Annotated in this window: 95 protein-coding genes and 1 riboswitch (2 of these 96 running past the window's edge); of the genes, 57 read left to right on the forward strand and 38 right to left on the reverse strand. The window is 68.4% G+C overall.

Going from position 1 to position 115343, the window contains the following annotated elements; genetic code table 11:
- Both MQH31_RS10860 and MQH31_RS10865 read left to right on the forward strand, forming a co-directional pair.
- Nucleotides 1–615, forward strand: the 3' portion of a protein-coding gene (locus MQH31_RS10860) for a TIGR04053 family radical SAM/SPASM domain-containing protein (protein WP_243012052.1). The gene continues 678 nt to the left of window position 1, outside the view; 615 of the gene's 1293 nt are visible here — the last part of the coding sequence; its start codon lies off the left edge, out of view; its stop codon occupies nt 613–615.
- A gap of 46 nt (nt 616–661) precedes the next feature.
- Nucleotides 662–1795: a ferrochelatase gene (locus tag MQH31_RS10865; protein ID WP_279238656.1), complete on the forward strand. Its 1134-nt coding sequence runs from the start codon at nt 662–664 to the stop codon at nt 1793–1795.
- Between the two features lie 131 nt (nt 1796–1926).
- Here the strand turns inward: MQH31_RS10865 and MQH31_RS10870 are convergent, their stop codons facing one another.
- Nucleotides 1927–2535 (reverse strand): TetR/AcrR family transcriptional regulator, encoded by a 609-nt coding sequence (locus MQH31_RS10870; RefSeq protein WP_243012054.1) that lies wholly within the window; start codon nt 2533–2535, stop codon nt 1927–1929.
- 210 nt (nt 2536–2745) lie between these two features.
- Here MQH31_RS10870 and MQH31_RS10875 point away from each other — a divergent pair, with 210 nt between their 5' ends.
- The 19 genes from MQH31_RS10875 (at nt 2746) to MQH31_RS10965 (ending at nt 24732) form a co-directional block, all read left to right on the forward strand.
- Complete coding sequence (locus tag MQH31_RS10875; RefSeq protein ID WP_243012055.1) at nt 2746–3186, forward strand: GntR family transcriptional regulator; 441 nt, start codon at nt 2746–2748, stop codon at nt 3184–3186.
- Complete coding sequence (locus tag MQH31_RS10880) at nt 3183–4121, forward strand: ABC transporter ATP-binding protein (protein ID WP_243012056.1); 939 nt, start codon at nt 3183–3185, stop codon at nt 4119–4121. The genes MQH31_RS10875 and MQH31_RS10880 overlap by 4 nt, the downstream gene beginning before the upstream one ends.
- On the forward strand, nt 4118–4828 hold the full coding sequence (locus MQH31_RS10885; protein WP_243012057.1) for a hypothetical protein: 711 nt from the start codon (nt 4118–4120) through the stop codon (nt 4826–4828). Before MQH31_RS10880 ends, MQH31_RS10885 begins: the two co-directional genes overlap by 4 nt.
- Before the next feature lie 204 nt (nt 4829–5032).
- Nucleotides 5033–6232 carry a MalY/PatB family protein gene (locus MQH31_RS10890; RefSeq protein WP_243012058.1) on the forward strand — a complete coding sequence of 400 codons (1200 nt, stop codon included), beginning with the start codon at nt 5033–5035 and terminating at the stop codon, nt 6230–6232.
- Nucleotides 6233–6366: 134 nt separating this feature from the next.
- Nucleotides 6367–7617, forward strand: coding sequence for an O-acetylhomoserine aminocarboxypropyltransferase/cysteine synthase family protein (locus MQH31_RS10895; protein ID WP_243012171.1), 1251 nt, complete (start codon nt 6367–6369; stop codon nt 7615–7617).
- A gap of 23 nt (nt 7618–7640) precedes the next feature.
- A complete protein-coding gene (locus tag MQH31_RS10900) occupies nt 7641–8624 on the forward strand; it encodes a Gfo/Idh/MocA family protein (RefSeq protein WP_134535248.1) in 984 nt (327 codons plus the stop codon).
- A gap of 112 nt (nt 8625–8736) precedes the next feature.
- Nucleotides 8737–11043 carry a putative bifunctional diguanylate cyclase/phosphodiesterase gene (locus MQH31_RS10905; protein ID WP_243012059.1) on the forward strand — a complete coding sequence of 769 codons (2307 nt, stop codon included), beginning with the start codon at nt 8737–8739 and terminating at the stop codon, nt 11041–11043.
- An 8-nt stretch (nt 11044–11051) separates the two neighbouring features.
- Nucleotides 11052–13358, forward strand: coding sequence for a putative bifunctional diguanylate cyclase/phosphodiesterase (locus tag MQH31_RS10910; RefSeq protein WP_243012060.1), 2307 nt, complete (start codon nt 11052–11054; stop codon nt 13356–13358).
- Nucleotides 13355–14884, forward strand: a complete 1530-nt coding sequence (dacB, locus tag MQH31_RS10915; protein WP_243012061.1) for a D-alanyl-D-alanine carboxypeptidase/D-alanyl-D-alanine endopeptidase — start codon at nt 13355–13357, stop codon at nt 14882–14884. The genes MQH31_RS10910 and dacB overlap by 4 nt, the downstream gene beginning before the upstream one ends.
- 36 nt (nt 14885–14920) lie before the next feature.
- The gene (locus tag MQH31_RS10920) at nt 14921–15520 is read left to right on the forward strand and encodes an isochorismatase family protein (protein WP_243012062.1); all 600 of its coding nucleotides are present in this window, start codon (nt 14921–14923) and stop codon (nt 15518–15520) included.
- A 312-nt stretch (nt 15521–15832) separates the two neighbouring features.
- Entirely contained in the window at nt 15833–16555 is a 723-nt protein-coding gene (locus MQH31_RS10925; protein ID WP_243012063.1) for a DUF4397 domain-containing protein, read from the forward strand.
- Between the two features lie 235 nt (nt 16556–16790).
- On the forward strand, nt 16791–17648 hold the full coding sequence (locus tag MQH31_RS10930) for a DUF4397 domain-containing protein (RefSeq protein ID WP_243012064.1): 858 nt from the start codon (nt 16791–16793) through the stop codon (nt 17646–17648).
- A 28-nt stretch (nt 17649–17676) separates the two neighbouring features.
- Nucleotides 17677–18417, forward strand: coding sequence for a class F sortase (locus tag MQH31_RS10935; protein ID WP_243012065.1), 741 nt, complete (start codon nt 17677–17679; stop codon nt 18415–18417).
- A gap of 64 nt (nt 18418–18481) precedes the next feature.
- Complete coding sequence (locus MQH31_RS10940) at nt 18482–19090, forward strand: RNA polymerase sigma factor (RefSeq protein ID WP_243012066.1); 609 nt, start codon at nt 18482–18484, stop codon at nt 19088–19090.
- Complete coding sequence (locus MQH31_RS10945) at nt 19077–20033, forward strand: anti-sigma factor (RefSeq protein ID WP_243012067.1); 957 nt, start codon at nt 19077–19079, stop codon at nt 20031–20033. The genes MQH31_RS10940 and MQH31_RS10945 overlap by 14 nt, the downstream gene beginning before the upstream one ends.
- A 64-nt stretch (nt 20034–20097) precedes the next feature.
- A complete protein-coding gene (locus tag MQH31_RS10950; protein WP_243012068.1) occupies nt 20098–21573 on the forward strand; it encodes an NAD-dependent succinate-semialdehyde dehydrogenase in 1476 nt (491 codons plus the stop codon).
- A gap of 41 nt (nt 21574–21614) precedes the next feature.
- A complete protein-coding gene (locus MQH31_RS10955; protein ID WP_243012069.1) occupies nt 21615–22412 on the forward strand; it encodes a TrmH family RNA methyltransferase in 798 nt (265 codons plus the stop codon).
- Nucleotides 22413–22588: 176 nt separating this feature from the next.
- Entirely contained in the window at nt 22589–23776 is a 1188-nt protein-coding gene (locus MQH31_RS10960; RefSeq protein WP_243012070.1) for a thiolase family protein, read from the forward strand.
- Nucleotides 23777–23883: 107 nt separating this feature from the next.
- Nucleotides 23884–24732 carry an SDR family NAD(P)-dependent oxidoreductase gene (locus MQH31_RS10965; protein WP_243012071.1) on the forward strand — a complete coding sequence of 283 codons (849 nt, stop codon included), beginning with the start codon at nt 23884–23886 and terminating at the stop codon, nt 24730–24732.
- A gap of 162 nt (nt 24733–24894) precedes the next feature.
- On the opposite strand, the gene MQH31_RS10970 is transcribed toward MQH31_RS10965, so the two are convergent.
- The 3 genes from MQH31_RS10970 to MQH31_RS10980 form a co-directional block, all read right to left on the reverse strand.
- Nucleotides 24895–26676: a hypothetical protein gene (locus MQH31_RS10970; protein ID WP_243012072.1), complete on the reverse strand. Its 1782-nt coding sequence runs from the start codon at nt 26674–26676 to the stop codon at nt 24895–24897.
- Nucleotides 26677–27069: 393 nt separating this feature from the next.
- Entirely contained in the window at nt 27070–28146 is a 1077-nt protein-coding gene (locus MQH31_RS10975; protein ID WP_243012073.1) for an agmatine deiminase family protein, read from the reverse strand.
- Entirely contained in the window at nt 28143–29234 is a 1092-nt protein-coding gene (locus MQH31_RS10980; RefSeq protein WP_243012074.1) for a nitrilase-related carbon-nitrogen hydrolase, read from the reverse strand. The genes MQH31_RS10975 and MQH31_RS10980 overlap by 4 nt, the downstream gene beginning before the upstream one ends.
- 102 nt (nt 29235–29336) lie before the next feature.
- Between MQH31_RS10980 and MQH31_RS10985 the strand changes: the two genes are divergently transcribed.
- Together MQH31_RS10985 and MQH31_RS10990 are read left to right on the forward strand one after the other, a co-directional pair.
- A complete protein-coding gene (locus MQH31_RS10985; protein WP_243012075.1) occupies nt 29337–29966 on the forward strand; it encodes a TetR/AcrR family transcriptional regulator in 630 nt (209 codons plus the stop codon).
- A gap of 314 nt (nt 29967–30280) precedes the next feature.
- Entirely contained in the window at nt 30281–33202 is a 2922-nt protein-coding gene (locus MQH31_RS10990) for an aminotransferase (RefSeq protein ID WP_243012076.1), read from the forward strand.
- 5 nt (nt 33203–33207) lie between these two features.
- On the opposite strand, the gene MQH31_RS10995 is transcribed toward MQH31_RS10990, so the two are convergent.
- Both MQH31_RS10995 and MQH31_RS11000 read right to left on the reverse strand, forming a co-directional pair.
- Complete coding sequence (locus MQH31_RS10995) at nt 33208–33690, reverse strand: Lrp/AsnC family transcriptional regulator (RefSeq protein WP_134535230.1); 483 nt, start codon at nt 33688–33690, stop codon at nt 33208–33210.
- A gap of 143 nt (nt 33691–33833) precedes the next feature.
- Entirely contained in the window at nt 33834–35276 is a 1443-nt protein-coding gene (locus tag MQH31_RS11000; RefSeq protein WP_243012077.1) for a helix-turn-helix transcriptional regulator, read from the reverse strand.
- A 187-nt stretch (nt 35277–35463) separates the two neighbouring features.
- Between MQH31_RS11000 and MQH31_RS11005 the strand changes: the two genes are divergently transcribed.
- Nucleotides 35464–37314, forward strand: coding sequence for a phosphoenolpyruvate carboxykinase (GTP) (locus MQH31_RS11005; RefSeq protein ID WP_372488150.1), 1851 nt, complete (start codon nt 35464–35466; stop codon nt 37312–37314).
- Between the two features lie 79 nt (nt 37315–37393).
- Here the strand turns inward: MQH31_RS11005 and MQH31_RS11010 are convergent, their stop codons facing one another.
- Complete coding sequence (locus MQH31_RS11010; RefSeq protein WP_243012079.1) at nt 37394–37966, reverse strand: TetR/AcrR family transcriptional regulator; 573 nt, start codon at nt 37964–37966, stop codon at nt 37394–37396.
- Nucleotides 37967–38023: 57 nt separating this feature from the next.
- Between MQH31_RS11010 and MQH31_RS11015 the strand changes: the two genes are divergently transcribed.
- Nucleotides 38024–39514, forward strand: coding sequence for an MFS transporter (locus MQH31_RS11015; RefSeq protein ID WP_243012080.1), 1491 nt, complete (start codon nt 38024–38026; stop codon nt 39512–39514).
- Between the two features lie 166 nt (nt 39515–39680).
- Nucleotides 39681–42836 (forward strand): alpha-mannosidase, encoded by a 3156-nt coding sequence (locus MQH31_RS11020; RefSeq protein WP_243012081.1) that lies wholly within the window; start codon nt 39681–39683, stop codon nt 42834–42836.
- A gap of 103 nt (nt 42837–42939) precedes the next feature.
- Here the strand turns inward: MQH31_RS11020 and MQH31_RS11025 are convergent, their stop codons facing one another.
- The 6 genes from MQH31_RS11025 to ribD all read right to left on the reverse strand — a co-directional run bounded on the left by MQH31_RS11025 (nt 42940) and on the right by ribD (nt 51073).
- A complete protein-coding gene (locus MQH31_RS11025) occupies nt 42940–45699 on the reverse strand; it encodes an ABC transporter ATP-binding protein (RefSeq protein ID WP_243012172.1) in 2760 nt (919 codons plus the stop codon).
- Between the two features lie 257 nt (nt 45700–45956).
- Nucleotides 45957–47324 carry an MFS transporter gene (locus MQH31_RS11030; protein WP_134536680.1) on the reverse strand — a complete coding sequence of 456 codons (1368 nt, stop codon included), beginning with the start codon at nt 47322–47324 and terminating at the stop codon, nt 45957–45959.
- A gap of 267 nt (nt 47325–47591) precedes the next feature.
- Complete coding sequence (gene ribH, locus MQH31_RS11035) at nt 47592–48071, reverse strand: 6,7-dimethyl-8-ribityllumazine synthase (RefSeq protein WP_134536681.1); 480 nt, start codon at nt 48069–48071, stop codon at nt 47592–47594.
- Nucleotides 48068–49330, reverse strand: a complete 1263-nt coding sequence (gene ribA, locus MQH31_RS11040; protein WP_243012082.1) for a GTP cyclohydrolase II — start codon at nt 49328–49330, stop codon at nt 48068–48070. The genes ribH and ribA overlap by 4 nt, the downstream gene beginning before the upstream one ends.
- Nucleotides 49327–49959 (reverse strand): riboflavin synthase, encoded by a 633-nt coding sequence (locus tag MQH31_RS11045; RefSeq protein ID WP_243012083.1) that lies wholly within the window; start codon nt 49957–49959, stop codon nt 49327–49329. Before MQH31_RS11045 ends, ribA begins: the two co-directional genes overlap by 4 nt.
- A gap of 1 nt (nt 49960) precedes the next feature.
- Nucleotides 49961–51073, reverse strand: coding sequence for a bifunctional diaminohydroxyphosphoribosylaminopyrimidine deaminase/5-amino-6-(5-phosphoribosylamino)uracil reductase RibD (ribD, locus tag MQH31_RS11050; protein WP_243012084.1), 1113 nt, complete (start codon nt 51071–51073; stop codon nt 49961–49963).
- A 93-nt stretch (nt 51074–51166) separates the two neighbouring features.
- Nucleotides 51167–51297, reverse strand: a riboswitch (FMN riboswitch).
- A gap of 389 nt (nt 51298–51686) precedes the next feature.
- On the opposite strand from ribD, the gene MQH31_RS11055 reads away from it, so the two are divergent.
- Nucleotides 51687–52577, forward strand: coding sequence for an endonuclease domain-containing protein (locus MQH31_RS11055; RefSeq protein WP_243012085.1), 891 nt, complete (start codon nt 51687–51689; stop codon nt 52575–52577).
- Between the two features lie 528 nt (nt 52578–53105).
- Here MQH31_RS11055 and MQH31_RS11060 read toward each other — a convergent pair.
- Nucleotides 53106–54074 carry a sugar-binding transcriptional regulator gene (locus MQH31_RS11060; protein WP_243012086.1) on the reverse strand — a complete coding sequence of 323 codons (969 nt, stop codon included), beginning with the start codon at nt 54072–54074 and terminating at the stop codon, nt 53106–53108.
- Nucleotides 54075–54176: 102 nt separating this feature from the next.
- Between MQH31_RS11060 and MQH31_RS11065 the strand changes: the two genes are divergently transcribed.
- From MQH31_RS11065 to glpK, 3 genes are all read left to right on the forward strand, one after another.
- The gene (locus MQH31_RS11065) at nt 54177–55946 is read left to right on the forward strand and encodes a glycerol-3-phosphate dehydrogenase/oxidase (protein ID WP_372488144.1); all 1770 of its coding nucleotides are present in this window, start codon (nt 54177–54179) and stop codon (nt 55944–55946) included.
- A 153-nt stretch (nt 55947–56099) separates the two neighbouring features.
- A complete protein-coding gene (locus tag MQH31_RS11070) occupies nt 56100–56864 on the forward strand; it encodes an MIP/aquaporin family protein (protein ID WP_243012087.1) in 765 nt (254 codons plus the stop codon).
- 110 nt (nt 56865–56974) lie between these two features.
- Nucleotides 56975–58489, forward strand: a complete 1515-nt coding sequence (gene glpK / locus MQH31_RS11075; RefSeq protein ID WP_243012088.1) for a glycerol kinase GlpK — start codon at nt 56975–56977, stop codon at nt 58487–58489.
- 97 nt (nt 58490–58586) lie between these two features.
- Here glpK and MQH31_RS11080 read toward each other — a convergent pair whose 3' ends face one another.
- The 9 genes from MQH31_RS11080 to MQH31_RS11120 form a co-directional block, all read right to left on the reverse strand.
- Nucleotides 58587–59159: a GNAT family N-acetyltransferase gene (locus MQH31_RS11080; RefSeq protein ID WP_134536695.1), complete on the reverse strand. Its 573-nt coding sequence runs from the start codon at nt 59157–59159 to the stop codon at nt 58587–58589.
- Nucleotides 59160–59170: 11 nt separating this feature from the next.
- Nucleotides 59171–60175 (reverse strand): tryptophan--tRNA ligase, encoded by a 1005-nt coding sequence (gene trpS / locus MQH31_RS11085; RefSeq protein ID WP_134536697.1) that lies wholly within the window; start codon nt 60173–60175, stop codon nt 59171–59173.
- Nucleotides 60176–60331: 156 nt separating this feature from the next.
- Nucleotides 60332–61195, reverse strand: a complete 864-nt coding sequence (locus MQH31_RS11090) for an exodeoxyribonuclease III (protein WP_243012089.1) — start codon at nt 61193–61195, stop codon at nt 60332–60334.
- Nucleotides 61196–61234: 39 nt separating this feature from the next.
- Entirely contained in the window at nt 61235–62308 is a 1074-nt protein-coding gene (locus tag MQH31_RS11095; protein WP_243012090.1) for a YihY/virulence factor BrkB family protein, read from the reverse strand.
- A gap of 377 nt (nt 62309–62685) precedes the next feature.
- Nucleotides 62686–63444: a succinate dehydrogenase iron-sulfur subunit gene (locus MQH31_RS11100; protein ID WP_134449415.1), complete on the reverse strand. Its 759-nt coding sequence runs from the start codon at nt 63442–63444 to the stop codon at nt 62686–62688.
- A complete protein-coding gene (sdhA, locus tag MQH31_RS11105) occupies nt 63445–65259 on the reverse strand; it encodes a succinate dehydrogenase flavoprotein subunit (protein ID WP_134536702.1) in 1815 nt (604 codons plus the stop codon).
- Between the two features lie 16 nt (nt 65260–65275).
- Nucleotides 65276–65728 (reverse strand): succinate dehydrogenase hydrophobic membrane anchor subunit, encoded by a 453-nt coding sequence (locus MQH31_RS11110; RefSeq protein ID WP_134449413.1) that lies wholly within the window; start codon nt 65726–65728, stop codon nt 65276–65278.
- A gap of 11 nt (nt 65729–65739) precedes the next feature.
- Complete coding sequence (gene sdhC, locus MQH31_RS11115) at nt 65740–66156, reverse strand: succinate dehydrogenase, cytochrome b556 subunit (protein WP_134536704.1); 417 nt, start codon at nt 66154–66156, stop codon at nt 65740–65742.
- Nucleotides 66157–66269: 113 nt separating this feature from the next.
- A complete protein-coding gene (locus tag MQH31_RS11120; protein ID WP_243012091.1) occupies nt 66270–67424 on the reverse strand; it encodes a glycosyltransferase family 4 protein in 1155 nt (384 codons plus the stop codon).
- Nucleotides 67425–67524: 100 nt separating this feature from the next.
- Between MQH31_RS11120 and MQH31_RS11125 the strand changes: the two genes are divergently transcribed.
- The 10 genes from MQH31_RS11125 (at nt 67525) to MQH31_RS11170 (ending at nt 77956) form a co-directional block, all read left to right on the forward strand.
- On the forward strand, nt 67525–68646 hold the full coding sequence (locus tag MQH31_RS11125) for a mannose-1-phosphate guanylyltransferase (protein WP_243012092.1): 1122 nt from the start codon (nt 67525–67527) through the stop codon (nt 68644–68646).
- A gap of 184 nt (nt 68647–68830) precedes the next feature.
- Complete coding sequence (locus tag MQH31_RS11130; protein WP_134536710.1) at nt 68831–69934, forward strand: BMP family lipoprotein; 1104 nt, start codon at nt 68831–68833, stop codon at nt 69932–69934.
- 108 nt (nt 69935–70042) lie between these two features.
- Nucleotides 70043–71563 (forward strand): ABC transporter ATP-binding protein, encoded by a 1521-nt coding sequence (locus tag MQH31_RS11135; RefSeq protein WP_134536712.1) that lies wholly within the window; start codon nt 70043–70045, stop codon nt 71561–71563.
- Nucleotides 71560–72849, forward strand: a complete 1290-nt coding sequence (locus tag MQH31_RS11140; protein WP_243012093.1) for an ABC transporter permease — start codon at nt 71560–71562, stop codon at nt 72847–72849. Before MQH31_RS11135 ends, MQH31_RS11140 begins: the two co-directional genes overlap by 4 nt.
- An 80-nt stretch (nt 72850–72929) precedes the next feature.
- Entirely contained in the window at nt 72930–74156 is a 1227-nt protein-coding gene (locus MQH31_RS11145; protein ID WP_243012174.1) for an ABC transporter permease, read from the forward strand.
- Entirely contained in the window at nt 74153–74656 is a 504-nt protein-coding gene (locus MQH31_RS11150) for a cytidine deaminase (RefSeq protein WP_308196449.1), read from the forward strand. The genes MQH31_RS11145 and MQH31_RS11150 overlap by 4 nt, the downstream gene beginning before the upstream one ends.
- On the forward strand, nt 74653–75963 hold the full coding sequence (locus MQH31_RS11155) for a thymidine phosphorylase (RefSeq protein WP_243012094.1): 1311 nt from the start codon (nt 74653–74655) through the stop codon (nt 75961–75963). Before MQH31_RS11150 ends, MQH31_RS11155 begins: the two co-directional genes overlap by 4 nt.
- Before the next feature lie 87 nt (nt 75964–76050).
- Nucleotides 76051–77169 carry an adenosine deaminase gene (locus tag MQH31_RS11160; protein WP_243012095.1) on the forward strand — a complete coding sequence of 373 codons (1119 nt, stop codon included), beginning with the start codon at nt 76051–76053 and terminating at the stop codon, nt 77167–77169.
- Between the two features lie 41 nt (nt 77170–77210).
- Entirely contained in the window at nt 77211–77687 is a 477-nt protein-coding gene (locus tag MQH31_RS11165; RefSeq protein WP_243012096.1) for a PTS sugar transporter subunit IIA, read from the forward strand.
- Nucleotides 77684–77956 (forward strand): PTS sugar transporter subunit IIB, encoded by a 273-nt coding sequence (locus tag MQH31_RS11170; RefSeq protein WP_134536723.1) that lies wholly within the window; start codon nt 77684–77686, stop codon nt 77954–77956. Before MQH31_RS11165 ends, MQH31_RS11170 begins: the two co-directional genes overlap by 4 nt.
- A gap of 44 nt (nt 77957–78000) precedes the next feature.
- On the opposite strand, the gene MQH31_RS11175 is transcribed toward MQH31_RS11170, so the two are convergent.
- Together MQH31_RS11175 and MQH31_RS11180 are read right to left on the reverse strand one after the other, a co-directional pair.
- Nucleotides 78001–79716 (reverse strand): phospho-sugar mutase, encoded by a 1716-nt coding sequence (locus tag MQH31_RS11175; protein ID WP_243012175.1) that lies wholly within the window; start codon nt 79714–79716, stop codon nt 78001–78003.
- 518 nt (nt 79717–80234) lie between these two features.
- Nucleotides 80235–81068 carry a purine-nucleoside phosphorylase gene (locus MQH31_RS11180; RefSeq protein WP_134536725.1) on the reverse strand — a complete coding sequence of 278 codons (834 nt, stop codon included), beginning with the start codon at nt 81066–81068 and terminating at the stop codon, nt 80235–80237.
- Between the two features lie 191 nt (nt 81069–81259).
- On the opposite strand from MQH31_RS11180, the gene MQH31_RS11185 reads away from it, so the two are divergent.
- Nucleotides 81260–82705, forward strand: a complete 1446-nt coding sequence (locus tag MQH31_RS11185) for an NAD(P)H-quinone dehydrogenase (protein WP_134536727.1) — start codon at nt 81260–81262, stop codon at nt 82703–82705.
- A gap of 84 nt (nt 82706–82789) precedes the next feature.
- On the opposite strand, the gene MQH31_RS11190 is transcribed toward MQH31_RS11185, so the two are convergent.
- The 3 genes from MQH31_RS11190 to MQH31_RS11200 all read right to left on the reverse strand — a co-directional run bounded on the left by MQH31_RS11190 (nt 82790) and on the right by MQH31_RS11200 (nt 85746).
- Nucleotides 82790–83143 carry an MmcQ/YjbR family DNA-binding protein gene (locus tag MQH31_RS11190; protein ID WP_243012097.1) on the reverse strand — a complete coding sequence of 118 codons (354 nt, stop codon included), beginning with the start codon at nt 83141–83143 and terminating at the stop codon, nt 82790–82792.
- Nucleotides 83144–83198: 55 nt separating this feature from the next.
- Complete coding sequence (locus tag MQH31_RS11195; RefSeq protein WP_243012098.1) at nt 83199–84968, reverse strand: acetyl/propionyl/methylcrotonyl-CoA carboxylase subunit alpha; 1770 nt, start codon at nt 84966–84968, stop codon at nt 83199–83201.
- A gap of 109 nt (nt 84969–85077) precedes the next feature.
- Nucleotides 85078–85746, reverse strand: coding sequence for a Maf family protein (locus MQH31_RS11200; RefSeq protein WP_243012099.1), 669 nt, complete (start codon nt 85744–85746; stop codon nt 85078–85080).
- Between the two features lie 57 nt (nt 85747–85803).
- On the opposite strand from MQH31_RS11200, the gene MQH31_RS11205 reads away from it, so the two are divergent.
- The 4 genes from MQH31_RS11205 to MQH31_RS11220 all read left to right on the forward strand — a co-directional run bounded on the left by MQH31_RS11205 (nt 85804) and on the right by MQH31_RS11220 (nt 90283).
- Nucleotides 85804–87117: a class I SAM-dependent RNA methyltransferase gene (locus MQH31_RS11205; RefSeq protein ID WP_243012100.1), complete on the forward strand. Its 1314-nt coding sequence runs from the start codon at nt 85804–85806 to the stop codon at nt 87115–87117.
- A gap of 118 nt (nt 87118–87235) precedes the next feature.
- The gene (locus MQH31_RS11210; protein WP_134536785.1) at nt 87236–87940 is read left to right on the forward strand and encodes a response regulator transcription factor; all 705 of its coding nucleotides are present in this window, start codon (nt 87236–87238) and stop codon (nt 87938–87940) included.
- A complete protein-coding gene (locus MQH31_RS11215; protein WP_243012101.1) occupies nt 87927–89243 on the forward strand; it encodes a sensor histidine kinase in 1317 nt (438 codons plus the stop codon). Before MQH31_RS11210 ends, MQH31_RS11215 begins: the two co-directional genes overlap by 14 nt.
- Nucleotides 89243–90283, forward strand: a complete 1041-nt coding sequence (locus MQH31_RS11220; protein ID WP_243012102.1) for a DUF8320 family protein — start codon at nt 89243–89245, stop codon at nt 90281–90283. The genes MQH31_RS11215 and MQH31_RS11220 overlap by 1 nt, the downstream gene beginning before the upstream one ends.
- Nucleotides 90284–90598: 315 nt before the next feature.
- Here MQH31_RS11220 and MQH31_RS11225 read toward each other — a convergent pair whose 3' ends face one another.
- Together MQH31_RS11225 and MQH31_RS11230 are read right to left on the reverse strand one after the other, a co-directional pair.
- Complete coding sequence (locus MQH31_RS11225; protein ID WP_134536740.1) at nt 90599–90862, reverse strand: hypothetical protein; 264 nt, start codon at nt 90860–90862, stop codon at nt 90599–90601.
- Nucleotides 90863–90871: 9 nt separating this feature from the next.
- Nucleotides 90872–92485 (reverse strand): acyl-CoA carboxylase subunit beta, encoded by a 1614-nt coding sequence (locus tag MQH31_RS11230; RefSeq protein WP_372488145.1) that lies wholly within the window; start codon nt 92483–92485, stop codon nt 90872–90874.
- Nucleotides 92486–92667: 182 nt separating this feature from the next.
- On the opposite strand from MQH31_RS11230, the gene MQH31_RS11235 reads away from it, so the two are divergent.
- The gene (locus MQH31_RS11235; RefSeq protein WP_243012103.1) at nt 92668–93552 is read left to right on the forward strand and encodes a biotin--[acetyl-CoA-carboxylase] ligase; all 885 of its coding nucleotides are present in this window, start codon (nt 92668–92670) and stop codon (nt 93550–93552) included.
- A gap of 7 nt (nt 93553–93559) precedes the next feature.
- Nucleotides 93560–94120, forward strand: coding sequence for a PH domain-containing protein (locus MQH31_RS11240; protein ID WP_241976440.1), 561 nt, complete (start codon nt 93560–93562; stop codon nt 94118–94120).
- Here MQH31_RS11240 and MQH31_RS11245 read toward each other — a convergent pair.
- Nucleotides 94076–94600 carry a GtrA family protein gene (locus MQH31_RS11245; RefSeq protein WP_134536745.1) on the reverse strand — a complete coding sequence of 175 codons (525 nt, stop codon included), beginning with the start codon at nt 94598–94600 and terminating at the stop codon, nt 94076–94078. The genes MQH31_RS11240 and MQH31_RS11245 overlap by 45 nt on opposite strands.
- A 122-nt stretch (nt 94601–94722) precedes the next feature.
- Here MQH31_RS11245 and MQH31_RS11250 point away from each other — a divergent pair, with 122 nt between their 5' ends.
- From MQH31_RS11250 to MQH31_RS11265, 4 genes are all read left to right on the forward strand, one after another.
- Complete coding sequence (locus tag MQH31_RS11250) at nt 94723–95859, forward strand: 5-(carboxyamino)imidazole ribonucleotide synthase (protein WP_243012104.1); 1137 nt, start codon at nt 94723–94725, stop codon at nt 95857–95859.
- A gap of 104 nt (nt 95860–95963) precedes the next feature.
- Entirely contained in the window at nt 95964–96431 is a 468-nt protein-coding gene (gene purE / locus MQH31_RS11255) for a 5-(carboxyamino)imidazole ribonucleotide mutase (protein WP_243012176.1), read from the forward strand.
- Nucleotides 96428–97789 carry an LCP family glycopolymer transferase gene (locus MQH31_RS11260; RefSeq protein WP_243012105.1) on the forward strand — a complete coding sequence of 454 codons (1362 nt, stop codon included), beginning with the start codon at nt 96428–96430 and terminating at the stop codon, nt 97787–97789. The genes purE and MQH31_RS11260 overlap by 4 nt, the downstream gene beginning before the upstream one ends.
- Nucleotides 97790–97828: 39 nt before the next feature.
- Entirely contained in the window at nt 97829–98944 is a 1116-nt protein-coding gene (locus MQH31_RS11265) for a tocopherol cyclase family protein (protein WP_243012106.1), read from the forward strand.
- 43 nt (nt 98945–98987) lie between these two features.
- Here the strand turns inward: MQH31_RS11265 and MQH31_RS11270 are convergent, their stop codons facing one another.
- The 3 genes from MQH31_RS11270 to rfbB are packed head-to-tail and all read right to left on the reverse strand — an operon-like array spanning nt 98988 to nt 101970.
- Entirely contained in the window at nt 98988–100133 is a 1146-nt protein-coding gene (locus MQH31_RS11270; protein ID WP_243012107.1) for a glycosyltransferase family 4 protein, read from the reverse strand.
- On the reverse strand, nt 100130–100984 hold the full coding sequence (gene rfbD / locus MQH31_RS11275) for a dTDP-4-dehydrorhamnose reductase (protein WP_243012108.1): 855 nt from the start codon (nt 100982–100984) through the stop codon (nt 100130–100132). The genes MQH31_RS11270 and rfbD overlap by 4 nt, the downstream gene beginning before the upstream one ends.
- A complete protein-coding gene (gene rfbB, locus MQH31_RS11280) occupies nt 100981–101970 on the reverse strand; it encodes a dTDP-glucose 4,6-dehydratase (RefSeq protein ID WP_243012109.1) in 990 nt (329 codons plus the stop codon). The genes rfbD and rfbB overlap by 4 nt, the downstream gene beginning before the upstream one ends.
- Before the next feature lie 117 nt (nt 101971–102087).
- On the opposite strand from rfbB, the gene MQH31_RS11285 reads away from it, so the two are divergent.
- The 5 genes from MQH31_RS11285 to MQH31_RS11305 all read left to right on the forward strand — a co-directional run bounded on the left by MQH31_RS11285 (nt 102088) and on the right by MQH31_RS11305 (nt 108917).
- Nucleotides 102088–104439 (forward strand): cell wall-binding repeat-containing protein, encoded by a 2352-nt coding sequence (locus tag MQH31_RS11285; protein WP_243012110.1) that lies wholly within the window; start codon nt 102088–102090, stop codon nt 104437–104439.
- Nucleotides 104440–104477: 38 nt separating this feature from the next.
- A complete protein-coding gene (locus tag MQH31_RS11290) occupies nt 104478–106310 on the forward strand; it encodes a cell wall-binding repeat-containing protein (protein WP_243012111.1) in 1833 nt (610 codons plus the stop codon).
- Nucleotides 106311–106369: 59 nt separating this feature from the next.
- Nucleotides 106370–106978, forward strand: a complete 609-nt coding sequence (locus tag MQH31_RS11295; protein WP_243012112.1) for a dTDP-4-dehydrorhamnose 3,5-epimerase family protein — start codon at nt 106370–106372, stop codon at nt 106976–106978.
- Nucleotides 106979–106980: 2 nt separating this feature from the next.
- Nucleotides 106981–107853: a glucose-1-phosphate thymidylyltransferase RfbA gene (rfbA, locus tag MQH31_RS11300; protein ID WP_243012113.1), complete on the forward strand. Its 873-nt coding sequence runs from the start codon at nt 106981–106983 to the stop codon at nt 107851–107853.
- A gap of 311 nt (nt 107854–108164) precedes the next feature.
- Nucleotides 108165–108917: a hypothetical protein gene (locus MQH31_RS11305; protein WP_243012114.1), complete on the forward strand. Its 753-nt coding sequence runs from the start codon at nt 108165–108167 to the stop codon at nt 108915–108917.
- A 45-nt stretch (nt 108918–108962) separates the two neighbouring features.
- On the opposite strand, the gene MQH31_RS11310 is transcribed toward MQH31_RS11305, so the two are convergent.
- Genes MQH31_RS11310 through MQH31_RS11325 form a run of 4 tightly spaced genes read right to left on the reverse strand, consistent with a single transcriptional unit; the run spans nt 108963 to nt 113230 of the window.
- Nucleotides 108963–110150, reverse strand: coding sequence for a glycosyltransferase family 92 protein (locus MQH31_RS11310; protein ID WP_243012115.1), 1188 nt, complete (start codon nt 110148–110150; stop codon nt 108963–108965).
- An 8-nt stretch (nt 110151–110158) separates the two neighbouring features.
- The gene (locus tag MQH31_RS11315) at nt 110159–111055 is read right to left on the reverse strand and encodes a glycosyltransferase family 2 protein (protein ID WP_243012116.1); all 897 of its coding nucleotides are present in this window, start codon (nt 111053–111055) and stop codon (nt 110159–110161) included.
- Nucleotides 111056–111065: 10 nt separating this feature from the next.
- A complete protein-coding gene (locus MQH31_RS11320) occupies nt 111066–112274 on the reverse strand; it encodes an ABC transporter ATP-binding protein (protein WP_243012117.1) in 1209 nt (402 codons plus the stop codon).
- A 44-nt stretch (nt 112275–112318) separates the two neighbouring features.
- Nucleotides 112319–113230 carry an ABC transporter permease gene (locus MQH31_RS11325; RefSeq protein WP_243012118.1) on the reverse strand — a complete coding sequence of 304 codons (912 nt, stop codon included), beginning with the start codon at nt 113228–113230 and terminating at the stop codon, nt 112319–112321.
- 231 nt (nt 113231–113461) lie between these two features.
- Between MQH31_RS11325 and MQH31_RS11330 the strand changes: the two genes are divergently transcribed.
- Nucleotides 113462–115343: the 5' portion of a rhamnosyltransferase WsaF family glycosyltransferase gene (locus tag MQH31_RS11330; RefSeq protein ID WP_243012119.1), read on the forward strand. 1052 nt of this gene lie beyond the right edge of the window; only the first 1882 of its 2934 coding nucleotides appear in the window; it begins with the start codon at nt 113462–113464; its stop codon lies beyond the right edge, outside the window.

The raw sequence follows: 115343 nt of genomic DNA on the forward strand, positions 1-115343 counted from the left end.
CTGATCCAGAACGCCGGCGCGGCCATCTGGGAGGTCTTCTTCCTCGTGCAGGTCGGACGCGGCGTCTCGACGGAGGCCGTGACCCCCGAGGAGCACGAGGAGATCTGCCACTTCCTCTACGACGCCTCACAGCACGGCTTCATCATTCGCACGGTCGAGGCCCCGTTCTTCCGTCGGGTCGTCGCCCGGCGCCGCGCGGGAGACCCGGCACCGGCAACCCCGCTCTACGAACGGCTGGCCAGTCGGCTCGAGAGCCTGATGGGCCCGCCGATCGGACTGCCCCGCGCGCAGACGGCCTCGACCCGCGACGGCAAGGGCATCGTCTTCGTCGCCTACGATGGTGAGGTCTATCCGGCCGGCTTCCTGCCGCTCGGCCTCGGGAATGTGGAGACGACACCGCTCGCCGAGATCTACCGCGACAACCCGCTGCTCAAGCAGATCCGCGCGACCGAATTCACCGGACGCTGCGGCAGCTGCGAATACGCCGACCTCTGCGGCGGCTCCCGGGCGCGTGCCTTCGCCTCGAGCGGCGACCCCCTCGGCGAAGACCCGGCCTGCCCGTACCTGCCGGGGACGGATGCCGCGGCCGGCACGCCCGTCGGTGCCGGTGCCTGAGCGCGTGAACGCCGCGCAGGACCGGCTGTCGCCGGGCTCCGCGCCGATGCTTGTCGTCACGCCGGGCTCCGAGCCGGGGTCCGCCGCCGACGACGCAGCACGGGACCCCGCCTACGACGCCGTGCTGCTGCTCGGCTTCGGCGGACCAGAGGGCCAGGACGACGTCATCCCGTTCCTCCGCAACGTCACGCGTGGGCGCGGGATCCCCGAGGAACGGCTCGAGACCGTCGCGACCCACTACCGCGCCTTCGGGGGAGTGAGCCCCGTCAACGGGCAGAACCGGGCCCTGCGGGCCGCCCTCGAGGCCGAGTTGGCCGACCGGGGTGAGCCGCTGCCGGTGTACTGGGGTAACCGAAACTGGACGCCCCTTCTCGCGGACACGGTGCGGGCGGCATCCGCTGCCGGACACACCCGGCTGCTCGCGATCACGACGAGCGCGTACAGCTCGTACTCGAGCTGCCGTCAGTACCGCGAGGACATCGCGGGGGCCCTGATGACGACCGGGCTCGACGCCACCATGCGCATCGACGCGGTGCGCCCATACTTCGACGAGCCCGGCTTCACCGTGCCCTTCGTCGAGGGCGTGCGCGCTGTGCTTGCGCGCCTCGCGGTGCGGGGGCTGCCGGTCGCGCGCACCCACGTGCTCTTCACTACGCACTCGATCCCGACGGCGGATGCCGCACGCAGCGGGCCGCCCGGCGTCGATTTCGGCGCGGGCGGGGCCTACCTCGCCCAGCACCGGGCCGTCGCCGCTGCGGTAATGGCCGCCCTCGCCGATTCCGCTTCCCGCGGCGATCGCGGCACCGCGGCCGACGGGGAGTCGGTGCCGGCGTGGTCGCTCGCGTTCCAGTCGCGGTCTGGTCCGCCGGCGATGCCGTGGCTCGAACCCGACGTGAACGACGCCCTCCGGGCGCTCGCCGCCGACGGGACGCAGGCCGTCGTGATCGTGCCGATCGGCTTCATTTCCGACCACATGGAGGTGCTCTGGGACCTCGACACCGAGGCCGCGGCCACCGCAACCACCCTCGGACTGACGATGGAGCGCGTCGCGACCCCCGGCATCCACCCGGCTTTCGTCGCCGCCCTCGCGACCCTAGCCCTCGAGCGCTTGCACGGTCCCGTGCTGCCCGGCTGCCCGAGCGGCTGCTGCGAGAAGGGCGCCGGCCGCCCCGCACACTAGTCCTGCCCCGTCCCTGCCGAATTCAGGAGTTGAGCGGGTTCGCGCCCGAAACAAGCGCTTTCCCGGCTGAATTCGCGCTCAACTCCTGAATTCGGAACATCACCGGGCCGGTGAGGGCGCCGGGGAACGGGCTAGAAGTCGATCGTGAAGAGGGGGCGCAGGTAGCGCCGGAGTTCTTCCGCCATGTCGAGGGTGTCCGGGGCAAGCAGCCATTGCACCTGCAGGCCGTCGCTGAGCGCGATGAGCGACTGTGCGGCGCTCCGCGGGTCGACTCCCTCGCGCAGCTGACCGGCAGCCTGAGCGTTGGTGAATGCCTCGGACATCAGGGAAACCACCCAGGTGTACCTGTCCACGAAGTACTGGTGGGCCGGGTGCTCTGGCGCCGTCGCCTCGGCAGACAGTACACAGTGCAGTTCGACAAGCCCCGGGGCGAATTCGGCGTTGTATTCCGCGGCGCGCACCATGCCGCGAATCGTCTCGATGCCGGGCGTTTCGTCGAGGGGGACGAGCGCCACGGAGCGTTCGTCACGCAGCTCGAGCACGCCCGCGAGCAACTCGTTCTTGTTCGAGAAGTGGTGCAGCAGGCCGGCCTGGCTCATTCCCACCCGCTCGGCGATCTCACGCAGCGATCCATTCCGGAACCCGTGGTTGGCGAAAACCTCGATGCTCGCCTCCAGGATTTCCCGCCGTCGCCCAGCTGTTTTGGCATAGGACCCACGCGACTTCCCCGTCATAGTCATGCGGCGACTCTAGTCTGAAACCCACCGTCCATCGCAAAACCGTGTGCGTGAGAGTTTTTCGTATTGCGTCTTCAGTCGGGCGACCCGAGGCGTGGTCACCGCCTCCGTACTCACCCCTGAAGACGGGGGAGGCGGATGTCCCGCCGGGCTTGACAGGATCGGCTCGGGTCCATAGGTTCATTAGTGTAGTAATGGACCAAAGGGGTAAAGGTGTTTTCCGAAGGCAGTCCGATCTTCCAGCAGCTCGCTGCGCAGATCGCCAACGACATCGTGGCCGGAACGTATCCGGAGGGCACGGCGGTTCCGTCGGCGAGTGAGTACGCGATTTTTTACCAGATGAATCCGGCGACGGCGGGCAAAGCCGTGAACGTGCTCGTCGAGCAGGGCGTGTTGTTCAAGAAGCGGGGGGTCGGCATGTTCGTGTCCGAAGGCGCCCGCGACATGCTCAGCGCCCAGCGTCACGCGGCCTTCCGCGTGCTGTTCGTCGAGCCGCTCGTCCGCGAGGCGCACGTGCTCGGCATCGAGACCGACGAGCTCGGCCGGATGATCGCAGTCGAGGCCGATACCCAGTCCCAATCCCAGTCCCAATCGCAATCCCAGAATCAGAATCAGACCCCAACCCCGATGATCGAGAAAGAAGTTCTCTCATGACCGCAGCCATCGACATCCGTGCCGTGACCCGAACCTACGGTCACGCCACGGCTCTCGACAACGTCAGTTTCCGAGTGCCGGAAGGCTCGATCTGCGGGCTCTTCGGCAGCAACGGTGCCGGAAAGACCACGGTGATGTCGATCATCGCCGGCCACGACCGGCCGTCCTCCGGTGAGGCCCTCGTCCTCGGCGACACCCCGTTCGAGCACGAGGTCACCGGCCAACGGATCAGCTTCATCCGGGACAACCAGCGCTACCCCGACAACTACCAGCTCAAGCACGTGTTGCGGATCGCCCCCGAATTCGCGCCGGACTGGAGCGCCGAGGTCGCCGCTGAGCTCGTCGAGGGCTTCCGGATCCCGGCGAAGACGCCGATCAAGAAGTTCTCCCGGGGCCAGCTGTCCGCCGTCGCGATCGTGATCGGCCTCGCCTCCCGCGCCCCCGTCACCCTTTTCGACGAGCCGTACCTCGGTCTCGATGTCGGAGCGCGCACCCTCTTCTACGACGTGCTCCTGCGGGACTACGGCCGGCATCCGCGCACGATCCTGCTCTCGACGCACCTCATCGATGAGTCGGAATCGCTCTTCGACCGGGTCGTCATCCTCAACGCGGGCCGGGTCGCCGTCGACTGCGACCGCGACGAGGCCCGCGAACTCGCGGTCGTGATCAGCGGTGCAGCGGATGCCGTCGGTCGGCTGACCGCCGGCCGCACCGTCCTGCAGACGCGCGCCATCGGCTCTCTCAGTTCGGTGACCGTCACGGGGGACGCCGACGAGGCCCTCCTGGCCGAGGCCCGGCGAACAGGAGTGCAGGTCGCGTCCGCCTCCCTGCAGCAGCTCGTCGCTGCATACGGCGCGCCCGCCGGAGACGCGGCGGAGCAGACCGACCACCAGTCCACCCGCACCACCCAGCAGAAGGAAGCGGCAGCAGCATGAATGCCATTGTCTCGGTCGTCAAACTGCACCTGAACCGGCGCGTCGTCGCCCTCCTGGTGCCCCTCTTCATCGTCGCGGTCGTCGTCGTGATTTCGATCCTGATCTCACTGCTCTTCCTGCGGGGTGGCAGCCAGCCCGGCTCCGCGGTGTGGATCAACTCCTCGCGGAGCAACACCGGCATGCTGTTCTCCCTCGCCGGGTTCCTCGTCAGCATGGGTGTCGCCTCCGCCGCGACCACGTTCCCGTTCGCACTGGCGCTCGGGTCCACCCGGCGGGCGTTCACCCTGGGGACCCTGGCGTGGAACATCCTGCAGGCCGCCTATCTCACCGTGGTGTTCGCCGTGCTGACGCTTCTCGAACTCGCCACCGGGCACTGGTTCTTCGGTTTCTACATCTTCGACATCAACATCCTCGGGGCCGGCGACCTCACGAAACTGATCCCGATCGTCTTCCTCTCGGTGCTCGCCCTGCTGAGCGTCGGAGGGGCCTTCGGCTCATCGTGGGTGCGGTTCGGGGCGCGGGGCCCGCAGGTGATCGCGGCCGTTGCCGCCATCCTGATCATCGTCGGCCTGATCATCGTGATCCCGTCGGCGTCCGTGCTGATCGCGAACTTCGCGCTCTGGTGGCTCGACGTCGCCGGCGTCGTCCTGGTCGTGATCGCGATGGTGGGCATCTGGTTGCCGCTTCGCACCGCGACCGTGCGCTAACTCCCGGGTTCAGTTGCGGACAAAACACCCTCGTCGCCACGACGAGGGTGTTTTCTCCGCAATCGAGCCGAAACGACCGTGATCTCGCACTGAGTCGTTATGTGTCGCACCGAGACTCCCCGCATCGCGCGCACTTGGTAGCGTGCAGGTCAAGCACTACTTGGCAGGCAGGGGCACCTCCGGCCATCCACCGGAGAGATTCTGATGACGACTTCCCGCTTTGACGAGATCACGCGCGAGCAGCTGAGCCGGGCCGACAGCCGCAAGTGGAGCCTGCACGCCGGCACCATCGGCGCCTGGGTCGCCGAGATGGATTTCGGAACCGCCCCGGCTGTCACCGAAGCCCTGCACCGGGCGATCGATGACGGCGACCTCGGCTACCTCGCCCCCGCGACCACCCGGCGGATGGCCGAAGCCGCCTCGGAGTGGCTCCGCACCGACTGCGGCTGGGAGATCGCCCCGGAGAACATCCACCCGGTGTCCGACGTGATGGCCGCCCTCGAGGTCGCGATCACGAAGTACTCCCCGGCCGGGAGCGGCGTCATCATTCCGACGCCCGCCTACATGCCGTTCCTCTCCTTCATCCCGACACTCGGCCGGGAGGTCTTCGAGGTGCCCGGCATCGAGTCGGACGGGCGCTGGACGCACGACCTCGCCGGGATCGAGGCGGCCTTCCACGCCGGCGCGCGCACCCTCATCCTGTGCAACCCGCACAACCCGACCGGGACGGCGATCTCCCGCGAGGAGCTCGAGGCCATCGCGGTGATCGTCGACCGGCACAACGGCCGGGTTTTCGCCGACGAGATCCATTCGCCGCTCCGCTACGGGTCCACGCCGCACGTGGCGTACGCGTCCCTTTCGACTGTGACCGCCCGGCACACGATCACCGCGACCTCAGCCTCGAAGGCCTGGAACATCCCCGGGCTCAAGGCCGCGCAGCTCATCACGTCCAACCCCGCCGACGAGGAGCTCTACCAGATCTTCGGCTTCGCGGTGCTGCACGGCGCCTCGACACCGGGGGTCATCGCCGCGACGGCAGCCTATCGGCACGGTCGGGAGTGGCTCACCGAGGTCACCGGCTACCTCGACGGCAACCGCCTCGAGCTCGGGCGGCTCCTGGCGGAGCACCTGCCCGAGGTCAGGTACCGCATCCCCGAGGCGACCTACATCGCCTGGCTCGACTGTAGGCGGCTCGGTATCGAGGGGTCGCTCGCCGACTTCTTCCGCACAGAGGCGGGTGTTGCGGTGACCGACGGCGCACAGTGCGGGAAGGGATATGAAGGGTACGTCCGACTGATCTTCGCCATGCCGCGGCCGATCCTCGAGCAGGCCGTGACCCAGATGGCGGATGCCGTGCACCGGCACCAGGCACAGCGGAACCAGACGACGACAGGAACACCGTGACCCACCAGGCCGATACCGAACCCACCCTCGAGGACACCACCCTCGAGGAGACCGCGCCCGGGGACACGACCACGGGGCACACCGTCGCCGCTCCGGAGTACGACTGGGACGGCTACGCCTTCGACACCCGCCAGGTGCACGCCGGCGAGACGGAAGACCGCTCCAACGGTGCCAGGATCCAGCCGATCGCGATGACGGCCGGCTACCGGTTCGACTCCTACGACGACGCCGCCGGGCGTTTCTCCGGCGAGGGCGACGGCCTGATCTACTCCCGGCAGCGCAACCCCTCCGGCACCGTCGCCGAGAAGCGGATCGCCTCCCTCGAGGGCGGCACCGAGGCCATCGTCGTCTCGTCCGGCCAGGCGGCGATCACCGCGGCGCTGCTCGCGCTCGCCGGCTCCGGCGAACGGATCGTCTCGACCGCGAGCATCTACAGCGGCACGCGGGTCCTCTTCGGCCGTAGCTTCAAACGCTTCGGCGTCAGCGTCGACTACGTCTGGAACGAAGCGGACGACGACGAGTGGGACCGCCAGATCACGCCGGACACCAAGGCGATCTTCACCGAGACCATCCCGAACCCCAAGAACGACATCGTCGACATCGCCCGGGTTGCCCGCGTCGCCCGCCGGCACGGGATCCCCCTCGTCGTCGACAACACGATCGCATCGCCCTTCCTGATCCGGCCCCTCGAACACGGCGCCGACATCGTCGTGCACTCCTCGACGAAGTTCCTGAGCGGTCACGGCGCCGCCCTGTCCGGCACCATCGTCGACGGCGGCCGCTTCGACTGGGCCTCCTCCACGCGCTCCTACCCGCTGCTCACCGACCCGGTGCGCCCGGGCCGGCCCTCGATCCTCGAGCAGTACGGCCCCACCGCCTACGCACGGATGACCCGCGAGGCCGTCGTGAACGACATCGGTCCCGCGCTCTCCCCGTTCAACTCCTTCCTGCTGCACCAGGGCATCGAGACTCTCTCGCTCCGGATGGAACGGCACCTCTCGAATTCGCTCACCATCGCGGAGTGGCTCGACGGGCATCCGCGCGTCGACAGCGTCGACTACGCCGGCCTGCCCGGCAGTCCGTACCACGAGCTCGCCGAACGGCTTTACGGCGGCCGCAGCGGCTCGGTCTTCTCCGTCACAGTGCGCGGCGGCTCGGCGGGAGCCCGCCGGTTTCTCGACGGCCTGCGGGTGATCAGCCGGATGACCAACATCGGCGACGTCCGCTCGATGGCGCTGCACCCCGCGACGACGACCCACTCCTCGTTCACGCCCGAGCTCCGCGACCGGCTCGGCATCGCGCCGGGACTGATCCGGCTGTCGATCGGCATCGAAGACCCGACCGACCTGATCACCGACCTCGATCGCGCCCTCTCCGCGCTGTAGCGGCACCTGACTAGGCTCTGAGCATGACCGAGACAATTCGCTGGGGAATCCTGGCAACGGGCGGGATCGCCCACGCGTTCACGAATGACCTGATTCTCCACGGGCACACGGTCCAGGCCGTCGGGTCCCGGTCCCAGGCCGGGGCGGATGCCTTCGCGACGGAATTCGGGATCCCCACCGCCCACGGGAGCTATGAGGCCCTCGCCGCTGACCCCGAGGTCGACATCGTCTACGTGTCGACCCCGCATCCGTTTCACGCCGCCAACGCGACGCTCGCCCTGAACAACGGCAAGCACGTGCTGATCGAGAAGCCGCTCACGCTCAACGCGCGCGAGGCCAGGGAGATCACCGAACTCGCGGCCGAGAAGGGCCTGTTCGTGCTCGAGGCGATGTGGACCCGGTTCCTGCCGCACATGCGGCGAATCCGGGAGATCATCGCCGCGGGAACCCTCGGCGACGTGCACACCCTGATCGCCGACCACACCCAGGACCTCCCCGACGATCCGGGGCACCGGCTCAACTCGATGCAGCTCGGCGGCGGCGCGCTGCTCGACCTGGGCGTGTACCCGATCACCTTCGCCTCCGAGCTCTTCGGGACGCCGGAGACCATCCTCGCCGCGGCGACCTTCAAGGCGACGGGAGCGGATGCCCAGGTCGCGACGACCTTCCGTTACCCGGGCGGCCAGATCGCCGTCACACTCTCCGCGAGCGACACGGCAGGGACGAACACGGCCGTGATCCTGGGCACCCTCGGCCGGATCGAGATCGACGCGGTCTGGTACTCGCCGACGAGTTTCCGGGTGCTGAACAGCAGCGGTGAGGTGCTCGAATCGTACGTCTCGGCCGTGACCGGTCGTGGGATGCAATTCCAGGCGGTCGAAGCCGAACGGGTCATCCGCGCCGGCCTCACCGAGAGCGACCTGCTCCCGGTCGCGGAGATGGTGAGCATCATGGAGACCCTCGACACCGTCCGGGAACGGATCGGACTGCGCTATCCGGGCGAATAGGCCGCTGATCAGCCGACGGTAGTGCGTCCGGCACGGTAACCTTTCGTCACAGACATCAGCGACCCGGGCATGGCCCCGGACGGACGGTGCGGCACTCGAGAGCTCGGATCCAATGGAATTGCTGGTGGGGGAGGACCGCAGGCGACGTGCGGCCACGCCACGGCCGGATGCCTGGCTGGTCTGGACGTTGATCGTCCTCGTGGCCGCGTCCGCGGTCCAGACCTTCGCTGCGGGAGTCGCCGGTGTTCGGACCCCGGTCGGGGACATTGTGGGAGCACTCTCCTTTGCCGCGCCCACGGTGCTCTGCTGGGTGTCCGTCTCTCGCGCAACGGCGCGCCGGACGGAGCTGATCCTCACGGCCCTGGCCGTGAGCGCCTATTCGCTGTCGGGCGTCCTCTTCTCCCTGGTCTACCTGGTCTTCGCGGGCGTTGCCACCGACCCGCTGGCGATCGTCGCAACCGCGCTCTTCTTCTCGTTCTACCCGCTGATGGTCGCCGCCCTCGCTGTGCTCGTCCACCGGCAGAAGGGGAGGCTGTCCTGGGGCCTGACGCTCGACAGCACCGTCGGCGCCCTCGGCGCGGCGTCCCTCCTCGTCGTCCTCCTCGGCCCGAGCATCGATCGGGCATTCGCACAGCCGTTCTCGCTCGACTCGTTCGTCGCCGCCGCGAATCCCCTCCTGGACATCGTCGTGATCGCGGCCCTCGCCGGTGTCGCCGCCTCGCGGTCGATCAGTGCCGGACGCAACTGGCTCCTGCTGACCATGGGGCTGTTGCTCTTCGCCGCCGCCGACATCGGCTTCGCACTCACCGGCATGACGATCGAGGGCAGCTACTCGACGGCCTCGCCGTTCGATCTCGGCTGGATCGCGGGCCTTGCGCTGATGGCCCTGTGGGCGCACCGCTCGGCCAGGCCCGTGTCCACCGCGCCGGGAATCCGCAACGCGGCCGTGGCTCGCTGGGCGCTCTCCCTCCCTGTCCTGGCGACGACCGCGGGGCTCGCCGTCCTCCTGATCGCGAGCGAGGTCGAGGTCTCCCCGTTCGCGATCTCCCTCGCGGCCGCCGCCGTCATCCTCGCCGCCGCCCGGACCACGATGGCATTTCAGGAGCTGCGGCGGATGGGCGACATGCGCAGGCAGGCCAGGACAGACGATCTCACCGGGCTACCCAACCGGCGCGCCCTCTACGCCGAGGTGCCGTTGAGTCTCACGTCCGGTGCCGACAGGGCCCTGCTGCTGCTCGACCTCGACCGCTTCAAGGAGGTCAATGACAGCCTCGGGCACGACGTCGGAGACCAACTGCTGGTGCAGGTCGGCACCCGACTCGCGAGCAACGTCCGGGGAACCGACCTCGTCGCCCGGCTCGGCGGCGACGAATTCGCGATCCTGCTCGCCGACGCAGGGGAGGCGGAGGCCGTGGTCGTTGCGGGAACGCTCAGGGAGGTCCTCGCCCGACCGTACCTGCTCGAAGGAATCACCCTGCAGACCACGGTCAGCATCGGCATCGCCCTGTACCCCGGCCAGGCCCTCGACCTGACCGGGCTGCTCCGCAAGGCTGACATGGCCATGTACAAGGCGAAGGAAACCCGGAGCGGTCACCGGGTCTACGACATGAGCGTCGACAGCCACGGCGCCGCCCGGCTGCGCACCCTCCAGGAACTGCGCGTTGCCCTGGACGAGCGGCAGCTGGTGGTCTACTACCAACCCAAGGTCGACCTCGCGACGGGAGCGGTGCGCGGGGTCGAGTCGCTCGTGCGCTGGAACCATCCGGTGCGCGGCCTCGTCCAGCCCGGTGACTTCCTGAGCATCGTCGAGGAGGCCGGGCTGATGAACGCGATGACCCAGCAGGTGCTCGACATGGCCCTCGACCAGGCCGAGGTCTGGCATGCCAGGAGCGCCGACCTGACCGTCGCCGTCAACCTGACGGCGAGCGCCCTCGTGGATGCTGAACTGCCGGAGCGGATTGCGGCGATGCTTGCCGATCGCGGCCTGCCGGCATCCGCCCTCATTCTCGAAATCACCGAGGAGTTCCTGCTCGAAGACCGGGTCAGGACCACCGCGATCCTGACCCGGTTGCGGGCGGGAGGCATCCGCATCGCCATCGACGACTTCGGGACCGGATACAGCTCGCTTGCCTACCTGCGCGACCTGCCGGTCGACGAACTCAAGCTCGACCGGTCGATCGTGTCGCCGATGAGGGACGATCCCCGGGCTGCCGCCCTCGTCTCCTCGACGATCGAACTGGCGCACAGCCTCGGGCTCACGATGGTGGCAGAGGGCGTCGAAGACGCCGAGGTCTACGCCGGCCTGGCCCGGTACGGCTGCGACGAGGCCCAGGGCTTCCACATGTCCCGTCCGATGCCCGCAGACGAACTCGACAGCTGGCTCGCCGAACGGCGACTCGACCTCGCGGCCGCACCGTGACGGCCGCTGTGACGCCGCCCCGCCAGGGCATCGACCGGTGGATGCTCTGGGCGCTCTGGCTGATCATCGCGGCACACGTCGCTAGCCTCGTGCTGCGTGCGCCGACGGACTACGTCGCCTCTCCGTTCATCCTGCTCGGGGTGCTCGCAGCGGCCGCGCCCCTCGTCGTCTGCTGGGTGGCTGTCGCGCACACCCGGTCGAACCGGCTGCAGGCCCAGCTCGCCGCCTCGGCTGTGACCGTGTTCGTGATCGGCAACGGCTTCTTCGCGGCCGCCGACCTGCCGCTCGGCGACTGGGTCCCCGTGCTGGGCGACCTCGCCCAGATCTGCTACCTCGGCTTCTATCCGCTGATGCTCGCCGCCCTGTTCACCCTCGTGCGGGACCAGTTGCGGAGCCTCTCCGTCGCAATCGCCCTGGACTGCGTCGTCGGCGGCCTCGGTGCCGCCGCGGTCGTCTCCGCCGTGCTCGGTCCCGTTCTCGCGGCCGGCTCCGACGGTCCACCATCGATCTCCACCTTCGTGGGCATCGCGAGTCCCGTACTCGACCTGGTGATCGTCGCGGCGGTCGTCGCGATCGCGGCGTCGCCGATCCTGAGGGCGGGCCAGAGCTGGATCCTGCTCGTCGGCGGGCTGCTCTCGTTCGCCGCGGGGGACATCCTCTTCGCCCTGGGCAAGCTCGACGGCACGTACGTCGTCGGTCACTGGCTCGACGCCGGCTGGTCGATCGGACTCGCGCTCGTCGCGACGTGGCTGCGCACCGCCGCGACCCCGACCCCGGACGACGACGGCAGGGCAGAACGCGGCAGGGGCGCAGCCGAGCGGCCGGGGTCGCAGGGGAGTGGAACGGCAGTACTCGCGGTCCCCGTTTTCGCGACGCTCGCCGGTCTTGCCGTCCTCCTGGTTTCGAGCAGGCACGGGGAGTCGCAGGTGACGGTGGGGCTCGCCGCGGCCACGCTCGTCGTCGCATCCGCCCGCACCGTCATCGCCTTCCGGGAACTCGGTCGACTGGGCGATCTCGTGCGGCTGGCCCGCAGCGACGATCTCACCGGGCTTCCGAACCGGCGCGCGCTCTACGCCGAGGTGCCCGACCAGCTGGCCCTCGGCGGCCGCAACGCCCTGCTCCTGCTGGACCTGGACCGGTTCAAGGAGGTCAACGACAGTCTCGGGCACGATGTCGGTGACGTGCTCCTCGTGCAGGTGGGCCTGCGGATCAGCGCCCAGCTTGCCGCGGACGACCTCCTCGTGCGGCTCGGCGGCGATGAATTCGCGATCTTCCTCCGCGACTCCGGTGCGGAGGAAGCCGAAGTGGTCGCGATCAAGGTGCAATCCGCCTTGGCGGCACCGCACACCCTCGAAGGAATCTCCCTGCAGACGAGTGCGAGCATCGGGATCGCGCTGAGCCCCGAGCACGGCCACAGCCTGGGCGTCCTGATGCGCAAGGCCGACATGGCGATGTACCGGGCCAAGGTGCGACGCGGCGGGCACCGCGTCTACCAACCGGTCGACGACAGCCACGGCGACACCCGGCTGCGCACCCTCGAAGAACTGCGCGCGGCGCTCGCCGCGAACCAGCTGGTGCTGCACTACCAGCCGAAGGTCGAGCTCTCCGGCGGGGAGGTGCGCGGTGTCGAGGCCCTCGTGCGGTGGAACCACCCGAAACGCGGCCTGCTCTACCCGAGCGAATTCCTCGAGCTCATCGAGGATGCCGGCCTGATGCAGACACTGACGGTGCGGGTCCTCGAAATCGCGCTCGACCAGGCGGCCGTCTGGCATCGGCGCGGCGAGAGACTGACGATCGCGGTCAACCTCGCGGCAAGTTCGCTGCTCGACTCCGGCCTGCCCGAGCGGGTCGGCGCCATGCTCACGGCGCGCGACCTCCCGGCGACGGCGCTCATGTTCGAGATCACCGAGGCGTTCCTGCTCGACGATCGTGGTCGCGCGAGCGACATCCTCGGCAGGCTGCGCTCCCGCGGCATCCGCATCGCCGTCGACGACTTCGGCGTCGGGTACAGCTCGCTCGCCTACCTCCGCGAACTCCCGATCGATGAACTCAAGCTCGACCGCTCGTTCGTGGCCCCGCTGAACGGCGACAAGCGCGCCGCCGCGGTGGTGTCGTCGAGCATCCACCTCGCCCACAGCCTGGGCCTGCGGATGGTGGCAGAGGGCGTCGAGGACGCAGAGGCATACGCGCAGCTCGCCCGGTTCGGCTGCGACCAGGCCCAGGGTTACCACGTGTCGCCACCGGTGCCCGCCGCGGTTCTCGACGACTGGCTGGCCGCGCGCCTCACAGCGGACGCAGGTACAGTACAGGCGTGAACGATCAGGACAGCACCGCACCGCAGGGCCCCATCGCCCCGGGGGCCGCCCCGCACCTCCCCGGGGCGCGTGGCCCAGGGGCAGCCGGGATCGCCCGGTTCCTCGCCCGGCACCGCACCGCAGCCTGGATCACCGCGGCGGCCGTCGCCTTCGCCCTGCTCGGCAGTGGCGCCGTCGTCGCCGGCGCGTCCACGCGCAGCTCCGCCTCCGCGCCCGCGCCTCTTCCGGTCACGGAGTCCCCGTCGCCGACACCCACGCCCACGCCCACTCCCACACCGACGCCGGTCCGCCCGGTTCCCGGAACGGTCGTTCCCGCGAGCCACCTGCGCACGTGCTCCGTCGCGGCACTCTCGACCGACTCCCGCCTGGGCGGTTTCCAGTCCCAGGTCGTGAACGCGACGACGGGCGAAGTGCTTTTCGACCGGGGCGGGGGAACGCCCTCGCGCACCGCGAGTGTGCTCAAGGTGCTCACCTCCGCCGCAGCCCTGAGCGTGCTCGGTTCCGACTTCCAGGCGACGACGCTCGTCGTGAAGGGTTCGGAACCCGGGTCGATCGTGCTCGTCGGCGGCGGCGACCTGACCCTCTCCCGGCTGCCGAGCGGCACGGAGTCCACCTATACCGGTGCCGCCCACCTCGACACCCTCGCCGCGCAGGCCGTCGCGGCGTGGCAGGCCGACCCCGCGACCGCGAACACGCCGATCACCTCGCTCGTGCTCGACTCCTCCCGGTTCGGCGATCCGGCCTGGGACCCGAGCTGGAACCGCAAAGAGCTCACGGACGGGTACATGCCCGAGATCACCGCCCTGCAGGTCGATGGAGACAGGGACAACCCGAAGCAGAGCACCTCACCGCGCAGCAGCGACCCGATCGGGCGCGCGGGGCAGGCCTTCGCCGACCTCCTCGGCGGGAGCGTCACAGTGACCCGCGGCACGGCGCCGTCCGGGGCGGCCCAGCTCGCATCCGTGCAGTCGCAGCCGGTGTCGACCCTGATCAAGCAGGCCCTCATCGTCTCGGACAACACGATCGCCGAGATGCTCGCCCGGCTCGTCGCCATCAAGTCCGGCTCGGGCAACACCTTCTCGGCGCTGCAGAAGTCGACGGTCGCGGGCCTGCAGACATACGGTATCGACACCACGGGCATCCTGATCGCGGACGGCTCCGGCCTGAGCGACAACAACGCCGTTCCGCCGTCGTACCTCACCCAGCTCTTCATCAAGATCAACGCCCGCCAGGGCAACCTCGGGGTCATCTTCGACGGGCTCCCCGTCGCCGGTGGCAAGACCGGGTCCCTCTCGTACAGCGATCGGTTCACGGGCAAGAACGCGGATGCCGACGGTTCCGTTTTCGCAAAGACCGGCTGGATCGACACCGGGTACACCCTCGCCGGCATCATCCACGCCGCGGACGGAACCCCGCTCACCTTCGCCGTTTACGCCCTGGGCGATGTGGGCGATAATGCGAAGCAGGCGATCGACACCATCACGGCGGCGTTCTATCGCTGCGGAAACAACCTCTCCAATACGTAGCGCCTCGCGCAGGCGCAGGACACAGAACGGAGCACCGTGACCAGGGCCTTGTTCATCATCGACGTGCAGAACGACTTCACGGAGGGCGGCGCCCTGGGGGTCGATGGCGGGGCGGCCGTGGCCGCAGGCATCAGCAGGCTGCTGGCGGAGCATCCGCTGCACTACGATTTCGTCTTCGCTTCGCGCGACTGGCACAACGCGACGGGCGACAACGGCGGCCACTTCGCGGCGGCGGGCGCCGAGCCCGACTACACCGGCACCTGGCCGGTGCACTGCGTCGCGGATACCGCAGGCGCCGACTACCACCCGGACCTCGCGCTGCCGGCCGGGACCGTGCACATCCGCAAGGGACAGGGGGAACCGGGGTACTCGATCTTCGCCGGCGTCGACGATTCCGGCGCGCGCACCGGCGAGCTGCTGATCGAGCACGCGGTGACGGATGTCGACATCGTCGGCATCGCGACCGATCACTGTGTGCGGGCCTCGGGTCTCGACGCGCTCGAGCACGGCCAGCGGGTGCGTGTGCTCACGGACCTCGTGGTCGGCGTCAACCCGGACGCGAGTGCCGAGGCCCTCGCCGCCCTCGCCTACGCCGGTGCCACCCTCGCCACGTCCCGGGACCTCGCCGCCGCCTGACGTACCCGGTCCCCTCAATCGCCGCGTCCGCACGCACCCCGTCCGCACGCACCCCGTCCGCACGCTCCTGTCGCGGTCGTTCTGTTCCGAATTCAGGAGTTGAGCTCCGCGGGCGGCGACCGGCCTGCGGATCAGTGCCGCGCATCCGCTCCTGGGTCGTGAATTCAGCCTCAAGTCCTGAATTCGGAACAGTACCCGCGAGAGTGAGAGCCGGCGGAGTTGCCGGGGTGTGCATCCAAAACGGGGATACGACCCGAAGTGGGGATGGGAGGTAATGCTGCCTCCCGCCACCACGATAAGCAGGAGGTAACCATGCGCAAGATTCTCGCCGTAGGCGCCGCAGCCGGTGTACTCGTCGCTCTCGCAGGATTCGGGCCGGCATACGCCGGAGACGGGGGCCACGGCCACGGCCACGGTTCCGGGGACAACGGGCCCGCCGAACTGACCGTGTTCCACGGCATCCCCGGGGTCACCGTCGACGTGTATGTCGACGGAGCCCTCACGCTCGACGATTTCACGCCGGGCTCCTTCTCGGACACGCTGTCCCTCGACCCGGGCACCTACTCGGTCGCGATCACGGCCGCCGACGCCGCGGACGCGAGCAACCCCGTGATCGGCCCGGTCGACCTCGCCCTCGAGAGCGGCGACAACTACACCGCCGTCGCCCACCTCACCGAGTCAGGGATGCCGACGGCAACCCTGTTCACCAACAACCCCGACTCGGTCGGCAAGGGCAATGGCCGGCTCACGGTGCGTCACGTTGCCGCTGCGCCGTCCGTCGACGTGCTCGCGAACGGTGCCGCGGCCATCACCGACCTCACCAACCCCGACGAGGTCGAACTCACCCTCCCGACCGGCACGATCTCCGCGGCCGTCGCGGCGACGGGCACCACCGACCCGCTGCTCGGGCCGGCCGATGTCTCGATCGCGAAGCGCACGAACACGATTGTGTATGCCTACGGCAGCCTCGCCGACGGCACCCTCGCGCTTGCCGTGCAGACGGTCAAGCTCGACAAGAAGAGCCACCGGCACTGATAGTCGGCACTGACCGCCGGCACTGATAGTCGACGTTGATAGTCGACACCGACACGTCAGCTGCCGGCCCCAGCGGACCGGCCTGCGCAGACACCCACTGCGCGGGCCGGTCTTCGTCCGTCGAAGCCTGGCACTCATTCTCCGTGAGGATCTCTTTCCTGCCGCTGCATCCGAAATGGCACCTGAACAGGAAGTAGGGGTAAGAAGCAGCTCACCCCCAATGCAGGAGGAAACGATGCACACGACACACAGCCCAGGATTCAAAGCTTCACTCACCGCCTCACTCACGGCCGCTTCGATCGGAGCGCTCGTATTGTTCGGTGGGCTCGCCCCCGCCAGTGCCGCCACGGACGACGCGCAACTGTCCGTGTTCCACGGCGTCCCCGGCCTCACCGTCGACGTCTACGTCAACAACAAGCTCACGATCGACAACTTCAAGCCGGGCGACATGGCCGGTCCCCTCGCCCTCGCCGCAGGCACGTACACCGTCGCGATCACGGCCTCCGATGCCGCTGACGCGAGCAAACCCGCGATCGGCCCGGTCGACCTGAAGCTCGAGGCGGGCATGAACTACACCGCCGTCGCGCACCTCGGGGCGGACGCGAAACCCACGGCCACCCTGTTCACGAACGACACGTCCACGATCGCGGCAGGGTCCGGCCGCCTCGTCGTCCGTCACGTGGCCGCAGCGCCCGCCGTCGACGTCCTGGCGAACGGCGCGGTCGCCATCTCGAACCTGTCCAACCCGAAGGAATCGGTTCTCGTGATTCCCGCGGGAACGATCTCGGCCGTCGTTGCGGCCACCGGCACCACGGCACCCGTGATCGGCCCGGCCGATGTGAAGGTGGCCGAGGGAGTCGACACGATCGTCTACGCCTGGGGCAGCCTCGCGGACAAGAACCTCGCCGTCGCCGTGCAGACCGTCTCGGGCATGAACTCCGACCCCAACGGCATCCCCGCCGGTGAGGCCGGACTCGTCGCGACCAACCGACCGGCGGACCAGACCCCGCTCTGGCTCGGCGGCATCGCCGTGCTCGTGCTGTTCGGCCTCGGGTCGGCTACGTTCCTCGGACTCCGCCGAGCGCGCCGCTGAGCGTGCGAGCCAGGACGGAGGAAGAACGATGAGGGCCACGGCGGGCAAGATCGGGATGCTCGCCGTGGCCCTTGTCCTGCTTTCCGCTCTCGCCCTTGGTCTGATGCTGATGCTGAGCGGATGCGGAAGCGTGCCCGGCGCGCGGACCCTCGCCGCCGCGCCGACGCACCTCCCCGCGACGTCACCGTCCACGCCGGCTGCCACGCCGGCGCCAGCGCCGACCGCGACACTGCCTTCTCCGACCGCGACGACGCCGGCCGTGCCGCTTCTCACCGGGGTGAGCGCCGACATCCGCTCGGTGCAGGCCGCGGAGCAGGTGCCGGTCGCGCCGGTGCGGATCAGGGTCGAGGCGCTCGGGATCGACATGGGCATCGAAGCCGTCGGACTCGGCGACAGCGGCGGCATGGGGCTGCCGAAGAACCCGGCGATTGCGGCGTGGTACAAGTTCGGGCCGTCCCCGGCGAGTGTGGTGGGCGCGACCGTGATCGCGGCGCATGTCGACTCGCTCGAGTACGACGTGGGCCCGTTCTCCCGGCTCGCCACCGCGCCAGCGGGCACGGAAATCGTGCTCTCGCTCGCCGACGGCGGCGAGCGGCGCTACCGGGTCGCATCCGTCGAGCTCGTGCTCAAGCCCGACGTGCCCTGGCCGGCAATTTTCGACCGCACCGGGCCCGCCCGCCTCACGCTCGTCACGTGCGGCGGTGAATTCGACTACACCGCGAGGCGGTACCTCTCGAACGTGATCGTTTCCGCGATGCCGGTTCCCTGATGAGCGGGTCTGGCTATGCTGTCGCCGATGAAGCCGGGCTTGCCGCACCCGAGAGGTGCCGCGCATGACCGGGAACCGCACCAACCTGCCAGCCGGGAGGCGACGCACGCCCGTGACCGTACCCATCGATGACGTCGACCACCTGCGCCTCGTCGCCGCGTTCCGCGCGGGGGATGAGCGCGCCCTCGCCGAGGCCTATGCGCGCTGGTCGTCGCTCGTGTACACGATCGCGGTGCGGTCGCTCGGAGATCCCGGCGAAGCCGAGGACGTGACGCAGACGGTCTTCATCGCGGCCTGGCGCGGGCGGGACACCTACAATCCCGAGCGGGCGAGGCTCCCCGCCTGGATCGTGGGGATCACCCGGCACACCGTCGCGGACACGCACGAGGCGCGCTCGCGGCGCCGCCGGATCGAGCAGGCGGTCGCGGGCGAATTGCGCACGACACCCGTCGACGATTCGGTCGACGTCGCCGACCGGGTGATGTTCGCCGAGGAGTTACAGCGGCTCGAGCCTGTCCCGCAGCGGGTGATGCGCCTTGCCTTCTATGCTGACCTCACCCACGCGCAGATCGCCGCGATGCTCGGTCTGCCGCTCGGAACCGTCAAGAGTCACATCCGCCGAAGTCTCGGCCGGCTGCGCGCGCGATTGGAGGCCAACGATGACACATATTGACCGCGACGACCTCGCACTCATCGCCCTCGCCGAATTCGACCTCACCGAGGCGGAGCGCGGTCACCTCGCCGAGTGCCCGCAATGCGCGCTCGAACTCATTTCGCTGCAGCACATCGCAGCGGTCGGCCGGGCCGCCCGTCACGTCAGCCTCACCGAACCCTCCGCCACCGTGTGGGCGGGCATCCACGCGACCCTCGGCCTCAGCGCCGCCGTCGGTGCGCCGCCGCGACTCCGCGACTTCGTGCGTCCGGAGGATGCTGCGGGTGCCGCGGATGCTGCCGATACCGCTGATGACGTGGCCGAGCTTCTCGAGGGCGAACGGGAGGCATTCGCCGCGCATCCGCCCGTCGTGCCGTCTCCCACTGCCGTACCCGCTCCCGCTGTCGCGTCCGCCGCAGGCCCCGCCGTCGCGGACCCGCCGTCCGCGCGACCGCCGACGTCCGACTCGCCCGCCGCACTGCGTCCGCGCCGACGGAGGGCGGCCCGGAGCCGCACCGCGACGCGTCTCCTCCTCACCGGGGCCGCGGCCGTGGTGCTGGTCCTCGGCGGCTTCGTCGCGGCGCGCTGGATCGACACGATGCAGCAGCCCGCGACCGCGCCCGTCACCTTCGAGGCCCGGCTCACGCCGTTCCCCGGCTGGCAGGCGAGCGGCAGCGCCGAGGTCGAGGCCATGCCCGGGGGACACCGCGAGGTCGTCGTCGACCTCACGGGGCTTGCCGACGCCACAGCGGCGGCTCCCCTCCGCGAGGTCTGGCTGATCAAGGCGGATGCCTCCGGCCTGATCAGCATCGGCCTCCTCGACGGCAACACCGGCCACTTCGACATCCCCGACGACGTCGACCTCAGCCAGTACCCGCTCGTCGACGTCTCGGCGGAGCCCGACAACGGAAACCCGGCCCACTCGGGAAATTCGATCGTGCGCGGCGAACTGCACGCCACGTGAGCGCGACCGCCCGCGGATAGGCTGGTTCGAGGCAGGCATCAGACGCACGCGACAGGGAGACACCATGACAAACGTCACCGAAGCGGAACTTCTCCGGATGGTTCCGAAGGAACTCTTCGTCAACGGGGAGTGGGTGCCCGCGGCTGACGGGGCGACCCTCGACGTCGTCGACCCGGCCACCGGTCTCGTCATCGCCTCGATCGCCGACGCCGGGGTCGCCGACGGTGCCGCGGCCCTCGACGCGGCCGTCGACGCCCAGGACAGCTGGGCGGCGACCCCGCCCCGGGTCCGCGGCGAGATCCTGCGCCGGGCCTTTGACCTGATGCAGGAGCGCAAGCAGGAGTTCGCGCTGCTGATGACGATCGAGATGGGCAAGCCGCTCGCCGAGGCGTACGGCGAGGTCGCGTACGGCGGTGAATTCCTGCGCTGGTTCAGCGAGGAGGCCGTGCGCATCAGTGGCCGGTACGGCAGCAACCCCGAGGGCACCGGGCGGATGCTGGTGTCCCAGCACCCGGTCGGCCCCTGCTTCCTGATCACGCCCTGGAACTTCCCGCTCGCCATGGCCACCCGCAAGATCGCGCCGGCGCTCGCTGCGGGCTGCACCGTCGTCGTGAAGCCGGCGTCGCTGACCCCGCTCACGACCCTGTACTTCGCCAAGCTCCTCGCCGAGGTGGGGCTCCCCGCCGGCGTGCTCAACGTCATCACGACCTCGCGCTCCGGCGCGGTGTCCGACCCGATCATCGCCGACCCGCGGCTGCGCAAGCTCAGCTTCACCGGCTCAACCGCCGTGGGGCGCCGCATGATCGGCCAGGCCGGCCAGGGCGTGTTGCGCACCTCGATGGAGCTCGGCGGGAATGCGCCGTTCATCGTCTTCGCCGACGCCGACCTCGACAAGGCCGTCGACGGCGCCATCGCGGCGAAGTTCCGCAACGTCGGGCAGGCCTGCACGGCCGCCAACCGGTTCATCGTGCAGGCATCCGTCGCGGAGGAGTTCGCCCGCCGGGTCACCGCGCGGGTGCAGGACTTCGTCGTGGGTCGCGGCACCGCCGAGAATGTGAACATCGGACCGCTGATCAACGCCGGGGCCGTGGAGAAAGCATCCGCCCTCGTGCAGGACGCCCTCGAACGCGGCGCGACGCTCCTCACCGGCGGCGACTCGATCGAGGGCGCCGGCACCTTCTTCGAGCCGACCGTGCTCGCCGGGGTCGCGGCGGGGAGCGACATCCTGCGCGAAGAGATCTTCGGGCCGGTGCTCGCGATCGCGACCTTCGACGAGGAGGAGGACGCCGTGCGCCTCGCCAACGACACCGAGTTCGGGCTGGTCAGCTACGTCTTCACCCGGGACCTCGCCCGCGGGCAGCGGATGGTCGAACGCCTGCAGACCGGCATGATGGGGCTCAACATCGGCGTGATCTCGAACGCGGCCGCGCCGTTCGGCGGGGTCAAGCAGTCCGGCCTCGGCCGCGAGGGCGGGCCCGAGGGCATCCAGGAGTACCTCACCACCAAGTACACGATGACCCCGGACCCCTTCGCCGACTAGCCCCGTGGTTTCGCCCACTGCGCGGCTCGTAGACTGAACGGATGCCCGTCATCGAGATCACGGACCTCGACGACCCGAGGCTCGTTGACTACGCCCACGTCACCGACGTCGCCCTGAAGAAGGCCCGCGGAACCGAGCACGGCCTGTACATCGCGGAGTCGGCGCTCGTGCTCGAGCGGGCGCTCCGGGCCGGCCACCGGCCCCGCTCCGTGCTCGCGCTCGGCAACACGGTCGACGAGGCCCGCGCGCTCGTCGGCGAGGACGTACCGGTGTTCGTCGGGCCGGGGGAGCTCCTCGCCGAGCTGACCGGGTACATCCTGCACCGCGGCCTGATCGCGGCCATGAACCGGCCCGCCCTGCCCGACGCCGACACCCTGCTCGCCGGCGCCCGGCGCGTCGTCATCCTCGAGAACGTGTCGGACCCCACCAACGTCGGCGCGATCTTCCGCTCCGCCGGCGCGATCGGGGCGGATGCGATCCTCGTCACGCCGCGCTGCTCCGACCCGTTCTACCGCCGCGCCATCCGCGTCTCGATGGGCACGGTGTTGCAGGTGCCGTGGACCCGCGCCGGCGACTGGACCAGCACCCGCGCCCTGCTGTCGAGGCACGGCTTCCACGTCGCCGCGCTCGCCCTCCGGGCGGATGCCGTCAGCCTCCGTGACTTCGACGGTCGCGAGCACGACAAGCTGGCCCTGCTGCTCGGCGCCGAAGGCGAGGGCCTCACCGAGGACGCCCTCGCCGCAGCCGACAGCGTCGTGCAGATCCCGATGAAGCACGGCATCGACTCCCTCAACGTGGCCGCGGCCAGCGCCGTCGCGATGTGGGCGCTCTCCGCCTGACCCGCGCCGCGCATCCGCCCGCCCGTTCCTCTGCCCCTGGCTTGTGCCGAATTCAGGAGTTGAGGCGGCTGCGGCAGGGGCGGCCCCGGAGCAGTGCGGCAGTCCGGTCCCGTCGGTGCCGTTCCGGACCTCAACTCCTGAATTCGGAACAGCACCGACGGGCCTAGGCTGTCGGCATGAGCAACGAGGCCGTGATCATCGATGTCGTGCGCACCCCGTCCGGGCGGGGCAAGCCGAATGGCGCTCTGGCGGGGATGCACCCGGCGGACCTGCTCGCCGGGGTGCTCGCCGAACTGGTGCGCCGGAACGACCTCGACCCCGCGCTCGTCGACGACGTGATCGGCGGCTGCGTCACGCAGGCGGGCGAGCAGGGCTACAACGTGACCCGCACCGCGCTGCTCAGCGCGGGTTTCCCCGAATCGGTTCCGGGCACGACGATCGACCGGCAGTGCGGTTCCAGCCAGCAGGCCGCGAGCTTCGCCGCCCAGGGCGTGATCGCCGGCAGTTACGACATCGTGATCGCGTGCGGCGTCGAGTCGATGAGCCGGGTTCCGCTCGGCTCGTCCCTGCGCGCGGGTCAGGACCCGTCCGGGCGGCTCCTGCACGAGCGCTACCCGAGCGGTCTCGTCGGCCAGGGCGTCTCCGCCGAGCTGATCACCCGCCGCTGGGGCCTCACCCGCACCGAACTCGACGAGTACGCGGCCCGGTCGCACCTCCTCGCAGCGGATGCGATCGGCCGCGGAGACTTCGACCGCGCGCTCGTCCCGGTCCGGCTCCCCGACGGCTCGACCGTCACCACCGACGAGACCGTCCGTCCCGGCACGACCGCGGCGGGTCTCGCCGCCTTGCCGCCGGCGTTCCGCACCGACGCCCTCGCCGCCCGGTTCCCCGACCTCGAGTGGCACACCACCGCCGGCAACTCCTCCCCGCTCACCGACGGCGCCTCCGCGGTACTGATCATGAGCGCCGCCCGCGCCGCCGAGCTCGGCTGCACCCCGCGAGCGCGGTTCGACAGTTTCGCCGTCACCGGGAGCGACCCGCTCCTGATGCTCACGGGCGTGATCCCGGCGACCCGGCGCATCCTCGCCCGCTCCGGCCTCGACCTCGACGACCTCGACGCCTACGAGGTCAACGAGGCCTTCGCCTGCGTGCCGCTCGTCTGGGCGCGCGAACTCGGCGCCGACCCCGCGCGTCTCAACCCGGCAGGCGGCGCGATCGCGCTCGGCCACGCGCTCGGCTCCTCCGGCACCCGCCTTCTCGGCACCCTGCTCGGCACCCTCGAGCGCACCGGTGGCCGCTTCGGCCTGCAGACCATGTGCGAGGGCGGCGGCATGGCCAACGCCACGATCATCGAGAGGCTCTGAGATGACCGGCAGCGGATGCCGCGCGCGGCATGTTCGCGCATTCCTCCGATCCAGCGCCCCGGCCCGCCCTCCGGCGCATCGGGCGATTCCTCTCGAAAGGTTCTGAGATGCGCATCGACGGATGCTCCGCACTTGTGACCGGGGCCGCCTCCGGCCTCGGGCTGGCCACCGCAACGGCACTGCACGCGGCCGGGGCGGCCGTCGTGCTCCTCGACCTGCCCGGCGCGCCCGGGGCCGCCATCGTGTCCGCCCTCGGGGACCGGGCGCGTTTCGTCGCCGGCGACGTCACGAGCGCGGGCGATGTGCACAGCGCCGTCGAGGCGGCCGTGTCGATGGCGCCACTGCGCATCGTCGTGACGTGCGCGGGAATCGCTCCGGCGGACCGCACGGTCGGCCGGGACGGCCCTCTTCCGCTCGACGACTTCGAGCGAGTGATCCGGGTGAACCTCACCGGGACGTTCAACGTGATCAGGCTCGCGGTGGCCGCGATGCTCGCCTCGGAGCCGATCGACGCCCGGGGCATCGGCCTCGGGTCCGGCTCCGGGGCCGGCGCCGGTGCCCGTCCCGGCGCGGGTGGTGGGGCCGGGGGAGGCGGGACCGCCGAGCGTGGGGTGATCGTGACGACGGCATCCGTCGCCGCTTTCGACGGGCAGGTCGGGCAGGCGGCGTACGCGGCGTCGAAAGGCGGGGTCGCGGCGATGACGCTGCCGCTCGCCCGGGAGTTTGCGCGCTCGCAGATCCGGGTCGTGTCGATCGCGCCCGGCGTCTTCGACACCGCGATGCTGCAGGGCATGCCGGCGACCGTGCGCGAATCGCTCGCCGCGCAGGTTCCGCACCCGGCCAGGCTCGGGGACCCCAGCGAGTTCGCCGCGCTCGTGCGGCACATCGTGGAGAACCCGATGCTCAACGGCGAGACGATCCGTCTCGACGGCGGAATCCGGATGCCGCCCGGCTGACCGGCACTGCCCCGCACCGACCCGTGCTGACCGGTGCGGTGCGGTGCCACCGGTGGGCGCCCGCATCGGCCGCGACCGGTGGGCACCCGACCAACTCGCGGACGGTGCGGTCGGCGACAGCGGTGACGCAGGCTCGCGGCGCCCGGACCCGCGGCCCGGCGTCTACTCGGTGTGGTTGACCTTCCGCTGGGCGGCACCGGCCGCCCAGCGCTCCGCGGAGTCCGTCGCGAGCGCGGCCGCCTCGTCCTGGCGCTGCACGATCGCCTCGGCGGCCGCGATCCGGTCCGTCAGGCTCGGCAGTACCACGCCCGAGGCCAGCGCCGTGAGCTGCGCCTCATACTCGAGCCGGTAGTTCTCGGTGCCCTCCGTCAGCGAACTGCGCGCGGCGGCGTACTCGATGCGGGCCTCGCGGGCGGTGGCCTGCTCGGTCTGGGCATTCAGGTCGAAGAACTTCGTGCGCGCCCGGTTCTCCGAGATGAGAGCAGCGCGGTAGTTGGGGCCGGTGCTCTTGTGACCGGTCTGCACCCGCAGTGCGGTCGCCCTTGCCAGGATTTCCCTGGCCCGGTCCCGTTCGGCGCGGAGCATCTGCGAGCCCGTGACAGCACCGACGTAGCTCGGCACGATCGGCCCTCCCGGCACGGGCGCCGCCGGCACGCGCGTCGACCGGGTCAGGGAAGCCTGGGGTGCGCGCTGGGCCGCCACGCGTGCGGCGGACTCCGCCGCGGACCGCACCACGGCCGACGGTTCCGGCTCCGGCGGCGCGGGCAGTCGTGACGGGCCGGCCAGCGGCACCGGCACCTGCACCGTCCGCGCGAATGTCGATGCGTATGCTGATGCGGCGTGTGCTGTCGCGGCTGCGGCCTGTTCGGCGGCGGCTTGTGCTGCGGCCTGGGCGGCAGCGTGTGACCGTGCGGCCTGCTCTGCGACTGATCGCTCAGCGGCGGCGGCCTGCTCGGCTGCGGCCTGCGCCGCTGACTGTTCTGCGGCGTCTGTCGCGGCTTGGGCGGCAGCCGCTTGGGCGGTTGCGGCGTGCTCGGACGCGACCTGTGCGGCAGCGTGCGCGGCTGCCGTTTGTGCTGCGGCCGCGTGCACCCGCGCGGATTGCTCCACGGCGACCTCCGCAGCCGCAGCCTGCGCCGCCTCGGCCTGCTCGGCCGCACGGTGTGCTGCTGCTCGTGCTTCCGCGGTCTGAGTGGCGGCGACCCGTGCCGCCTCGAGCTGCGCCGCCTCCGCGTGCACGGCGGCCGCTTGCGCCGCTACCGCCTGAGCGACCGCGGTCTCTGCCGCGGCGGCGAGAGCCAGAGCGGCAGCGGATGCGTCGGATCGCGCCGGCTGTGCCGCCACCGGTGGTGCGGCAAACAGCGGTGCGGCGATGGACAGTGGGCCGGCGAGCGGTGCGGCAGCAGACAGCGCGCCACTGAGCGGCGCGGTGACCGGCGGCGCGGCCTGGACCGCGGCCGGCAGAGGGGCAAGCGGTACAGCAACGGGCGTGGGCACAGTCGCAGCAGCTGCACCCGCGTACCCGGTTTCCCGAGGCTGGACGGCCCTGGCCACGAAGTCCGGGACGACCTCGGTGCTGCCGTCTCCCCGCTTGAGCACCCAGTCCACATTGTCCCGGCCGCTCACCGTGGGTACCGAGATCTGGGCGACGTCGATGAACGCCTGTTGGGCGTAGTACTCCGCGTTCGAGAGCACGCCCTTTCCGGGAGACACCCGGGCATTCATGTGCCGGCTGAACCGGCTCCGTTCGGCTGCGCTCAGGAGCGCCGGGTTGAATGTGATCGCAACGCTGCGCCCCAGCCGGACGACGGCTGAGGACCCGGTCGCGGGCTGGGTCACGCGTGCGGCCGGCGGATTCTTCCCAGCCGTGCGTGCGGCCGACCGCTGGCTGCGGCGCAGCAGGGCCTCGCGTTCGACATCACGGAAATCGCCTGCGGCGCTCACGCGAGATCTCCCGCTCGTTCGGCGCCGTTGGTCAGGGGCCGGTCGAAGGAATCGGGTACAGGTGTATCGGGTGTCGGGTGGGTCACGGTGGGTCCGCGTTTCTCGCTTCGACGTCACCGCTTCGTCGGGGTGCTCAGCCGACCGAGGTTTCGGGACCGTGAAGTCGGCAGTCGAACGGACGGGACGGGCCCGCAGGCAGCGCTGCGAGGGGACCGGCACCGTCTGGAAAATCGAATCAGCCGCTGGGGCGAACGACAGACCTTCCGACGAAAGGTTACGTAGTGATAGATGGGTGTGGTCGGCCGTGCGACCGACCCCAGAACAGGGGGAAGATCACGCGCCCACCCATACCCTAGCTGCGCCGACAGCCTCACCGCCAGCCATTGCGGCGCGTTACCCCGTCGCGGGCTGCTGCTGGGTGATGCAGTGGATGCCTCCGCCGCGGGCGAAGAGCGGCCGCGCGTCCACGGTCACCACCTTCCGCCCCGGGTAGGCGTCCTCGAGGATCGACCGGGCCGCGGCATCCGCCCGGGGCTCGCCGAAGCCGCACGCGATCACGCCGCCGTTGACCACGAGGTGGTTCACGTAGCTGTAGTCGACGAAGCCCTCCGCGTCGGTGAGCCGGGCGGGCGCGGGCAGGTCGATGATCGTCCAGGGCCGGCCGGCGGCATCCGTCGACGCCGCGAGCACCGCGCGCAGCTCACGGGACACGGCGTAATCGGGATGCGCCGGGTCGTTCTGCGCGTGCACCAGGAGGGTGCCGGGCGCGGGGATCGCGGCGACGATGTCGACGTGCCCGCGGGTGCCGAAGCGGGCCTGGTCGCGGGTGAGGCCGCGCGGCAACCAGATCACCTGCGTCGCCCCGATCGTGCGGGCGAGTTCGGCCTCGACCCTGGCCCGGGTGGCGTGCGGGTTCCGGCCCGGGTCGAGTTGCACGGTCTCGGTGACGATGACGGTGCCCTCCCCGTCGACCTGGATGCCGCCGCCCTCGTTGACGAGCAGCGAGGACACCGGGACCGCCCCCGTCGCGCGGGTCACCAGGGCGGCGATGCCGGCATCGCGGCCCCAGCTCGCCCAGTCCTGGCCGCCCCAGCCGTTGAAGATCCAGTCGACCGCGCCGAGCCGCCCGGCCGGATCGAGCACGAACGTCGGCCCGATGTCGCGCATCCACGCGTCGTCGAGCGGGGCTTCGATCACGTCGACTTCGGCGGAGAGATGCCGCGCGGCCTCGGCCCGAGCCTCGGCGATGCTCCTGGTACTTCGGGTGTTTCCCAGGTTCCCGGTGTTCCCGCCGGGGTCGACCACCATGGTCACCGGCTCGAACTCGAGCACCGCATGGGCGACGGCCGCCCAGGTGCTGCGCGCCTCCTCCGCCTCGGCCGCCGTGTCGCCGAGCGTGTAACCGCCGGAGGGGAACGCCATCCAGACCCGCTCCTGAGACGCGGTCTCCGCGGGCATCCGCCACGTCATGGGCGAGTCGCCGATCCCGCAGGCACAGTCGTCGCCGTCGTACCCGTGCCCGTGCCCGGGTCGGCGTCCGCACCGAACGGATGCCCCGGCTCGACCGGGGCGGTCAGGCGTCCGTAGCTGTCGGGCCGGCGCGTGCCCAGGAACGGGAACAGGGTCAGCCACTCGGCCCGCTGGGCGAGATCGAGGTCGGCCACGAGCACGGCCGACTCGTCGCGGGGGGCCTGGACCAGCATCCGCCCGTAGGGGTCTGAGATGAACGAGGAGCCGTAGAAGGTCAGGTCGCCCTCGTCGCCCCAGCGGTTGGGCACGACCATGAACAGGCCGCTCGTGATGCCGTTGCCGACGATGACGTGCTGCCAGATCGGCTGGGTGTCGAAGGCGGGGAAGCCCGGTTCGGAGCCGATCGCGGTCGGGTAGGCGAGGATCTGCGCCCCGGCGAGGCCGTAGAGGCGGGAGACCTCGGGGAACCACTCGTCCCAGCAGGTCGGCAGGCCGATGCGCGCGCCGCCCAGTTCGGCCGGTGCGTAGACGGGGTAGGCGTCTTCCGGCGGCCCCGGGCGGAAGTAGGTGTCCTCGTAGTAGCCCTCGGTCACCGGGATGTGCAGCTTGCGGGTGCGGCCGAGCAGTTCGCCGGAGGGGGAGACGATGATCGCGGTGTTGTAGCCGCGCGGGTCGTCCGGGCGGTCGGCCGCATCGGGCCGTTCGAACAGGGAGGCGTGCACGACGACGCCGTGCGCACGGGCCTGCTCGGCGGCGAAGGCGAACGTCGGCCCGGTGAGCAGGTCCTCGGCGCCCTGCTTGGGCACGCCGGTCGCACGCCGGTTGCCCGGGTACTTGCGGAGGGTCAGTTCCGGGAGGAACACGATCCGGGCGCCGGCCTCGGCGGCGAGGCGGATGCCCTCGGCGAGTTCGGCGCGGAGGACCGCGTCGTCCGCGTGCCAGCGGTGCTGCACGAGTCCGACCCGGAGCGGGCCGGCGGGGGCCGCTGTCGGGTGGGCCGCGGATGTGCCGGCGGCGCTGCCGGCGGTGGGTGCGGCGTCGGTGACCCGGGTCAGCGGCGGGGCGGCGGGGGCGATGATGAGCTGCAAGGCGTCTCCTGGGGGGCCGGAACGGCGGTCGAAGGAAGGATATCGAGCCAGTTGATCACTTGATCAATAAGCTCGAGGCAAAACTATATACACTGAGGTGCGATGTCAACCCTTCCGAGCCGGACCAAGCGCAGGACCGGCGTCGAGCGCGCCGCCGAGATCGCCCGCACCGCGCGCGAGATCGCCCGCTACGACGGCCTCGACGCGATCACCCTGCGCTCGATCGCGGCCCGGATCGGCGTGACCCCCGCCCTGGTCAGCCACTACGAACCGAGCACGGAGGCCCTGGTCGCGAAGACCTTCGGCTCGATCGCCGGCGCCGAGCTCGCGGAGATCACCCGGGAGTTGTCCGCGCTCCCGAGTTCCGTCGAGGCGTTGCGCGCGCTGATCGACACGCTCCTGGGCCCGGATCGCAGCGCCGTGACCACCGTCTGGCTCGACGCCTGGAGCGTCGGGCGCCGCAACATCGCCCTGGCCCGCGAGGTCGGCGTGCAGATGGATGCCTGGCAGGTGTTCCTGGTGGCCCTCCTGAACCGAGGTTCTGCGCGCGGCGAGTTCGCCGTCGCCGACAGCGGCGCGCTGGCCTGGCAGCTGCTCGCGATCATCGACGGAATCAACGCGCACGCGGTCGTGCGCTACGGCGACGCCCGCGGCCAGCGCGACCTCGTGCGCACCGTCGCCGAGCACGAGCTCGGCCTCCCGGCCGGCGCTCTCGCCCCCGCATTCGCCTGAGCCGACGCGCCCCGGCATCCGCTCACCGGTCCTCCGTGAGGGGATCTTCTGTCCCATTCCAGGGGATCGTCGCGTTCGACGACGAAGCCACAGGGTCGCCCCTCCACTGGTGTGCAAAAATCATGCAAATAAACATCAAGCTAATGATTTATCACCAAAGCGACTGAATCAATGACATTTATGGAATACTGACGCCATGGATTGACCCTCCCTTCGGCGGAATCAAGACACCAGCACACGGTCGCGCAGGCGTACGATTCGCCATCGACGAGTTCACCCACAGGACAATCACACGGATCGGCTGAAACGCCCCAATGACGAACTACAACTTCTTCTCCACTCCCTCTCTCCCCAGGCCCGCCGTCACGGAACACGACGCGACGGCCGTCGCCAGGGATCTCTTCCACGTGACCGGACAGCTCACCGAACTGGGAAGTCAACAGGACCGCAATTTCCTCATCGACGACGGCGACACGCGTTGGCTCCTCAAATTCTCCAATCCAGAGTTCTCCGCCCAGGAGCTCGAGGCTCAGGATGCTGCCGCCGAACGGGTGAGCCTGGCCGGAATCGACGTTCCTCGGAGCGTCCCGTCACACGAGGGAGCCGCGATCCGGATCGTTCATGTCGGCGACGTCGACCTCCACGTCCGACTCCTGAGCTTCGTCGAAGGGGATGCGCTCACCGGTCGCGGCGCTCTCACCGTCGCGGAAGCCCGCTCCCTGGGCCACACGGCCGGCCGTCTCGCCGCCTCCCTCGAAGCATTCGTCCACCCCGGCACCGAGCGAATCACCCAATGGAATCTCCGGATCGCGACGCAGGTCGTGCAGATGTATCTGCCGCATGTGCCCGACCCTGGTCGCCGGGAGCGTGTTCGAGTGGCCGCGGCGCGAGCACAGGCGGTGCTGGAACCGCTCAGCGATAAGCTCCGATCGCAGCCCATCCACGGTGACATCACCGATGACAATGTCGTCACCCGGCACGGCAGCCCGCTCGGTGTCATCGACCTCGGTGTCATCGACTTCGGCGACATCGCCGACAGCTGGGTTGTCGCCGAACTGGCCGTCACCTGCGCATCCATCCTTCACCACAACCCGCGAACACCGTTGATGATCCTCGAGACGATCGCCGCGTTCGTCACCCATACGCCGTTGACCGACGACGAGCTCGCTGCGCTCTGGGGCCTCATCGTCCTCAGAACCTGCGTCCTCGTCGTCAGCGGCGAGCAGCAGGTCGCCGTTGACGACGCGAACCACTATGCGTCTGAGAATCGTGACCACGAATGGATCGCATTCGAAGTCGCTGAGGGCCTTGACGCTCAGCAGATGTGCGCGTTGATCAGAGCTCGCGTGCGCCTCGATCGGCATAGCGTCATCGAACGCCCCGAGGGCCTCCTCCTCCCGGCCGCCTCGCTGTCCGTCCTGGACTTCTCCGTCACCAACCCGGAACTCAGCGACGGGATCTGGCTGCGCCCCGATTCCGAGGCCGTCCTCGCCGCGGCGGTCGTCCGAACATCAGGCACAGCCGTCACGCGCTACGGCGAGTACCGGTTGACGCGCGCGAAGCTGCATCACACCGGGGAAACCGCGACGCTGGCGCTCGGCGTCGAGGTGGTGACTGCACCCGGAACGGTCTTCTCGGCGCCGGTCGACGGCGTCGTGCGCGTCGAGGACGACGCACTGGTGCTGGAAGCGAGCGGGTATGAGATCTGGCTCGTCGGACTCGAACCCCTGGCGCCGGGTCACGTCAGCGCAGGGCAGCGCATCGGCGCGGCACGCGCGGGCACGGCACGGTCCGAAGCTCCCGTCCACGTCAGGGTCCAACTGTCACGGCTAGCGGGCATCCGCCCAGCCTTCTTCGCTACTCCCGCTGAAGCCGAGATCTGGCAGCGCGTCTGCCCCGACCCCTCCCCGCTTCTCGGCATCGACCTTGCCGCACCTGAACCGCTGTCCGCGGATGTCCTCGAGCGGCGTATCTCGACGTTCGCCGAAGTCCAGGAGCACTACTACACGGAGCCGCCGGAAATTGAACGCGGTTGGCGGGAACACCTCATCGACGTGCACGCTCAGTGCTATCTCGACCTGGTGAACAACGTCGCACTGACCGGACACGCCCATCCCCGGTTGGTCAAAGCCGTGAGTAATCAATGGTCGCTGCTGAACACCAACTCCCGTTTCAACTACAGTGCGTTGCCGCGATTCACGGAACGGCTGGTGGCCCTGGCGCCAGAAGGTCTGGACACCGTCTTCCTGGTGAACAGCGGCAGCGAAGCGGTCGATCTCGCGTTGCGGCTGGCGAAGACCTACACCGGGAATGATGCCGTCCTCGCCTTCCAGGAGGCGTACCACGGCTGGACCGTGGGCGCAGACGCCGTTTCATCCTCCATCGGAGACAACCCGCGTGCGCTGGAAACCCGGCCGGACTGGGTGCACGTCATCGATGCGCCCCATCCCTTCCGCGGCACACACCGCGGCGCCGATTCAGCTGCCCGCTACCTGGACGATCTCGAAGCCCGGCTCGGAGTACTCGATGACGCAGGAACCGGTCTTGCGGCCTTCATCGGGGAACCGGTCTTCGGAAATGCCGGGGGAGTGCTCTTGCCGGACGGATACCTGGCCGGTGTTTTCGAGAAGGTGAGATCCAGAGGCGGGCTCACCATTTCGGACGAGGTGCAGGTCGGATACGGTCGCCTCGGAGAGTATTTCTGGGGGGTCGAACAGCAGGGGGTCACCCCGGATATCATCACGATTGCCAAGGGCATGGGCAATGGGCAGCCGGTCGGCGCCGTGATCACGCGGCGTGACATCGCCGAGAAATTCGCCGAAGAGGGCAGCCTGTTCTCCTCTGCCGGTGGAAGCCCGGTCAGCTGCGTCGTCGGGCTGACCGTGCTCGACATCCTCCGCGACGAAGGCCTGCAGGAGAACGCGCGCACTGTCGGAGGCGACCTGAAAGCCAAGCTCCTCACACTGCAGGGCCAGCACGACATCATCGGCGCTGTGCACGGGTTGGGCCTGTATCTGGGCGTCGAGCTCGTACGCGACCTTGCTACCCTCGAACCTGCCTCAGCCGAAGCGTCCGAGATCTGCGAGGAGCTGCTGCGTGAAGGCTGCATTGTCCAGCCGACCGGAGACTACAAGAACGTGCTCAAGATCAAACCGCCGCTGAACATCACGACCGAGAGCGTCGACTTCTTTGTCGAGGCACTCGATCGGGTCCTGTCCGCACGGAGCAGACGTTGATCCGGCTATCTCGTGCCCCACGTGAACCGATGGGTGTGGATGTTGTAATACGAGAACGTCTCGCAGCGTGAGACTCCCGGGATCGTGCGGATGCGCCCGTTGATCAATTCGAGGAGTGCGTCAGCGTTGACGGCGATGACCTCGACCAGCAGGTCGTAGGAGCCCGCACCGATGACCAGATAGATGACTCCTTCCAAGGCGCCGATTGCATCAGCGACTGCGCGCACGTCGCCCTCAACCGACAGGTGCAGCATCGCCATGCGCTCGTACCCCAGCTTGAGCGGGTCGGTCACCCCGACGACCTGGACGATCTCACGTTCCTCCAGCCGGCGCACACGAAGACGAGCCCCGCCGGCCGAGAGTCCGACCTCTGCGCCCAACTCCGCGTACGTCATTCGTCCATCGGCCTGGAGAGCCACGATCAGAGACCGATCGATCGCATCGAGCCCGTCATCGGGTAGCACCGCTTCGGCGTCGTTGTCTGCCATGGATTCCCCCTGTCGTGTGAACGTGGTACGAACGTCTCGTACGACGGTAGCGCACGTCCGTCGCTCTGCTGCGTGAGCGGATGGATCACCAGGTGCGAGGCCTCTCCCTCGATGCGCAGGGCGGTTTCGGGACACCTCGCGGGTCAGCTGGTGGCGTGGGCCTCGAGGAACTCGTAGACCTCGGTGTCGTCGACGCCGGGGAAGGTGCCGCTCGGCAGGGGCGAGAGCACGTGGGCGTGCAGTCGCGCGCTCGGCCAGGCGTGGCCTGCCCAGTGTGCGGCCAGGTCGGAGGCGGGGCGGCGGCAGCAGGACTCGTCGGGGCAGCGCGACACCGCCCGCTGGACGGTCTCGCGACCGCGGAACCACTTGGCGTGCACGAACGGCACCCCGACGCTGATCGAGAACTCGCCCCCATCCGCCGCGCCGGTCTGGGTCGCCGACCAGAAGGTTCCAACCGGTGTGTCGGTGTACTGGTAGAACTCCGTGGTGCGGTTGGTGTGCGTGAAGGCGCTGCGGGCGCTCCACTGCTTGCAGACGAACTGGCCCTCGATTGAACCCGTGACGTCGACCGGCAGCGGCAGGCCATCGTTCTCGTAGCCTTTTTGCAGGGCGCCGTCACCGTTGACCCTGAGGAAGTGCAGCGGCATGTCGAGGTGCGAGGTCGCGAGATTGGTCAGGCGGAGTGCCGCAGCCTCGTGGGTCACGCCGAAGGCGTCGCGGAAGTCCTCGACCGAGAGCTCGCGCTCGCGTTTCGCGCGCGCGAGGAACGCGACCGACGCGGCGGGCGGCATCAGGCACGCGGCCGCGAAATAGTTGATCTGCAGCCGTTGCCAGAGGAATTCGGCGTAACTCGCCGGCCGCTCATGACCGAGCAGCCGGTGCCCCATCGCCTGCAGCGCCATCGACCGCAGCCCATGACCGCCGGGGATCGACGCCGGCGGGAGGTAGATCCGGTGGTTGACGAGGTCGGTCACCGAGCGGGTCGAGTTCGGCAGGTCGTTGACGTAGATCAGGCTGAAGCCGAGCTGTTCGGCCATCACGCTCACCTCGCGGTGGGTGAGAGCTCCGGAGACATGGCCGGACGCCCGCACCCGGTCCTCGGCCAGCTGCTCGATGTCGGGCATGTAATTGTTCTGCTCGCGCATGAGCTCGCGCAGCTCGGTGTTCGCCCGGCGCGCCTCCTCCGGCGTCGCGATCGCCTCGCTCGCGCGCCGCGCCAGCTCCCGGTGCAGCCCGATGAGCGACTCGAGGGCCGCGACCGGCATCCCCTTGGTGACCTTGACCTCCGGCAAGCCGAGCGCACCGTAGAGCGGGTTCTTCTGAGCGCGCGCGAGTTCGATCTCGAGCGCGGCCCGTTTGTTCGGCGCCTCGCCGTTGAGCAGGTCGGCGATCGGAACGCCGAGCACCGTCGCGACGTCCTGCAGGATCGACAGCTTCGGCTCTCGCCTGCCGTTCTCGATGAGCGACAGCTGGCTGCCGGCCAGCCCGACCCTCTCGCCGAGTTGATCGAGGGTGAGGCCGCGCTCGCCGCGATAGTGGCGGATGCGCAGTCCCAGGGTGACGAGGTCGGAGGCTCGAGTCGGCATTCCTTAACAATATCTAAAGAAGCCTGATTCTTAACAAGAGTTTTTTGGTTCATCCTCGAAAATCGCGCGCATTCTGGTTCTGCAGCACAAAGTTACGCACCGAATGTCACCGACGACAAGCCGGGCGGATGCTTCCGACACGACCGCAGGCATCCGCTGCACACGCCATACCGAGAAAGGCCAGGAGATGACCATCGCCCACTTCCGAGTCACATCCAGCGGGAGCGATTCCGACGACACCGCCGGTACCACGGACCCGAACCTCCAGTCCTGGGTTGATTCCATCGCCCGGCTGACCCGGCCGGACGAAGTGGTCTGGTGCGACGGGTCGAGCCGGGAGGCCGACGAACTCTCCAAGCAGCTCGTCGCCGAGGGCAAGCTCATCAAGCTCAACCCCGAGTGGCGCCCCAACAGCTACCTCGCCCGCACGAGCCCGACCGACGTCGCCCGGGTCGAGGACCGCACCTTCATCTGCTCGACCGACCCGGAAGATGCGGGCCCCACCAACAACTGGGCCGACCCCGCCGCGATGAAAGACGAGCTCCGCGCCGTCTTCGCCGGCAGCATGCGCGGCCGCACGATGTACGTCGTGCCGTTCTCGATGGGCCCGCTCGGCGGCCCGATCTCCCAGCTCGGCGTCGAGATCACCGACTCGCCGTACGTCGTGCTCAACATGGGCATCATGACCCGCATGGGCAATGCCGTGCTCGAGCTGATCGAGGCCGGCGCCCGCTGGGTGCAGACCATCCACAGCGTCGGCTACCCGCTCACGGATGCCGCGGGCGAGACCCGCCCGGACGTCACGTGGCCCTGCAACGACACCAAGTACATCGTCCAGTTCCCCGAGACCCGCGAGGTGTGGTCGTACGGTTCGGGCTACGGCGGCAACGCGCTGCTCTCGAAGAAGTCGTTCGCGCTGCGGATCGCGTCGGTGATGGCCCGCGATGAGGGCTGGCTCGCCGAGCACATGCTCCTGATCAAGGTGACCTCGCCGGAGGGACGCGCGGTGCACCTCGCCGGCGCCTTCCCCTCCGCCTGCGGCAAGACCAACCTGTCGATGCTGCGCCCGACCATCCCCGGCTGGACCGTCGAGACGATCGGCGACGACATCGCCTGGCTCCGGCCCGGCCCCGACGGGCGCCTGTGGGCGATCAACCCGGAGGCGGGCTTCTTCGGCGTTGCCCCCGGCACAGGCGTCGAGACCAACCCGACCGCGGTGCAGACCGTCTGGGGCAACACGATCTTCACGAACGTCGCCCTTCGCGACGACGGCGACGTGTGGTGGGAAGGCCTCACCGAGACCCCGCCGAGCCACCTGATCGACTGGGAGGGCAACGACTGGACGCCCTCGTCGCCGACCCCGGCCGCCCATCCGAACTCCCGCTTCACGGTCGCCGCGGCCCAGTGCCCCTCGATCTCCGACGACTGGGAGGCAGCCGGTGGCGTCCCCATCGACGCCATCCTCTTCGGCGGGCGGCGCGCCACGAACGTGCCGCTCGTCGCCCAGGCCCGCAGCTGGAAGCACGGTGTCTTCATGGGCGCGACGATCTCCTCGGAGAAGACCGCCGCCGCAGAGGGTACCGTCGGCGAACTCCGCCGCGACCCGTTCGCGATGCTCCCGTTCTGCGGCTACAACATGGCCGACTACTGGGCGCACTGGCTGCGCGTCGGCAAGGGACTCGGCAGCAGGGCCCCCGAGATCTTCCAGGTCAACTGGTTCCGCAAGGGCGCGGACGGCAGCTTCCTCTGGCCCGGCTTCGGCGAGAACTCGCGGGTGATCGAGTGGATCGTGCGCCGCATCGAAGGGTCGACGGATGCCGTCGACACCCCGATCGGGCGCCTCCCCGCCGCGGGCGCCCTCAACCTCGGCGGTCTCGACCTCGCCGATGAGACCGTAGAGCAGCTGTTCCACATCGACAGGACGAGCTGGCTCGCCGAGTGCGATCTCACCGAGGACTACTTCGCCCAATTCGGCGACCGGGTCCCCGCTGCGCTGCTCGCCGAACTCGCGAGCGTGCGCTACCACCTCAAGGGATAAGGGCGGTCCGCGGGGCCGGCCCGCGGCATCCGCTCACTCGGTCGCGACGGTGTCGTCGCGACCGTTCGGGGACCCGGGCTCAGGGGGCGATGAGTTTGCGGGCGGCGGCGATCGCTGCGGCACGGCGGCGGTCGCGCACGGATTCCGCCGGCTCGGCTCCCGGGGCCGGGAACACCCCGGGGGAGTGCACCCACGAGGTCGCGAGCGAGAAGACGAGGGTGACGAGGTCTTCCGGATCCCAACTGGGGTCGATCTCGCCGCGGGCCTGGGCTGCTGCGATCGCGGCCGCCTCCGGGCCGTTGCGCCATTCCGTGGTCGTCGGCAACAGCGCGGCGGCGCCTTCGAGCCTGGCCCAGTCGAGCATCCGCGAGTGCTCGGGGTACTCGACGACGTGGTCGAAGACCCGGCCGACGAAGCCGGGCAGGTCGTTCGTGTCCATCGGGATGGCGGCCATCACATCGCGCCGGTTCACCTCGAGCACGGCGGTGAACAGGGAGCCCTTGTCGCCGAAGTAGGCGTAGAGGCGCTCCTTGCTCGCCTTCGCGGCCGTGGCGATGCGGTCGACCCGGGCGCCGGCCAGGCCGTACCGGGCGAACTCGGCCTGGGCGGCATCGAGAATTCGGTCGCGGGTCGCTTCGCCGTCACTTCTCATGACTAAGATCATACCTATCCCAACCAACTAGTTCGTTTGAATAGGATTTCTGTCTCGATGAGTTCCCCCGCTCCTGCTGTCTCCCTCTCCACCCCGCCCCTGTCCGATCCCGCGTCGCACCCGCGCCGCTGGTGGCTCCTCGCCGTTCTCGCGCTCGCCCAGCTCATGGTCGTGCTCGACGGAACCATCGTCAACATCGCCCTGCCGAAGGCCCAGATCGCCCTCGCCATGAGCGACGGCGACCGCACCTGGGTCGTCACGATCTATGCGCTCGCCTTCGGCTCCCTCCTCCTGCTCGGCGGTCGCATCGCCGACTACTGGGGCCGCAAGCGCTCCTTCCTCGTCGGAATGGCCGGCTTCGCGCTGGCATCCATGATCGGTGGCCTCGCCGACACCACCACCCAGCTGCTGATCTCCCGCGGACTTCAGGGCGCGTTCGCCGCCCTGCTCGCCCCGGCCTCGCTCGCGATCCTCACGATCACCTTCCCCGGTGGCAAGGACCGGATCAAGGCCTTCGCCGTCTATGGCGCGATCGGCGGCGGTGGAGCGGCCGTCGGCCTCGTGCTCGGCGGCGTGCTCACCGAGTTCACCAGCTGGAACTGGTGCCTGCTCGTCAACGTGCCGATCGCCCTCGTCGCGATCCTCGCCGCGATCCCGCTGATGCACGAGAGTCGTGCGCACGGAAACACCCGCTACGACCTGCCCGGCGTGATCCTCATCGTCGCCGGCCTCGCGTCCCTCGTCTACGGCTTCAGCCAGGCGGAGAACGGCTGGGGGCGGGTCGAGACGATCGGCTTCCTCGCCCTCGGCGTCGTGTTGCTCGTGGCCTTCGTCATCGTCGAGGCCCGGGCGACGAACCCGCTGCTTCCGCTTCGGGTCGTGACCGACCGGGTCCGCGGCGGCGCGTTCCTGGTCTCGCTGCTCACCGGCGCGAGTCTCCTCGGCGGGCTCTTCTTCCTCACCCTGTACTTCCAGATCGTGCTCGGCTACTCGCCGCTCCGCTCCGGGCTCGCCTCGCTCCCGATGACCGCGACCATCATGGTCTGCGCGACCGCGCTCTCCGGCATCCTGCCGAAGGTCGGCGTGCGCCTGCCCCTGACGATCGGCCCGGTCATCGCCGCCGCCGGGCTCGCCTGGTTGTCCTTCGTCACTGTCCAGGACGACTATGTCCTGCGCGTGCTGCCGGGCGTCATCCTGCTCGGCATCGGACTCGCAGCCATCTTCGTGCCGCTGCAGAACGTCGCCCTCGCCGGCATCGACGCGCACGACGCCGGCGTGGCCAGTGCCGCCGTCTCCGCGACGCAGCAGATCGGCGGATCGATCGGCACCGCCTTGTTCACCGCCCTGTACACCGCCGCGATCTCGAGCTACCTGTCCTCGAACCCCGCGACGCCGACCGTTCAGCTCGACGCGTTCGTGAGCGGGTATTCGGTCGCGTTCCTCTGGGCGGCCGGGCTGATCCTGCTTGCCGCCCCGATCTCGTTCTTCATGATCAAGCACTCGAAGGCGGACCTCGTCGGCGCCCCCGAGATCGTGCACCTGGGCTGACCCGCCCTCCGTGTCCACCGCGCGCTCGGCCTCACGGCGACCGCGCGGGGCTAACTCAGGAGATCTGCCGGGATACTCCGCCGGGGCCGCGGAACAGTGCGGCGTTCCGGACTGGCCGGTGCGGATCTCCTGAGTTAGCCCCCGCCGGCGGTCGTAGGATGCTGGCATGGACGACGAGGCCGCACTGATCCAGAAGCGCATCGACCGGTTCCTGCGCGAACGGCTGCTGCCAGCCGTGTACCGCGCGGCCGTGCCGCTGCAGGTCTCGGCCTGGGTGTCGACGGCTCCGGTGACGGATGCCCCGGCGACCTTCGTCGAGGCCGTCCGGCAGTCCTACACCCCGTTCGCCCTCGGCGAGGCATGGGGCCGCCCCTGGGGAACGGTCTGGTTCCACGCGACCGGCACGATCCCGGCGGACTGGGCCGGGCAGCCCGGCACCCGGATTGAGGCCGTCGTCGACCTCGGCTTTTCCGACGCGGCCCCGGGCTTCCAGGCGGAGGGCATCGCGTGGACCGCGACGGGCACCGTGATCAAGGGCATCGCGCCGCGCAACCGGACCCTGCCCCTCGCGCTCCTAACGCCGCGATCATCGGATACTCCTGTCATCTCTGACGCCGCGGACGCGCCGAGCGCCCCGGACACCTCGGACGACGCGGGCGGCCCTGGAGCCGTCGACTTCTACGTCGAGGCCGCCGCCAACCCCGACGTCACCGCGGGTTTCACGTTCGTGCCGACCCGGAACGGCGACCCGGCCACGGCCGGCACCGAGCCCCTCTACCGGTTACAGCAGCTCGACCTCGCGCTCCGGGACGACCAGGTCTGGGAACTGCTGCAGGACGTCCTCACCCTCGACGGGCTGCGCCGCGCCCTGCCCCCGGGATCGACGCGGGCGGCGGACATCCTGCGCACCCTCGAGCGCTGCCTCGACGTGCTCGACCCGGACGCCGTCTCCGGCACTGCGGCGGCCGGCCGTGCGGTGCTCGCCCCCGCGCTCGCGCCGCCCGCCGCCGCGAGCGCGCACCGGGTGCACGCGGTCGGGCACGCCCACATCGACAGCGCCTGGCTCTGGCCCGTGCGGGAGACCGTGCGCAAGGTAGCCCGAACCTTCTCGAACGTGCTGGCCCTTACCGAGGAGTATCCCGGATTCACGTTCGCCGCGTCATCCGCCCAGCAGTATGCCTGGCTCAAGGAGCACTACCCGGAACTGTTCGACCGGGTGCGGGCGCAGGTCGCCGCGGGTGCCTTCGTGCCCGTCGGCGGGATGTGGGTCGAGTCGGACACGAACATGCCGGGCGGGGAATCCCTCGCCAGGCAGTTCGTCGCCGGCAAGCGGTTCTTCCTCGAGGAGTTCGGGATCGAGCCGCTCGAGGTCTGGCTGCCGGACTCGTTCGGCTATTCCGCGGCGCTCCCGCAGATCATCGCGGCGGCGGGATCGCGCTGGTTCCTCACCCAGAAGTCGTCCTGGAACGAGACGAACCCGATGCCGCACCACACCTTCCGGTGGGAGGGCATCGACGGCACCCGCATCTTCACACACTTCCCGCCCGTCGACACCTACAGTTCCGACCTCTCCGGCGCAGACCTCGCCCGCGCAGAGGCCCAATATTCCGAGAAAGGCATGGCCAATACCTCGCTCGTCCCCTTCGGCTGGGGCGACGGCGGGGGCGGGACGACGGCCGAGATGATCGCGGCCGCCCGTCGGACCGCCTCGCTCGAGGGGTCCCCGACGGTCGAGCTCTCCACGCCCCGCCGGTTCTTCGAGGCCGCGGAGGACGAATACCCCGAGGCGCCGATCTGGTCCGGCGAGCTCTATCTCGAATTCCACCGCGGCACCTACACCTCGCAGGCCCGCACCAAACGCGGCAACCGGCGCAGCGAGCACCTCCTGCGCGAAGCCGAGCTCTGGGCGTCGACCGCGAGCATCCGCACCGGGGCCGCCTACCCATACGAGGCGCTCGAGCGAGCCTGGCAGACCGTGTTGCTCCAGCAGTTCCACGACATTCTGCCCGGCTCCTCGATCGCGTGGGTGCACCAGGAGGCCGAACGGCACTACGCGGAGGTCGCGCGCGACCTCGGGGGACTTATCGCGGCAGCCGTGACCGCTCTCTGCGGCGCCGGCGACCGCACGGTGTCGCTCAATGCGGGCCCCTACGCGCTGCACGGCATGCCGGCCTTCGGCGCCTCCGCGGCCGACGAGAACGGTCCGGCGGATGCCCCGGCGACCGTGACCCGCACCGCGTCCGGCCTGCTCGTGCTCGCCAACGCCCTCGTCAGCGCCACGATCGACGCCGAGGGACTGGTCGCCTCCCTGCGCGACCTCGTCGCCGACCGGGAGCTCATCCCCTCGGGCACGCGCGGCAACCGGCTGCTGCTGCACCGGGACACCCCGACCCAGTGGGACGCCTGGGACATCGACGCCCACTACAAGCGCGCAAGCGTTCCGCTCGATGCCGCGGGGTCGGTCGAGGTCGTGACCGACACGCCCGCCGAGGCCTGCGTGCGGGTGACCCGCGTCTTCGGCGCCTCCCGCCTCGTGGAGGAGATCACCCTCGCCGCCGGTTCCCCGACGCTCGACCTCGTCTTCGACGTCGACTGGCACGAACGCCAGAAGCTCCTGAAGATCGAGTTCCCGTTCGACGTGCACGCCGAGCGGGCCGCCTCGGAGATCCAGTTCGGGCACGTCTACCGCCCGACGCATGCGAACACCTCCTGGGACACCGCCCGTTTCGAGACCTGCGCGCACCGGTGGGTGCACGTCGGCGAGGCCGGCTACGGGGTGGCGGTCGCGAACGACTCGACCTACGGGCACGACATCGGCCGTTCGACGGATGTCGGCGGCCGCGCCACGACGACCGTGCGGCTGTCGCTCCTGCGCGCGGCGCTCTTCCCCGATCCCGGGGCCGACCAGGGACGGCACTCGTTCCGCCTCGCGGTGCGCCCGGGCGCGACCATCGCCGACGCGATCACCGAGGGCTACCGGCTCAACCTCCCGCTCCGCACTGTGACCGGTGTCGCGAACGACGGCATCGACCCGCTCCTCGAGGTCGACAACCCGGCCGTGGTGATCGAGGCGGTCAAGCTCGCCGAGGACCGCAGCGGGGACCTGATCGTGCGCATCTACGAGGCGCACGGGTCCCGGGCGCGGGCCCGGGTCATCCGCCGTTTCGAGGCAGCGGATGCCTACCCGACCGACCTGCTCGAACGCCGGCTGTCCGAGCCCGGACTTCCGCTCGCGCAAACCGGGCCCGCCGTCGACCTCGAGTTGCGGCCGTTCCAGCTCCTCACCCTCCGCTACCCCCGAACGGATTCGATGGAGCCGTGAGGTTTTTCGGGCCGAAACCGGCCTCCCACGTGCCGGAAACGCAGAAACTCCATCGAATTCGTCAGGGGGCAAGGAGGGCGCCGGGCGCGATGTGCCCGCGCGGTTAGACGAGCAGCTGGTGCTTGGCGAGCTCGCGGTAGAGCGGCGTCGACACGGCGAGCTCGGAGTGCGTCCCGGTCCCGATCACCTTGCCGTGGTCGAGCACCACGATCTGGTCGGAGTCGACGACGGTCGACAGCCGGTGCGCGATCACGATGAGCGTGCGGTCGACGGCGACGGCGTCGATCGCCGCCCGCATCAGCTGCTCGTTGACTCCGTCGAGGCTCGAGGTCGACTCGTCGAGCAGCAGGATCGGCGGCGCCGCGAGCAGCGCCCGTGCGATCGCGAGCCGCTGGCGCTCCCCGCCGGAGAGCATCACGCCGGATTCCCCGACGGCCGCGCCGAGCCCGGCCGGGTCGCGGTCGAGCACCTCGCCGAGGTTGACCGCGTGCAGCACGGCGAGGCACTCCTCGTCGGTCGCGTCCGGCGCCGAGAGCACGAGGTTGTCGCGCAGCGAGCCGGCGAGCACCGGGGCGTCTTGCTCGACGTAGCCGATCTGCGAGCGCAGCGCGGTGCGATCCAAGGTGCGGATATCCAGCCCGCCCAGCCGGACAACGCCCGCGTTCGGGTCGTAGAACCGTTCGATGAGCGCCAGAATGGTGCTCTTGCCGGCGCCGGACGGCCCGACGAGCGCGGTGCGCAGCCCGCGCGGAGCGCTGAACGACACCCCGCGCAGCACGGGTCGCGGCCCGGACGAGTCGGCGGATGCGTCGGCGGACGAATCGGGATCGGTCCCACCGTCGACGGAGCCGGCCGGACCGGCGTCGGCACTGGGCAACGCGGCACCGTCCGCGGATCCGAGAGCCGGGGCGGTGAGCGTACCGTCGTCGGGCCCGTCATCGGACGACGTGCTCGACGTCGGGGTGACCGCGGATGCCCCGGTTACCGCAGCGGCCGTGCCGACGCTTTCCACGGTGTCGGACCCGAGGTCGCCGACCGCACTGCCGTCGGGGTCTGCGGCGACGGCTGGACTGGAGTCGGCGGACCCGCCGCGGGGAAAACCTGCGACCGGGTCGGAGACTGAAGCCGGGGCATCCGGCGCAGAGTCGGCGGCCGAGGCGCCCACGAGGCCCGACGTCTCCGAAACGTCCGCGACGGCCACGTCGGATGAGGGAACGTCGGAGGAAGCGGCGGCCGGGGCGCCGGCCGCGGAATCGCCCGCGGCGGACAGGCCGGGCAACTCGGCGTCGACGGCCTGGGGTGACGTCGGGGCGGCAAACGCCGTGGCCGCTGCGACCGCGGCGATCGACACGGTGCCGGTGGCCGCGGCGTACACCGCGGCGGTCATCGCGGCCGAGGCCGCGGCGGCCGCCTCGGCTGAGGTGGCTGCGGTCGCGGCGGCCCGGGCGGAGGCGTTCGCCGCAGCCGCGGACTCCGCGGCGAGGGCGGCGGCGGGACGCGCGGCGGCCATGGTTGCGGCGGCGTGCTCTGCTGCGGCCAGGTGGGCGGCGGCCTGCTCGGCGTGCGCCTGGTCCACGGCCGCCCGGTCGGCTGCGGCGCGGTCGGCCGCGGCAAGGTCGGCGTCGACGAGGTCGGGTTCGGCGAGCATCGCCTCGATCACGCCGGGAGCGACGAGGGCCGTCACGAGCGCGTTCGGCATGGCGTCAGCGGGGAGGCTCTCATAAGCCGACTCGACTCCTGACCCGACTTCGGACCCGGGGGCAGAGCCGCCGCCACCTACGGCGTCGACGGGCACCGCGGCATCCGCTGCCGGAGTCTGGGCCGCATACCCGAAGAACACGTTCTCGAAGGAGATCGCGGGGGCGTCCGGCCGCACCGATTCATTGGCGGCGCCGACGGTGATCGCGAGCGGGAACAGGTCGCGGTCGAACTGGTCCTCCGCGGGCAGGTCGATGATCTCCTGGATGCGGCCGAGGGCGCCGAGCGCCGAGTTGACGGAGGTGATCGCGCCGAAGGCCTGGCCGAGCGGCAGGATCATCAGGAACAGGAAGAGGATGAACGCGATCAGGTTCGCGACCGTGATCTGGCCGCTCGCGACCCGGAAGCCGCCGACGCCGAGCACGACGAGGAAGGACACCTGCATCGCGATGCCGGCGATCGGCACGACGAGGGCCGAGATCTTCGCGACCTGCAGGCCCATCTTGTACGCGCCGGTCGCGTCGGCGTCGACGGCGGCGATTTCGCGTTCGGTCGCGTTCGAGGCGCGCACGGTGCGGATCGCGCTGATCGCCCGCTCGACGCTCGCGGCGAGGTCGCCGACCTTCTCCTGGGCCTCGCGGCTCGCGACGCGGATCCGCTGCGAGAGCAGTGTGACCGTGACGACGGATGCCGCGATCACGAGCACGGTCAGCCCGAGCAGCACCGGGTCGATCACGAGCATCGCGATGAGCGCGCCGAGGAAGGTGAGCGAGCCGCCGATCGCCTCGACGAGTCCCTGGGTGAGCACGGCGCGCAGCAGGGTCGTGTCCGAGCCGACCCGCGAGACGAGGTCGCCCGTGCGGCGGGTGTCGAACTCGCTGATCGGGAGGCGCAGCATCCGCCCGATCAGCTTGCGCCGGCTCGAGAGCACGACGCCCTCACCGGTGCGCTGGAGCAGGTAGTGCTGGTAGCCGCTGATCAGCCCGGACACGACGACGAGCGCGACGAGTCCCCAGACGAGTGCGCCGAGCGGCTGGTTCTGCTGCACGACGGTGATGACCTGGCTGACCAGCAACGGCTGGGCGAGGCTCGCGAGCGCCCCGAGGATGCTCAGTACGACGACGACGCTGAGCACCTTCTTGTGCTCGAGAAGGTAGGGGAGCAGCTGGCCGAAGGTCGCGCGGGGCCCGGTCGCGGCATCCGTTCGGCGCCCGAGTCGCCCGAGGCGGCTGCGCGGCTTCGGCTTCGGTGCCGGTGCGGGCCCGGCGGATGCTGCGGTTTCGGCGGGCGTGCTGGCGTCACTGATCGGGGTACTCACCAATCGAGCTTAACCTCAAACCGCTCCCGTGACCCGTCCCGTTCCGGTCGAGAGCGACCCGCGGAACGGGCACTCTCGACCGGAACGGCGACGGAAGGACGCGGCTACGCCTCGATGTCGACGTCCTTGGTCTCGCGGCTGAGCACGAGGGCCAGCAGGGTGATCGCGCCCATGACCGAGAGGTACACGCCGACCCAGAACGGGCTGCCGCCGCCGAGCGTCCAGAGCCAGACCGCGATGAACGGGGCGACCGCCGCACCGAGGATCGAGCTCATGTTGTACGCGAACGCGGAACCGGTGTACCGCACCGCGGTCGGGAACAGCTCGGGCAGGAGCGCGCCCATCGGACCGAACGTCATGCCCATCAGGGTGAAGCCGAGGATCAGGAAGATCATCACGCCGAGGAACCCAGCGCCGAGCAGCGGCACGAAGAGCAGGCCGAACACGATGATGCCGAGGGTGACCCAGATCAGGGTGCGGCGGCGGCCGAACCGGTCTGCCCAGGGGCCGGAGGCGAGCGTGAACACGCCGAAGAACAGCACGCCGACGATCATCATCAGCACGAAGGTCGTGTAACTGTAGCCGAGGCCCGCGACGGGTGCGGTCGTCGCCGCGCGGCCGTAGCTCAGGCTGAACGTCGTCATCAGGTAGAACAGCACGTAGGTCGCGAGCATGATGAAGGTGCCGAGGATCAGCTCGCGCCAGTTGGACTTGAACACGGCGGCGAGCGGGAGCTTGTGCACCCGGTTCGTGCGGGCGGCCTTGGTGAAGGCGTCGCTCTCGACGAGCCGCAACCGCACCCACAGGCCGATGATGACCATCACCGCGGAGAACAGGAACGGCACCCGCCAGGCCCACTCGAGGAAGGCCGTCGACGGCCGGGTCGGATCGTCGCTCGGGAGCAGCATGGCGATCAGCAGGAAGAGGCCGTTCGCGATAATGAAGCCGATCGGCGCGCCGACCTGCGGGAAGGTCCCGTACCAGGCGCGTTTGCCCTTCGGGGCGTTCTCGGTCGCGACGAGGGCCGCACCGCTCCACTCGCCGCCGAGCGCGAAGCCCTGGGCGAGGCGCAGCACGACGAGCAGCAACGGAGCGAACCAGCCGACCTGGGCGTACGTCGGGAGCAGCCCGATCAGGAAGGTCGCGATGCCCATCGTGAGTAGCGCGCCGACGAGGGTCGCCTTGCGACCGACCTTGTCGCCGAAGTGCCCGAAGACGAGGGCGCCGACGGGACGGGCGACCATGGCCGCGCCGAAGACCGCGAAGGAGGCGAGCAGCGCCGTGGTCTCATTGCCGGTCGGGAAGAAGAGGTGCGGGAAGACGAGCACGGCCGCGGTCGCATAGACGTAGAAGTCGTAGAACTCGATCGTGGTGCCGATGAGGCTCGCGAGCACGACACGGCTGCGGGGGTTGGTGGGCGCCTGCGGCGCGGGGGAAGCGGCCGGGGGCGGCGACAGTGTGGCTGAAGACATGGAAGAGAGTCATTCCGTGGTGAGGGTGAGTGAGCGGGCGTATCGACCCGTGCGGGAGCGTCGGCGTCGATCAGGCGTCGTGCCCGCGCGGGGGTTGCCCGGAGGGAGGTGTCCGCTTGTGGCGGTCACTCTGCACCATACGTCTGTGGCTCCACGGACCCAAATCCTGAGGCGGACCGAGGCCCAATCGGGACTTTCCGTTTCCGGGGCTGAGGGCGTGAGCGGATGCCGGTGCGGGCATCCGCTCACAGTCACCGGTTTCGGGTATTACCGCTTCGGCATGCGGAGGCCGCGCAGCACCTGGGCGGTGTTGATCGCGGCGGATGCCGCTTCCTCGCCCTTGTCCTCCTTCGACCCGGGCAGGCCGGCCCGGTCGAGTCCCTGCTGCTCGTCGTCGAGGGTGAGCACGCCGAAGCCGACCGGCTTGCCGGTGTCGAGGGCGACCCGGGTGAGACCGTCCGTCGCCGCCGCGGACACATACTCGAAGTGCGGGGTGCCGCCGCGGATGATCACGCCGAGCGCGACCACGGCATCCGCCCCATTCTCGAGGGCGACCTTCGCGGCGACGGGCAACTCGAAGCTGCCCGGAACGCGCACGAGCGAGAACGTGGCGCCGGATGCCTCGAGCACCCGGGTGGCGCCGGCGATCAGTCCGTCCGTGATGACGTCGTGCCAGCGCCCGGCGATGATGACGATGGTGAGGCCCGTGCCGTCGACGACGACCGTGGGCGAGCCGGCTCCACTCATAGTGCAAGTCCCTTCAGGATGTCTCGGTCGGCCAGGTGATGGCCCATGCGTTCGCGTTTCACGGCGAGGTAGTCCTGGTTGTCGATGCCCACGCCGACGATGAGCGGAACGCGTTCGACGACCGTGACCCCGTGCTCTTCGAGCTGGCGGAGCTTCTCGGGGTTGTTGGTGAGCAGGCGCACCGAGGAGATGCCCATCTGGTCGAGGATGGCGCTCGCGGCGCCGTAGTCGCGGGCATCGGCGGGCAGGCCGAGCGCGAGGTTGGCGTCGATCGTGTCGAGGCCCTGCTCCTGGAGCTTGTACGCCCGGAGCTTGTTGATCAGGCCGATGCCGCGACCCTCCTGGCCGCGCAGGTAGATCACGATGCCGCCCTCTTCCTGGATGGTCTCGAGGGCCGCGTCGAGCTGGGGGCCGCACTCGCACTTGAGCGAGCCGAAGGCCTCCCCGGTGAGGCATTCGGAGTGCACCCGCACGAGGGCGCCGTCCCCGGGCACTCCCGAGACGAGGGCGACGTGGTCCGCGCCGGTCATCCGGTCGCGGTACGCCCGGATCTGGAAGTCGCCGTGCCGGGTCGGCACGGTCGTCTCGACCTCGAAGTCGACGCGCGGGGATTCGCGGATGGTCGTCGCGGTCGGCAGGTCGGCGTCCGCGTGGAACTCGTCGAGGTAGACGATCAGGTCGGCGATCGTGATGACCAGCACACCCTCGCGTTCGCCGAGCTCGAGGAGGCCGGGCAGGCGCATCATCTCGCCGTCCTCCGCGACGATCTCGGAGATTCCCGCGACGGGGGCGAGCCCGGCGAGCTTCATCAGGTCGACCGCGGCCTCGGTGTGGCCGTCGCGCTCGCGCACGCCGCCGTCCCGCGCGCGGAGCGGCATGATGTGCCCCGGCCGGTGCAGGCTCGACGGGGTCGAGGCCGGGTCGGCGAGCACGCGCAGGGTGTGGGCGCGGTCGGCGGCGCTGATCCCCGTGCTCAGGCGATCGGCGGCGTCGACGGAGATCGTGTAGTTCGTGCCGCGAGGGTCTTCGTTGTTCGGCACCATGATCGGCAGGTTGAGCTTGTCGGCCAGCTCGTTGGTCATCGGCGCGCAGATGAAACCGGAGGAGTAGCGCACGGTCCACGCGAGCCATTCCTGGGTGGCCATCTGCGCCGAGATGATCACGTCACCTTCGTTCTCACGTCCCTCGTCGTCGGCGACGATGACCGGCTTGCCGAGACGCAGTTCCGCGAGCGCGCTGGGGATGTCGGCGAGGCTCATGAGTGACTCCTTCGTGATCCTGCGTCCGCGAGGGCGAGCATGCGCTCGACGTGGCGGGCCAGGATATCGGTTTCGATGTTGACGTGCTCTCCGACCGTTCGTTTTCCGAGCGTCGTGGCCGTGAGGGTTTCGGGGATGAGGGAGACTTCGAACCACTGCTCGGGTTCGGTCGCCGGGCTGATCGTGCTGACCGTGAGGGAGACGCCGTCGACGGCGATCGAGCCCTTGTTCGTGACCAGCGGGGCGAGGTCGGGGGAGAGGCTGAACCGCAGCACCCGCCAGGCCTCGCCGGGCGTGACGGAGAGCAGCTCGCTCGTGCCGTCGATGTGGCCCTGCACGATGTGCCCGCCGAGGCGCCCGCCGACGAGGGCGGCACGCTCGAGGTTGACCGGCGTCCCCTGCCCGGCCTCGGCGAGGGTCGACATCCGCAGCGTCTGTGCCATCACGTCGGCCGTGAAGGTCTCCGTCGTGCGCTCCACGACGGTCAGGCAGACGCCGTTGACCGAGATCGAGTCGCCGATCGCGGCCCCGGCGACGGCGAGCGGCCCGCGGACGGTCAGGCGCACGGCATCCGTGCCCTGCTCGACCCGGTTGACGGTGCCGAGTTCCTCGATGATTCCGGTGAACATGTCAGATCCTTGTCTCGGTGCGGGCGGGTTCGGCGTGCCGGGTGTCGGCAGGCGTGGTTTCGGGGCTGGCCGTCCGAGTGCCGGGCGTGGACGGGAGCGCCCGCGGCCGGCAGACCAGGAGGAGGTCGTCGCCGAGGCGTTCGACGTGGTCGATCTCGAGTCGGCGCTGCTCGTCGATCCGGGCCACGCCGATGTCGCCGAGGGCGAGTCGGTCGCCGCCGAGCAGGGTCGGCGCGAGGTAGACGAGGTATTCATCCACGAGCCCGGCCGTGACGAACGCGCTCGCGAGGCCGGGCCCACCCTCGATGAAGGCCCGGCGGATGCCGCGATCGTGCAGGTCGCCGAGGATCACGCCCAGGTCAGGCCCGGGGTAGAACACCGGCGGATGCGGGTGGTGCCGCACCGCGGCATCCGCCGGCACGGTGCGGGTACCGATCACGACGGGGACCGGCTGGGTGGGGAGCAGGGTGCCGTCTGCGGAGCGGGCGGTGAGAGCGGGGTCGTCGGCGAGGACGGTGCCGGTGCCGACGAGGATGGCGTCGGAGGCTGCCCGGCGCCGGTGCACGTCGAGGCGGGCGTCTGCGCCGGTGATCCAGCGGCTCGAGCCGTCGGCCGCCGCGGCACGGCCGTCGAGGCTCGAGGCCCACTTGAGCGTGACGAAAGGCCGACCGAGCCGGGCGGCGATGAGCCAGTCGGCGAGGAAGGCCTCGGCCTCGGCGGCGAGCACCCCGCCGACGACCTCGACGCCGGCGGCGCGCAGGCGTTCGGCGCCACCGGACGACGCGTGGCCCGGATCGGACACGGCGTAGACGACCCGGCTGACGCCCGCCTCGATCAGAGCGACGGCGCAGGGACCGGTGCGGCCGGTGTGGTTGCAGGGTTCGAGGGTCACGATCGCGGTCGCGCCGCGGGCGGCGCCGGCGGGAAGGTGCGCGAGAGCGTCGACTTCGGCGTGCGCGGTTCCGGCGCCCCGATGCCAGCCTTCCGCCAGGACGGTGCCGTTCGGATCGACGATGAGACAGCCGACGCGTGGGTTCTGGCCGGTCGAGGGGCCGTTGGCGGCCAGGGCCAGCGCGCGCCGCATCAGGCGATCACGCTCGGTGTCCTGGATCATCCCCGCCCTCATTCGTTGGTGTCACGAACTCCGGGGACGGATTGTGGGTACGCAGACGCCACATCCATTCGGTCGACCCGACGGGCCAGCCGAACCGTGCGCCTCTCCTCCGGACTTTAACCGTCGGTGCTGGAATTCCACCAGCTCAACCGTTTCGCCCTGGGGCGAAACGGGTCGCGGACTTTCACCGCCGGTTCGGACTTACACCGACCCCGGAGCACGTTTCTTGCTTCTAGTTATAGCCCAACGCCCCCGCCCCCGGATAATTCCCGGTCCGCTCTGTGCAGGAATCGGACGTTTTCTTACGCCTCGGAGCCCCCTCGTCGCCTGCCCGCAGCGTGCCAGCAGCTTGCCAGCAGCTTGACCACGACTTCACCTGAACCTTCCGTGGCTAACTCAGGAAAACCGTTGCGGAACCGAGTCGCCGCCCCGGACCAGTGCGGCCCCGTTTCTGCGCGCGCGCATCTTTCCTGAGTTAGCCACAGTTGGCTGGGCTGCCGCGCGATCACTGCGGCAGGTCAGAAGCGAGCACGCCGGGACCACCGGTTCGGGAGTTATCCCCAGATTTCGTCCACGCCGGTCGCGGTGAACCTGGCGCGATCACACTCTCCGCATGACGTGGTCCGAGTATTTCCAAGACAGTAACGTTCAGATCGCCGAGACGGCAGCTCTCCTCGCGGCGGGCGCGACATGGCGTTCTCTCCAAGCTGCCGTCGACAACGGATTCCTCATCCGAGCTCGGCGCGGGCACTACGCGCTCCCGGGGACGGACGTACACCTGCTCGAGGCGGTGCGTCTGGGCGGTCGCCTCGCCTGTGTCTCCGCTGCGGCACACGCGGGTGTCTTCGCGCTCGACAATTCCTTCGCGCACATCCACGTGCACCCGACGGGCTCCAGGCTGCGAGCACCGCACAACCGGTTCGAGCTCCTCACCGATCGAAACCGGGACGGCGTTGAACTCCACTGGGGCCGGCTTCTGGATTCCGAGGCCGGGACCGAGTACCGGGTGGGACTGACGGATGCAATCGTTCAGGTCTTCCGCTGCCAGGAGGCGAAATTCGCCATGGCCGCACTGGACAGCGCCCTGCACCAGCGCCTGATCGGTGACGAGGATGTCGCGACCATCTTCGCGGCCCTGCCCGCCCGGTTCTGGGCATTGCGCCCGTTCGTCGATGCCCGGAGCGACTCCGGCCAGGAGACCGTGCTGCGTTGCATCGTGAGGGAGGCAGGCTACGCGTTCGAATCCCAGGTGTCCATCGCCGGCGTCGGCCGTGTGGACATGGTCGTGGAAGGCTGCCTGGTCGTCGAGGCGGACAGCCGGAAATTCCACGACGGCTGGTCCGCGCACGTGCGCGATCGGACCCGGGATTGTGACCTCGCCGCCCTCGGATACATGACGTACCGGGCCCTCTACCGGGACATCATTCACAATCCGGCGCGCGTTGTTTCCGCGATCGCCGGTCTCCTGGCCGCCAACCGCCACTATCGCACGGTCATCACCTGACGCTGGTCCTGCCGCAGTCGGCCCGTAGTAATCGGGGCGTGACCTGCCGGCATCCCGGGGTGGGGGCTAACTCAGGAGATTCTGGCGGCCGTGCGGGAATGCCGGCAGCGGTCCGGGCGCTGCTCGGTCGTGCGTGCCCGGATTTCCTGAGTTAGCCCCCGGGCGGGCCGGGCAATGCCGGTGCCGTAGGTCGGGCGTCGGCGGCCCAGGGCACGAGGACGACCGGATGGGGGTCTCTGTGGCGGGCGTGTGTGTGTGGCTAACTCAGGAGATTCTGGCGACCGTGCGGAAACACCGGGAGTGGTCCGGGCGCTGCGTGGTCGTGCGTGCGCGGATTTCCTGAGTTAGCCCCCGGGGCGGCAGGCACGGCGGGTTCCGCGACTCCGGCCGGGCCGGTCCCCGGCGGCGGATGCGTGCAGCAGCGTCTGATCGGAAGCTGCGGCATCCTCGCTGAGAAGGATGACGTATGCGGATGCGTATGCGGATGCGGATGCGGATGCGCATGCGGTGGCGGAAGGCGGTGGGTTCCTACTCGACCAGGGCGCGGGCGGTGCCCTCGTCGATGAACAGGTCGGTGATGAGGCCGGCGGCCAGTGCGCCGCGGAGGCTGTCCACCTTGGACGAGCCGGCAACCACGCAGATGCGCCGCGGGGTGCGGCGCAGCACCGACAGTTCCGGTCCGGTCCCGCGGTCATTCAGCGGAATGCCGTCGGTCGAGCCGTCCGCGCGGTAGAAGACCGTCGCAACGTCGCCGACGACCCCGGCACCGCTGAGCGCCGCGAGTTCGTCGTCGTCGAGGTAACCGCCGACATAGACGTGGCTGGGGACCATGGAGAAGGGGGAGCCCACGCTGAAGAGGGCGACGTCCATGTTCCCCTGCATCTCCAGCAGCCGACGCAGGCCGCGTTCCCGCCAATAGGCCGTGCGCGTGGCCGGGTCGTCGAAGAAGGTGGGAACCGGGAACTGCTCCAGCCGGGCGTCGTAGGCGTTGCTGAACCGCCGCAGGATCTCGTTCGCATAGTCGAGTCCCGTGCTGCGGGTGTTGCCGGCGCCGTTCAACTGCACGATCTGGGCGTTGTGGGTGCGCTTGGGCGTCAGGTGGCGACTGACGGCGTTCATCGTGGAGCCCCAGGCGATGCCCATGATCATGTTGGAGTCGAAGAACTCGCCGAGAATCCGTGCAACGGACAGCGCCACGCGCTCCAGTCTGTCGACGTCGCTGGCGTGGTCGGGCACCGGGAGAACGTGCGCGGTCACCTGGAACCGGTCCAGGATCAACTTCTCCACCCGGCTCGGAGCGTCCAGCGGAGACCGGATCTGGATGTCGACCAGCCCGCTGGCCCTGGCCTGACTGAGCAGGCGGGACACCGACGAGCGGGAGGTGTGCAGCTCCTGTGCGATGGCCTCCATGGTGAGGTCCTGCACGTAATACAGCTGCGCCGCGGTGAGGGCGTCATTGGTGCGGTCGGACAGGGGCGGATCATTCGAGTGGGGCATGGTGACTCCTTGCACATATGTTCAGAGTGCTTGACCGTTTGTGTAGAACTTAGCAGGGTAGATGAAGTACCCCGCCCTGCATAGTTTCCCAGCCGCAAAGAAGTGAGCGAATCAGTGCCGTCAACGCCCGATCAGTCATCCTCCGCCCGTCCGCTCTCCACCGGAGCCGCCGCCCAGGCCGCCCTGCAGGAGCTCCCCCGGGCCCAGGTGCTCATCATCGGAGCCGGTATCAACGGCATCGCGACCTTCCGCGACCTGGCGATGCAGGGCGTCGACGTCGCGATCGTCGACAAGGGCGACTATGTGTCCGGCGCGTCGTCGGCCTCCTCGCACATGATCCACGGCGGTGTGCGCTACCTCGAGAACGGGGAATTCCGCCTGGTGAAGGAGTCGGTCGAGGAACGCAACAGCCTGCTGAAGATCGCCCCGCACTACGTCAAGCCGCTCAAGACGACCATTCCGATCTACTCGACCTTCTCCGGGGTGATGTCCGCGCCGATGCGCTTCCTCACCCACCGCCAGGGCGCGGCCCAGGAGCGCGGCGCTCTGCTGATCAAAATCGGCATGATGCTCTACGACTCCTTCTCCCGCGACGGCGGCACGGTGCCCCGGCACGAGTTCCTCGGCCGGAAGGCGTCGCTCAGGCTGCTGCCGCGCCTCAACCCGGGCCTCAAGTACACGGCCACCTACTACGACGCCTCCATGCACGACCCCGAGCGCCTCGCCCTCGACGTGCTGGCGGACGGCCTGGCCACCGGCGCGCACGCGCGCAGCGCCAACTACGTCGAGGCCATCGGCATGGATGCCGCGGGCGTGCGTCTCCGCAACGTGGTCACCGGCGCCGAATTCAGCTTCGAGGCCGACGTCGTCGTCAACACGTCCGGGCCGTGGACGGACCTCACGAACACGGCCCTCGGCCAGGCCAGCACGTACATGGGCGGCACCAAGGGGTCGCACATCGTGCTCGACAACCCGGAGCTCCTCGCAGCAACGGGCGGCCGCGAGATCTTCTTCGAGCACAAGGACGGCCGCATCGTGCTGATCTACCCGCTCGCGGGCCGGGTGCTGGTCGGCACTACCGACCTCGAACACGACATGACCCAGCCCGCGCGCTGCACCGAGGCCGAAGTCGACTACTTCTTCGATCTCGTCAAGCACGTTTTCCCGGATGTGGCCGTCGACCGCTCGGAGATCGTCTTCCGGTTCGCCGGCGTACGCCCGTTGCCCCGGCACGACGACGAGGCGCCGGGGTTCGTCTCCCGCGACTACCGCATCGAGTCCCGTCCGCTCGGCGCCCGGCCGGGCACCCTGCTCAGCCTCGTCGGCGGCAAGTGGACGACGTTCCGGGCCCTCGCCGAGCACCTGAGCGGCGACATCCTCACCCTGCTCGGCCGCACCCGGGTCGTGTCGACGGTCGGCCTCGCCATCGGCGGCGGCCGAAACTTCCCGTCGACGGATGCCGCGCACCGGGTCTGGATCGCCGCGAACGGCGACGAGGTCGGCGCCTCGAGGGCCGAACAGCTGCTGACCCGCTACGGTACCCGAGCGGTCGACGTGATCGACTTCATCACCGCGGAACCGGATGCCGCGCTCGAACATCACTCCGACTACTCCCGTCGTGAGATCGAGTACCTCGCGGCCACGGAGTCGGTCGTGCACGTGACGGACCTGATCCTTCGACGCACGAGCATGGCCTTCCGCGGCGAGCTCAGCCTGGCACTGCTCGAAGAACTCGCCGGAGTGCTCGCACCTGTGCTCGGCTGGGATGCCGCACGCAGCACGGCCGAGGTCGACCTCGCCGTCGACGTGCTGCGCGACCGGCATGCGGTCGACCTCGCGCGCGTCGACGCGGCATCCGCTTCACGCGCGTAGGTGGCGATCTGCACAAACGTGCAAATCTGAATGCACCATTGACCGCGCTGAGCCGATAGGTTTCTCGAGATTCGTTTTACGGCCATTACCGGCACAAAAAACTGTTTCGTCTCAAGCGTCAACAACTCGGCTTCACTGAACAAGGGTGTCACTGTGGACAATCTCGGTATCGTATTCCTCTCGGAGCTGGTGGGCACCGCCCTGCTGGTCCTCCTCGGCTGCGGCGTGGTCGCCAACGTGGCCCTCGTCAAGAACAAGGGGTTCGGCGGCGGCTTCCTGATGGTGAACGTCGGCTGGGGCCTCGCGGTCTACTCCGGCGTCATCGTCTCCTACAACTCGGGTGCGCACCTCAACCCCGCCGTCACCCTCGGCCTCGTCGCCTCTGGCGCGACCGAGTTCGGCTCGGGCGTTCCGGTCAACGTCCTGTCGGTTCTCGCCTACATCGGCGCGCAGATGGTCGGCGCCATCATCGGCGCCGTGTTCTGCTGGTTGGCGTACAAGCAGCACTTCGACCAGGAACCGAACCCGGCCAACAAGCTCGGCGTCTTCTCGACCGGTCCGGCGATCCGCTCCTACGGCTGGAACCTCGTCACCGAGATCATCGGCACCTTCGTGCTGGTCTTCGTCGTGATCGCCTTCGGCGGCGGCCGCCAGGGCGAGTCCGGTGGCCTCGCCGCACTCGGTGCCCTTCCGGTGGCCCTGCTCGTCATCGTGATCGGCACCTCGCTCGGTGGCCCGACCGGGTACGCGATCAACCCGGCCCGTGACCTCGGCCCGCGCATCGCGCACTTCATCCTGCCGATCAAGGGCAAGGGATCCTCCGACTGGGCGTACTCGTGGGTGCCGGTCGTCGGCCCCATCATCGGCGGCGTCCTCGCCGGCCTCGTCTCGACCGCACTCCTACCGATCCTCGCCTAGCGCGGCATCCGCCGGTGGCGCAGGCCGGGCGGCCGCCTCGCCGGGCATTCCCACTCAGTTTTCACCCCACCCGCTTAACCTGACACACACGAATAACGAAGGAGTTATCAATGGCTGACTACGTCATCGCGATCGACCAGGGCACGACCAGCACCCGGGCGATCATCTTCGACAAGGCCGGTTCGATCGTCTCGAACGGCCAGCTCGAGCACGAGCAGATCTTCCCCCGCGCAGGCTGGGTCGAGCACGACCCGATGGAGATCTGGAACAACACCCGCGAGGTCATTGGGCAGGCGCTCTCCAAGGCGAACCTGACCCGGCACGACATCGCCGCGGCCGGCATCACCAACCAGCGTGAGACCGCCGTGGTCTGGGACCGCACCACCGGGCTCCCGATCTACAACGCGATCGTCTGGCAGGACACTCGCACCCAGTCCATCGTCGACCGCCTCGCCGCGGACGGCGGTGTCGAGCGCTTCAAGAAGCAGGTCGGTCTGCCGCTCGCCACGTACTTCTCCGGCACGAAGATCGTCTGGATCCTCGAGAACGTCGAGGGCGCCCGGGCCAAGGCGGATGCCGGCGAGCTGATGTTCGGCACGACGGACTCCTGGGTGCTCTGGAACCTCACCGGCGGGCTCGAGGGCGGCGTGCACGCGACCGACGTCACCAATGCGAGCCGCACCCTGTTCATGGATCTCGAGACCCTGCAGTGGGACGACGACATCCTCGCCGCGTTCGACGTGCCCCGGTCGATGCTTCCCGAGATCCGTTCCTCCTCCGAGGTCTACGGAATCGCGAGCGGCCACAGCCTGCTGCGGGAGACCCCGATCTCAGGCATTCTCGGCGACCAGCAGGCGGCGACGTTCGGCCAGGCCGCGTTCGACCAGGGCGAGGCGAAGAACACCTACGGCACCGGTAACTTCCTGATCTTCAACACCGGTACCGAGATCGTGCACTCCCAGAACGGGCTGCTCACGACGGTGGGCTACAAGCTCGGCGACGGCGAGACGCACTACGCGCTCGAGGGGTCGATCGCCGTGACCGGTGCGCTCGTGCAGTGGCTGCGGGACAACCTCGGCATCATCGGCTCCGCCTCCGAGATCGAGGCGCTCGCCCTGTCCGTGAAGGACAACGGCGGCGCCTACTTCGTGCCGGCGTTCTCCGGGCTGTTCGCGCCGTACTGGCGCTCGGATGCCCGTGGTGCGCTCGTCGGGCTCACCCGCTACGTGAACAAGGGCCACATCGCCCGGGCGGCGCTCGAGGCGATCGCGTACCAGTCGCGTGAGGTGCTCGACGCGGTCAACGCCGACTCCGGGGTGCCGCTCACCGAGCTCAAGGTCGACGGCGGCGCGGCGGCCAACGACCTGCTGATGCAGTTCCAGGCCGACATCCTCGGCGTCTCGGTGGTGCGCCCGGTCGTGGCCGAGACGACCGCGCTCGGTGCGGCATACGCCGCCGGCCTCGCGGTCGGCTTCTGGAACGACCTCGACGAACTCCGCGCCAACTGGCAGGAGGACGCCCGCTGGGAGCCCCAGCTCGACGTCGCCGAGCGTGACCGCCTGCTCCGCAACTGGAAGAAGGCCGTCACCAAGTCCCTCGACTGGGTAGACGAGGACGTCCTCTAGCCCGCCTCATGGCATAACTCCTGCACATTCTCGTGCCTCGAATTCTCTGCCGCGGAACTACGCGGCTCGAGCATCCGCCGGCCGGAATGTGCAGGAGTTATGCCCAGGGCCAGCCGGGGCGGGGGGTCCGGGGGTCTGTGGACAGGAGCCGGCCGGACCAGGACAGCGGATGTCCGCCGTCGCGGTAGGCGGACTCCGCCGGTACCTCACCGAGAAAGGTGAACCCGCACTTCTCCGCGACCCGGGCGGAGGAGGTGTTCCCCACGAGGCACTCCCAGCGGAGGCTGTCGGTCACTCCCGTCGAGAACGCCCAGTCCGCGACGACGCCCACGGCCTCCGGCAGCAGCCCCCGGCCGCGATGCGCCGCGCCCAGCCAGAACCCGAGCGACCCGCTCGGCAGCCGCAGCGCGATCACGCCGAGCAGCTCGTCGGAGTCGGCCTCCCGGATCGCCCAGGTGTACTCGGCGTCCGACGCCCACCCCTTCGGCACGAATCCGGCGATGAACGACGTCGCGTCTGACCGCAGATACGGCCACGGGATGGTCAGGTACCGTTCGAAAACGGGGTCCTGGCAGTAGTCGAAGACGGCCGTGGCATCCGCGGCCGTGAGCCGGTCGAGCCGAAGTCCTGTTCCGCCCTGGGCCGCCGTCAGTGTCGAGGAGAGCGCCATCGGCTCCACGGTCAGCGGCGGGGCAGCAGGCCGACGCGGTCGTAGGCCCGCGCGAGGGTCGCATCGGCGACGGATGCCGCACGGTCCGCGTTCGAGGCCAGCAGGCGGTCGAGCTCGGCCGGGTCGTCGAGCAGTTCGATCACGCGCTCCCGGATCGGACCGAAGGTGCCGGTGACGACCTCCGCGAGGCCCTTCTTGAGGTCCCCGTAGCCGCGGCCGGCGTATTCGTCCTCGAGGGACTGGATCGTGCGGCCCGCCATGGTCGAGTAGATGGTGAGCAGGTTCGCAACGCCGGGCTTGTTCTCCCGGTCGAAGACCACGCCGCCATCGGCATCCGTCACGGCGCGCATGATCTTCTTGGCCGTGACCGACGGCTCGTCGAGCACCCAGATCACTCCGGCGTGCGATTCGGCCGACTTCGACATCTTCGACAGCGGGTTCTGCAGGTCGTAGATCTTGGCGGTCTCCTTCTGGATGTCCGCCTCGGGGACCACGAACGTGTCGCCGAAGCGCGTGTTGAACCGGGCGGCGATGTCGCGCGTGAGCTCGACGTGCTGGCGCTGGTCCTCGCCGACGGGCACGACGACCGTGTCGTAGAGGAGGATGTCGGCGGCCATCAGGATCGGGTAGGCGAACAGCCCGACGGTGGTCCCGTCGGAGCCCTGCTTGGCGGACTTGTCCTTGAACTGGGTCATCCGGCTGGCCTCGCCGAAGCCGGTGATGGTGTTGAGCACCCAGGCGAGCTGCGCGTGCGCGGCGACGTGCGACTGAACGTACAGGGTCGACGCCGAGGGGTCGATCCCGCTCGCGATGTACTGGGCGGCGGTGCGGCGGGTGTTCGCGCGCAGCCTGGCCGGGTCCTGGGCCACGGTGATGGCGTGCAGGTCGACGATCGAGAAGAAGGCGTCGTGCGTCTCCTGGAGTGCCTTCCAGTTCAGTAGTGCGCCGATGTAGTTGCCGATCTGCAGCGAGTCGGCCGACGGCTGCATGCCGGAGTAGAGGCGGGGCTTGTCCATGAGAATCAGATCTTTCGTAGCGTGTGGCCTCAGGGCCGGAGCCCGGGGCGTGAAATGGGTCAGAAGGGGTGCGGGTCGAACCGCAGGAGCCGGGTGGCCGACCGGTCCCGAACCGGAGAGAGCGGCCGGAGGGCCGGAGGGCTTGAGGCCTCTCGGTCAGAGCGCGTAGTCGACGACGACGGGGGAGTGGTCCGACCAGCGCTGGTCGTAGGCATCCGCGCGGTCGACCGCGTAGCCGACGACGGATGCCGCCAGGAGCGGGGTCGCGAGCTGGTAGTCCAGTCGCCAACCGGTGTCCGTGTCGAAGGCCTTGCCGCGCTGCGACCACCAGGTGTAGGGGCCCTCGACCTCTCCGGCCCACTTCCGGCCGACGTCCACCCAGCCGAGGCCGGCGCCGGCGTTGTAGTCGGCTTCGTCCTCCGCGCCGAGGATGCGGTCGAAGTATGCCCGCTCCTCGGGCAGGAATCCGGCGTGCTTGCGGTTGCCGCGCCAGTTCTTGATGTCGAGGGTGCGGTGGCCGACGTTGAGGTCGCCGAGCACAACGGCGCGCTCGCTGTGCGCCGCGAGCTCGGGCAGCCGGGCGAGCATAGCGTCGAGGAACTTGTACTTCTCGACCTGCTTCGGGGTATCGGTCTCGCCGGAGTGCACGTAGGTGCTCACGACGGTCACGATCGTGCCGTTCACCTCGTAGTCGGCCTCGAGCCAGCGCCCGGCGCTGTCGAAGTCTTCCGCGCCGAGTTCGACCCGGTGGATGGCTGCCGTCGACCGGCTCGCGAGGGCGACCCCGGCTCGGCCCTTGGCCGTCGCGGCATCGTGCAGGATGCTCCAGTCCGGCCCGAGCAGCCCCTCGAGGTCCTCGGTCGAGGCGCGGACCTCCTGGATAGCGAGGATGTCGACGTCCCGTCCGGCCAGCCAGTCGCCCATCCCCTTGCGGTAAGCGGCGCGCACCCCGTTGACGTTGATCGTCGCGATGCGAAGCGGCTGGGCAGACGGCGTTGAAGCTGCAGGCGTAGACGGCATGCACCAAGTCTAGGTCGGCGGGCGGGCGCGGCGGCGCGGTCAGGCGAAGGGGGCCGCGCGCTTCTCGGCGGCGCGCAGCCGGCGAGCGGATGCCCAGCGCCGGCCCCAGGAGGACGTCTCGTGTGCCGCCCTGGCGTCGCGCAGCTCCGCGAGTGCGGCGATCCGCCGCGCCTCGAGCTCGCGTGCTTCGGCCGCAGCAGCGGCTTCGTCCGGGTTCACCGGCTGCGGCGGGATTCCCGCGTCCTGCATCCCGACCGAGATCCACGATGCAGTGAGCAGGATCACCGTGTTCATGAAGTTGAACCAGATCAGCAGCCCGATCACGACGGCGAAGGCCGCGAGCAGGGGATTCCTGCCTGCCCCGCCGAGGAGGGCGCCGCCGAGCACCTTGAGCCCGCCGAGCGCGACCCCGCCGAGCAGAGAGCCGGTCACGAGTTTCCGGAACGGGATGTGCACCCGGCTCAGCACCCGGAACAGCACGGCGAGCGTGACGGTGTCGATGATGAGCACCACGAGCAGCCCGATCGTGCGCGCCCCTACGATGAACCCGAGGGAGTTCCGGGAGACGCCGAGGAAGCCGACGATGGCGCCGAGGGCCTCCGTGCTCCCGAGGGAGATCAGTGCGGAGACGATGAGGGCGAGCCCGAAGCCCGCGCCGAGGCCGAGCTCCCTGAGCTTGACGAGCACGAAGAAGGTGGTGTCGCGCGGCATCCCGAAGATGGTGCGCACGGCCTGCGCGGTCGTCGACATCCAGCCGAGGGTCGTACCGACCAGGCCGACGAGCGCGATCGCGCCGATCCAGGTCAGCGCGTCGGGGCTCGAGAGCTCGTTCGGGTCGATGACCCCGCCCTTGCCGATCAGCCCTGGGATGGACTGGTTGATCAGGGAGTACAGCTGGTCGAGGAGCGCCGGGTTCGAGGTCAGCCACAGCCCGGCGATCGAGAAGCCCACCCAGATCGCCGCGAAGATCGCGAAGATGGCCTGGTAGGTCATGCCCCCGGCGAGGATCGCACCGCTGCTCTCGCCGAAGTGCGTGAACGCACGCACGGGCCGCCACTGCATGATGCGCTTGGCCAGGGTCGTCAGTCGGTTCACGAATGCGGGCGGCTTCACCGCACCAGCCTAACGATTTCCGCAATCACTCACGAATACCCCCAATTCGGGGCGCATTCACTCGTGAGTCTCCCTCACCTCTTGTGCCGGGGCGCCCGAATCTGCGACGATCCGAGAGTCCACCCGTTCAGAATGGTCATCCGACACCCGAAGCGGATGTCCCGGCCGGACCCGTCCGCTTCGCTCCGGCGCGGCGAACCCGGGTTCATCACGGCTCGTTCGGCACTGTCCGAGCCTGGTCGATCTGTCCCGTGGACTGAGCGACGGTCACTCGACCCGGCCAGCCGCCGGTTTGGGCGACCAGCCGGTGGCGACGAAACCCGAGTCGGCGCCACCGGCTACTCCGGATGAGATTCCTGCGATTGAGCGCCCTGCGCTCAGGCCTTGCCGCGCAGGATCGCCTGCTTGACCTCGGCGATCGCCTGCGTCACCTGGATGCCGCGCGGGCATGCCTCCGAGCAGTTGAAGGTCGTACGGCAGCGCCAGACGCCCTCCCGGTCGTTCAGGATGTCGAGGCGCACGGCCGCATTCTCGTCGCGCGAGTCGAAGATGAAGCGGTGGGCGTTCACGATCGCGGCCGGGCCGAAGTACTGGCCGTCCGTCCAGAACACCGGGCAGCTCGAGGTGCACGCGGCGCAGAGGATGCACTTCGTGGTGTCGTCGAAACGCTCGCGCTGGGCGACCGTCTGGATGCGCTCCTTGCCGCCGACGGGCGCGGTGTTCGAAACCAGGAACGGCTGCACGGCACGGAACGACTCGAAGAACGGCTCCATGTCGACGATGAGGTCCTTCTCGAGCGGCAGGCCCTTGATCGCCTCCACGTAGACCGGTTTCGTGATGTCGAGGTCCTTGATCAGGGTCTTGCAGGCGAGGCGGTTACGGCCGTTGATGCGCATCGCATCCGACCCGCAGATGCCGTGCGCGCACGAGCGCCGGAAGGACAGCGAGCCGTCCTGCTCCCACTTGATTTTGTGTAGCGCGTCGAGCACCCGGTCGGTCGGGTACATCTGCACGTCGAAGTCTTCCCAGTGCGGCTCGTCGTCGACCTCCGGGTTGAAGCGCCGGATGATGAGCGTGACGGTGAAGGACTGAATCTCCTCGGGCACGACCGGGGCGTCTGCGAATGCGGTGCTCACTCAGTACTTCCTTTCCATCGGCTGGTAGCGCGTGATGGTGACTGGCTTCCAGTCGAGCGCAATGTGGTCTGCGGCATCCGCTGAGAGCGGGTCGCCGGTGAGGTACGCCATCGTGTGCACGAGGTAGTTCACGTCGTCGCGCAGGGGGTAGTCGTCGCGCATGTGGCCGCCGCGGCTTTCCTTGCGGTTGCGGGCGGAATACACGACGACCTCGGCGAGGTCGAGCAGGAAGCCGAGTTCGACGGCCTCGAGCAGGTCGGTGTTGAACCGGCGGCCCTTGTCCTGCACGCCGATGTTCTTGTACCGGTTTCGCAGCGAGTGGATCACCTCGGTGACCTCGGAGAGCGACTCGTCGGTGCGGAACACCTGCGCCTTCGCGTCCATGGTCTCCTGCAGTTCCTTCCGCAGCACGGCGATGCGCTCGGTCCCGGTCGACGAGCGGATGCCCTCGAGCAGGTCGCGCACAGTCTTCGCCGGGTCGTCGGGCAGCGGGGTGAACTCAGCGGTCTTCACATAGGCGACGGCGTTGTTGCCCGCGCGCTTGCCGAAGACGTTGATGTCCAGGAGCGAGTTCGTGCCGAGGCGGTTTGAGCCGTGCACGGAGACGCACGCGCACTCGCCGGCGGCGTAGAGGCCGGGGACGACGGTGGTGTTGTTGCGCAGCACCTCGGCGTTGACGTTGGTCGGGATGCCGCCCATGGCGTAGTGCGCCGTCGGCATCACGGGAACCGGTTCGGTGACCGGGTCGACGCCGAGGTAGGTGCGGGCGAACTCGGTGATGTCGGGCAGCTTGGTCTCGAGTACCTCGGCGCCCAGGTGGGTGCAGTCCAGGTACAGGTAGTCCTTGTTCGGTCCGGCGCCGCGGCCTTCCGCGACCTCCTTGACCATGCAGCGCGCGATGATGTCGCGCGGGGCGAGGTCCTTGATCGTCGGGGCGTACCGCTCCATGAAGCGCTCGCCGGAGGCGTTGCGCAGGATCGCACCCTCACCGCGGGCTCCCTCGGTGAGGAGGATGCCGAGGCCGGCGAGGCCGGTCGGGTGGAACTGGAAGAACTCCATGTCCTCGAGGGGGAGTCCCTGGCGCCAGATGATGCCGACGCCGTCACCCGTGAGGGTGTGCGCGTTCGAGGTGGTCTTGTAGATCTTGCCGAAGCCGCCGGTCGCGAAGATGAACGCCTTGCCCTGGAAGACGTGCAGTTCGCCGCTCGACAGGTCGAGGGCGACCACGGCGGACGGCTGGTCGACGCCGTCGACCGGGGTCATCACGAGGTCGAGCACGTAGTACTCGTTGAAGAAGTTGATGCCGCGCTTGACGCAGTTCTGGTACAGGGTCTGCAGGATCATGTGGCCGGTGCGGTCGGCGGCGTAGCAGGCCCGGCGCACGGGCGCCTTGCCGTGGTCGCTCGTGTGGCCGCCGAAGCGGCGCTGGTCGATCTTGCCCTCCGGGGTGCGGTTGAAGGGCAGGCCCATGTTCTCGAGGTCGATGACCGCGTCGATGGCCTCCTTCGCGAGGATCTCCGCCGCGTCCTGGTCGACGAGGTAGTCGCCGCCCTTGACGGTGTCGAAGGTGTGCCACTCCCAGTTGTCTTCCTCGACGTTGGCGAGGGCCGCAGCCATGCCGCCCTGGGCGGCTCCCGTGTGCGAGCGGGTCGGGTAGAGCTTGGAGATGACCGCGGTGCTGGCCCCTGGGCCCGCCTCGATGGCCGCGCGCATCCCTGCGCCGCCGGCTCCCACGATCACGATGTCGAACTTGTGGTAGTGCACTCCGTCGATCACAGTGGACTCGGTCGGTGCGGTGTTTGATGCATCCGTCATGTGCTGGTGTGAGCTCCTAGATGGCCGGGCAGAACTTGGGCAGAAGGTCGGCGGGCGAACCGGCCGGGCAGGGGTCGAAGGTGAAGACCACGAGGGTGCCGAGCACGATCAGGATCACGACGGCCGCGAGGATGGCCCACTTGAAGATGCCGCGGGTGACCCGCTGGGTCGCGTAGTCGTTCACGATCGTGCGCATGCCGTTGCCGCCGTGGATCAGGGCCAGCCAGAGCATGGCCACGTCCCACCACTGCCAGAACGGGCTCGCGAGCTTGCCGGCGACGAAGCCGAAGTTGAGGGCGTCGACGCCCTTGCCGATCATCAGGTTCACGAAGAGGTGGCCGAAGATGAGCACGATGAGCACGACGCCGGAGCCGCGCATGTAGATCCAGCCCCATTTTTCCCAGTTCGTGCCGCGCTTTCCGGTCGGGCGGGCGTATGGGCTCCTGGGGGAGTCAAGTGTGGTTGCCATGGCTGCTCCTCCTAGTGACTGAAGACGTTCATGAGGTGACGCGGGGCGAAGCCCAGCATCGTGACGACCCAGAGGCCGATCACGACGTAGAACATGACCTTCTGGTATTTCGCGCTCCAGAAGTCGATCAGGATGATCCGGATCCCGTTGAACGCGTGGAACACGATCGCGCCGACGAGTGCGACCTCACCGAGCCCCATCAACGGCGTCTGGTAGGTCGAGATGACCGCGTTGTATGCCTCCGGGCTGACGCGCACGAGCGCCGTGTCCAGAATGTGGACCAGCAGAAAGAAGAAGATCGCAACACCGGTGATCCGGTGGAGGACCCACGACCACATGCCTTCGCGGCCCCGGTACAGGGTTCCTGCGGGGCGGCGTGAGGTGGTCTTCTGCTGGGATGTCAATGTCCGTGCCGATTCCTGAGGCATGACCAACCTTCCCTGGCTGAATGAGCGGCCTCGAATGATCAGGCCGGCACTGCGCTGGTGCGCGTGCAACCATCATAAGTGTCTCTAGGCCGAGATATTATCCGCGAGGCCCGTCAGCGCTGCATCGAGAGGGGAACGGCCGTCATCACGCGGATGGCGGCGCGTTCGTCGATGACTTTGTCGTAGTAACCGACAAGGGTTTCGCAGACGCTTTCCCACGAACGGCCGAGCACCGCCCTTCTGCCGGATTCGCCCATCCGCGACCGGAGGGGCGCATCCTCAACGAGGCGCGTGACGCAACGCCGCAGGTCGCGTTCGTCGTCGGGAACGAAGAGGAAACCGTTGTCGCCGTGCGCGACGAGGTCGATCGGGCCGCCGGCGTGCGGTGCGACGACGGGGAGCCCTGCAGCGTGCGCCTCCTGGATCGTCTGGCCGAAGGTCTCCTCCGTCCCGGCGTGCACGAACACGTCGAAGGCCGCGTACGCGTCGGAGAGCGCCGGTCCGGAGAGCCGGCCGAGCCACGTCACCGGCACGCCGGCGAGTTCGCGCTGGATGAGCGGCACGGAGGGCCCGTCACCGACGAGTGCGACACGGATGCCCGGCAGGCCCCTGAGCGCTCTGAGTCGTTCCACCTGCTTCTCCGGCGCCATCCTGCCGACGTAGCCGATCACGACCTCACCGTTCGGGGACAGGCGTTCGCGGAGCGCGGCGACGGCCGGTTCGCTCCGGCGGTTCGGGTGGTATCCGATGAGGTCGACGCCGCGCGTCCAGCGGGCGAGCCGGCGTACGCCCACCCGTTCGAGGTCCGCCATCGAGGCGGAGGAGGGCACCAGGGTGAGGTCGGCGCCGTCGTGGATCCACTTGACGAGGCGCCACGCGACCTTCGTCGCCTGGCCGAGCCGGTTGCGCCTGGCGTACCCGGCGACATCCGTCTGGAAGATCGCGACGCTCGGGATGTCGAGGCGGTTCGCCGACGCGATGCCCTGCGCGCCGAGGAGGAACGGGGAGGCCGCGTGCACGACGTCCGGCCCGAAGTCGGAGAGGAGGCGCTGCACGTGCGGGCTCGGCATCCCCACCGGGAACTGGCGGTAGGAGACGGCGGGGACGCTGAAGACCGGGAAGCCGGCGTATTCGGAAGGAGCACCGGCGGGGGCGATCACGATCGCCTCGTGCCCGGTTCGCCGCAGGTGCTCGAGCACCTTGCAGACGCTCGTGGTGACCCCACTGACCGTGGGGAGGAAACTCTCACTGACGACGGCAACCCGCATGTTTCGAGCGTATGCAGCCCTCGAAACAAGCATGTGAATACCCGGAACCACTGCGTGAATACCCGGTGAACAGCGGCTGCGCGGCCTGTAGTCTGGCCGAATGACCCAGGCACCTGACCCACTCGAGCGCTTCTACAGCGTGATCCCCGCCGGCGGAATCGGATCCCGCCTGTGGCCGCTGTCCCGAGCGGACGCCCCGAAGTTCCTGCACGACCTCACCGGGTCCGGCCAGACCCTGCTCAGGGACACCTGGGACCGGCTGGCCCCGCTCGCCGGCGACCAGCGCATCATGGTCGTCACGGGACGTGCGCACCGCGCCGCCGTCGAGGCGCAGCTGCCGGAGCTCGCCGACCTCAATGTCGTCCTCGAGAGCGAGCCGCGCGAGTCGACGGCTGCCATCGGCCTCGCAGCAGCCATCCTGCAGAAACGTGAACCCGGCGTCATCATCGGGTCCTTCGCGGCCGACCACGTCATCAAGGGCGCCGTCCTGTTCCGCCAGACCATCGTCGAGGCCGTCGCGGCAGCGGATGCCGGGTACATCGTCGCGATCGGCATCCGTCCGACGGAGCCCGCGATCGGTTTCGGCTACATCAAGACCGCCGCGCCGCTCGATATCCCCGGAGCCCCGAACGCGCAGTCCGTCGACTCCTTCGTCGAGAAGCCCGACCTCGCAACGGCGGAAGCCTATGTCGCGAGCGGCCACTACCTCTGGAACGCGGGCATGTTCATCGCCCGCGCCGACCGCCTGCTCGAAGAGATCGGTGCGGCGGAGCCCGATCTGCTCGCCGGGCTCCTCGAACTCGCCGACGCGTGGGACACCCCGCGCCGCGGCGCCGTCGTCGACAGGGTGTGGCCGAAGATCAAGAAGATCGCCATCGACTACACCGTCGCGGAGCCGGTCGCGGCCCGTGGCCAGCTCGCGGTCATCCCCGGCCAGTTCGACTGGGACGACGTCGGCGACTTCGCCTCGATCGCCAAGATCCACGCCAACGGGCGCAAGCGCGACCTGGCGATCCTCGGTGAGGGCGCACGCGTGCTCGCAGACTCCTCGAGCGGAATCGTCGTGAGCCACACCGGACGGATGATCGCGCTGATCGGCGTCGAGGACATCGTCGTGATCGACACCCCGGACGCGCTGCTCGTGACGACGAGCGCGAATGCGCAGAAAGTCAAGGCCGTCGTCGACGCCCTGAAGCTCTCCGGAAGCAGCGACGTGCTGTAGCGAGGCACCCGAAATCGTTTGTGCCGGTCGCCTCCGCATTACGCACGGAATTGTTTCGCGCAGGTAGCGGCTTGATAACGCTTAGCGCACCTATCGAGTTTGCTCAACTGAGCAGTGAAACATTGGGTAACCTGATTGCACACAGCCCCGTCGAACCCGCGCCGGGCCAGCAATGGAGGTCATCTTGACAATCACCAAACGAAGGGCCGTTTTTAGCGGACTCGCCACCTTGGGCGCAGTAGCCCTGCTCGCCGGTTGTGCGGCGGCGCCGAGCACCGGCGGCGCCACGTCGACCGCGGCTGTCACCAACTTCACCCCCTGCATCGTTTCCGACGCCGGCGGCTTCGACGACAAGTCCTTCAACCAGTCCAGCTTCGACGGCATGACCCAGGCGGCGGATGCCCTCGGCGTCAAGTTCAAGCAGGCGGAGTCCAAGACGACCGACCAGTACGCGGGCAACGTCAGCAGCATGGTCGACCAGAACTGCAACTTCATCCTCACGGTCGGCTTCGCACTCGCGAACACGACCCGTGACGCGGCCAAGGCCAGCCCCACGACCGATTTCGCGATCATCGACTCCGCACTGTCGAATGACGACTTCAGCCCCCTTGCCCTCGACAACGTCAAGCCGGTGCTCTACGACACCGCCCAGGCGGCCTTCCTCGCCGGCTACCTCGCGGCAGGCACCTCCAAGACCGGCATCGTCGGCACGTATGGTGGCAAGCAGTTCCCGTCCGTGACGATCTTCATGGACGGCTTCGCCGACGGCGTCACGTACTACAACACCCAGAAGTCGAAGTCCGTCAAGCTCCTCGGCTGGGACAAGGCCGCCCAGGCCGGAACCTTCGCAGGCAGCTTCGATGACATCAACCAGGGCAAGGCGCTCAGCACCAACCTGATCGACCAGGGCGCCGACATCATCCTTCCGGTTGCCGGACCGCTCTTCCAGGGCACCGCGCAGGCCATTCAGGACTCCGGCAAGGACGTTGCCATCGTCGGCGTCGACAGCGACCTCTACGAGACCGCACCGGCCACGAAGGCGCTCTACCTCACCTCGATCATGAAGCAGATGGCCGACGCCACCAAGAAGATCGTCACTGACGCGGCCGCTGGAGACTTCAGCGCGACCCCGTACATCGGCACCCTCGACAACAAGGGCGTCGACATCGCACCCCTGCACGACTGGGAGTCCAAGGTCGACCCAGCACTCGTGAAGGAGGTCGACGCGATCAAGGCCGACATCATCAGCGGCAAGCTCACGGTCACGTCGCCGTCCACCCCCAAGTAACCCACCGGGCAGTACCATCGCGGGGAGGCCAGCGAGAGCTGGCCTCCCCGCGTGCTTTAACCCCCGGCAGCCGACCCTCCGGTCGGCGGCTCAATAGAATCGGGAAGTATGAAGCTCGAACTTCGCGGCATTACGAAGAGATTCGGTGCCCTGGTCGCCAATGACCACATCAACCTCACTGTCGAGGCCGGCGAGATCCACGCGCTGCTCGGCGAGAACGGCGCAGGGAAGTCCACCCTGATGAACGTGCTCTACGGCCTCTACCGGGCCGAAGAAGGCGAGATCCTGCTCGACGACGTCGTCCAGCACTTCGCAGGACCCGGCGACGCCATGGCGGCGGGCATCGGCATGGTGCACCAGCACTTCATGCTCATCCCCGTCTTCACCGTCGCGGAGAACGTCATGCTCGGCCACGAAGAGACCGGGTTCGGCGGCCACCTCGACCTCCCGGCCGCCCGCCGCCGGGTGACGGAGATCTCGGCCAGGTTCGGATTCGATGTCGACCCCGACGCCCTCGTCGAAGACCTCCCCGTCGGTGTGCAGCAGCGGGTCGAGATCATCAAGGCGCTCTCCCGCGATGCCCGCGTGCTCGTCTTCGACGAGCCGACCGCCGTGCTCACCCCGCAGGAGACCGACGAGCTGATGGGCATCATGCGCCAGCTGCGCGACTCCGGCACCTCGATCGTCTTCATCACCCACAAACTGCGGGAGGTGCGCGCCGTCGCCGACCGGATCACCGTCATCCGCCTCGGTGCCGTCGTCGGCGAGGCCTCCCCGACCGCGAGCAACGAGGAACTCGCCACGATGATGGTCGGCCGCGCCGTCGACCTCACCGTGGACAAGTCCCCTGCCGAACCGGGCGCACCCGCCCTGGTCGTCAGCGACCTCACCGTGCTCGACCCGCACGGTCAGGTGCTCGTCAACTCCGTGAGCTTCACCGTGCACGCCGGAGAGATCCTCGCGATCGCCGGAGTGCAGGGAAACGGGCAGACCGAGCTGACCGAGGCCCTGATGGGCCTGCAGCCGCGGGTCTCCGGCGAGATCACCCTCGACGGCTCCTCGCTCCGCGGCCACACGGTCCGCAAGATCCTCGACGCCGGTGTCGGGTTCGTGCCGGAAGACCGCACCGAGGACGGCCTCGTGAGCGAATTCACGATCGCCGAGAACCTCATGCTCGACCGGTCGCACCAGCCGCCGTTCGTCAAACGCTTCAACGTGCAGCTGTCCTTCCTCGCGAAGTTCGCCGAGGACAAGGTCAAGGAATTCGACGTGCGCTCCCAGGGCATCGACACCCTCGTCGGCCGCCTCTCCGGCGGCAACCAGCAGAAGGTCGTGCTCGCCCGTGAGCTCAGCCGGGAGCTGCGGCTGTTCATCGCCGCCCAGCCGACCCGCGGCCTCGACGTGGGGTCGATCGAATTCGTGCACGAGCGCATCATCGCGACCCGGGATGCCGGCACCCCGGTCATCGTGATCTCGACCGAACTCGACGAGGTCGCCGCCCTCGCCGACCGGATCCTGGTGATGTTCCGCGGCCGCGTCGTGGGCATCGTCCCCGGCGACACCCCCCGAGCCGTACTGGGGCTGATGATGGCCGGCGAAACGCCGACCGAAGAAGGAGCGGCAGCATGAGCGAGACCCTGCAGACCCCGCCGGTTTCCAGCGGGAAGCCGGCCCAGCCTGGACAGCCGGACCAGCCCGGCCGTGTCTATCAGATCTTCCGCGAGATCACGACGGGGAATGCGATCATCTCCGTGCTCGCCGTCCTCCTCGCCCTCCTCGTCGGAGCGATCCTGATCGCCTTCACCAACGAGGACGTCCAGAAGGCGTCGGTCTACTTCTTCTCCCGACCGGGCGACACCGTCGTGGCGGCCTGGAATTCCGTCTCCGGCGCATACTCCGCCCTGTTCCAGGGCTCGGTCTACAATTTCCGCAAGCCGGACTTCGCCTCGGGAATCAAGCCGCTCACCGAGACACTCACCTTTGCGACCCCGCTGATCGCGGCAGGCCTCGGAGTCGCGCTCGGCTTCCGGGTCGGCCTGTTCAACATCGGCGGTCGCGGCCAGATGCTCATCGCGGCCGCGCTCGGCGGCTGGGTGGCCTTCGCGCTCGACCTGCCCGCCGGCATCCACCTCGTCGTCGCCCTCGTCGTCGGTGTCGCCGGCGGCGCGCTCTGGGGCGGGCTCGTCGGCCTGCTCAAGGCCCGCACGGGGGCGCACGAGGTGATCACGACGATCATGCTCAACTACGTCGCCTACTACCTCGTCAGCTACCTGCTGCGCGACGGCTTCCTGAAGACGCCGGGGTCCAACAACCCGCAGAGCCCCGCGAGCAAGCCGACGGCCGTCTTCCCCGACCTGCTCGGTCCGACCTACAACCTGCACCTCGGCTTCATCCTCGTCATCATCGCGACGATCTTCACCTGGTGGCTGCTGTCGCGCTCGAACCTCGGCTTCCAGTTCCGCGCCGTCGGGCTCAACCCGCACGCGGCCCGGGTCGCCGGCATCAGCGTCGACCGGATGTACGTCTACGCGATGCTGCTCTCCGGTGGCCTCGTCGGCCTCGCCGGCATCAACCAGGTGCTCGGCACCTCGACGAGCGGTTTCGACGCCGGCATCGACTCCGGCATCGGCTTCGACGCGATCACCGTCGCGCTGCTCGGCCGCTCGCGCCCGTGGGGGGTCTTCGCGGCAGGCATCCTCTTCGGCGCGTTCAAGGCTGGCGGGTTCTCGATGCAGGCCGCAGAGGGCGTTCCGATCGACATCGTGTTGATCGTGCAGTCCCTGATCGTCCTGTTCATCGCGGCGCCGCCCCTCGTGCGCGCCATCTTCCGGCTGCCGACGCCGGGCCAGAAGACCCCCGGTGCGAAGACGCCCCGGAAACGCACCACGACACCCACGGAGGTGGTGGCCTCGTGAGCACCCCGACAACCGTTTCACCGGCCGGTTCCACCGGGCCGAGCGCATCCGTCGCCGACACCGGGCCCGACTTCGAGCAGATCAAGAGCTGGAAGACCCCGATCGCCCTCGCGATCTTCACCCTGCTCGGCTTCCTGCTCCTCGTCGTCTTCGGTCGTGACGGCGAGAGCACGATGCGCCTGTCGACGACGACCGACCTGATCCAGCTGCCGGACGTGGTCCTGCCAACCCGGCCGACCGGCATCGTCGTCGTCGCCCTCCTGCTGCTGATCACGGCGGGGAGCGGCTGGCTCGTGCGCTCGAAGGCGAAGGTGCCGCTCTGGCTCGTCACCGTGTTCGCGGTGCTCCTGCTCGTGGGCTTCCTGGCCTGGGCATCCGCTGACCACACCATCCCGGTTCCCGGGCTGTTGTTCGGTTCGCTGAGCCTCGCCGTCCCGCTCATCTTCGGTGCGCTCGGCGGCGTCATCTCCGAGCGGGTCGGCGTGGTCAACGTCGCGATCGAGGGGCAGCTGCTCGCCGGGGCGTTCACCTCGGCGATGGTCGCCTCGATCACCCAGCAGCCGCTGCTCGGGCTCGTCGCGGCGATGGTCGCCGGCGTGCTCGTCTCCTTCGTGCTCGCCGCGTTCGCGATCAAGTACTTCGTCGATCAGGTCATCGTCGGCGTGGTGCTCAACGTGCTCGTCTCCGGGGTCACCGGCTTCCTGTTCTCCCAGCTGCTCGCCCCGAACGCCGCGACGCTCAACAGCCCGCCGCGGTTCGAGAACATCAACATCCCGCTGCTGAGCGAGATCCCGATCATCGGCCCGGTCTTCTTCCGGCAGACCCTGATCGTCTACATCATGTACGTGGCGGTCGCGTGCGTGTACTTCGGCCTCTTCCACACCAAGTGGGGCCTGCGCCTGCGTGCCGTCGGCGAGCATCCGCAGGCCGCGGACACTGTGGGCATCAACGTGGCCCGCACCCGGTTCTGGAACGTCTCGCTCGCCGGTGCGATCGCCGGTCTCGGCGGGGCGTACTTCACCCTCGGCTCCGTCGGCGCCTTCGGCAAGGAGATGACAGCGGGCGCCGGGTTCATCGCCCTCGCCGCCGTCATCTTCGGCCGCTGGGACCCGATCAGGGCCACCCTCGCCGCGCTGCTCTTCGGCTTCGCGAGCAACCTGCAGAACGTGCTCAGCATCATCGGCTCCCCGGTGCCGAGCGAGTTCATGCTGATGCTGCCCTACCTCGTCACGATCTTCGCCGTCGCCGGCCTCGTCGGCCAGTCACGGGGGCCGGCGGCCTCCGGAAAGCCGTACATCAAATCGTGAGCTCCCGAAAGAACGAACCGGCCCGGAAGAACGAACCGGCCCGGAAGGACGAGCCGGCCCGGACGGACGAAACGGAGTCCGGCCACTCGACCCCCGTCATCGACTGGGCGCTCCTCCGCGACACCGCCACCGAGGCCATGCGCCTCGCGTACGCGCCGTACTCGAAGTTCCCGGTCGGCGCGGCGGCCCTCGTCGACGACGGCCGGGTGATCAGCGGATGCAACGTGGAGAACGCCTCATACGGCCTCACCCTCTGCGCGGAATGCGCCCTCGTCTCCGTGCTGCACCTCACCGGCGGCGGCCGGTTCCTCGCCTTCAGCTGCGTCGACGGCAACGGCAACCTGCTGATGCCGTGCGGCCGCTGCCGCCAGCTCCTCTACGAACACTCCGCACCCGGCATGCTGCTGGAAACAGTCTCGGGCCTCCGCACCATCGATCAGGTCCTGCCGGACGCCTTCGGGCCCCGCCAGCTCGCCGACTACCGGGAAGTACACCAGTGAACACCCAGACCCACCTCGAAGCCTTCGACGCCGTCGACCTGATCCGCACCAAGCGCGACCACGGCGAACTCGCCACCCCTCAGATCGACTGGCTGATCGACGCGTACACCCGCGGCTACGTCGGCGATGAGCAGATGGCCGCGATGACCATGGCGATCTTCCTGAACGGGATGACCCGCCGCGAGATCAAGGACCTCACCCTCGCCATGATCAACAGCGGCGAGCGGATGAGCTTCGCCGGCCTTGGCAAGCCGACGACCGACAAGCACTCCACCGGCGGCGTCGGCGACAAGATCACCCTCCCGCTGATGCCCCTCGTCGCGGTCTTCGGCGCGGCCGTTCCCCAGCTCTCCGGCCGCGGCCTCGGGCACACCGGCGGCACCCTCGACAAGCTCGAGTCGATCCCCGGCTGGCGCGCCCACCTCAGCAACGAGGAGATGTTCGCCCAGCTCCGCGATCACGGCGGCGTGATCTGTGCGGCCGGCGGCGGCCTCGCCCCTGCGGACGGCAAGCTCTACGCCCTCCGCGACATCACCGGAACCGTCGAGGCGATCCCGCTGATCGCCTCCTCGATCATGTCGAAGAAGATCGCGGAGGGCACGAGCGCGCTCGTCCTCGACGTGAAGTTCGGTTCCGGCGCCTTCCTGAAGGACATCGAGCTCTCCCGGGAACTCGCACGCACGATGGTCGCGCTCGGCGAGGATGCCGGAGTGGCGACATCCGCCCTGCTCACCAACATGAACGTGCCGCTCGGCTTCGCGATCGGAAACGCGAACGAGGTCCGCGAATCGGTCGAGGTGCTCGCGGGCGGCGGGCCCGCAGACGTCGTCGAGCTCACGATCGCCCTCGCCACCGAAATGCTCAACCTCGCCGGAATCACGGGCGTCGACGTCGCCGCCGCACTCACCGACGGGCGGGCCATGGACAAGTGGCGCGAGGTCATCCGGGCCCAGGGCGGCGACCCGGATGCCGCGATGCCGGTCGCGAAGGAAAACCACGTCGTCACCGCCGACCGGGATGGCGTGCTCGTCGAGCAGCAGGCGCTGCCGTTCGGGATCGGCGCCTGGCGACTCGGTGCCGGCCGCGCCCGCAAACAGGACCCCGTGCAGCACGCTGCAGGGATCGACCTGCACGCCAAGCCGGGCGACACCGTGCGTGCCGGACAGCCGCTCTTCACCCTCAGCGCGGACGAGCCTGAGCGTTTCGCCAGGGCCCTCGAGGCCCTCGAGGGCGCATACCGGATCGGCGACCCCGGAGAGCCCGTCCTCGACGGCGGCCCCCTGATCGCCGAGCGCATCGGTCGGTGACCTTCGGTTTGTTGCCGATCACAATAAATTACGGGAGTTGACCCGGAGGAGGGCCCGGGGGAGGCCGGGGCCGGTAGATTGGTGAACGTGAATACGAGCCTTGAGGAATTCCTGCTGCCCGGTGGCGCGAGCATCAACGCGCTGCCCAAAATATCGCTGCACGACCACCTCGACGGGGGACTGCGTCCCCAGACGATCATCGAACTCGCCGACACCATCGGTCTCGACGTGCCGTCGACGGATGCCGCCGCGCTCGGCGCCTGGTTCGCCGACCAGTCCAACTCCGGCTCGCTCGTGGACTACCTCAAGACCTTCGATGTGACGACGGCCGTGATGCAGACCCGTGAGGGCCTCATCCGGGTCGCCCACGAATTCGTGCAGGACCTCGCCGTCGACGGCGTCATCTACGGCGAGATCCGCTGGGCACCCGAACAGCACCTCACCCGCGGCCTCACCCTCGACCAGGTCGTCGAGGCCGTGCAGGAAGGCATCGAGTCCGGCATCGACGAGGCGGCCGAATTCGGGTCCACCATCCGGATCGGCCAGCTCATCACCGCGATGCGCCACGCGAACCGCGGCCTCGAGATCGCCGAACTCGCCGTGCGCCACCGCGGCAACGGCGTCGTCGGCTTCGACATCGCCGGCGCGGAGCTCGGCTTCCCCGCCCGCAACCACCTCGCGGCCTTCGACTACCTCGCCAAGGAGTTCATGCCGGTCACGGTGCACGCCGGCGAGGCGGACGGGCTGGGCAGCATCCGTGGCGCCCTGTTCGACGGCCGCGCCCTGCGCCTCGGCCACGGCGTGCGCCTCGCCGAGGACATCGTCATCGGCCGCGAAGACGACGACAACACCTACGTCACCCTCGGCCCGGTCGCCCAGTGGGTCCGCGACCGCGAGATCGCCCTCGAACTGAGCCCGTCGTCCAACCTGCAGACCGGCGCGATCGCCGCGTGGGGCGACGACCTGCTCGACCACCCCTTCGACCTGCTCTACCAGCTCGGCTTCCGGGTCACGGTCAACACCGACAACCGGCTGATGAGCGACACGAGCCTGAGCCAGGAACTCGCGTTGCTCAGCGACGCCTTCGGCTACGACATCGACGATCTCGAGGTCTTCCAGCTCAACGCCGCCCAGTCCGCATTCCTCCCGCTCGAAGAGCGCGAAGAACTCGCCGACGCCGTCGTCGCGGGCTTCGAAGAGGCCTGAGAGCCCGCAGAACCCGACACGCAAACCCAGTGAAAGAACCTATGCAACTCCCAGACCTGCCTCTCACCGCCATCGCGATCGGCATCCACGTCCCGGACTGGCGCGCCGCCGTGACCGCGGCCGGCGACGGTCTCGTCCGCTCGGGGTCGACAGTGCCCGGCTACACGAAGCGGATGATCGACGTCATCGACGAGTTCGGCGCCTACGTCGTGATCGCCCCCGGCCTGGCCCTCGCCCACGCACGCCCGGGCCCCGACGTCATCGCCGAGGGCCTGAGCGTCGTGACGCTCGCGGAACCCGTCGCCTTCGGCCACCCGCACAACGACCCGGTCAGCGTGGTCCTCGGCCTCGCCGTGACGACCGGAGACGAGCACGTGCTGCTCGTCGCCGAACTCGCGAACCTCTTCAACGACCCGCGGGTCATCCCCGCGCTTGCGGCCGCGACGGATGCCGCCGGCATCCGTGCGCTGCTCGGCGTCACGGCACCCGCCGGAGAAGCCAGCGGGGTCCAGGAATGAAGATCGTCGCCCTGTGCGGGGTCGGCGTCGGTACCTCGGCGATCCTGAAGATGAACGCCGAACGTGCGCTCGCGCGGCTCGACATCGAGGCGGAGGTGACGGCGACCGACGTGGCTTCCGTGCAGACCGTGGGTGCGGACGCCCAGGTGATCCTGACCTCGTCGGAGCTCGTGGCCCACATCGGCAAGACCAATGCGGACATCGTCGTGATCGACAACTATTTCGACCTCGACGAGCTCACCACCAAACTCGAGGAAGCGCTCGGCTGAACCCGGTGCGATGACGTCGCGCGCAGGGTCCGGCGTTCCCGACCCTACGCGATGAGTTCGCGCATGCCGCGCTCGAGCTCGGCGAGCACGGCGTTCGCGGCGACCTGGCGCTCCACGACGGTGCCGACGACGCTGCTCGTGTCGAGGTAGACCTTGAGCTTGGGTTCCGTTCCGCTCGGGCGCACCATCACCCGGGCGCCGCCGACGAGGCGGATCCGGAGCACGTCGCTCGGCGGCAGGCCGACGAAGCCGCCGGCGAGGTCGTCGATGTGGTCGACGCGGATCCGGCCGATGAACGCCGGCGGGTTCGACCGCAGCCGGTCCATCACCCGGGAGATCTCAGACAGGTCGGTGACGCGCACCGAGATCTGGCTCGACGAGAAGTGTCCGAAACGGCCGCTGAAGTGGTGCAGGTGGTCCGCGAGGGTGAAGCCCTCGTTCTTCAGGTCGCTCACGAGGGAGAGCAGCGCGAGGGCCGCCGAGATACCGTCCTTGTCGCGCACGGTCGTCGGGTTCACGAGGTAGCCGAGGGCTTCCTCGTAGCCGAACACGAGACCCGGGGCGCGGGACACCCACTTGAACCCGGTGAGGGTCTCCTCGAAGCGCATGCCGTAGGCATCCGCCACGGCCTTCAAGGCCGGCGACGACACGATCGAGCAGGCCAGGGTGCCGCTGCGCGGGGCGGGGGCGGAGGCGTCCGCGTCGTCGCCCGTGACGGCCTCGTCCGCGATGGGAGCCAGTTCGGCTCTCTCCGCGGCCCGCCAGCCGAGGATCGCACCGACCTCGTTGCCGGTGAGTCGACGGTAGCCGCTCGCGGAGTCGGCGTCGGGGATCGCGATCGCGAGGCGGTCGGCGTCCGGGTCGTTCGCGATCACGAGTTCGGCGTTGACCTCGCGGGCGGTCGCAAAGGCGAGGTCGAGCGCGCCGGGCTCCTCCGGGTTCGGGAACGCCACGGTCGGGAACGTCGGGTCCGGCGCGATCTGCGCGTCGACGAGGGTCGGCAGGTCGTAACCCGCGGCTTCGAGCACGCGGCGGGTGGTGTCCCAGCCGACCCCGTGCATGGCCGTGTACACGGCGTTGACCTGGGCGCGCGGAGCGCCGACGCTCGCAGCGGTCTCGGCGATGTACGCCTGGACGACCGTCTCCTCCGCCGTCTCATAGACGCCGCGGACCAGGTCGGGGATGGTCGCGTGCGTGGCCACCCGGTGGATCTCCGCCGCGATGAAAGCGTCGTCGGGTGAGACGATCTGGGACCCGTTGTTCGCGCCGCCGAGATAGACCTTGTAGCCGTTGTCGGCCGCGGGGTTGTGCGAGGCCGTGACCATGACGCCGGCGCTCGCGTCGAGGTGGCGCACGGCGAAGGCGAGGACGGGCGTCGGCAGCAGGCGGGGGAGCAGGATCGCGCGGACCCCGGCGCCGGCCATGATCGCCGCGCTGTCCGTCGCGAAGACCTGGGAGTTCTTGCGACCGTCGTAGCCGATCACGACGGAGGGGGTCTGGCCGGGGAGGGCGGTTCCGATCAGGAATGCGGCGAGGCCGGCTGCGGCCTGGGACACGAGGACGCGGTTCATCCGGTTGGAGCCGGCGCCGATCGCGCCGCGGAGCCCGGCGGTTCCGAAGGCGAGGCGCTCGTCGAAGCGGGCATGCAGCTCGGTGATGGCGGCCTGGTCTGCGGACTGTGCCCCGCGGAGCAGGGCGCGCAGTTCGGCCTGGGTCTCGGCGTCGGGGTCCTGGGCGAGCCAGGCGGTGGCCGCGGCGATCGTGGCATCGTCGTCGGGGGCCGGTGCCGGTGCGGCCGGTGAACCCGCCCGTGCGGGGTGGACGAGTGCTGTCGGAACGAAGTCCGTCGCGACCGTGGCGTCCATCTCGGCCGTGACGGGGGTCGGCTCGTCCCGGGCGGATGCCGGGTGGGCGATCACGGGGGGAGCGGTCGGTTCCGGTTCCGGTTCGGGTTCCGGGCGCTCTGCGGTAGCCGGTGCTGCCGGTGTTCCCTGGGCGGCCTCGTGCGCTACGGCGGGGGCAGCGGGGAGGGAGGTTTCCGCGCCGGCGGGTGCGGTGGAGGCGGCGGGAGCCGGGGCGTTGACGGGGGGTGCTGGCGGCACCGGAACGTCGACGATGTCGAGCGCGAGGGTCGGCGGCAGGACGGAAGCGGGAGCATCCGGCAACGCCCGGTGACGCCCGCGTGCGCGAACCTCGCCGGTGCTGGTCGGCCCCGTGCTGGTCGGCCCTGTGCTGGTCGAGCCGGTGTCCACGGGCCCGGTGCCGGTCTCGGTGGCGCTCACAGGGCGGCCACGATCCTGGCCAGGAGCGCGCTGATCACGGGTTCGGCCTGCCGGCCCGCGACGAGCACTTCGGCGTGACTGAGCGGCTCCTTCTGGATCCCGGCCGCGAGGTTGGTGATGAGGGACAGGCCGAGGATCTCCATGCCGGCCTGACGGGCTGCGATGGCCTCGAGCGCCGTCGACATACCGACGATGTGGCCGCCGATCGCCTTCGCCATCTGCACTTCGGCGGGGGTCTCGTAGTGTGGCCCGCGGAACTGGCAGTAGACGCCCTCGTCGAGCCCGGGGTCGATGGTGCGGGCGAGGTCGCGCAGCCGCTTCGAATAGAGATCGGTCAGGTCGATGAAGGTCGCGCCTTCGAGCGGCGAGTCCGCTGTGAGGTTGATGTGGTCGCTGATCAGCACCGGCGTTCCGGGGGTCCAGGTCTCACGGATGCCGCCTGCCCCGTTGGTGAGGATCATGGTCGTCGCGCCCGTTGCCGCCGCGGTGCGCACGCTGTGCACGACCCTGCGGACGCCGTGCCCCTCGTAGTAGTGGGTGCGCGCGCCGATGACGAGGGCCCGCTTGCCGTTCGGCAGGAGCACGGAGCGCAGGGTGCCGACGTGGCCTTCGAGCGCGGGGGCGCTGAAACCGGTGATCGCCTGGGCGGGGATCGTGTGGGTGGTCTCGCCGATGAGCTCGGCGGCCTTCCCCCAACCGCTGCCGAGGGTCAGCGCCACGTCGTGATGGGTGACGCCCGTGAGCTCGGCGATTTCAGCCGCCGCGATCCGGGCGATTTCGAACGGGTCGGTTTGTGGCTCGTCCAGCGGGTTTGCGTCGATCGTCGGCATCCCCCCACTCTATTCGCCCGAACCAATTCGACGGAGATTTTGGGCATTCGGGGCCGAAAGTGGCCGCCCACGGGCGTTTTGGGCGAAAACTCCGTCGAATTCGTCAGGCGCGGGCGGTGAATCGGGCTGCGGCGGGCGGATGCCGGGGGCCGGGATTGGTGGCGAAGGGCGGCGAACGGCAGAATGTCACCATGGCCTACGAGTTCGAACGCAAGCAGCAGATCGTCATTCTCGGCGGAGGGCCCGGCGGGTATGAAGCGGCGATCGCCGGAGCGCAACTCGGGGCGGAGGTCACGCTCGTCGAAGAGGTCGGCGTCGGCGGGTCAGCGGTCATCACGGATGTCGTCCCCTCGAAGTCCCTCATCGCCACCGCGGAGGCCACCAACTCCATCGGAGACGCGACCGAGCTCGGCGTCCAGCTGTTCGTCCGCGGGGCAGACGGCAAGCCGAGCCGCCCCGAGGTCGCGATCAACCTCGCCGCCGTCAACAAGCGCCTCCTCGCGCTCGCCCGCCAGCAGTCCGAGGACATGCGGGCAACGCTCGTCACGGCCGGCGTGCACCTCGTGCAGGGCCACGGGCGTCTCGACGGCACGAGCGGCGTGATCGTCGCGACCTCGGAGGCCTCCGGCACCGATTTCGACCGGATCAGTGCCGACACGATCGTCGTCTCCGTCGGCGCGAGCCCGCGCATCCTCCCGACCGCGGTCCCCGACGGGGAGCGCATCCTCACCTGGACCCAGCTCTACAACCTGCGGGCGGTGCCGGAGCACCTCATCGTCGTCGGATCCGGCGTCACCGGCGCCGAGTTCGCCTCCGCCTACCGGGCCCTCGGCGCCCGCGTCACCCTGATCTCGAGCCGCGACCAGGTCCTGCCCGGCGAGGACGCCGACGCCGCAGCGGTGATCGAGAACGTCTTCAAGCGCAACGGGATGGTCGTCCTGGGCAAGTCACGCGCCGAATCCGTCGTGGTCACCGCGACCGGCGTGCTCGCCACCCTGTCCGACGGCCGCAAGGTCGAGGGCAGCCACTGCCTGATGGCCGTCGGCTCGGTGCCGAACACCCGCGGGATCGGCCTCGAGGAGGCCGGCGTGCAGCTGACCGACTCCGGGCACATCCGGGTGAACCGGGTCGCCCGCACGTCGATGCCGAACATCTACGCGGCCGGAGACTGCACGACCGAGCTGCCGCTCGCATCCGTCGCCTCGATGATGGGCCGCACCGCGGTGTTCCACGCCATGGGCGACGCGGTGAACCCGATCGAGATCCGCAACGTCGCGGCCAACATCTTCACCCAGCCCGAGATCGCGACCGTCGGCTGGACGCAGAAGCAGATCGAGGACGGCCTCGTGCGCGGCACCATCTACAAGCTGCCCCTCGCCGCGAACCCGCGCGCGAAGATGATGGGCATCAAGGACGGCTTCGTGAAGCTCTTCGCGACCACGACGACCGGCACCGTCATCGGCGGCGTCATCGTCGCCCCGAAGGCCAGCGAGCTCATCTTCCCGCTCGCGCTCGCCGTCGAGCACCGGCTCACGGTCGACGAGGTCGCCCGCGCGTTCCCGGTCTACCCGTCGCTCACGGGCTCGATCACGGATGCCGCCCGCGCCATGCACATCGTCCATCGGACCAACCGCTGACTCGCCCAGGCCTCGCGAGAGTACACTTGTGGCCCTTATGACTCGGTCTTAAGGGCCAAAACTACGCTTTCGCGGTGAGAGGGGTCAGCCTTCGAGGCCGCGGCGAGTGGCTCGGGGGAGCGCGGCGACGATGATGGCGTGCGACTCGGCGATCAGCTCGCGCACGTGGTCGGCAGGCACGGAACCGTCCAGGCGCACGGTCACCCAGTGCCGCTTGTTCATGTGGTACCCGGGCTCGATGCCGGCGACGCTCCGGATCAGCCGCGGCACGTTCTCGGGCAGCGCCTTGAGCGTGATCGACCGGCGCGGGGCATCCGGCTGGTCGATGGAGAACACCTTGCCGGCGACCTTCATCACCCGGGCCTCCGGCCCGAACGGGTAGGTCTCGACGGCCCCGTTCAGGTCCAGCAGGTACGCGGTCAGTTCGTCCGGATCCACGACGGTCCCCTCTCCCCGGCCGACGATGAGCGAGCGGATGCCTGCCGTGCGGTGCCTACGCGGCGTCGGTCACGGCGAGCAACATATACCCGCTCGACACCGTGGCGCCGACGACGGCGCCGAGGCTGCCGATCACGCCGTCCTTGTGTGCCGTGAGCGGCTGCTCCATCTTCATGGCCTCGAGGACGAGCAACAGGTCGCCCTTGACGACGACATCGCCCTCTGCGACGGCGAGCTTGACGATCGTGGCCTGCATCGGCGCGACCACGGCGTCGCCGATGGCGGTGTTCACCGAGTGCGCGACGCCGCGGCGACGCGGGGCGGGACCGGCGGTGTTCTCTGCGGTGCCGGGCAGGAGCCGAATGGGGAGGCTGACCTCGATGCGGCGGCCCTCGACCTCGACGACAACGTTGTGGCGTTTTTCGGCCGTGCCCTCGTCGGTGAGCGAACCGTTCCACGGTTCGATGTCGTTGACGAACTCGGTTTCGATCCATCGGGTGTAGATCGAGAACGGTTCGCCGGACGCGGGCGCGAATGCGGGGTCGCGCACGATCGTGCGGTGGAACGGCAGCACGGTCGGGAGGCCGGCGATGTCGAACTCGTCGAGGGCGCGGCGGGAGCGCTCGAGCGCCTCCTCGCGGGTCGCGCCGGTGACGATGAGCTTGGCCAGCAGCGAGTCGAAGGATCCGGAGATGACGTCGCCGGCCTGCACGCCGCTGTCGACACGCACACCGGGGCCGCCCGGCGCCCGGAAGACGTGCACGGGGCCGGGGGCGGGCATGAACCCGCGGCCGGGGTCTTCGCCGTTGATCCGGAATTCGAAGGAGTGCCCGCGCGGGATCGGGTCGTCGTAGTCGAGGCGGCCGCCCTCGGCGAGGCGGAACTGCTCGCGGACGAGGTCGATGCCGGTGACCTCTTCGGAGACGGGGTGCTCGACCTGGAGCCGGGTGTTGACCTCGAGGAAGGAGACGGTGCCGTCCTGCCCGATCAGGAACTCGCAGGTGCCGGCACCGAGGTAGCCGACCTCCTTGAGGATGGCCTTGGACGCGCGGTACATCTCGTCGTGCTGGGCGGTCGTCAGGAACGGCGCAGGAGCCTCCTCGACGAGCTTCTGGTGGCGGCGCTGCAGCGAGCAGTCGCGGGTGGAGACGACGACGACGTTGCCGTAGGCGTCGGCGAGGCACTGGGTCTCGACGTGGCGAGGCTTGTCGAGGTATTTCTCGACGAAGCATTCGCCGCGGCCGAAGGCGGCGACGGCCTCGCGCACGGCGGAGTCGAAGAGCTCGGGGACCTCTTCGCGGGTGCGGGCGACCTTGAGGCCGCGCCCGCCGCCGCCGAAGGCCGCCTTGATCGCGACCGGCAGCCCGTGCTGGTCGATGAAGTCGAGGACCTCGGTCGCGTCGAGCACCGGGTTGAGGGTGCCCGGCGCCATCGGCGCGTGCACGCGTTCGGCGATGTGTCGCGCGGAGACCTTGTCCCCGAGCTGCTCGATGGCGTCGGGGGACGGGCCGATCCAGATCAGGCCGGCGTCGATCACGGCGCGGGCGAACTCGGCATTCTCGGCGAGGAAACCGTACCCGGGGTGCACGGCGTCGGCGCCGGACCGGCGGGCGATCGAGAGGATCTTCTCGATGACCAGATAGGTTTCTGCGCTGGTCGTACCGTCGAGCCCGTACGCCTCATCTGCGAGGCGGGCGTGCACGGCGTCACGATCCTGGTCGGCGTAGACGGCGACCGAGAGAATTCCGCTGTCTTTCGCGGCTCGAATCACCCGGACGGCGATTTCGCCCCGGTTGGCGATGAGGACCTTCGTTATACGGGACACAGTGCCTGAGCTTATTGGACATCGCGCCTCAGGCTTTGGTTCTCCTCAACAAAAAGAACCCCCAAAAAGGTAGGGATGCCTACAAAACGCCCCCGAAGCGGGCTGGGTGTCAGGCGTTCGGGCGGTTCCAGAGGCTCGGCCAGGAGTGCCCGAGACTCACCACGAGGCGGCGCAGCGTGGGCAGGGACAGGCCGACGACGGTCGAGGGGTCGCCCTCGATGCGGGTGATGAACGGGGCGCCGAGGCTGTCGATCGTGAAGGCCCCCGCGACGAACAGCGGTTCCCCCGTCGCGATGTATGCGTCGAGTTCGGCGTCGTCGATGTCGTCGGCGAAGGTCACGTCGGCGACGGCGACGGCACCGACCGCCCGTCCCGGCACGCCCGCCCGGTGTTCGATGAGCCAGTGGCCGGAGTACAGCTGCCCGGTGCGGCCGCGCTGCAGTTCCCAGCGCTGCCTGGCCTTCTCCGCCGTGTGCGGCTTGCCGTAGATGACGTCGTCGATCACGAAGACCGAGTCTCCGCCGAGCACGAGGTGCACGTCGTCCCCGTCGCCCGCCTCGGCGTCCAGGTCGACGATCGCCCGGGAGACGTCCTCCGCCTTGGCGCGGGCGAGCAACTCGACCGTGTGGCGGGGCGTGAGCGGTACGCCCAGCGTCCGGGCGGCATCCGCTGCGACCTCGTGCTCGTCGACTCCGGGCGCGATCGTGACCGGCTCGATGCCGGCGGCCCGCAGGAGCGTGAGCCGGGCCGGAGAGGTCGAAGCCAGGTAGAGGCGCATGGTTCCCTTTGTGCCGCGAAAGGAGCGGCGATAGAAGCGATGTGGGATGCTCGATCAATGGCCACCAGCAATGACACACCGGCGAATCTCCCCGCACCCGAAGCCGAGGTGGGTACTGAACTCGAACTCCTCGTCACCAACGTAGCTCACGGCGGTATCTTCGTCGCCAGGCACGAAGGCCGCGTGGTCTTCGTGAGCGACACCCTGCCGGGGGAGCGCGTGCGCGCCCGGCTCACCTCCGCGAACCACAAAAGTTTCTGGCGCGCGGAGACCGTCGAGGTCCTCGATGCCGCCCGCGAACGACAGCCGCACATCTGGGCCTCGGCAGCCCTCGAGCGCGACCCGGACGACCGGGCCGGCGGCGCGGAGTTCGGACACATCGAACTCGGCTTCCAGCGCGAACTCAAGCGCCAGGTGCTCGCAGACTCCCTGAAGCGCATGGCGAAGATCGAGTCCGACGTCGTCGTCGAACCCGTGCCGCTCGGCCAGAACGCGTCGCCGGGCGACGCGGCAGACGGCACCGGTTGGCGCACCCGGGTGCGCCTGCACGTCGACGCAGACGGCACGGTCGGCCCGTATGCGGCCCGCTCCCACCGGGTGATCCCCGTCGGCGACCTTCCCCTCGCCGAGCGGATGCTCGAAGCGGCCGCCCCTCTCGACCAGCGTTTCCCCGGCGCGGCATCCGTCGACGTGGTCTCCCCGAGCCTCGGCACCGTGCAGATCCTCGTCGCGGAGCCGGACGCACACGGTAAGCCCAAGGCCACGCCGCGCACCCTGATCCGCGAGGTCGTCGGTGACCGGGAATTCCGCCTCGACGCCGGCGGGTTCTGGCAGGTGCACGTCCGCGCGGCGGACACCCTGTACCACGCCGTCCAGGACATCATCGATCCCGGGCTGTTCGACCCCCGGGCCACGAACCTCGACCTGTACGGCGGTGTCGGGCTGCTCGCCGCGGCCGTCGGCGACAAGTTCGGCAGCACCGTCCGGATCACCTCGGTCGAGAGCGACGCGCACGCGACCGACTTCGCCGCGGAGAACCTCGCGGAATGGGTCGGCGCGAGCGTTCGCACCGATCGGGTCGACCGTTTCCTGGCCGGCCTGGCCCGCGACGCGAGTGCAGCGGAACGGGTGAAGCACCAGGCGGCGACCGTCGTCCTCGACCCGCCGCGGTCCGGCGCGGGCCGCGAGGTCATCGACCAGCTCGCGGTGCTGTCCCCGAAGCAGATCGTGTACGTGGCGTGCGATCCCGTCGCCCTCGCCCGCGACATCGCGCTCCTCGCCGGGCACGGATACGAGTTGCGGAAGCTGCGCGCGTTCGACCTCTTCCCGAACACTCATCACGTTGAAGCCGTCGCTCTGCTGACCAAATAGCTATCGTTGACGTGTACGTGCAATGGGAAGAATGTAGGAAAAAGTGACGCACCCGACAACACCCGCGAGCTCACCGACGAACGCGGCGGCCGCCCCGGCCGCGCCGGTCGGTGTGACCGTGGGTTCGACGCACGCCACCGAAGCGCGCACGCCGCTTGACCACCCCGTCCGGGTGGGAATCGCCGACGATCACGAATCGGTCCGCCTCGGCATCCAGGCCGCCTGCGAGAACGTCGGTTACGAGGTCGTCGCGACCGCGGCGACCGTCCGGGGGCTCGTCGACGGGATCGGCGGGCGTCCCTGCGACGTGATCGTGCTCGACCTCTCCCTCGGTGACGGCTCCCTCGTCACCGACAACGTGCACCTCGCGCAGAGCACAGGAGCCTCGGTGCTCGTGCACAGCATCGCCGACCGGGTCGCCCTCGTTCGCGAGGCCCTCGCGGCCGGGGCCGCCGGCGTCATCCCGAAGTCCTCACCCACGACGACCGTGATGGCCGCCGTGGCCTCCGTCGCTCGCGGCGACGTGCTCAACAACCTCGAATGGGCGACCGCGATCGACGCGGACCGCGACTTCGCCAAGGCCCAGCTCGGCCGCAGGGAACGGGACGTGCTGCACCTCTACGCGTCCGGCCTGCCGCTCAAAATGGTCGCCATGCAGCTCGGCATCGCGCACTCGACCGCGCGCGAGTACCTCGACCGGATCCGGGTGAAGTATGTGGAGGTCGGCCGGCCGGCGCCGACGAAAGTCGACCTGCTGCGCCGGGCCGTAGAAGACGGAATCCTCCCGGGGCTGGACCCGGACGGCGGAGATGGCCGCGGCTGAAGCAGCGGGCACGATCCCGCCGCCCTCGACACGGTTGCCCCCTGACCGCCTGGAACTCATACCCGTCGCGGCGGAGGATATCCGGGCGCCCGGCATCCGGCAGCCGCGCAACCCGATCAGCCGGTCGCGGATCGAGGTCGTGATCTCCCGGTCCGTCGCCGGGGTCGCCGTCGTGTTCTCCCTGCAGGCCCTCCCTGCCCTGCTGCAGCAGATCCCGTTGCGGCTGCCGGTCATGGGCGTCGCCATGCCGGTCGCCCTCGCCCTCGCGGTCGCCGCCGTCGTGGTGGCCTCGATCACCAAGGTCGGGGTGCGGATCGCGACCGGTGCCGTCGCACTCGTCTATCTCACCGCCCTGGTCGGGTGGCCATTCCTGATGCGGGACCCGGCGGCCGTCCTCGACGGGAAACCGTGGCTCTGGTACGTCTGTACGGTCGCGACCTCGTGCGCCGCCATTGCCTTCCCGCTCGGCTGGGCGTGCGCGTACACTTTTGCGGCCCCGCTCGCTTACGGGATCGTGCGCTCGCTGCCCTCCGGCGGTAACGCGGACGCCCTGCTGGCCTCCCTCGACGCCGTCTACGCGACGCTCCTCGGCCAGGTCCTCCTGATCATGATCTTCATGCTGCGGCAGACGGCCGCATCCGTCGACTCCGCTCAGACGAATGCGCTCAACAAATACGCGACGGCCGTGCGCCAGCACGCCACGGAGGTCGAGCGGGTGCAGGTCGACTCGATCGTGCACGACAGCGTGCTCGCGACGTTCCTCGCCGCGGCAGCGACCGGCAGCCCGAAGGCCGCGCAGCTCGCCTCCGGGATGGCGACGGACGCCCTCCAGCGGCTCACCGAGGCTGCGAGCACCCCGGCCGTCGACGGCAGCACGGTGTCCTTCTCGGACCTCGCCGGGCAGATCCGCCTCGCGGCGTCCCGGCTCGCCCGCCCGTTCACGATCGTCGAGTGCTCGATCCCCCGGCTCGCCATGCCCGTGCACGTCTCCGACGCGATCCTCGCGGCCTCCGTCCAGGCGATGGCCAACAGCGTGCAGCATGCCGGCGCGGGCCCGGGGACGCCCGATCCCGAGCGGGTGCTGACGATGAGTGCGAACAGCCAGGGCGGATGCACCGTCGAGATCTCCGACACCGGCGTCGGCTTCGACCCCGGTCTCGTCCCGAGCGCGCGGCTCGGCCTGCGCATCTCGATCGCGGAGCGGGTGCAGAGTGTCGGCGGCTCCGTGTCGGTGTGCTCCAGGCCGGGGCAGGGCACCACGATCACCATCGAATGGCCGAAGGATGCCGGGGTGAATCCCTGATGATCACCGTCCCCCGCGGGCTCGTCCTGTTCCTCGCCGGCCTCTTCTCGGCGTACCACGTCGTGCTCGGCATCTACTCGATCGACCTGCCGCGCACCCCGGGACCGACGATCTTCGCGCTCGCTCTCTACGCGCTCGCGACGGCGCTGAGCCTGTGGCCGTCGAGCCCGATGCGAATGGGTCTGGCGCTCGCCTTCTTCAATGTCGCGGTCTGCGTCGTGATCCCGCTGCTCGTCGGCAGTCAGCTGGATGGTTCGGCCCGGAACGGCTATGCGACCTGGTACGTCGCGGCCGTCGGCACCCTGATGACGATCACGGCGACCCGCCGCCGCACCACCCTGGCCTGGGTCGGCGTCGGAGCGCTCGTCGTGCACACGATCATCTGGGCCGGCCCGGCCCAGCTGCTCGACATGGGCGTGATCGGGAGCGTGGTCTGGGTGACCGTCGCCGTGCTCCTCGCCCGCGCCCTCGCCAAGGCGGGGCGTGACGCCCGCCAGTATGCGCTCGCCGAGCGGGAGGCGACCGAGTGGCAGGCCGCCCAGGAAGCGCACCTGTTCGAACGCCAGATGCGCCTCGCCCAGACGCTCCGCCTTGCGGCCCCGATGCTCCGCCACATCATCGACAGGCACGGTGAGCTCGACGCGGACGACCGCCAGGAGTGCCGCTACCTCGAAGCCGCCGTCCGGGACGAGATCCGCGGCCGCAAGTTGCTCAACGACGCCGTGCGTGAGCAGGTGATGGCGGCGAGGCGCCGCGGCGCCATCGTGACGCTGCTCGACGAGGGCACGATCGACGATCTCGACGGCACCGAGCTCGAGGCCGTCCTCGACCAGCTCGCCGCCGCCATCGGCGAATCGACGGCCGACACGATCATCGCCCGCACCGCGGGCGAAGGGTCCGCGACGGCCGTGACCGTGGTCGGCCTCAGCAGCGCGGATGCCCGGCTCAGCGCCCTGGGGCAGGACTCGCCGGAGCCCGAGGTCGACCTGTGGCTCGAGATCCCCAGGGATCCGGCCACGGCATCCGCCCTCGGCGTCTGAGGGCGCGAACGGAACGGCTCGGGTGATGTCTGAACCGGCAGCCGGGGTCTGGCCCGGGCCGATGCGTACGGGCAGACAAAAAGCGGCCGGGCACACAAAAAAAGGGGACCAACCCGGAGGTTGGTCCCCTTTTTACGTTGTGCCAGGGCGACAACCCGAATGTCACCCTGACGTGCCCCCAGAATTCGCCTGCTTACCCTAGTCGACGAGTTCTGGTTGTGTAACTCAGTGAGCGACACCTAGCAATATCTATAGTGGTCGACCCGTGCGCAATTCAAAAGTCGGCATTTAGGGGGACCGGCTCGAATCCGGGGTTCAGGCCCGGAACTCGCCCCAGCTGCTCTGCCCGGAGACGAAGGGCGGCCGGATGGCGCGCTGGCCGGCCTGCCAGCCACTCCGGGCGCCCGTCGGCTTCTTGTGCAGGCTGCCGGTCTCCTCGCGGAGCAGGCCGTGCAGCACGGCGGACACGGCGGCGGCCTCGACCGGGCTGATGCCGCGGGTCAGGAACCGCAGGTGCGCGGGGGTGTCCGTGGGGGTGTCCTCCGGCGCATCCTGCCGGGTGTTCTCGTCGTCTGCCATGGTCGCTCCCTACAGCGGGATGTTGCCGTGCTTCTTGGGCGGCAGGCTCGAGCGCTTGGTGCGGAGTGCGCGCAGGGCCTTGGTGATCGCGACCCGGGTGGCGGCCGGCTCGATGATCCCGTCGAGCTCGCCGCGTTCGGCGGCCAGGAACGGGCTCGCGACGTTATAGGTGTATTCGTTGGCGAGGCGGGTGCGCACGGCGTTGACGTCCTCGTCCGCGGCTTCCGCCTTCTTGATCTCGGCGCGGTAGAGGATGTTCACGGCGCCCTGGCCGCCCATCACGGCGATCTCGGCGGTCGGCCAGGCCAGGTTGATGTCGGCGCCGAGCTGCTTGGAGCCCATCACGATGTACGCGCCGCCGTAGGCCTTCCGCAGGATCACGGTCACGAGCGGCACCGTCGCCTCTGCATAGGCGTAGAGCAGCTTCGCGCCGCGACGGATGATTCCGGTCCATTCCTGGTCGGTGCCGGGCAGGAACCCGGGGACGTCGACGAGGGTGAGGATCGGGATCGAGAACGCGTCGCAGAACCGCACGAAGCGGGCGGCCTTCTCGCCGGCCTGAATGTTGAGCGTTCCGGCCATAGCGTTGGGCTGGTTGGCGACGATGCCGACGGACCGGCCTTCGACGCGGGCGAAGCCGACGACGATGTTCGGGGCGAACAGCGGCTGCGTCTCGAGGAAGTCGCCGCGGTCGACGATGTGCTCGATCACGGTCTTGACGTCGTAGGGCTGGTTCGGCGAGTCCGGGATGATCGTGTTGAGCGTGCGGTCGGCATCCGTCGTCTCGAGCTCGACGTCGCTGTCGAAGGCCGGAAGCTCGGCGAGGTTGTTGTCCGGCAGGAAGCCGAGCAGCGTGCGGGCGTAGTCGAGCGCGTCGGCCTCGTCGCTCGCGAGGTAGTGCGCGACACCGGAGATCTTGTTGTGGGTGAGCGCGCCGCCGAGCTCCTCCATGCCGACGTCCTCGCCCGTGACCGTCTTGATCACGTCGGGGCCGGTGACGAACATTTGGCTGATCTTGTCGACCATGATCACGAAGTCGGTGAGTGCGGGGGAGTAGACCGCGCCACCGGCGGCCGGGCCGCAGATGATCGAGATCTGCGGGATGACGCCGGAGGCCGCCGTGTTGCGACGGAAGATCTCGCCGTACTTGCCGAGGGCGACGACACCCTCCTGGATGCGCGCTCCGCCGGAGTCGAGGATGCCGATGATCGGCACGCCCGTCTTGAGGGCGAGGTCCATCACCTTGATGATCTTGTCGCCGGCCACCTCTCCGAGCGATCCGCCGAAGATGGTGAAGTCCTGCGAGTAGACCGCGACCTGGCGCCCGTGGATCGTGCCGGTGCCGGTGACGACCGCGTCGCCGTACGGCCGCTTGTTCTCCATGCCGAAGCCGTGGGTGCGGTGCCGCACGAACTCGTCGAGCTCGACGAACGAGCCCTGGTCGAGCAGAAGCTCGATGCGCTCGCGCGCGGTCATCTTGCCCTTGGCGTGCTGTTTTTCGATCGCCGCCTCACCGCTCGCGGTCACGGCTTCGTGATAGCGAACCTTGAGGTCGGCGAGCTTTCCAGCCGTCGTGTACAGATCTGGTCCCGAAACGGGCGAATTGTCACTCACGCCGTTCACTCTACCGGCCAGCCCGTGGCCCGGACCGTTGACGAAACCCTACAAAACCCGGCCGGTTCGCTGGCCGTTCTGTTCTCCCGGGTGGGCATAACTCCTGCAGATTCCGCAAATCGGGCCCAAAATGTGGCATCGGGGGCATCTTCCGGGAGAATTGCAGGAGTTATGCAGCGGAAGTAGGGCAGATGCAGTTTCCACTCAGCCGCGAGGCCGTGACCCGGTTCGACTACCTCGACGAGGCCGGGTCCACGAACGACGTGCTCGTCGGCCACGCGTCGGGGGCGGATGCCGCAGGCTGGCCGCACCTGTCGACCGTCGTCACCGACAACCAGACCCGCGGCAGGGGCAGGCTCGGACGCACCTGGCTCGCACCCACCGGCAAGTCGCTCGCCATCTCGGTGCTGCTGCGCCCGCTCATCGGCACGAGCGCGGGCCAGGGTGCCCCGCTCCCGGTCGACCGCTTCGGCTGGTTCCCGCTCCTCGCCGGTGCGGCGATGACCATCGCCGTGCGCGCGGAGGTCGAGGCGAGCCTCCTCGTAGCGGGCACCGCGGCCGGGCGCGCTGCCCCGAGCGGGCCCGACGACGGGGAACACCCCGCTCACGAGGTCACCCTGAAGTGGCCCAACGACGTGCTGATCGACGGCTACAAGGTGTCCGGCATCCTCTCGGAGTTGCTCCCCGACACCCGTGGCCTCGTGGTCGGCGCGGGTCTCAACCTCTCCCTCGACGAACACGACCTGCCCACGCTCACCTCCACGTCTCTGCTCCTGGTGACCGGGCGCGCCCCCGAAGCGGATGCGGTGCTCGCCCGCTACCTGACCGAGCTCGCCCGCCTCACGGCCGCGTTCCTCGCGGCAGGTGGGGACCCGGTCGCGAGCGGACTCTTCGACACCGTCACGGGGCTGTGCGGCACGCTCGGCTCGATGGTGCGGGTGCAACTGCCCGGCGGCGACGACCTCGTCGGGGTCGCGATCGCGCTCGACGCGTCGGGCCGGCTGATCGTGGAAGACCAGGCCACCGGCGAACCGCAGGCCGTCGCTGCGGGCGATGTGACCCACCTGAGGTATTAATAGGGTCATGACGAACAACAGGGGGACGGGCCCGGCAGATCCGGCGGCGCCGACCGAACGGGTCGTGGCCGCGTTGCGCCCGCACGGCCGCGTGCTGTTCTGGCCGACCCTCGCGCTGCTCGGCGTCTGCACGGCAACCGGGTACTTCTACGGCAACCTCGCGGAGCCGTGGCAGGACAGCGCCCTGCTCGGCGTCGCTTCCGCGGCGGTCGTGCTGCTCTGGCTGCTGCCGCTCGCGTCCTGGTTGAACCGGCGATACACGATCACGACCCGGCGGATCATCTTCCGGCGCGGCTTCTTCGTGCGCACGCGCCAGGAACTGCTGCACAGCCGCGGCTACGACGTGAGCGTGCGGACGACCTGGCTGCAGACCCTGAGCGGATCAGGCGACGTGATCATCGCCTCGGGCTCCGAACGGCCGCTCGTGCTCAAGGACGTGCCGAACGCGACTCTGGTGCAGCGCGTGCTGCACGACCTCATCGAACAGTCGCAGACCGGGTTCGATTCGCGGCGGCGCGAGGAATCAGCGTTCGCTGCCGACCAGACGACCATCTGGAATGGTCGCTAAGCTCGCCGTGACCGGAGCGACGATGCGACGGTGCGGGGCGAAGACCCAGTAGCGGTAGAGCACGAAGCGGAAGATCGCGCCGAGGATGAGGCCGATCACGTTCGAGGAGATGTTGTCGGCGACGACGCTCGTGTGGCCGAGCACGTAGTGGCTCACCCACAGGCAGGCGAGGCCGATGCCCATGCCCACGAGGCTGACGGCGAAGAATTCGATGCCCTCGCGGAGGGTCTGCGACTGGCGGTTCTTGCCGAAGGTCCAGTAGCGGTTGCCGATCCAGTTCACGGCGATCGCGAGGATGGTCGAGACGACCTTGGCGTAGATCGGCCCGGCGTGGACCAGGTGCGGATCGAAGACCGTGGTGCGGAGCAGATTGAACACCGAGAAGTCGACGGCGAAGCCGACGAGCCCCACGGCGCCGAAGCTCGCGATCTGAATCGCGAGTGCGACGAGCCGTGCTGATTTTCCCGAGGTAATCGGCATACATCCATCCGGTCTATGGGCGAAGATAGAACAACAATCCACGAGTCTACGGCGCAGCTGCCGCTTCAGACTGAAAATTGGTGCGTCCGAAAATGAAGGGTCGCACAGGAATCGGTGATGAAATGAGCACGACAGTCGGCGTAATCGGGGGCGGCCAGCTGGCCAGGATGTTGATTCCCGCGGCGGTGAACCTCGGGATCGACCTGCGCGTCCTGGCCGAAGCCGACGGGATGTCCGCGGGTCTCGCCGCGAGCATGGTGGGCGACTATCGAGATTTCGACACGGTCCTCGCCTTCGCCGAGACCGTCGACGTGATCACCTTCGACCACGAGCACGTTCCGCAGTCTGTGCTCCGTGAGCTCGTCGCCCGTGGGGTCACCGTGCGCCCGGGGCCGGAGGCCCTCGTCTTCGCCCAGGACAAGATCGAGATGCGCCGGCGCCTCGGCGAGCTCGGCCTGCCGGTCCCCGACTGGGCAGCGGTCGAGAACCCGACCGAGCTCGCCGCCTTCATCGCCGAACACGGCGGCCGTGCCGTCGTCAAGACGCCGCGTGGCGGCTACGACGGCAAGGGCGTCCGCGTGGTCACGCACAAGCACGAGGTCGACGACTGGTTCACCGCACTCGCCGAAGACGCCAACGGCGGTGCCCTCCTCGTCGAGGAGCACGTGCCGTATACCCGCGAGCTCGCCCAGCTCGTGGCCAGGCGACCGTCCGGCCAGGTCGCCGTGTGGCCCGTCGTCGAGACCGTGCAGCGCGACGGAGTCTGCGCCGAGGTGATCGCGCCGGCTCCGCTGTCGAGCGGACGCCTCGCCGCGGTGGCCGCCGACATCGCCACGCGCGTCGCCGAGGGCATCGGCGTGTGCGGCGTGATGGCCGTCGAACTCTTCCAAACAACGGATGAGCGCCTCCTGATCAACGAACTGGCGATGCGCCCCCACAACAGCGGCCACTGGTCGATCGAAGGATCGACCACGAGCCAGTTCGAGCAGCACCTGCGTGCCGTCCTCGATCTCCCGCTCGGTGCGACCACGCCGCGCGACGAGTGGTCGGTGATGGTGAATATCCTCGGCGGGCCTGCGGAGGGCACTCTTTTCGATCGGTACCCGGCCGCTTTCGCCGCGCATCCGTCGGCCAAGGTGCACAACTATGGGAAGGATCCGCGAATCGGCCGCAAGGTCGGCCATGTCACCGTGGGCGGGGCGGATCTGGACGACGTCGCCTACGAAGCGCGTGCCACTGCGGCGATTTTTCAGGACTGACACCTAAGATCGACTGCGTGCCCGAGAACCCCATAGCAACCATCCCGCTGTCGGAGAACCGAGAAACGCCCCCGGCGCCGCGTGCGCCGCTCGTCGGCGTCGTGATGGGCTCCGATTCCGACTGGCCGGTCATGAGCGACGCCGCGCAGCTTCTGCGCGACTTCGGGGTCGACTACGAAGTGCAGGTCGTGTCCGCGCACCGCACACCGCAGAAGATGATCGCCTACGGCGAAGACGCCCACGGGCGCGGCCTCAAGGTCATCATCGCCGGCGCCGGCGGCGCAGCGCACCTTCCCGGCATGCTCGCCGCGGTCACCGCGCTTCCGGTCGTCGGCGTTCCCGTTCCACTCAGCCGGCTCGACGGCCTCGACTCCCTCCTCTCCATCGTGCAGATGCCGGCCGGAGTGCCCGTCGCGACCGTCTCCATCGGTGGGGCCCGCAACGCGGCGCTCATCGCCGTGAAGATCCTTGCCCTGTCCGACACCGACCTGCACGACCAGCTCGTCGCCTACGCCGCGGGCCTCGCCGCGCAGGTCGAACAGAAGAATTCGGATCTCCAAGCCAAGCTATGAGCATCGCCGCCAACCCGATCAGGAACCCGGAATCCGGGTCAGCCCGAGTGATGACCAAACGGGCCTGGTGGCTCGTCCTGCTGAACGTCGTCCTGCCCGGTTCGGCGCAGGTACTCGCTGGAAGCCGTCGCCTCGGCCGTTTCGGGCTGCGCTGCACGTTCACCCTGATCGGCCTCGTCGTGATCGTGGGGCTTGTCTACCTGTTCCGGCCCGAGGTCGTGCTCACCGCGTTCACCAACTCGATCGGGCTCTGGGTCGCCGCGGCGGTGCTGGTGTTCTACGGCATCGTCTGGGTCGTGCTCACGCTCGACACGCTCCGGCTCGTCCGCCTCGTCAAGGCAGGCCCCGGCGCCCGCCCGCTCATCGCCGGTTTCGCGACCGTGCTCATGGTCGTCCTCGCCGGCACGGCCGGCTACGGCGCATACGTCGCCGCGACCGCGAGCGATTTCCTCTCCTCGGTCTTCGTGGCCGGGCCGACCGTCCCCCCGGTCGACGGGCGCTACAACATCATGCTCCTCGGCGGCGACGCCGGAGCCGACCGGGCGGGGTTGCGCCCGGACAGCATCACCGTGGCGAGCATCGACGCCACCACAGGCCAGGTCACGATGATCGGTCTGCCCCGCAACCTCGCATACGTGCCGTTCGTGGCGGATTCCCCGCTCGCCGCCGTCTATCCGAACGGTTACGGCGCCCACGACACCTGCCGGGTCGACGCGTGCATGCTCAACTCGATCTATACGGAGGTCGAGCTGAAGAGCCCGGAGATGTATCCGAAGGCCATCGACGCCGGCAGCGAACCCGGTATCGAAGGCATGCGGGACGCCGCGGAGGGCATCACCGGGCTCACCATCCAGTACTACGGCCTCATTGACATGCAGGGCTTCTCCGAGCTCATCGACGCCCTCGGCGGGGTCGACATCAACGTGACCGAACGCGTGCCCGTCCACACCGACGACACCTTCACCACCGTGCTGTTCTGGTTCGAGCCGGGCATGCAGCACATGGACGGCTACCACGCCCTCTGGTACGCCCGGTCGCGACACGGCACGAGCGACTACAGCCGTATGGAGCGCCAGCACCAGCTGCAGGAGGCGATCCTCGCCCAGGCCAGCCCCGCGAACGTGCTCGCCAAGTTCGAGTCTGTGGCCTCTGCCGGGTCCCAGGTCGTGAAGACCGACATCCCGCAGAGCATGCTCGGCTACTTCGTGACGCTCGCCGCCAAGTCCAAGACGCACCCGATCAACACGGTCGAGCTGACCCCGGCGAACAACGTCGACCCGGAGGATCCCGACTACGACGTGATCCGCTCCCTGATCGACACGGCCCTCACACCGGCGACGGCGACGCCCACCCCGTAGCGGTATCCGCTCCCCTTCAGACGGGGCGAGGATGGAGGTATGAACCGCTCAGACCTCGCCCGCGATCGTTACATGCTCACCGGACGACTGGCCCGGCGGGGGTACGACTGGTGGTGGCAATCGTTCACCGGCCACCACGCCGTGACCGGCGAGGAGCGGGTCTTCTTCGTCGAGTACTTCGTGATCAACCCGGCAGTCTCACCGGATGTCGCCACCTTCGGCCAGCCGCCGGTCAACGAGATCCCGTCCTACGTGATGCTCAAGGCCGGGTCGTGGGGCGCGGGCGGCCGCGGGAAGCAACTGCACGCGTTCTTCCCCGTCTCCGAGGCACGGATCTCGTCCGACCCGCTCTCGGTCGAGGTCGGAACGGCACGGCTCACCGAGACGCACGCCGCCGGCGACGTGAGCGTCACAGCGGATGCCGCCGCGCAGCATCCCGAGTACATGAGCGACAGCGGTCGGATGAGCTGGGACCTCGTGATCGACAAGCGGCTCGCCCTGAACGTCGGCTACGGGGCCTCGGCGTTCTTCCGGTGGCTGAACGCGTTCACGATGTTCTGGCATGCCGAGGGGATGAAGACCCTCTACCGCGGAACGGTCACGATCGACGGCGAGACTTACCTGGTCACGCCGGAGACCTCGTACGGCTACGCCGACAAGAACTGGGGCTCCGACTTCACCAATCCCTGGGTGTGGCTGGCCAGCAGCAACCTGACCCGGCGATCAACAGGCGAGCAGCTGCTCGACTCGGCGATCGACATCGGCGGCGGCCGGCCCCAGGTCTTCGGGGTGCCGATCGGGCGCAGGCTGATCGTCGGCTTCCACCACGACGGCATCGACTACGACTTCAACTTCTCCCGTTTCTGGACGCGCAGCACCACGGCCTTCGACTGCAGCGAGACCGACACCGAGATCGTCTGGCACGTCACCGCCGAGAATCCGAGCCACGCCCTGACCGTCGACGTCCGCTGTGCCAAGGACGAGATGCTGCTCGTGAACTATGAGGCGCCCGACGGCGTCAAACGGCACACCCGGCTGTGGAACGGCGGTACCGGAACGGGCCGCATTCGCCTCTACGCGAAGACGCGCGGCACCCGCACCCTCATCGACGACATCGACATGCGCAGCACCGGCTGCGAGTACGGCGCCTACTGAGGCCGTTCACTCGACTACCCCGAGCGGATGCCCCGATCGGCTCCTACAGGTCGGCGTGCAGCTGCCAGACCCGCTCGGCGGAGTCCCGCCAGCTGAAGGCCTTTGCCCGGTCGCTGCCGTAGATACGCAGCCTCTGCACGAGGGCACGGTCGGTCAGTACCCGCCCGATGGCTTCGGCCAGGCGCTCGGGGTACCCGGCGGCATCCTCGCGCTCGACGACGAGACCGGCGTCGCCGCCCGCCTCGAGAAGGGCGGGGGCGTCGGAGTGCACGACCGGGGTGCCGAGGTGGAAACCCTGGATGATGGGCAGCGCGAAGCCTTCCTCGAGGCTCGGGAAGACGAGAACGCTCGCGCGGGAGATCACGACGGCGAGTTCCTCGTCGGTGAGTCCGGGCATCGCCCGTACCCGGCCCGGCGTGAGCCCGGCCTCCTCTGCGACGGAGCCGAGATCGACTTCACCCCAGGTGTCCGGGCCGACGACGATGAGGGGCAGGTCGGAGGCGCCGGGCAGGCCGAGGGCGGTGATGAGCGCGGTGACACCCTTCCTCGGTTCCAGGGTGCCGACGGTGACGATGTATTCGGACGGCAGATCGAGGGCCGTGGCGAGGAGTTCGGTGGCCGAGGAGTTGGACGGCAGGCGGAAGCCGGTGCCGACGGCGCCGCCTATGACGCGCACCCGGTCGCCGAGGTTGACGATCTCGGCGAGCTGCGCGGCGACGGCGTGGCTCGGGACGACGATCGCGTCGGCGTGCTTCCGCGCCCGCTTCATGCGCGCCTTGGTCCAGGCGACGGTCGTGGGGGTGAGGGCCTCCGGATGCGTCCACGCGAGCACGTCGTGCACGGTCACGGCGACCTGGGTGTGGTCGTTCTGCCGGTCGTGGCGGCGCAGCGGCGCCATCAGGCCCGGTGCGTGGATCATGCCGGGACCGGGGGAGGTCGTCACGCCGAGCTGCCAGGCCGCGGCGAGCTCGCGACGGGGGAGCGCTGTCTTGTACAGGCCGGCGAGCCCGGGCAGGGCTTCCTCGATCGCCGCATACTGTTCGGGCTGCGACGCGGAGACAATCCCCTCGACTTCGCAGTTGAGGGGAGCGCTCGCGATGAGCGCCCGGGTCAACTCCTCGGTGTATCGACCGATTCCGCCGGGGACCGGCGCGATCATCTGGTCGACGATAACCCGCAGTGTGATCATGCTGTTTCGAGGGCGCCTTCGGTCACGGCCTGAGTGAGGGCGTCACGCCAGTCGCGCATGGGAGCGAGTCCGGCGGTGGCCCAGGCATCATGGCCGAGGACGGAGTACGCGGGGCGGGGTGCTGGACGGACGAAGGAGGCTCCGTCGGTCGGGTGAACCCGGGCGGGGTCGAGGCCGTTGGCGGCGAGGACGGCCTGCGCGAAGCCGAACCAGCTGGTAATTCCGGAGTTGGTGCCGTGGTAGATCCCGGCCGGGGCGTCCGCGTCCAGGAGCGCGACGATGTGGTTGGCGAGGTCGACGGTCCAGGTGGGCTGGCCGACCTGGTCCTCGACGACGGTCAGGGTGTCGCGGGTCGCGGCGAGTTTCAGCATGGTCTTGGGGAAGTTGGGGCCGTTCTTCCCGTAGAGCCATGCGGTGCGCACGATGTAGGTCTTACCCGGGTTCTCCGCGAGCACGAATTCCTCGCCGGCGGCTTTGGTGCGTCCGTACGCGGAGAGGGGCGCGGCCGGCGCGTCCTCCGGGTAGGGGGAGGTGGCGTTGCCCGCGAAGACGTAGTCGGTGGAGATCTGCACCAGGCGCGCGCCCGTCGCGTGCGCGGCGCGGGCGAGGTTCCGCGGTCCGACAGCGTTGAGCAGGTACGCGGCGTCCTCGTTCGTTTCGGCGTCGTCGACTTTCGTGTACGCGGCCGCGTTGATCACCACGTCGAACCCGGTCACGGCAGCGGTCACGGCGGCCTCGTCGGTGATGTCGAGTTCGGTGCGGTCGAACGCGGTCACGTCCCGCCCGGTCAGGGCGTTCTGCAGGTCGCGGCCGAGCATCCCGGCAGCACCGGTGATCAGGTAGCGGGTCATGAGCTCAGGGCCGCGCGGGTCTTGAGGGGTTCCCACCAGGCGCGGTTGTCGCGGTACCACTGCACGACGTCGGCGAGGCCCTTCTCGAACGGGACCTGGGGGGCGTAGCCGAGTTCGGCCTGGATCTTGGTGATGTCCACCGAGTAGCGCAGGTCATGGCCGAGACGGTCCGCGACCCGGTCCACGTAGGACCAGTCCTTGCCGGTGGAGTCCAACAGCAACTGGGTCAGCTCCAGGTTGGTCAGTTCGGTGCCGCCGCCGATGTTGTAGATCTCGCCGGCGCGACCGCCGACGAGGACCATCGCGATCGCACGGGTGTGGTCGTCCACGTGCAACCAGTCGCGAATGTTATTGCCCGCCCCATACAGAGGAACGTGCTTGTCATCGATCAGGTTCGTCACGAACAGCGGGATGACCTTCTCGGGGAAGTGATACGGGCCGTAGTTGTTCGAGCAGCGCGTGATCGACACGTTCAACCCGTGAGTGCGGTGGTAGGAGCGGGCGAGCAGATCACTGCCGGCCTTGGACGCGGAATACGGGGAGTTGGGTTCCAGGGCGCGTTCCTCGTTCCAGGAGCCCTCCGCGATCGACCCGTAAACCTCATCGGTGGACACGTGCACGAACCGGGCCAGGTTATGGCGGAGCGCCGCGTCCAGGAGCTGCTGGGTGCCGAGGACATTGGTCTCGACGAAGATCGACGCGTCCCGCACGGACCGGTCCACGTGGGACTCGGCCGCGAAGTGCACCACAGCGTCCAGGGACGGGAAGAGCGTGTCGAGCAGTTTCGCGTCACGGATATCGCCGTGCACGAACGAGTACCTGGGTGAATCGGCGATCGGAGCGAGGTTCGCCAGGTTGCCCGAATACGTCAACGCATCCAGAACAACAACCTCGGCCCCCTCCAAACCCGGGTATGCGTCTTCGATGGTGCGACGAACAAAGTTCGAGCCGATGAAACCAGCGCCGCCGGTAACGAGGATCTTCATATGTTTTGTGACCTGTCTGTAAACGTAAAGTGCCCGCACCATCCTATCGGGCGTGAGTCCGCCGGACGTGGGGGCACCCGGCCGGGGTGCTTCCCAAACGGCACGAACACTGATTACATGACTGCGGGGGCGGCGCCAGTCGAACTCGTCGAGCAGAAACGAGTTCCGATGACTGTGCTGCGCTCCAGATTCTTTCCCTTCGTCACGAGGCGTCGCTGGCTTGCCGCCTCGTCGACCCTTGTCCTCGGACTGACAATCCTGCAACCGGTGGCCGGCGCAGCCGTTGCGGTAACACCCGTGCATGCCGTGTCCACCGCCACGGCGGATCCACTCGACAACGACACGATCACTCCCGCAGAACTGCTCGGCTCTCCACCACTGGCCGCGCCGGACGCACGGACCCAGCTCGATGTCACGGTGGCTGCGGGAACCGTCTCCCTCGATCACACCGTCGATGTGGCACTGGTCGTTCCTGCGGAAAAATCCTCCGTTTACAACACATTCATCAGCGACAGCGCGGCGCGTGACCTGGTCGCGAAGACCGGAGCGTATTGGAAGGCCCAGAGCGACAATCAGGTCACCTCCGTGACGGTGACGCACCTCGGCCGATACTCGACCGCGGTGACGTGCGCTGACCTCCAGTCGGCAGACTCCCGGCCCGCGATGACGTACATCTGGGGTAACGCGGCCCTGAACTTCGGTCATTCGCTGCCCAACGGCACCCCGGACTTCGGCTATTACCTGGCCGGCACCGGGCATCACCTGCTCGTCCTGGTCCCCGATGCGTGCGGTGGCGCAGGCATCGGCAGCGTCGGCGCGCCCGTGAGCGCAGCCAATGGCGGCGTCATCATGGCCTCGATGAACGGCGTGAACAACCTCGACATCGTCGCTCACGAGTTCGGGCATAATCTCGGCCTCCAGCACTCGAACATCGCCGTGTGCCCCGATGCCTCGATGTCCGAGGGGTTTCTCGACACGTCGACAGGAACGTTCACCGACGGATGCGCTGACCTCCCGTATCAGGACGCGTACGACGTGATGGGCGCCGCATACTCTTACAACGGCGAGGCCAACGCTGCTCCGACGGCCCTCAATACAAGCCACAAGTTCCGGCTCAATGCCCTCGCGGACGGGGAAACCCAGGCGATCACCCTTGACCAGGGGGTGCGGACCCAGGAGACCTCCGCGACAATTGTGACGACCGGGGCAGTGTCCGGCCGACGGGCGCTCGTGGTCACGGACCCGCGCACCCAACAGGTGTACTACGTCGACTACCGCGGTGGCACCGGCTCGGACGCCGGTTCGCTCTACACTCGCGGGCTGCTTGCCTCAGAGGGCGTTGACAACGGGGTGCGCATCCTCACTACCCGGAGCGATTCCACGTCCGTCGTGTTGTTGAGCCCGAGCCCGACCAGCAGTACCGGGCACAAGCTCTTCCTGACCAAAGGGCAGAGCCTGTCGACCAGGTCAGGCGGCATCCGGGTCGTTGTGCAGAGCATCGCCGGTGGCGCCGCCACGGTCACGGTCACTCTGACGGCGAGCTCGGTCGACCGGCTGTTCGGCGATGACCGGTTTGCGACGTCGGCCGCGATCTCGAGGGCGAACTTCGCAGCGAATGCCCCCGTCGTCTACATCGCGAACGGGCTGAATTTCCCGGATGCCCTGTCTGCAGCGCCGGTCGCGGGTGCCGCGAAGGCGCCGATCCTGCTTGTGACAGCCGGAAGCGTGCCGAACGTCATCCAGGCAGAGCTGGCTCGACTGCACCCGAAGAAGATCGTGGTGCTCGGCGACCAGAATTCGGTCAGTGATGCTGCCGTCGCACAAGTCACGAGTTTTGCTGCCGACCCGGCCGCGCCAATCGTTCGACTGTTCGGCGATGACCGGTTCGCGACGTCGACCGCGATCTCCGCGGCGAACTTCCCGCTCGGTGCCCCGGTGGTCTACATCGCGAATGGGTTGAAATTCCCGGACGCCCTGTCTGCGGCGCCGGTCGCCGGCGGCGCGAAAGCGCCGATCCTCCTCGTGACTGCTGACAGCATCCCACCCGTCATCCAGGCAGAGCTCGACCGGCTGAATCCGACGAGTTTCGTGGTACTCGGCAGCCAGAACTCGGTCAGCGATGCGGTCGTCGGGCAACTGAAGGGTTACACCGCCGACCCGGCGACGCCCGTTGTGCGCTTGTCCGGCGATGACCGGTTCGCGACGTCTGCCGCGATTTCAGCGGCGAACTTCCCCCTCGGCGCCACGGTGGTCTATATCGCGAATGGCGTCAATTTCCCGGATGCGTTGTCTGCAGCTCCTGTCGCGGGCGCAGCGAAGGCGCCGATCCTGCTCGTGCAGCCCGGCGGACTCTCGTCGGTCGTGCAGACGGAACTGCGCCGACTGCATCCGACACGGTTCGTGGTGCTCGGCGGCCAGAACTCCGTCGGTGACGTGGTCGTCGCGCAACTCAACGCGCTCATCCCCTAGTCACAGAAGATCCGCCACCCATGGCATTTTTCGCCTGATTGGTTACGATATCGGTTGAGATTCCATTTGGGGGGATGAGATTCATGAGCCAAGGTCCTGTACCGCGCGAACTGTTCCGATGCCTGGCCGTTGCTGCGGCCTGCCTCGTCGTAGCCACGGGGCTGGTGGCGGCGCAGCCCGCCGCGCCGGCCTCTGCAATCGTGAGGATGGAGCCACCGGACACCAATAACGTGTACGCGAAGGATTTCAATCCCGGCAATATCATCAGCGACGCAAACTTCTACAACGGGTCGGCGATGACCGCTCCGACCGTGCAGACGTTCCTGGATGCACAGGGCGTGGACTGCACGGGCACACTCTGTCTGAAGTCGTACCGGCAGGCGACGGTCGACATCCCCTCCGACACCTGGTGCAGCGCCTACACCGGAGTCGCGAGCGAGTTCGCCTCCGGCATGATCGCGAAGGTCGGCGCGGCCTGCGGAATCAGCCAGAGGGTCCTGCTCACCCTGCTCCAGAAAGAGCAGCGGCTTGTCACCAGGACAGATCCGACGCAATCATTGCTCGACACGGCCACCGGGTTCTCCTGCTCGGACACGTCCGACTGCGAGGTCGAATTCGCCGGCTTCTTCAAGCAGTTGTACGGTGCGGCTCACCGCTTCAGAAGCTACGAATCCGGCACGGCATACCGGCAGGGCACGACCGTGGCCATCAGGTACAACCCAGATGTGGCGTGCGGTTCGGCCAAGGTGACGATCTGGAACAAGGCCACGTCTGCGCTGTACAACTACACGCCGTACCAGCCGAACGCAGAGGCATTGCTCCCCGCGAATTTTTTTGGTGATGGGGATTCCTGCTCTGCGTACGGCAACCGTAACTTCTGGAGCGTCTACAACGGTTGGTTCGACTCGTCCTCGATCGGAAGTGTGCCCACAGTCACCCGTATTTCGGGACAGGACCGTTACGACACTGCCGTTGCCATCTCGCTGAAGACCTACCCTGACGGAAACGTCCCCGTTGTTTACGTGGCCGCGGGCACCAACTTCCCCGATGCCCTCAGCGCGGCTCCCGCCGCGGCCGCCCTCGGCGGGCCGCTCCTGCTGACTCTCCCCGATCGGCTCCTCGACCCCGTGCTCGCCGAGGTCAAGCGGCTCAATCCCGTGCGAATCGTCGTTGCGGGAGGATTCGGCTCCATCAGTGAGTCGGCGTTCGCGCAACTCAGTGCGCTGATCGGCCAGCCGAACGTCAGGCTGAACGATGTCACCAGATTGAACGGCATCGACCGTTTCGAAACTTCTCGCCTGATCGCTCAGGACGCTTACACGCAACTGAAGGCGCTTGACCCGTCCAAGGTCGAAGTCGCCTTCGTCGCCTCCGGCGCGAACTTTCCCGACGCGCTCTCCGCCGGCGCGGTCGCCGGCGCGATCGGTGCGCCCGTGATCCTGGTCAACGGCAGCGCTGACACGGTTGACGCGCCGACGGCCGCACTCCTGCACGACCTCGACGTGACGAAGGCGACGGTGGTCGGCGGTCCGCCATCAATCTCCGCTTCGTTTTCGCAGAGTCTTGCGAAACTGGTCCCGATCGTTCCGATCTCGGGATCCGACCGGTTCGACACGAACCTCAAGCTCAACGATTCCGCCCCCAGCACAGGCGACACCGTCTACCTGACCACGGGGTTCTCTTTCCCCGACGCACTTGCCGGGGCCGCTGCGGCCGGGCACGGGCACGATGCCCTCTACCTGGCGCAAACGACGTGCGTCCCCGCGCATGCTGTCGAGAGCATTCTCACGCGGCACGTGCCAGTGGTGTATCCCCTGGGCGGTCCGACGACACTCACGAACACCGTGTCGCAACTCATCTCCTGTCAGTAGCTGGCCAGGACCTCTTCGGGGAATGGGCGCCCCTCCGCCCGGTTTGGTAGGCTGCACGAGTGCAGATCCGCGAGCTTTCTATCCCCGATTCCTACGAAATCACTCCGAGGCAGTTCGGTGACAGTCGGGGGGTGTTCCTCGAGTGGTATCGCTTCGATCGCCTTGAGGAAACCATCGGGCATCGCCTGGAAATCGCTCAGGCGAACACGAGCGTGTCCAAGCGTGGCTCGGTGCGCGGCATCCACTTCGCGGACATTCCGCCGAGCCAGGCCAAGTACGTGACCGCCGTGCGCGGTGCGGTCCTTGATTACATCATCGACATCCGCGTCGGGTCGCCGACCTTCGGCCAGTGGGACAGCGTGCTGCTCGATGACACCGACCGACGTGCCGTCTACATTGCCGAGGGCCTCGGCCACTGCTTCGTCGCGCTGACCGATGACGCCACCGTGAGCTATCTCGTGACGGCCCCGTTCAACCCGGGCCGCGAGCATGGTATCAACCCGCTCGACACCGACATTGGACTCGTGTTCCCGCCGGAAGCGGGCGAGTTGCTGCTGTCGCCGAAGGACACGGATGCTCCCGGGCTCGCCGAGTCCGCCGCGAGCGGCCTGCTGCCCACGTGGGCGGACGCGAAAGCGTTCTACGCGGCCCTGAACGAAGGAAAATAAGCATGCGCGGAATCATCCTGGCCGGGGGTTCCGGCACGCGCCTGTGGCCCATCACGAAGGCCATCTCCAAGCAGTTGATGCCGATCTATGACAAGCCGATGATCTACTACCCCTTGTCGACGCTGATGATGGCGGACATCAAAGAGATCCTGATCATCACGACCCCGGAGTACAACCACCAGTTCCAGGCGCTGCTGGGCGATGGGTCCGAGCTCGGCATCCGCATCGAGTATGCCGTGCAGGAATCTCCCGACGGCCTGGCGCAGGCGTTCATCATCGGGGAAGAGTTCATCGGCGATGAGTCCGTTGCCCTCGTCTTGGGTGACAACATCTTCCACGGTGCAGGCCTGGGCTCGGCCCTGCGGGGCAACGCGAACCTCGAGGGTGCCCGCATCTTCGCTTACCATGTGTCGAACCCGCACGCTTATGGTGTTGTCGAGTTCGACGAGACCATGACGGCGCTCTCCATCGAGGAGAAGCCCGTCACGCCCAAGAGCAACTACGCGGTTCCCGGTCTGTACTTCTACGACAACCGTGTTGTAGAGATCGCGAAGACCATCCAGCCCTCCGCGCGCGGGGAGCTCGAGATCTCCACGGTCAACGAACGCTACCTGCAGCAGGGCGACCTGCACGTGCAGGTCCTCGACCGCGGCACGGCCTGGCTGGACACCGGCACCTTCGAGTCCATGATGCAGGCCTCCGAATACGTGCGCGTCATCGAAGACCGCCAGGGCTTCAAGGTCGGCTGCATCGAGGAAATCGCCTGGCGCGCCGGCTGGATCGACGATGCCCAGCTCGCCAAGCTTGCAGCACCCCTCGTCAAGAGCGGCTACGGATCGTACCTGAAGTCCCTCGTCTGGCAAGACGAAAGCTAGCAGGGATGACGGGGAACGAATCGGTCCTGCGACGTCTGCGACGACGTATCGAGGGCCTTGTGAGACGGTCGGCACTGGCACTCGGGTTGGCCCGCCGTGTGAAGCGTCGTGTTCTCGGGACCGCGCACTACGCCCGGCGCGTTTCCCTCGGTTCCCTCCGGCGTGTCAGAGCCGTTCTTCCGGGTCCGAGGCCGAAGAGCGCGGATGCTCCGGCCAATCGTCAGGTGAGCAGGGACCTTCGGCGACTCCAGCTGGCCAATCGGCTCTCTCGTCGCCCCGCGATTGACCCGAACGGCACGACCGTTGTCACAGTGACCACCCACGGTGCCCGGATTGAGCGGGCATACATCGCCCTCGAGTCCATCGCCCGGGGCGGCGCGCGTCCGGCACGCCTGATCCTCTGGCTCGACGACGAGGAGATTTTCCGGGCCCTGCCACACTCCCTGCGTCGCTTGGAGCGCAGGGGACTCGAGGTCATCCTGGACCTGAACGCCTACAAGGTCCACACCAAGTATTATCCCTACGTGAAGTCCGTGGACGCTCACGTCATGCCCCTTGTCACGGCTGACGACGATGTGTTGTACCCGCGGGAGTGGCTTTCGGCGCTGCAGGCGGAACACGCGCTCTTCCCGAACGATGTGATCTGCTTCCGAGCCCACCGCATTCCCGTCGTCGGGAACGCCCTTGGTCCGTACAAGACGTGGACTCCCTGCAGCGACCTTCATGCGGGGATCTCGAATCTGGGCACCTCGGTATCGGGCCAGCTGTTTCCGGCACCGCTCGTGAATGCCATCCGGGACAAGGGCGACGCTTTCCGCACGCTCGTGCCGGACGCGGATGATCTGTGGCTGCATGTCTGCACGGTCGAGCAGAACGTGGCCACCCGTCAGATCGGTCGGCAGTCGCTCACATTTCCCTATGTGCCTGGAAGCCAGGCCGCCGGCCTGTACCTGCAGAACGTGTGGAACGGGGGCAACGACGCAGCAGTGATGCGAATCTATAGCCAAGTGGCCATCGAGGCGATCCGTGAGGACGCGTTGCGGGCGCAGTCTGCGGACGGCTGACCTGTAGTCAGGCCCGACGCGGCTGCTCCGTCGATGGCCTGTGTCTCACTGCTTGGTCGTACCGGGACGAATCCAGTTGCGCAGCGTCGCCGTCTTGTCCGCAAGTCGAACGACTTTGCGCGCACTGAACTCGTCGATCCGAGCTTCCAGTTCGAGTATGTGGGTGTCCCGGAGAGCAAGCTCATGAGCGCTGTGGGCCTCGAGGGCCTCGATTCTGCGAACGGCTTCTGATGCCTCCGCTTTGGCTCGGTCGAGTTCGGTCTTGTATTGCTGCTCTCGGAGTTCGGCGGCCTCTCGATGTTCCCGATCTGTGCGTTCTGCGTCCCGTTCGGCGGCCAACAGTATCGCGCCATACTTCCGGTCGGTCTTCTCCTGCTCGGGATCGAATCCCTCGTCAGGCACCCCGAACTTCACAAGTCCGAGCAGCCGGTCGTCACGTTGAAAGACGCCAGATTCAAGTCCGAGCTGAAGTTCGGCAGGCGTCGGGTGACGCAGCACGTAGAACGGCAGCAAAGCTCCGCACGTAAAGCGGTGGAACTCCCGCATTCCGTGGTGGTTTGGGCTTGGGGAGAGTTCGGGATTCGCGTTGTACGCCCGTCCGGAATTCTCTACCTTCTGACGGAACTGGTTCCATGATCGCCACGGAAGGTGCAGTACCTCGATGGCCCACTGGGGATCCGGATCCCCTTGACTGGCGAGACTCACGGAATGATTTCCCTGGACAACCTGGACATCCGCCGTGCCGACGTGAACTGCATCAGGCGTGGAATGTGCTTGCAGTCCAATGTCCTTCAATTCCGCGATGGAACGATTGTCACGGTAGATCATCCGGCCGAGACCCGAACCGTCGCGCGCGGGGAGGCCGGTCATATCGATCACGGGTACTTCGAACGACCGGATGCCGGTGTCGATGTTCTCGAATGCAGTTCGTAGCCGGATAGCGGGGTTCTTGGCGACCCAGAATTCGTCTGCGTCAGCGTTGATCACCCAGTCTGCGTGGTGAACCGTGTAGGCGCGTCGGGCCATCTCGGTGACTATCCTGTGCTGTTGCTTGTGTTGGACGGGGTCAAGATGAAGTTCGAGCACGCCCCGCACTGCATACCCCTGGAGGAGTTCGTATGTGCCATCGATGGATCCGTTGTCTGTGACAATGAACAGATCGATTCCCTGTGCGAGATGATGCTCAATCATCGCGGCAATGATGTCGATTTCGTCTCTGACCATCATCGTCATGACTAGTTTCACGTGTTTGCCTTTCGTGACCGTCGATCCAGATAGCGCACTCGTGCGTCCAGGCCGAGTTTGAGTGCGAGTCTCATCGGCCAGAAGAACCAGCCAGGATACTTCTTGCTGAGGAATCGCTTCGCACTCTCGTGGTGAGCTGTCAGCATCCGTGATGCGTGCGCAGATGTGGAGTGCGCACCACTGTGCACCACGACAGCTCTGGGCTCATAGATATTCGCGAAGCCGGCCTTGCCGAGGCGATACCCAAGGTCAACGTCCTCGAAGTACATGAAGAAACCTTCATCGAATCCACCGATTCGGTCGAATGCCGACCGTCGGACCAGAAGGCATGCGCCTGACAGCCACCCGACAGAACCGCTGTCCGTTGTGGAATCGTGTCGATACGCGGCCGTCCACGGATTGGCAGGCCAGACCTCCGAGAGAAGAGCGTGCCCGATTCCGGTGCGCAGGGACGGAATCGCGCGAGCGGATGGGTATACCTCTCCGGACTCTGTGTGAATGGCCGGTCCGATCGCTCCGGCGTCCGGTTCGGCGTCCCCTCTGCGGACGAGCGTGTCGAGCGACGTCTCCTCGAATGTGAGGTCAGGGTTGCAGATCAGGATCCAGTCGATGCTGGCGGGCAGAGTGCGGGCGGCGAAATTGACGGCAGCCCCGTAGCCACGATTCGATCCCATCGAAAGGTACCGGGCTCCAAACGAGCCGGCAATGCGTTCTGTGGCTGAGTCCGTGCGCGGCTTGTTGTCGACCAGAAGACGCAGGATCGTCTCGTCCGTCGCCTTGGTGAGGGTCTGAAAGAACTCATCCAACACGTCGTGCGAGTTGTAGCTGACTGTGACTACGGCAACGCGTGGCGACGTTGTATCTGCAGAGCCTGTCGACCGGTCGGAGATCATCGGCGTGACGCTAAACCCCAACCTTGGCTTCGAAGGTCATGTTCGTTCGTACGGGGCCCCATGTGCCGCCGTGGTCATTCACTGTAAATGACGTTGCGTTCGCCACTCGAGCGATTTCCTGGCCGTGGGAGCCCATGAGCGCCACCGTGACTCCATACTCGCCGGATCCGAATGACGCCCTCGGAAGCGAGAAACGTGCAACAGCACGACCCTTGAGTTCTCCGAGATGCGCGTCCAGACTCGTGGATGTCGCTCCCGTCACGAGTTGACCGAGCGGGTTGTCGATGTGCAACCCGACGCTCCATGTGCTGAGGGATTTCGGCGCATCGAGCTCGACTTCAATGGAGATATCATCGCCGCTGTTGAACGAAGCCTGCTTCGCCCCGGAAGCTCCGACCACTCGGACTTCGGTAATTCGTCCCAGTTCGACATTTGCGAGCGCAGCCTTGAGTCGGTCGTCTTTCCGCGAGTCCAACTCGACGCTGGTGGCAAAGCCCGAGCGGAGGACGGACACGGCGTCAAAGGGGTCGCCGTCGAACACCACGCTTCCTCGGGCGAGGACAATGGCGCGACTGCACATGCTGGTGATCTGACTCAGGGTATGGCTAACCAGGACGATGGTCCGTCCTTCCTCTTGGAAGGTTCGAATCTTGTCCAGGCACTTTTTCTGGAAGGCCTCGTCGCCGACCGCAAGCACCTCGTCGATGAGGAGCAGGTCAGGGTCCACGTGAACGGCGACGGCGAATGCGAGTCGCACGTACATTCCGCTCGAGTAGAACTTGACCTGGGTATCAATGAATTCTCCAATTCCGGAGAATTCGAGGATCTCTTCAAAATGAGAGGCAGTCTGAACCCTGGACAGGCCCATGACGGACGCATTCAAATAGACGTTCTCCCTTCCCGTCAAGTCCGGATGGAAGCCCGCGCCGAGTTCGAGAAGCGCGGCCATCTGGCCGCGGCGCTGGACGCTGCCCGTTGTCGGCTGAATGATGCCACCAATGGCTTTGAGGAGCGTGCTCTTTCCTGACCCGTTCGGACCGATCAATCCGATCGTGGTTCCCGCATCGATCTGCAAATCAACGTGTCTCAGAGCGAAGAAGTCCTCTTTGAACTTTGCGGCCCGATTGAAGTTCAAGAGTCGTTCCTTCACGCTGTTGTCCTTACGGATCACATAGCGTTTGGAGACATCATTGACCTTGACGATGGGTACGGAATTCATGTTCTGTCTTGTTCTCGCGTTCGTACTCTTCGGATTCTCGACCATTACAGTTCCTGCGCAAAGTTGCCTTGAAGCTTACTGAACACCCGGTGGCAGGCAAGCAGCAGGACTGCTCCGACGACTCCGGCGATCAACATGCGCAAAGCGAGGTGGTCAGGAGACGTTCCTCCGCTCGCATCCGTCCAGAAGGCCTTCTGAAACCCGAGGACCGCCAGTGTGACTGGGTTAGCCATGTAGATTTCGAGCGCCCAACTGGAGATTGCAGACTTCACGAACTGCCAGGAGTAGACGATCGGAGAGGCCCACATCATGAGGAGCAGGACGACCTCGACCAAGTAGGAGACGTCCCGAAGGTAGACGTTCCAGGCGGAAAGCACGATGGCGAGAGCACCTGCATACAAAAGGACGATAACCAAAGCGCCGACCCCGTAGAGGAGCTGCGGACCGAAGTGCAGAGTACCTGCGGGGATCGCCACGATGATCAGAATGACCAGTTGGATGAGGAAGTTGAAGAGTGAAGAACCAATAGTGGCCAACGGGAAGATCTCGCGTGGGAGATAGACCTTCTGGACGAGCCCTGCGTTTGCGAGGATTGCCCCAGTGCCGGTAGCGACGATCTCGCTAAAGAGGGTGTAAACGGTTAGGCCGGCAAAGATGAAGATCGCGAAGTTATCGATTGAGCGGGCTGCGCCAAGAAACTTGCCGACAACAACGTAATAGATCACCAATTGTGTCAGGGGCCGGGCGAGACTCCATAAGAAACCGAGTGCGCTGTCTTTATAGCGAGCCTTCAGCTCGCGCCGTGTGAGCATGCCCAGGAGTTCCCGATGAGACCACACTTCACGAACGGAGGCTACAGTGCCGTTGACGAAATTACGCTGAACATTGACGTCCAGCCAAGGCATTTCCTGAAGGCGCGCTTTACGCTCCGTTGAAACGGATTGAGGGCCTGCCATCTAGTGCTCCAAGTGATCTGGGTGTGAACAGCTGGTTACCTGCTCCGTGGGTGAGAATACATTACAAGCCTTGACGGAACCCGCAGGGCGACCTACTTGACCCTATCGACCCATCGGGTGCTTTGAGGGTGCACTGTTAGGCTTTTGACTTATCTGGTACGGCGGTTTCCCCGTCGCTGGGAATCTAGACCGTGGGTGTACATCGTTTCACCCGCATGGAGACGCGAGTATATGAAGCCCTGGAAGTCCACGATTGCAAACGGTGTCCGCAGGACGCTGCCCCTCAATTCGCGACAGCGCCTCTTCGCTGCCGCTGCCTACTACAGCGTCAAGGATGCCGGAGTCTTCGCGAGGCATGCCCGGGCCAACTTCGTGCGCGCCGCGAGCGCTTCCCGTACGACGGAATTGGACTATCGAGCTTGGCGAGCACTGAACCCGCACGACGCCGAGACGGCGATCTCCGGGAGCACGAACGAAACAACTTTTGGAGTCGTCGTTGAGATCGGGGCGCTCAGCACTCCTGCCGAGATCAAGCGAACCACCGAAAGCGTGGAGAATCAGCTTGGCTGCGTCGGTCGAGTAGTTCAGCTGCAATCTGGATCCCCACTTCAGAACGGCGTAGCATCGCTCAGCGAAGATTTTGTCCTCCTATTGCGCGCCGGTTCAGTGCTCTCGCCGTATGCCCTGGCTGATGTGGCCAAGCAGCACAGGATTGACCCGGCACTCGAATTGATCGTGTTCGACTCGGATGTTCACGGTGCGACCGGCCCGAAGGACCCGCTTTTCCGACCGGCCTGGTCGCCGGACATGCTCCTCGGATTCAACTACATTGACCGGGCCTTCGCCATTAAGCGGTCCTCGATGCGGTCGTCCGAATCAGCCCGTCTCACCGATAGAGGAGTCTGGGACTTACTCCTCTCGGGGCGGTTCTCGGAGCGCAACGCGGGCAATATCGCCAACGTGTTGCTCACTGAGGCGCATTCGACGGTTCGCAGCGTCAACGAATCGGACGCCGAGATGGTCAAGGACGTGCTCGCTCGACACGGCGAAACGGTAGAAACGACCGTGGATAGAGATGTCGTTCGAGTACGTTTTCAGCCCGCTGAGTGGCCGACCGTCTCCATCGTGATCCCGACACGCCACTCGCGCGTGAACCTGGGTCGTTTGCTGCCCAGCCTTGCAACGACCGACTATCCGCGATTCGACGTGAAGATCATCGACAATGGTGGTGAATCCCAGGAGAACACGGATTGGTATGTCGCGAATTCCCAGGGGCTTGACTTGACGGTGAAATGGTGGACGGAGACCCCGTTCAACTACTCACGGGTTAACAATGTCGCCGCGCGCGCCACGGATGGCGACATCATTGTGATGCTGAATGACGACACCGAGATAGTCGACGCTCTGTGGCTGAAAGAAATGGTCGGACTACTCATGCGCGAAGGCGTTGGAGTGGTCGGCGTTCAGCATCGACAGGCCGATGACTTGATCCAGCACGGCGGCGTCATGATCGGCCCTGGCGGCTTCGCTGACAATTTGTTCGCGGGAATGACCCCAGGGTCAGACACGCTCATTGGTCCGACAACGTGGTACCGGAATTCACTTGCCGTCACGGGGGCCTGCCTCGCAATCCGGCGCACGGATTTTGAGGAAGTAAACGGCCTCGACGAGGCTTTCGTTCTCTGTGGGAGCGACGTTGTCCTCGGTCTCGACCAGATCATTCGCGGACGACGAAATGTTGTCATTCCATTCGATACTGTGCGGCACTTCGAATCGCTCACGCGCGGCACTGCGGTGCCCGCTGAAGATTTCTATGCGAGCTATTGGCGCTATCACCCCTGGCTTCAGGGCGGCGACCCATACGTGTCGAAAAATGTGTCGCGACTCAGCGCCGTACCCAGATTCAAGGACCCGCGGGACGAGAACCCCGTGAAGCTGGCGCTCGAAATGCTCGGTCGATCGTTCATCAAACACGCACAGAGTTCGTCGATCTCGGAGGAGGCCTCCGCATTGATCGGCACGGCTTCGATCTCCGCCGAAGAGGTCGCGGCGGTTCATCAGCTTCACGCGGAGTTCTCGGGACCGCTCGACATCCGGGTCATCAATTGGTTCA

The organism is Cryobacterium zhongshanensis (assembly GCF_022760445.1).
Lineage (GTDB): Bacteria > Actinomycetota > Actinomycetes > Actinomycetales > Microbacteriaceae > Cryobacterium > Cryobacterium algoricola.

Coding starts and splice junctions, on each gene's coding strand:
- MQH31_RS11090 (WP_243012089.1), bottom strand. CDS start 61,195: ATGCCGTCTACGCCTGCAGCTTCAACGCCGTCTGCCCAGCCGCTTCGC.
- MQH31_RS11250 (WP_243012104.1), top strand. CDS start 94,723: ATGAGCACGACAGTCGGCGTAATCGGGGGCGGCCAGCTGGCCAGGATG.
- MQH31_RS11055 (WP_243012085.1), top strand. CDS start 51,687: ATGACGTGGTCCGAGTATTTCCAAGACAGTAACGTTCAGATCGCCGAG.
- MQH31_RS10945 (WP_243012067.1), top strand. CDS start 19,077: ATGACACATATTGACCGCGACGACCTCGCACTCATCGCCCTCGCCGAA.
- MQH31_RS10990 (WP_243012076.1), top strand. CDS start 30,281: ATGACGAACTACAACTTCTTCTCCACTCCCTCTCTCCCCAGGCCCGCC.
- glpK (WP_243012088.1), top strand. CDS start 56,975: ATGGCTGACTACGTCATCGCGATCGACCAGGGCACGACCAGCACCCGG.
- MQH31_RS11165 (WP_243012096.1), top strand. CDS start 77,211: ATGCAACTCCCAGACCTGCCTCTCACCGCCATCGCGATCGGCATCCAC.
- MQH31_RS11315 (WP_243012116.1), bottom strand. CDS start 111,055: ATGATCTCCGACCGGTCGACAGGCTCTGCAGATACAACGTCGCCACGC.
- MQH31_RS11215 (WP_243012101.1), top strand. CDS start 87,927: ATGGCCGCGGCTGAAGCAGCGGGCACGATCCCGCCGCCCTCGACACGG.
- MQH31_RS10985 (WP_243012075.1), top strand. CDS start 29,337: ATGTCAACCCTTCCGAGCCGGACCAAGCGCAGGACCGGCGTCGAGCGC.
- MQH31_RS11285 (WP_243012110.1), top strand. CDS start 102,088: ATGACTGCGGGGGCGGCGCCAGTCGAACTCGTCGAGCAGAAACGAGTT.
- MQH31_RS10885 (WP_243012057.1), top strand. CDS start 4,118: ATGAATGCCATTGTCTCGGTCGTCAAACTGCACCTGAACCGGCGCGTC.
- MQH31_RS11200 (WP_243012099.1), bottom strand. CDS start 85,746: ATGCGCCTCTACCTGGCTTCGACCTCTCCGGCCCGGCTCACGCTCCTG.
- MQH31_RS11110 (WP_134449413.1), bottom strand. CDS start 65,728: ATGGCAACCACACTTGACTCCCCCAGGAGCCCATACGCCCGCCCGACC.
- MQH31_RS11240 (WP_241976440.1), top strand. CDS start 93,560: ATGACGAACAACAGGGGGACGGGCCCGGCAGATCCGGCGGCGCCGACC.
- MQH31_RS11020 (WP_243012081.1), top strand. CDS start 39,681: ATGGACGACGAGGCCGCACTGATCCAGAAGCGCATCGACCGGTTCCTG.
- MQH31_RS10960 (WP_243012070.1), top strand. CDS start 22,589: ATGAGCAACGAGGCCGTGATCATCGATGTCGTGCGCACCCCGTCCGGG.
- MQH31_RS11015 (WP_243012080.1), top strand. CDS start 38,024: ATGAGTTCCCCCGCTCCTGCTGTCTCCCTCTCCACCCCGCCCCTGTCC.
- MQH31_RS11135 (WP_134536712.1), top strand. CDS start 70,043: ATGAAGCTCGAACTTCGCGGCATTACGAAGAGATTCGGTGCCCTGGTC.
- MQH31_RS11245 (WP_134536745.1), bottom strand. CDS start 94,600: ATGCCGATTACCTCGGGAAAATCAGCACGGCTCGTCGCACTCGCGATT.
- trpS (WP_134536697.1), bottom strand. CDS start 60,175: ATGGACAAGCCCCGCCTCTACTCCGGCATGCAGCCGTCGGCCGACTCG.
- MQH31_RS10905 (WP_243012059.1), top strand. CDS start 8,737: ATGGAATTGCTGGTGGGGGAGGACCGCAGGCGACGTGCGGCCACGCCA.
- MQH31_RS11125 (WP_243012092.1), top strand. CDS start 67,525: ATGACCCAGGCACCTGACCCACTCGAGCGCTTCTACAGCGTGATCCCC.
- MQH31_RS10940 (WP_243012066.1), top strand. CDS start 18,482: ATGACCGGGAACCGCACCAACCTGCCAGCCGGGAGGCGACGCACGCCC.
- MQH31_RS11235 (WP_243012103.1), top strand. CDS start 92,668: ATGCAGTTTCCACTCAGCCGCGAGGCCGTGACCCGGTTCGACTACCTC.
- MQH31_RS11265 (WP_243012106.1), top strand. CDS start 97,829: ATGAACCGCTCAGACCTCGCCCGCGATCGTTACATGCTCACCGGACGA.
- ribA (WP_243012082.1), bottom strand. CDS start 49,330: ATGAGCCTCGCCGACATCCCCAGCGCGCTCGCGGAACTGCGTCTCGGC.
- MQH31_RS11010 (WP_243012079.1), bottom strand. CDS start 37,966: ATGAGAAGTGACGGCGAAGCGACCCGCGACCGAATTCTCGATGCCGCC.
- MQH31_RS11080 (WP_134536695.1), bottom strand. CDS start 59,159: ATGGCGCTCTCCTCGACACTGACGGCGGCCCAGGGCGGAACAGGACTT.
- MQH31_RS11270 (WP_243012107.1), bottom strand. CDS start 100,133: ATGATCACACTGCGGGTTATCGTCGACCAGATGATCGCGCCGGTCCCC.
- MQH31_RS10935 (WP_243012065.1), top strand. CDS start 17,677: ATGAGGGCCACGGCGGGCAAGATCGGGATGCTCGCCGTGGCCCTTGTC.
- ribH (WP_134536681.1), bottom strand. CDS start 48,071: ATGAGTGGAGCCGGCTCGCCCACGGTCGTCGTCGACGGCACGGGCCTC.
- purE (WP_243012176.1), top strand. CDS start 95,964: ATGGGCTCCGATTCCGACTGGCCGGTCATGAGCGACGCCGCGCAGCTT.
- MQH31_RS11205 (WP_243012100.1), top strand. CDS start 85,804: ATGGCCACCAGCAATGACACACCGGCGAATCTCCCCGCACCCGAAGCC.
- MQH31_RS11320 (WP_243012117.1), bottom strand. CDS start 112,274: ATGAATTCCGTACCCATCGTCAAGGTCAATGATGTCTCCAAACGCTAT.
- MQH31_RS10890 (WP_243012058.1), top strand. CDS start 5,033: ATGACGACTTCCCGCTTTGACGAGATCACGCGCGAGCAGCTGAGCCGG.
- MQH31_RS11030 (WP_134536680.1), bottom strand. CDS start 47,324: ATGTCTTCAGCCACACTGTCGCCGCCCCCGGCCGCTTCCCCCGCGCCG.
- sdhC (WP_134536704.1), bottom strand. CDS start 66,156: ATGCCTCAGGAATCGGCACGGACATTGACATCCCAGCAGAAGACCACC.
- MQH31_RS11000 (WP_243012077.1), bottom strand. CDS start 35,276: ATGCCGACTCGAGCCTCCGACCTCGTCACCCTGGGACTGCGCATCCGC.
- MQH31_RS10965 (WP_243012071.1), top strand. CDS start 23,884: ATGCGCATCGACGGATGCTCCGCACTTGTGACCGGGGCCGCCTCCGGC.
- MQH31_RS11170 (WP_134536723.1), top strand. CDS start 77,684: ATGAAGATCGTCGCCCTGTGCGGGGTCGGCGTCGGTACCTCGGCGATC.
- sdhA (WP_134536702.1), bottom strand. CDS start 65,259: ATGACGGATGCATCAAACACCGCACCGACCGAGTCCACTGTGATCGAC.
- MQH31_RS11180 (WP_134536725.1), bottom strand. CDS start 81,068: ATGCCGACGATCGACGCAAACCCGCTGGACGAGCCACAAACCGACCCG.
- rfbA (WP_243012113.1), top strand. CDS start 106,981: ATGCGCGGAATCATCCTGGCCGGGGGTTCCGGCACGCGCCTGTGGCCC.
- MQH31_RS10870 (WP_243012054.1), bottom strand. CDS start 2,535: ATGACTATGACGGGGAAGTCGCGTGGGTCCTATGCCAAAACAGCTGGG.
- MQH31_RS11005 (WP_372488150.1), top strand. CDS start 35,464: ATGACCATCGCCCACTTCCGAGTCACATCCAGCGGGAGCGATTCCGAC.
- MQH31_RS10880 (WP_243012056.1), top strand. CDS start 3,183: ATGACCGCAGCCATCGACATCCGTGCCGTGACCCGAACCTACGGTCAC.
- ribD (WP_243012084.1), bottom strand. CDS start 51,073: ATGATCCAGGACACCGAGCGTGATCGCCTGATGCGGCGCGCGCTGGCC.
- MQH31_RS11260 (WP_243012105.1), top strand. CDS start 96,428: ATGAGCATCGCCGCCAACCCGATCAGGAACCCGGAATCCGGGTCAGCC.
- MQH31_RS11045 (WP_243012083.1), bottom strand. CDS start 49,959: ATGTTCACCGGAATCATCGAGGAACTCGGCACCGTCAACCGGGTCGAG.
- MQH31_RS11325 (WP_243012118.1), bottom strand. CDS start 113,230: ATGGCAGGCCCTCAATCCGTTTCAACGGAGCGTAAAGCGCGCCTTCAG.
- MQH31_RS10900 (WP_134535248.1), top strand. CDS start 7,641: ATGACCGAGACAATTCGCTGGGGAATCCTGGCAACGGGCGGGATCGCC.
- MQH31_RS10925 (WP_243012063.1), top strand. CDS start 15,833: ATGCGCAAGATTCTCGCCGTAGGCGCCGCAGCCGGTGTACTCGTCGCT.
- MQH31_RS10995 (WP_134535230.1), bottom strand. CDS start 33,690: ATGGCAGACAACGACGCCGAAGCGGTGCTACCCGATGACGGGCTCGAT.
- MQH31_RS11310 (WP_243012115.1), bottom strand. CDS start 110,150: ATGACGATGATGGTCAGAGACGAAATCGACATCATTGCCGCGATGATT.
- MQH31_RS10865 (WP_279238656.1), top strand. CDS start 662: ATGCTTGTCGTCACGCCGGGCTCCGAGCCGGGGTCCGCCGCCGACGAC.
- MQH31_RS11120 (WP_243012091.1), bottom strand. CDS start 67,424: ATGCGGGTTGCCGTCGTCAGTGAGAGTTTCCTCCCCACGGTCAGTGGG.
- MQH31_RS11185 (WP_134536727.1), top strand. CDS start 81,260: ATGGCCTACGAGTTCGAACGCAAGCAGCAGATCGTCATTCTCGGCGGA.
- MQH31_RS11060 (WP_243012086.1), bottom strand. CDS start 54,074: ATGCCCCACTCGAATGATCCGCCCCTGTCCGACCGCACCAATGACGCC.
- MQH31_RS11220 (WP_243012102.1), top strand. CDS start 89,243: ATGATCACCGTCCCCCGCGGGCTCGTCCTGTTCCTCGCCGGCCTCTTC.
- rfbB (WP_243012109.1), bottom strand. CDS start 101,970: ATGAAGATCCTCGTTACCGGCGGCGCTGGTTTCATCGGCTCGAACTTT.
- rfbD (WP_243012108.1), bottom strand. CDS start 100,984: ATGACCCGCTACCTGATCACCGGTGCTGCCGGGATGCTCGGCCGCGAC.
- MQH31_RS10930 (WP_243012064.1), top strand. CDS start 16,791: ATGCACACGACACACAGCCCAGGATTCAAAGCTTCACTCACCGCCTCA.
- MQH31_RS10950 (WP_243012068.1), top strand. CDS start 20,098: ATGACAAACGTCACCGAAGCGGAACTTCTCCGGATGGTTCCGAAGGAA.
- MQH31_RS11140 (WP_243012093.1), top strand. CDS start 71,560: ATGAGCGAGACCCTGCAGACCCCGCCGGTTTCCAGCGGGAAGCCGGCC.
- MQH31_RS11225 (WP_134536740.1), bottom strand. CDS start 90,862: ATGGCAGACGACGAGAACACCCGGCAGGATGCGCCGGAGGACACCCCC.
- MQH31_RS10975 (WP_243012073.1), bottom strand. CDS start 28,146: ATGACGTGGCGGATGCCCGCGGAGACCGCGTCTCAGGAGCGGGTCTGG.
- MQH31_RS10955 (WP_243012069.1), top strand. CDS start 21,615: ATGCCCGTCATCGAGATCACGGACCTCGACGACCCGAGGCTCGTTGAC.